The organism is Haloplanus natans DSM 17983 (assembly GCF_000427685.1).
Lineage (GTDB): Archaea > Halobacteriota > Halobacteria > Halobacteriales > Haloferacaceae > Haloplanus > Haloplanus natans.
Window position 1 is genome coordinate 658906 of record NZ_KE386573.1, and the last position, 114491, is coordinate 773396.

The following is a 114491-nucleotide window of genomic DNA, read 5'->3' on the forward strand; positions in this document are numbered from 1 at the left end:
GTTTCTCGAAGTCCTACGCGATGACGGGGTGGCGAATCGGCTACGCGAGCGCGCCGGCCCACGTCGTCGACGCGATGCGCGTCCTGCAGGAACACACGGTGTCGTCCGTGGCCGAACCCGCGCAGGTTGCCGCGGCCGCCGCACTCGACAATCGGGACATCGTGACCGACATCCACCGCGCGTTCGCCGACCGCCGGGAGTTGATACTCGGGCGACTCGCGGAGATGGACGGCATCGACCCTGGGACGCCACAGGGCGCGTTCTACGTGTTCGCCGACGTCTCGGATATCGCCGACGACAGTCGGGCGTTCGTCGAACGACTCATGGCCGACGCGGGTGTCGCCGCCGTCCCTGGATCGGTGTTCGGTGACGCCGGCGAGGGCCACGTTCGGTTCTCGTATGCGACCGACGCCGCGACCATCGAGACCGCGATGAACCGACTCGAAGGATTGCTCGAAGCGGTCTGACCGTCGACGACGCGAGTCGTCGTGCCACATATGGAGGTTATATATGTTCTGGGAGGGAGTGATCACTCCGCATATGGGACTACGTGTCGTCATGCTCGATCCGGACTGGTTCGGCGACGTCGAGGCGGAACGTGACCACTTCGAACGACTCCTCGGCGACGGCGTCGTCGTCGAGGCGATAGACTGCACCGACGCCGAGATACCGGAACGGGTCGGCGAGGCGGATTTCCTGCTCTCGCACTACACGAACGTGTCGGCCGAGAGTATGGACGCGACGGGGTGTTCGGTCGTCTCGCGGTACGCGACGGGCACCGATGGCATCGACATCGACGCCGCGACGGAACGCGGCGTCCGGGTGACCCGAGTGCCGACCTACTGCAACGACGAGGTGGGGATGCACGCACTGTCGCTCGCGCTGACGTTCGTCCGTGGGCTTCCGACGTACGACGCCTCGACGGCGGACGGGCGATGGGCGTGGGGAGACGCCGCCCCCCTCCAACCGGTGTCGGACCTCACGTTCGGCCTGCTGGCGTTCGGGAACAAGGGTCGCTCTACCGGCGAGAAAGCGCGCGCGCTGGGATTCGACGTGTGCGCGTACGACCCGTACGTGGCCGACGACGACATCGAAGCCGAGGGAGTACGACCCGTGGACTTCGAGACGTTGCTCGCGGAGGCCGACGTGCTCTCGATTCACACGCCGCTGACCGACGAGACGGCGGACATGATCGACGCCGACGCACTCGACGCACTCGACGACGACGCCATCGTCGTCAACACCGCTCGCGGCCGCGTGCTGGACGAAGACGCCCTTCTAGACGCACTCGACGAGGGGCGACTCCGCGGAGCGGGCCTCGACGTCCTCCGGACGGAACCGCCGGGCGACGACGACCCGCTTCTCGGCCGGGACGACGTCGTCGTGACGCCGCACGCGGCGTGGTACTCGACGCGAACCGCTCGGGAACTCCGCCGCCTCGGGACGGAGATCGCCGTCGCCGCCTACGAAAAACGGGAGACGGACGGCCTCGTCAATCCGGGCGTGATCCGGGACTAACCGCTCACTCGTCGGGGTAGAGCAAGGCGTCACCGATGTCCCACCCGACGGTGACGGGGTCACCCCGTTGGTGGATGACCTGCGTGTCGGAACTCCGGTCGACGATGCGGAGCGTTGGCTCGAACTCGGGAATGGAGACGTGATACTGCGTCCGGTCGCCCTCGAAGGACACCTGGTCGACCGTCGCGTCGTAGGTGTTGTCACACTCGGCGTCGAGTTCGACCTGTTCTGCGCGAATCGCGACGACGACGTCGGAGTGCCCCTCGACGGCGGCGGCGGAAACCCGCATCGTCCCGTCGCCCACGGCGACGGTGGCGGTGTCGTCGGTTCGGTCCGTCACGGTACCGTAGAGGAGCGTGGTGTTCCCGATGAAGTCGGCGACGAACGCCGTTTCGGGGGACGCATACAGGTCCTGTACGGGGTCGAGTTGTTCGAGGCCGCCGTCGCGGATGACGGCGATTCGGTCGGCCATCGAGAGCGCCTCCGTCTGGTTGTGCGTGACGTGGACGATGGTGAGTTCGGTCTCCTCGTGGATGCGGGCCAGCTCCGCTCGCATCTCCTCGCGGAGTTTCTTGTCGAGCGAACTCAGGGGTTCGTCGAGCAACAACAACGTGGGCTCGTAGACGATGGCGCGGGCGAACGCGACCCGTTGCTGTTGGCCGCCCGAGAGAGCGTCGACCGGTTTGTCGGCGTAGTCGACGGGCAAGCGGACGAGTTCGAGCACGTCTTCGACCTTCCGGTCGATGTTCTCGACGCTCTCGCGCCGCATCTTCAGGGGGAACGCGATGTTCTCCTTGACGGTCATGTGGGGGAACAGCGCGTGGCTCTGGAAGACGAGGCCGATGTCCCGTTCGTACGGCGGTTCGTCGGAGACCGGCTGCTCGTTGATATAAATCTCGCCCGTCGTCGGCTTCTCGAAGCCGGCAATCATGTGCAGGAGCGTCGTCTTGCCGGCACCACTCGGTCCGAGTATCGTGATGAACTCGCCGTCGTTTATCGGAATCGTCACGTCGTCGACGGCACAGAGCGAACCGTACTCCTTCGTCACGCCGTCGATACGAACGACGGAGTCGGATGAATCGGTCACGGTTTCGTCGAATTGGTGGGTCGCCATCGTCTGCTGTCGACACCTGTTTGCCCTGAGGGCACATAACACGACCCTCCGCATGGGGGGGCAGTTAAGTTCACGTGAGGAAGTAACGCAGGAGGTTCTTGATAATCTTGTTTTCCGCCCGTCGGAGATGTTCCTCGAACGTCCGCCGGGAGACGTCCATCTCCGCCGCGATGTCGCCGGTGGTCGCCTCTCGTGGAATCTCGTAATATCCCTCCTCGACGGCCAACGAGAGGGCGCGTTTCTGTCCGTCCGAGAGACTCGGCAGCGCGGAATCGAGCATGAGAATCGGAATGTCGGGCGTGATGGAACTGATTTCGCGTTTGGCCTCGACGGTGACGCGGTGGTCGTCGCTGATGTCGTGATAGACCTGGGAGAGTTGCTCTTCGGTGAGCGCGAGGACGCGTGCGAAGAGCGCTCCGTTTCGATACGTCAGCGGTGGGAGCGAGAGACACTGGTGCGGTTGGAGATAGCCTTCGAGGAGGTCGTCACGGAAATCGAGGAGACACGAACCGGTGATGAGAATCGCCTCTTCGTCCTTGTAGACGATCTCCTGAATGCCGATGGTGTCACGGAACGTCTCGACCGGTGCCTCGATGTCGGTCCCACTCACGTAGACGAGGTCACAGTACTGATTGCACCACATCTCGACGCGTACGTCCTGGTTCATCGTCACGTCCGCGTACGGACTCGTGTGGTCGATACGAAGCGTTGCCTCGTACATTGATATCTATTCACACACCCGTTGCACGTTGTAGTATTTATATCCCCCTCCATATGATGACGTTCCGACGGCGAATCACGGCGTGTCGCGGCGAATTATTATATAAATCCCTCGCCATATGTGGGTGCGCTCTTCATCGTGACGAGACGCAAATGGAGCGGACGAGAGATGTTTCACCATCCACGTGACGACACCCCGAGTGAGCGCTGGCAGGCCCTCGACGGCGCACCGGAAGGGACGGAACTGAACGCGAAGGGATGGCGGCAGGAAGCCGCATACAGACTGCTGAACAACAACCTCGACCCGGAGGTCGGGGAGGACCCGGAGAGTCTCGTCGTCTACGGCGGTACGGGTCGTGCGGCGCGCAGTTGGGACGCCTACGACGCCCTCACGGACGAACTCCTCGAGTTGGAGGACGACGAGACCCTCCTCGTCCAGAGTGGGAAGCCGGTCGGCCGGTTCAAAACGCACGAGCGGTCGCCGCGCGTCCTCATCGCCAACTCGAACCTCGTCGGCAAGTGGGACGACTGGGACCACTTCCACGAACTCGAAGCGGAGGGGTTGATGATGTACGGGCAGATGACCGCCGGGTCGTGGGCCTACATCGGCACGCAGGGCATCATTCAGGGAACCTACGAGACGCTGGCGGAGTGTGCGAACCAGCATTTTGAGGGCACCCTCGAGGGGCGGGTCGTCGTCACGACGGGGCTCGGCGGGATGGGCGGCGCACAACCGCTCGCGGTGACGATGAATCGCGGCGTCTGCATCACCGCCGAAGTCGACGAGGCCCGAATCGACAGACGCCTCGAAACCGGCTACTGTCAGGAGAAGACCGACGACGTCGGCGAGGCGATTCGGAAAGCGAGGGAAGCCGCCGAAGCCGGCGAACCGTACAGCGTCGGCGTCCACATGAACGCCGCGGAGTTCTACGAGGCGCTCCTCGAACGCGAGTTCGTCCCCGACGTGGTGACGGACCAGACGTCCGCACACGACGCCCTCGAAGGCTACATCCCGAGCGGATACACGATGGCGGAAGCCGAGGAACTCCGGGAGTCGGACCCCGATGCCTACCTCGAAGCGAGCCTCGAAACGATGGAGCGAGTCGTTGACGGCATCCTCGAACTGCAAGAGCGCGGCGCGATCGCCTTCGAGTACGGCAACAACATCCGGGGACAGGTCAAAGAGTACCGCGATCCGGACGCCCCGTGGGCGCTCACTGGCACGCCGGGGGACGAACGCGACCCCTTCGATTTTCCGGGGTTCGTCCCCGCGTACATCCGGCCCATGTTCTGTCGTGGGCAGGGGCCGTTCCGCTGGCTCGCACTGTCCGGCGACGAGGCCGACATCCACCGAACGGACGAGGCGATCAAGGAACTGTTCCCGGAGAAAGACCGGCTGGTCCGCTGGATAGAACTCGCTCAAAAGCAGGTCGAATTCCAGGGCCTCCCCGCTCGGGTCTGTTGGCTCGGTTACGAAACCAACGAGGAAGGGATCACGGAACGCGCGCAGTTCGCCCTCCGCATCAACGAACTCGTGCGTGACGGCGAGATTTCGGCACCCATCGTCGTGACCCGCGACCACCTCGACGCCGGGTCCGTCGCCTCGCCCAACCGCGAGACCGAGGCGATGCGCGACGGGTCCGACGCCGTTGCCGACTGGCCCATCCTGAACGCGCTCTTGAACTGTGCGGCCGGAGCCGACATCGTCAGCGTCCACGACGGGGGCGGCGTCGGCATCGGCAACTCCCTGCACACGAACAACCACGTCGTCCTCGACGGGACGGCCCAGGCCGCCGAGACCGCAAAACGCGTCTTCACGACGGACCCTGGAATGGGCGTCGTCCGCCACGCCGACGCCGGATACGAGGCCGCCATCGAGGAAGCGGCGCGTTCGAACGTCCACATCCCCATGCGTGAAGAATGACCCGACCGAACACTCGCGCTTCGGCCGTCGGCCGGCGGAGACGGCGATGACGAAAACGACCGTCGTTCACGGCGCACGGCAACTCGTCCGGGTAGACGAATCCGGCGTCGACACCGTCGAAGACGGGGCCGTCGCCATCGAGGACGGCACCGTCGTCGCCGTCGGATCGACGGCGGAGGTGACGCGGGAGTACCCCGCCGAGACGGCCGAGACGGCCGTCGACGCGACGGGGAAGACCGTGCTTCCGGGCTACGTCGACCCACACACCCACGCCGTCTTCGCGGGCGAACGCGTCGACGAGTTCGCCGCGAAGCTCGCGGGCAAGAGCTATCAGACGATTCAGGCCGAAGGCGGCGGCATCTTCTCGACGGTTCGGGCGGTTCGGGAGGCGTCACTCGCGGAACTCACCGACACCCTTCTGGACCACCTCGACGTGATGCTGGCGCACGGCACGACGACGGCGGAGGTGAAATCGGGGTACGGCCTCTCCGTCGAGTCGGAGCGTCGGCTGCTCGAAGCCGTCGCCCGAGCGGACGAACGCCACCCCCTCGACCTGGTGCCGACGTTTCTGGGGGCCCACGCCGTCCCCGAGGGGACCGACCCCGACGAGTACGTCGACGAGGTCGTCCACGAACAGATACCCGCCGTCGCCGACGCCGACCTCGCCGTCTTCTGTGACGTCTTCTGCGACGAGGGGGCGTTCACGCGCGAACAGTCCCGTCGCGTCCTCGAAGCGGGACTCGAGTACGGCCTCGCGCCGAAGATTCACGCCGAGGAGTTCGAACGCCTGGGCGGCGCGCAACTGGCCGCGGACCTCGGCGCGGTGAGCGCCGACCACCTCCTGCGGGCGACGGCCGAAGACGCGGCGGCGATGGCAGCGGCCGACGTGACGCCCGTGTTGCTCCCGGGAACGGCGTTCACCCTCGGGACGGCCTACGCGGACCCGGCCCCATTCGGGACGGCCGGCAGTCGGGTCGCACTCGCGACTGATTTCAACCCCAACTGCTACTCACAGAGCATGGAGTTCGCAATGGCGCTCGCGTGCAACGGGATGCGGATGACGCCGGCAGCGGCGCTCCGTGGGGCGACCCACCACGCCGCCGCCGCACTGGCGCTCGACGACGGGACGGGGACGCTCCGGAAGGGCGCTCCCGGCGACGTCGTCGTCGCGGACGCCCCGCGATTCGAGTACGTCCCGTACAACGCGGGCGTGCGAACGACCGAAACCGTCCTCAAGGGGGGGGAGGTGGTTCACCGTGCGTGACGTCGCCGTCGACGGCGAGACGCTGTCCGTCGAGGACGTCGAGGCCGTCGCCCGAGGGGGTGCGTCCGTGACCGTCCCGGAAGACGCCCGCGAGGCGGTCCGCGAGTCGCGCCGGCGAATCGAAGACATCCTCGAAACCGACGAACCCGTCTACGGCGTCAACACGGGCTTCGGCGAACTCGTCCAGGAACGCATTCCCAGGGATCAGATCGAGGCGATTCAGCGGAACCTCATCCGCAGTCACGCGGCGGGAGCGGGCGAGTCCCTCCCCGAGGACGTCGTCCGCGCGATGATGACGACGCGCCTCAACGCCCTCGTGAAGGGGTACTCGGGCGTACGGGAACGCGTCGTCGACTTGCTCGTCGGGATGCTCAACGAGGGCGTCCACCCGCTCGTGCGGTCGAAAGGGAGTCTCGGCGCGAGCGGTGATCTGGCACCGCTCGCACACATGACGCTCGTCCTCGTCGGCGAGGGGGAGGCCCTCGTCGACGGCGAGCGACTGGACGGGGCGGTGGCCCTCGAACGGGCGGGACTCGAACCCCTCGACCTCCGCGCCAAGGAGGGACTGGCGCTCATCAACGGCACGCAACTCACCGTCAGTCTCGCCGCACTCGCGGTGCTCGACGCCGAACGCGCCTTCCGCGCCGCGGACGTCGCGGGCGCGATGACGACCGAGGTGGCGAAGAGTACGACCGCGTCGTCGCACCCGCGCATCAACGACGTGCGCCCCCACCGAGGGCACCGTGAAGCGGCCGAGAACGTGTTGGCTCTCACCGAACACTCCGAAATCGTCCAGTCACACCGAAACTGTGACCGAGTGCAGGACGCCTACTCGATTCGCTGTCTCCCGCAGGTCCACGGGGCCGTCCGCGACGCGGTTCGTCACCTGCGGGACGTCGTCTCGGTGGAGTTGAACAGTGCGACCGACAATCCCCTCGTCTTCGACGCGGACCACATCGACCCGCGGGCCAGCGGGACCGACGAATCGGCGGTCGTGTCCGGTGGCAACTTTCACGGCGAACCGCTGGCGCTCCCCCTCGATTACGTGACGAGTGCGATGACCGAACTCGCGGCGATTAGCGAACGCCGTCTCGACCGTCTCCTCAATCCGAACGTGCAGGAAGACCATCTGCCGCCGTTTCTCACCGCCGACGCCGGCCTCCAGTCCGGCTACATGATCGCACAGTACGTCGCGGCGGACCTCGTGAGTACGAACCGTTCGGAGGGCCGGCCGTCGATGGACAGCGCGGTCGTGAGCGGCAACCAGGAGGACCATGTGAGCATGAGCGCACAGAGCGCGCTGCGCGCCAGTGACGCCGTCGAACGGACGACGCGCGTCGTCGCGTCCGAACTCGTGTGTGCGGTCCAGGCGCTCGATTTCGTGGAGTCGTACACCCCCGGTGTCGGCACGAAGGCGGCGTACGAGTGCGTCCGCGAGGAGGTCCCGCATCTCGATGCGGACCGACCGATCCACGTCGACATCGACGCTGCCACCGAACTGATCACGTCCGACCGCCTGTTGGACGCCGTCGAAGACGCCCTCGACGAACCGCTTCAATAGGGACGCCGAGTCAGCTAATCACACGATTTTCGGGAGATTTTTAGCGCAATCCATACTGTTTTCCACACATCATCCGATGAATCTCGATGTTACAGGAGCGAGAGGCCGATTGCTCCCGTACCACGAGTGTATATAAATCCGACCACATATGGAGGGTAGGGACGTAACCACTCGTCTCCGTATGAACTACCTACACATGACAAGAGATACCAAACCAAACGGGTCGAAGAGGCTATCGAAACGCTCACGTAGGCGGTTTCTCGCAACCGTCGGTGCGACGACCGTCGCCGGACTCGCGGGCTGTTCCGGCGGCGGGTCGGGTGGCGGTTCCGGTGGCGGTTCCGGCGGTACGTCGACGGGCGAGGCGAACTCGACGCCGCAAAAGCCGAACAGCATCACGGTACGTGCGTGGGGTGGTGCGTGGCAGGACAACCTTCAACAGTACGTCGCCAAACCGTTCACCGAGGCGACGGGCATCAACGTCGAGTTCGACAACTCGACCGAAGAGGAGATGCAGGGGAAGATTCGGACGGCCATCCAGCAGAACCGCAAACCCCCGGTCAACGTCAACTGGTCGCTGGAGAAGACCAGCTATCGCTCCTATCGGATGGGGCTGATGGAGCCGTTGAACCCCGAAATCGTCCCGAACGTGCAAGGGTTGTTGGGTGCGAGCAAACCGCAGGTCGAAGGCGCCGAGTGGCCGTTCGTCAACCTCTACTCGTACACCTACGCGCTGACGTACAACACCGATCAGGTGACGAGCGAACCCAAATCGTGGAACGTCTGGTGGGAAGACCAGTGGGAGAGTTCCATCGGTCTGTACCCCGGCGGCCACGGCGTGACGCCGGTCGTCGCCAAGATGACTGGAACGGAGATGGGCCCCGTCGAGGAGATGCAGCCCGTCTGGGACAAATATCAGGCGCTCAAACCGAACGTCGGGACGATCGGCGACGACTCCCACCTCACGCAGAACCTCCGGCAGGGCGAAGTTTCGATGGCCGTGATGCTTCCGGCGAACATCATCAACGCCCAAGACGAGGGCGCACCCGTCGAGTACACCATCCCCGAGGAAGGCGCACGGGCGGGCCGCGACACGATGTGGATCCCCACGAACCAGGACGAGAAGTACGTCTACTGGGGACAGAAGTTCATCAACACCGCCGCCGCCGCCAAGAACCTCGGCCCGTGGGCCGAGAACCTCGGTGTCGCACCGCTTCACCCCGAGGCGGAGATCCCCGGCTGGATGAAGGAGTCAGTCGCCTTCCCCACCAGCGAAGAGCAGTTCAACCGGATGATAACCGTGCCGCTCGATCTCGTCGTCGAGTACCAATCCAAGTGGGAAAGCAAGGTCAGCGAGATGATGCAGGCCTAGCCGAACGGCGAGCGGACGACCTTTTCGTGTCGGAGAGGCCTCCGTCGGCGGGATAGCAGCCGACGGGTCCGGGCGTCAACGACGCTCGTCTCGACGCTTTCGCTTCCGTGCGAGTTCGTCCACAGTCACGAGTGCGTCTCTCACCGCGGCGGGCGTCACCTCGAACGGTTCGTTGTGAATCGTCTCGAACGGTTCGCACGTCGCCTCCGCAATCGTTCGCAGTTGGTCGTCCGTCGGCGCATCGAGGCCAACGTCGGCCAACGTCACCGGTAGCCCCACGTCGAGCGAGAAGTCGATCAACTCGTGAATCGTGTGGGTCTCACGGCCTTCGAGGACGAGTTGCGTGAGCGTTCCGACGTTGACCTTCTCGCCGTGGGTCGCGTGGTGTGTGGGTTCGACGCGCGTGAGGCCGTCGTGAACGGAGTGGGCGGCCGCGAGCCCCCCGCTCTCGAAGCCGAGTCCGCTCATGAGCGTGTTGGCCTCGACGACGGCGTCGACGCTCTCCGTGACGGCGTCGCGTTCGACGGCGGCAACGGCTCCGCGGCCGTGTTCCCGAATCGTGTCGTAACACGTCCGTGCGATGGCGTGGGCGGTTCGTGTCGAGCGGCCGTCGAAGACGTTCGTGGCGTCGGCCCGATACGCCGCGTCCGCTTCGAACCACGTCGCGACGGCGTCGGCCATCCCCGACCGGAGAAAGCGCGTCGGAGCGCCGGCGACGACTGCGGTGTCGACCACCACGAGGTCGGGGTTCACGCCGTGGAACCGAAAGTCGTCGAACTCGTCGTCTTCCGTGTAGAGTACCGAGAGACTGCTCGTCGGTGCGTCCGTCGAGGCGATGGTCGGGACCGTGACCAGTCGGGCACCGACGTCGCTCCGGACGGCCTTCGCCGTGTCGAGTGCGCGGCCGCCGCCGGCGCCGACGACGACGTCCACATCGCGAGCGTGCGCCGCGATGCGGTCGATTTCGGCGGGCGTACACGACCCCCGAAACGTGACGTGGTCGACGGAGAATCCCTCGGCGTCGAGGCTCGCGACGAGTGGGTCGGCGACGATGTTCATCACCGTTTCGTCGGCTATCAGGACCGCCCTATCGCCCTCGAACGGGAGGTGCGTCCCGACGTCGTCGAGAACGTCGCGTCCCTGAACGTACGCGCTCGGAGCGTTGAACGTACGGGTCACGCCGGACCCTCCGGAAACGAGTCGTCCATACACGGTGTTCTCGACGACGGGGTCATCAAGCTATTCCGGGGTACGGAGGGCGATATATGCGACTGCCGTCGGAAGCGACGGGGCCGAACGGGAACACGACCGGCGCTCATCTGACGGTGTAGCCGCCGTCGATGACTATCGTCTCGCCTGTCATGTAGGACGACGCCTCCGACGCGAGATAGACGACGGTTCCCCCGAGGTCCTCGGGCGGGGCCATCTCTTCCATGAGCATCTCCGACAGCCACGCCTCCTCCATGTCGGGGTTCTCGGCGAGCAGTTCGTCTATCATCTCGGTCCGGATGTACCCCGGCGCGAGCGCGTTCGCCCGGATGTCGTATCCGGCCCATTCGGAGGCGAGTTGCCGCGTGAAGGAGACGACGCCGCCCTTCGAGGCGTGGTAGACGACCTCCTCCTGCGGGTAGTTGGCGACGAAAGCGGACATCGAGGCCATGTTGATGACGTTGCCGCCGTCGCCCTCTATCATCGCCCGTCCGGCGTGTTTCGTACAGAGGAACACGCCCGTCAGGTTCGTCCGGAGGACCTCGTTCCACGTCTCCAGCGACATCTCGTGGGCCGGTGCCGTGCGGGCGATGCCGGCGTTGTTCACCAGTACGTCGATAGCGCCGAACGTGTCGAGCGTCGCTTCGACCATCGCCTCGACGGCGCTCTCGTCGGTGACGTCCGCCCGGACGGCCAGCGTTTCGACGCCCGTCGCATCCGCGATCTCGTCCGCTGCCCGTTGCCCGTCGGCTTCGCTTCTGCTCACGACGCACACGTTCGCGCCCGCTTCCGCCAGCGCTTCCGCGAGTGCGCGGCCGATGCCGCGGCTCGCGCCCGTGACGATTGCCGTCTCTCCGTCGAGTCGGAACTGATCCAGTCCGATCATACACTGGGGCTTGCTCCAGAGCGTAATAATTCAGTGACACCGAATGGAGGGTGGGGCCGTTCTCCGGCGGACCGGGGCGACACGGAGTCGTCACTCGAAGCGGGTGCGGACGCTTTCGGCGTGAGCCTCGAGGCCCTCCAGTTCGGCCAGCGTGACGATGGTGTCGGAAATCGAATCGAGTACGTCGCCGTCGAGTCGCTGGACCGTTCGTGAACGGACGAAACTGTCCACCGAGAGGCCGCCCGTCGTCCTGGCGGACTGCGATGTCGGCAGGACGTGGTTCGTGCCACTGGCGTAGTCGCCGGCGGCGACGGGACTGTACTCGCCGACGAAGACGCTCCCGGCGCTGTCGATGTGGTCGAGCGTCTCGTCGTCGTCTGCGGTCATCACCACAAGGTGTTCGACGGCGTACTCCTCGGCGAACGCCGTGGCGTCGGCCATCGAATCGGCGACGAAGACGCCGCTACTCTCGTTTGCTAACGCCTCCTCGATGACGTCCGTCCGGTCACGTTCCGGGGCTTGGCGCTCGACTTCCGCGACGACATCCTGAGCGAGCGTTTCGTCCGGCGTCACCGCGACGGCCGACGAGTGGGGGTCGTGTTCGGCCTGCCCGACGAGTTCCGCGGCGACGTAACGGGGGGTCGCCGTCCCGTCGGCGACGACTAACACCTCCGTCGGCCCGGCTATCATGTCGATCGCCACGTCACCTCTGACCTCGGCTTTCGCCGCGGCGACCCATCGATTCCCCGGTCCGACGATCTTTTCGACGGCCGGTATCGTCCCCGTCCCGTGAGCGAGCGCCCCGATGGCCTGAGCCCCGCCGACGCCGTACACTTCGTCGGCACCGGCGAGTCCGATAGCCGCGAGCGTCACCGGGTTCAGTTCGTCCGCCGGCGGCGTCACCACGACGACTTCCTCGACGCCCGCCACTTTCGCGGGGACGACGGTCATGAGTGCCGTCGAGGGGTACGCCGCACTGCCGCCGGGAACGTACGCCCCGACGCGCCGAATCGGTCGAAACTGGCGGCCGAGAATCGATCCGTCGAACGAGTCGGTCCAGTCGGTCCGAACCTGACGCTCGTGGAACGCCCGGATTCGCTCTGCGGCCGCCTCGATGGCCTCGCGTATCTCCGGATCGACGTTCGACGCCGCCCGTTCGGTCGCATTCGTGATGTCGAATTCGTCGACATCGACGCCGTCGAACTTGCGACTGAACTCACGAAGCGCGTCGTCGCCGTCGGTCCGAACCTCCTCGACGATGGCCCGCACGTCGTCGCGGATTTCATCGATTCCGGCGTCTCGGTCCAAAACGACCGCCCGTTCGGACGGGGTGAGGGCGGAGAGCGATTGTGTCTCCATGGCGGTTATCGTACGCTCGGGTTTCTGTATTAAACTTCACCCGCCATGTGGGGTCGCGTTAACTCCGGCATCGGTTCCACCAGACGGCGAGGGCTTGGAGCGACGAGACGCTCGCGCCAGTACTCGGGGCCGTACTCGGACGCGACGCCTCGGCCCTCGACCGGATCAGCGCGTGTTCGGGTGGCGCGTCGAAGTCCATAGTGGCCCCCCGTGGCCCGAGAACCTATATCTGCGGTCGAAGTGGTCGTCGGGAGGTTTTTGCGTCGCCCCGATCCAGACAGCACATGACCGACGTCGACGGGGACGACGCCCAACCGAGCGATCGGTTGCGCGCCCGCGCCGCCGAGAGCCGAACGAAGCTCTGGTTGCTGCTCGAGGCCGACCGTCGTCTCGTCGTCGCGGGGCTGTTCCTCGTGGTGGTTGCGGTGTTGGTCGCGGTGGGGGTGTCCCTCCCGGCCGCCGAGAATACGCTCCGCACCACCGACTCGATCGACACGCTCTTTCAGGGCTTCCTCACCGCCACCATCACCGGCGTCACGCTGGTGTTGACGCTGAACCAGCTCGTGCTCTCGCAGGAACTCGGCGCGGTAGGCGACCAGCGCGAGCGGATGGCGGGCGCCCTCGAATTTCGCGAGGATGCCGCCGAACTCATCGAGGCGCCGGTCAGTCCCGCCCGGCCCTCGCAGTTCCTGCGGGCGCTCGTGCAGATGGCCGGTCGGCGTGCCGCCAACCTTCGGGACGCCGTGGACGAAGGCCACCCCGCCCACGCGGCGGTCACGGACCTCACGGGGAGTCTGATCGGGAACGCCGAGAGCGTCACCGACGACCTCGACGGCGCGCAGTTCGGCGAGTTCGACGTGCTCTCGGCGGCACTGAACTTCAATTACTCGTGGAAGATATTCACCGCCCAGCGCATCCGCGCGGATCACGACGCTCTCGACGACGACGCCGAGGCGGCGCTCGACTCGCTGGTCGATACGCTCGAACTGTTCGGGCCGGCACGCGAACACTTCAAAACACTGTACTTTCAGTGGGAGCTCATCAATCTCTCGCGGGGCATCCTCGCGGCCGCCCTCCCCGCGCTCCTCGTGACGATCTGCATGGTCGCCTTCTTCGACCGCACGGGCGCCACGGCCCAGTCGCTGGGTCTCGTTCCCGTGGTCGCCTTCACGTCGACGGTGGCGATCCTGCCTTTCCTCGTCCTGTTCGCCTACGTCCTTCGGATCGCGACGGTGACGAAACACACCCTCTCCATCGGCCCGTTCATCCTGCGCGAGACGGAGCAGGTGGAGGAAGTGACGTGGGACGACACCCAGTCCCGTTAGCCTTTAGCCACCGGCCGTATAAGCCCGCGTAATGACTGCGCAGGCGCTCCAGCAACGTGATCTCGCGGTCGTCATCGGGCTGGAGGTCCACGTCCAGCTCGAAACCGACACGAAGATCTTCTGTGGCTGTTCGACCGAACCGGCCGAGGACGAGGAACCGAACACCCGGACCTGCCCGGTCTGTCTCGGCTTGCCGGGGGCGCTTCCCGTGCTCAACGAGGCGGCCGTCGAGGCGGCGGTCAAGATCGGGAAGGCACTCGACGCCGAGGTGGCCGAGGACACCCGCTTCCACCGGAAGAACTACTACTACCCCGACCTGCCGAAGAACTTCCAGATCACGCAGTACGACGCGCCGATCTGTGCCGACGGCTCGCTCGAAGTGGGCGTCGAGGGCGAGCGCCGCGACATCGGCATCGGTCGCGCCCACCTCGAAGAGGACCCGGGGAGCCTCCAGCACGAAGGCGGCAACATCGAGACGGCCAGTCACACGCTGGTCGACTACAACCGCGCGGGCACGCCGCTGATGGAGATCGTCACCGACCCGGACTTCCGCGGTCCCGGCGAGGTGCGGGCGTTTCTCGCCAAACTGGAGGAAGTACTCGAGTATCTCGGCGTCTTCGACGCCTCGCGCGACGGCAGCCTCCGCATCGACGCCAACATCTCCCTCGTCCCCGCCGACGAGATGGACGACGACGGCGTCGTCGACGACTCGACCCTCGCCGCGGCCAACCGGACGGAGGTGAAAAACATCTCCAGTCACAAGGGGGCGGAGAAGGCGCTGGCCTACGAGGTGACCCGCCAGAAGAACGCGGTGAAGCGCGGCCGCGAGGTCGAACAGGAGACCCGTCACTGGGACGAGTCGCGGGGCATCACCGTCTCCATGCGGTCGAAAGAAGAGGAGAAGGACTACCGCTACTTCCGGGAGGCCGACCTCCCGCCGCTACAGGTGGCCGACTGGAAAGAGCGCATCCCCATCCCCGAACTCCCCGACGCCCGCCGCGAGCGCTTCCGCGAGGCGTACGGCCTCGATACCGAGGCGGCGTCGAAGCTCACGTCGACGAAGGAAGTGGCGGACTTCTTCGAGGACGTGGCCGACCGCTTCGATCCCGATCTTGCGGCGACGTGGGTGGCCGACGACCTGCTGGGCGAACTCAACTACCGCGACATGCGGATCACCGACGTGACGGATCGCCTCGACGAGTTCGCCCGCCTGATCGAACTCGTCGCCGCGGACGAGATAACCGAAAAAAACGCCCGCGAGGTGGTCCTGCGGGCGATGCTCGACGAAGGACTGCGTCCGGACGAGGTGGTCGAGCGCGAGGGTCTGGGGAAGGCGGGCGACGACGCCGTCGAATCCGCCGTCGAGGCGGCCATCGATGAAAACCCCGACGCCGTCGAGGATTACCACGCTGGCGAGGGCGGCGCCCTCAACTTCCTCGTCGGGCAGGTCATGAGTAAGACGGGCGGAAGCGCCGACCCCGCCGCCGTCAACGGCCTGCTTCGCGAGCGACTCGACGATTAACGGCCCAGCACCGGCTGCTCGAGTGCGACCACCTCGGCCATGATGGCCTCGACGTGGTCGTCCTCCACACCGTTTTCCTCCAGTGCCGACCGCAGGTACTGCCCGACGCGTGGCGGTCGACCGTAACGGAATCGATCGACGCCGCCTCGCCCAGTGCGGCCGCGAGACAGTCGGCCACGCCGCGGAGTTCCAACTGCACGTGAATCCCCGAGGCCATGCATCCTGCCAATTTCCGCCGGCTGATAAACGCGTTCGTTCGGCACGGCACGCCCGACGGTCGCGCCCCCGTCGCCACTGCACGCCGTCGCCGTCGGTCACTCCGATCGGCCGTCGTCCATCAGAGACGAGACGACGAGTCGCTTGATCCCGCGTCGAAGGAGGCCACTGGCCGCGGGCTGAGAGATACCCAACTCGGCGGCGACATCGCCGAGCGTCGCGTTCCGTGGCTCTTCGAAATAGCCCATCTCGCACGCGACGAGCAGCGCTTCCCGCTGGCTATCGGTCAACCCGGCATCCGTCTCACCCAAACTGGCGTACTCGTTTACGCGCAGTAACTCGATGTCGATGTCGTGCTGTTGTGCGTAGTCCCAGAGGTGGACCAGATCGGTTCGCTCGGGTATCCACACCGTCAGCACCCACGCGCGTCCATCGTTTTCCATGTCGAGGATGACGCCATTGGCGGCCGAAATCACCGGCGAGAGGAGCTTCGCTTCGTCGGTATACTCGAAGCTGTAGATCGCCCTCTCGTCTCTGGTTTCGATGACTCGTTCGAACTCGCCGACGGTCCGATCCTCTCGTAACCCGTCTTCGAACCGGGAAAAATCCGAAGACTTTATATGATAGAAGAATTTCCCCGATGTCGGGTCCGTTCCCGCCTCCGACACCGACTTGACGTTCGCAGTTCGGTCGTGAGCGACGGTCTCCGTGAGCACTATGTCGGGATGCCGGGCTCGGACGACCGCTTTGATATCGGCCATTGTTCTGTAGGGCAGTAGTTTTTATCGCGGTGACTCCCGCAATCAAGCACTTCGAGACGCCCGGGGATTATTTACGTTGCGATGCTCGTAACCGGCGCCGTCGCGGTGGCCGTGTGGCGAGTTATAGTAGCGTTTGGAACTGTTTGCACACCTGATCGCCAGACTGCGTTCGATCAGGTGTGCAATGACTTACAAAGGCTACTATACCCGAGGCGCGCCGCTCTCCCGGTGACTTAGATTTGGTGGCTGAACAGCGTCGCCCAGAGGGACTCGAACCGACTGGTCGTGAACGACGGGGTGACTTTGGCGGGGAGGTAGAATTTCGATTCCGTAGCTACATCGTGATCGTCGGCACGGGATCTCTGTACCATACGGCCGAACGAAAGGCCCGTGACCGCATCCGTCTGTAGCTTAATCGTATAAGCTATTTATGCCGGGGCCGGAATCGGTCCCGGATTTCTGCCCACGTCGCCCGGTGAGACCGACGTGCCGCCGGCATGGGATCAGTTCACACGACTCACGTCCAGCGATTACGGCCACGAAAGCTTTAGGCGGGTGGTCGGCCTACGAGTCGGCGATGAAACGCGGCCCCGAACTGATCGTCACGGAGAAGGACAACGCCGCCCGCCGGATCGCCGACATTCTGAGCGGCGGGAGCGCGGATAGCGACCGCGTCAACGGCGTCAACGTCTACAAGTGGGGCGGCAAGCGGTGTATCGGGCTCTCGGGCCACGTCGTCGGCGTCGACTTCCCGCCCGAGTACAGCGACTGGCGGGACGTGGAACCCGTCGAACTCGTCACCGCCGAGGTGGAGAAACGGCCGACCCAGGAGAACATCGTCGCCGCCCTGCGGCGACTGGCGCGCAACGCCTCGCACGTCCACATCGCCACCGACTACGACCGCGAGGGGGAGTTGATCGGCAAGGAGGCGTACGAACTCGTCCGCGAGGTGAACGAGGAGGCACCCATCGACCGCGTGCGCTTCTCCTCGATCACCGACCGCGAGGTGACGGAGGCCTTCGCCGACCCCGACGACCTCGATTTCGATCTCGCTGCCGCGGGCGAAGCCCGACAGATCGTCGACCTGATGTGGGGGGCGTCGCTCACCCGCTTTCTCTCCCTCTCGGCCCGCCAACTCGGCGACGACTTCATCTCCGTCGGCCGGGTCCAGGGGCCGACGCTCAAGCTGATCGTCGACCGAGAGCGCGAAATCGACGCGTTCGACCCCGAGGACTACTGGGAACTGTTCGCCGACCTCACGAAAGACGACGAGACGTTCGAGGCGGGCTACTTCTACCTCGACGAGGACGACACGGAGGCGGACCGCGTCTGGGACGAGGAGACGGCCGAGGCCGTCTACGACGTGCTCTCCGCGGCGTCGTCCGCGACGGTCGAGGAGGTACGCCGACGCACCCGCACCGACGACCCGCCGGCGCCGTTCAACACGACGCAGTTCATCCGCGCCGCGAGCGGGGTCGGCTACTCCGCACAGCGCGCCATGAGCATCGCGGAGGACCTCTACACCGCGGGCTACATCACCTACCCGCGGACGGACAACACGGTCTACCCCGAGGATCTGGAGCCCCGGGACCTGCTCGACGCCCTCGCGGCCGGCCCCCGCTTCGGTGACGACGCCGCCTCCCTCCTCGACGCCGACGACATCACGCCGACGGCCGGCGACGAGGAAACGACCGACCACCCGCCGATCCACCCGACCGACGAACTCCCCTCGCCCTCTGATCTCTCCGAGGACGAGTGGGAAGTGTACGAACTCGTCGTGCGGCGCTTTCTCGCCACCGTCGCCGACGCGGCGACGTGGGAACACCTGCGCGTCGTGGCGACGGTCAGCGGCGAGGAGATGGACCCCTCGCTCAAGGCGAACGGCAAGCGGCTAGTCGATCCGGGCTACCACGCCGTCTACCCCTACCGCTCGACGACCGAGAACTACGTCCCCGACGTGACGGAGGGCGAGGAACTCGCGGTGACCGAGACGCGACTGGAGGCCAAACGGACCCAGCCGCCCCGCCGGTACGGCCAGTCGCGGCTCATCGAGACGATGGAAGACATGGGTATCGGGACGAAGGCGACCCGCCACGACGTGATTCAGAAACTCTACGACCGGGGGTACATCGAGGGCGACCCGCCGCGGCCGACCCGTCTCGCCCGCGGCGTCGTCGAGGCGTCCGAGGAGTTCGCGGACCTCATCGTCACCGAGGCGATGACCGCGCAGTTGGAGGCGGATATGCAGGCTATCGCCCGTGGCGAGGCGACACTGGAGGACGTGACCGACGAGTCACGCGAGATGCTCGAACGCGTATTCGAGCGCCTCACCGAGTCGCGGGAGGCGCTGGGCGACCACCTCCGCGACTCGCTGAAAGCCGACAAGACCGTGGGACCGTGTCCCGAATCGGATCACGACTTGGTGATCCGGCGGAGTCGCCACGGCTCCTACTTCGTCGGCTGTGACGGCTACCCCGACTGCACCTTCACGCTTCCGCTGCCCTCGACCGGCAAGCCGATTCTGCTGGACGAGACGTGTCCGGACCACGGCCTCGCGGACGTGAAGATGCTCGCCGGCCGCAAGACGTTCGTCCACGGCTGTCCGCTGTGTGCGGCCGAGGCCGCGGAGAAGGAACCCGACCTGATCGTCGGTGCCTGCCCCGAGTGCGGCGAGGCGGCGGGCGGCGAACTCGCGATCAAGCGGCTCCGATCGGGTGGTCGGCTCGTCGGTTGTACGCGCTACCCCGACTGTGATTACTCGCTCCCCATGCCCCGTCGGGGCGAGGCCGAACTCACCGACGAGACGTGCGAGGAACACGGCCTGCCGGGCATCCGCATCACCTACGAGGAGGACCGCGAGCCGTGGGAACTGGGATGTCCGATCTGTAACTACCGCGAGTATCAGGCCAGGCAGGCGGGGACGGAACTGGAGGCCATCGACGGCATCGGCGAGAAGACGGCGGCAAAGCTGAAGGATGCGGGTGTCGAGGACGTGGCCGGGTTGAAGTCGGCCGAACCCGACTCGCTCGCGGACGAAATCGACGGCGTCGGGCCGGACACGGTGCGGAACTGGCAGGCCGACGCGGACTGATACGGATTAGTGTAACTGTTCACCGGTGGGTCGCCAGGACGGGTCGGCGACCCACCGGTAATGACTTACACTAAACCGTATGACTGCGGAGGTCGTCCGACCCGGGACTCCGACGCGCGAGTCGGACCCTTTTTATCGACGCCGGGGAGTAGAGTGTCCCAATGACCGCGCCGTGGGACGACTGGGATCACGTCCTCAAGGTTGACCCCGACAAGGAACTCGTGGACGGCGAGACCTTCGAGGACGTCTGTGCCACCGGTACCGACGCGATCGAGATCGGTGGAACGACCGGGATGACCAGAGAGAAAATGGAGACGGTCGTCGAGGCCTGCAGCAAGTACGGCGTCCCGCTGTACCAAGAGCCGTCGAACCCGGCAGTCGTCATCGACGACGACGCTCTCGACGGCTACCTGATTCCGACGGTGTTCAACGCTGGCGACAGTTTCTGGGTCACCGGCGCGCACAAGGAGTGGGTGCGAATCGAGAACGGTCTCGACTGGAGTCGCACGCACACGGAGGCGTACATCGTGCTCAACCCGGACTCGTCGGTGGCGGAGTACACCGACGCGAACTGCGACCAGTCGCCGGACGACGTGGCCGCGTACGCCGCGGTCGCCGAGAAACTGTTCGGACAGGAGATCATCTACATCGAGTACTCGGGGACGCTCGGCGATCCGGAGACGGTGCAGGCCGCAGCCGACGCTCTCGACGAGTCCACGCTCTTTTATGGCGGCGGCGTCGGCGACTACGACACCGCCTACCGGATGGGGCAGTACGCCGACGTGGTGGTCGTCGGCGACTTGCTCCACGACGAGGGCTGTGCGGCCGTCCGCGAGACGGTCGAGGGCGTGAACGACGCGCACGCTGGCGACTGATAGTGTTTATTGTAAGTCATCACCGGTGGGTCGCTACGACGGTACGAAGTGGGTCAAGCCGGATCGGCGCCGGTCGACTCGGCGGCGCACGGAGCGTCGACGGTCGCCCCCTCCGCCGGCCGCGCCGCGTTCCAGACGGCGGCGGCGACGAGGCCGCCGTAGAACTGGACGGCCGCGACGAGGAGGGCGCCGACCCCTGGGACCGCCGTGGCGACGGTGCCGAGGACGGCGGCGCAGACGCCCGCACCGACGGCGACGAGCGACGCTCGGAGCCACGCCCGGAGTGTCGCCATCGAGCGCACCCGCCGACCGATCCGACCGAACGCGAACGCCTCGGCCACGTCGTCGCTCGTCGCGTACGCGGTCACCGCGACGGTCGCGGCGTAGCCACAGACGGGGAGAAGCGCCATTCCCGCGACTGCGGCGACGGCGGCGGCGGTCAGGCTAGTCGGATCGACCGCCCCGAGGACGCTCGTCGGTCGAACGAGCAGGGCCGTCCGCCACCCGGCGTACGCCGAGGTTAGGCCGGCCGCCCCAGCCGCGATCGGCGCCGCCGCGGGGAGGTGGTACGCGGCGACGACGCCTGTGGCCCGCAGCCCCGTCCGGGTGAGCGATTGGAGGTCGGTAAACGCCGGTAGCGATCCCGCCTCCGCCCGAAGCAGACGGACGGCGTACCCCGCGAGGAGGACGCCAGGAACCACGAGTGGCACGGTTGCGACGAGTAATGCGCCGACGAGGACGGTGTGTGCCCAGCCATCCGTTTCGAGCGGCCAGCGAAGCGTCGAGTCGAGGTCCCTCATTCCAGGGTGGAGTGGCCTCGGCATGATATATAAACGCTCGTGGCAAGCGGGGGTGGGTGCGGCGTAGTCATACCCACGCCGCGGTGGGGTGTGATTTCGCTCAGAAGATGTCGTCCCGACTCTCGTCGACGACATCGAGGAAGGGTTCGACCTCCGCAAACCGTGAGCCGCGCGTGAGCGTCTCCGTCGACGGGTCCCAGTCGACGAGGTCGTAGTCGTCTAGTTTGGGGAGGTGGTTGTGGCGGAGTTCGAGTTCGAGGAGGTCCGGCTCCTCACCGTCCTCGGTGCGGAGGATGGCGCCGAGTCCGCCCTCGGTTCGTCGCTCCGGGTCGGCGAGGACCCACAGGATATACCGGCGGTACTCGTGGCTGAGAATCTCGAACAGCTCGTTCAGTGAGTCGTTCGCCCCCTCGTCCGATTCCTCTGTCATTCCCGTGATTTCTTCCCCCGCCGAACGTGGGTTCCCGCGCGACGCCTCGCGACCGGTGGCGCACCGATTGCGCGCTCCGCCGGGAACGAACGTACAGCGTTCGTACGTTCTACTGTCGAACCGGACGGAAGTAGCTGTTGCTGTCTCCGCCGATCCGGAACGCCACTGGCCGCCACGGGGTTTTTTTCCTCACCCGCCGAAGCGCGGACGATGGAGATAACCGACGTACGCGTCGAACGGATCGAAGTCCCGCTTTCCCGACCGCTGGGCGTCTCCCGTGACCGCTCGATGTCCGCCCGAGGGGCGGCGTTCGTCGTCGTCGAGACGGACGCGGGGATCACGGGCATCGGCGAGGGTGTGGGGCCCGAGTCGTACATCGTCGAGCGCATCGTCGAGGAGAAGTACGCGCCGCTGCTGATCGGAGAGGACCCCCTCGACATCGAGCGGCACTGGCAGTCGATGGTGACCGACACGGTGTACAAAGATCGGAAGGGACAGGGCCTCTCGGCCGCCAGCGGCGTCGATATCGCTCTCTGGGACATCGCGGGCAAACACCACGGCGTCCCCGTCTACCGGCTGCTCGGCGGGCCGATAGAGGGGTCGCTGAAACCGTACGCGAGCGACCTGTTCTGGCAGGACCCCGAGACGATGGCCGAGCGCGCGCGGTCGTACGTCGACCGCGGGTTCGCGGGCGTGAAGACCCACCTCGGCCGCGGTATCGGCGCCGACGAGGAACGGGTGGCGGCGATGCGCGACGCCATCGGCGACGCGGCACTGATGGTCGACATGAACTGTGGGTACGACCGCCCCGAGGCCCGTCGTGTCGGGCGAATGTTGGAGGAGTACGACGTCTACTGGTACGAGGAGCCCCTCAGCCCGTACGACGTTGACGGCCTTACCGCCCTGCGCGAGGAGCTCTCCGTCCCCATCGCGTCCGGAGAGAACGAGTATACGAAGTGGGGCTTTCACGACCTGTTCGAGGCGGACGCCGTCGACTACGCGATGCCGGACGTGATGCGCTGTGGCGGCATCACCGAGGCGAAGAAAATCTGCGGGCTCGCGGAGACGTACAACACGGTCTGTACGCCCCACTGTTTCACCACGGGCGTCGGCCTCGCGGCGACGATGCACGTGATGGCGGCGTCGCCCGCCTGTGAGTGGTTGGAGTTCGATCCGACGGATTTCGAGGTGTACGAACCGCTCTTCAAGACGCCGCCCGAAATCGAGGACGGCCGGATCGCGCTGCCGGAGGAACCGGGACTGGGCGTCCACCTCGACGAGGACGTGATCGGGGAGTACCGCGTCTGATCGGAAACGGGCGCGTTTAAGACGCGCGATACACACGAACGGGTATGGAACACCGAACCCACACGGCCGACGTCGTCGCCGGAGAGACGGCGACGGTCGCCGGCTGGGTCCACGAGATCCGGGACCTCGGCGGCATCGCCTTCCTGATCCTTCGGGACAAGACCGGCAAACTCCAGGTCAAATTCGAGAAAGACGAGATGGACGAGGACCTCGTCGAGACGGGGCTGGGCGTCCACCGCGAGAGCGTCGTCGCCGTCACCGGCGCGGTCGAGGAGGAATCGCGCGCGCCCACGGGGCTCGAGATGGTGCCCGACTCGGTCGACGTGTTGGCCGAGGCCGACCCCGAACTCCCGCTCGACCCCTCGGGGAAAGTCGACGCCGAACTCCCGACCCGGCTCGACAACCGGACGCTCGACCTCCGCAAGCCCGAAGTGAAAGCCATCTTCGAGATCCGGAGCGAGATCCTGCGCTCGGTGCGGGAGTACTTCCGCTCGGTCGGCTCGACGGAGATCAACACGCCGAAAATCGTCGCCACCGGGACCGAGGGCGGCACCGAGCTCTTCCCGATCACCTACTTCGGCAAGGAGGCGTTCATGAACCAGTCGCCACAGCTGTTCAAACAGCTGATGGTCGGCAGCGGGCTGGAACGGGTCTTCGAAATCGGCCCCATCTTCCGCGCGGAGGAGCACAACACGCCCCGCCACCTCAACGAGGCGACGATGATCGACTTCGAGTCGGCCTTCGTCGACCACCACGAGGCGATGGACGTGTGCGAGGGGACGCTCAAGGCGGCCTACGAGGGCGTCGCCGAGAACTGCGCCGAGGAACTGGAACGTCTCGGCTACGACGACTTCGCGGTTCCGGACGCCGACTTCCCCCGGCTCACCTACGAGGAGGCCATCGAGCGCATCAACGCGACGGGCGCACTCGACGAGCAGTTGGTGTGGGGCGACGACCTGCCGACCGAGGCCGAGAAGGCCCTCGGCGACGACGTCGGCGGCCACTACTTCATCACCGACTGGCCATCCGAGATCAAGCCGTTCTACATCCAGGATTACGACGACGACCCGCAGCTGTCGAAGGGGTTCGATCTGATGCACCCGCGGATGGAACTCGTTTCGGGCGGGCAGCGCGAACACCGCTACGACGAACTCGTCGCCGGCTTCGAACAGCAGGGACTCGACCCCGCGCAGTTCGACTACTACACGAAGATGTTCAAATACGGGATGCCGCCCCACGCCGGGTGGGCCTACGGCGTCGAACGGCTGGTGATGACGATGCTCGACTTGGGGAACATTCGGGAGGCCGTCATCTTCCCACGCGACCGGCAGCGACTGAGCCCATAGGGCGACGCGGTCCGGGAGCGTGGGTGCAGGGAGTGGAGTGCAACGGAACGACCGTGTTCCCACGCGACCGGCAGCGACTGAGCCCGTAACCGCTAGTTTCCCTGAATCGCGTCGATGACCATCGCCGCGACGACGACGGCGTCCCGCGGAACGTCGCCGGCGTCGTCGATAGTGATGTCGTACGTGTCCCGCAGGGAGAGTTGGCCGTCGATGCGTCCGACGTGTCCACCCTGGGCGTCGGTGATTTCGTACTTATGCGGGATGAGTTCGCCGAACGGAAGGAGGTTCCGCGCGAGCGTCACCACGGCCCCGCGCGAGGTGATCTTCGCTAACGCCGCCTCCGTCTCGCCGTCACGAATCGTCCAGGTGTCCCGGAGGAGGGAATAATCGTTGTCGAGGATCGCCACCCGCTTGCCGGTCTCGGCGTCGACGATAGCGTAGTTCCCGGCGATGTCGAGAACCCCACCGGCCTTGACGGTGAACACTTCGTTCCCGTCGGCGTCGACGAAGGGGAACTCCTCTTTCAGTTTGAACAGTTTCTGTTTCGCCCGGAGGACGAGGGTGCCGTTCTCGTCGTACGCCGCGTACTTGTTGCGGATGAGCGACTGCTCGACGGTGTACCGATTCCCGCGCAGTTCGATGGCCGAGAAGCCGCCGTCGTCGACCGACATACACCAACCTGTCGGCGCTATCGGTTATTAATGGTGGCCTGCAGGGCCGCCCGCGCAGTTTCGACAGGGCTTAACGACTCCCTGCCAGTCTCGAAGACATGAGCGAGGAGTCACGGGGCGACGACGCCACCGCGTTCGTCCCCGGCCACGTCACCGGCTTTTTCAGCCCTTGCCCGGACGACGATCCGGCGCGGGCGGGGTCGCGCGGCGCCGGCCTCACCCTCACCGACGGCGTGGACGTGACCGTCAGCGCGACGGGCGACCCGGGCGCCGTCCTCGACGGCGAGCCAATCACGATGCCGCCGGTCGAGACGGTGCTCGACCGGCTGGGCGTGGCCGACCGGGCGCGGGTCGTCGCGGAGAGCGACCTGCCTCTGGGGACGGGCTTCGGCGTCTCCGGGGCGATGGCGCTCGGGACGGCGCTGGCAGCCAACGCCCGCTTCGACCGTGACCGCTCGGCGAACGACCTCGTGACGCTTGCCCACCGCGCGGAGGTAGAGGCGGGGACTGGCCTCGGCGACGTGGTGGCACAGGCTCGGGGCGGCCTCCCGATCCGGCTCGATCCCGGCGCGCCGGCGTACGGCCGCCTCGACGGCGTGCCCGCGGCCCCTCGCGTCGAGTACGTCACCTTCGGTGACCTCTCGACGGCGTCGGTGTTGGCGGGCGACACCGACCCCCTCGTCGCCGCGGGCGACGCGGCGCTTTCCCGGCTGATCGACCGGCCGACGCTCGCAACGCTCGTCGACGAATCGCGGCGCTTCGCCCGCGACGCCGGCTTGCTCACCGATCGGGTGCGCGAGGTCGTCGACGCCGTCGTCGACGCCGGAGGCGAGGCGTCGATGGTCATGCTCGGGGAGACGGTCTTCGCGCTCGATTCGGGCCTCACGGACGCCGGCTTCGACGCCGAGGCGTGTCGGACGTGTGCCGCCGGCGCGCACCTCCGGGGCTGATCGGGGCGTTTTTTACCCGTCACGGCTACCGACGCGATATGGCCGAGGGCGACGACATTCCGGCGACCCACCCCCGCCACGACTCGCTGGTGACGCGCCACCGCATCGAGGCGGGCGTCGAGGCCGGCATCACGAGCAAGCAGGGCCTCATCGCCGAGGGACGGGGCGAGGCGTTCGACTACCTGCTCGGAGAGCGGACGCTCCCCTCGGCGGACGCGGCGGCGCGGGCGGCCGCCGCCCACCTCCTGCTCGCTCGCCATCCCGTCATCTCGGTCAACGGGAACGCTGCGGCCCTGGTGCCCGACGAACTCGTCGCCCTCGCGGCGTCCGTCGGCGCCGACCTGGAGGTGAACCTGTTCAGCCGGACCGACGAGCGGATGGCCGCCATCGCAGACCACCTCCGTGACCACGGCGCGAGCGAAGTGAAGGGGCTCGACGCCGATGCGCGGATTCCTGATCTCGATCACGAACGGGCGAAAGTCGACGCCGACGGCATCGCCGACGCCGACGTGGTGCTCGTCCCCTTGGAGGACGGCGACCGGGCCGCGGCGCTCGCGGCCCTCGGCAAGGTGGAACTCGTCGTCGACCTGAACCCGCTCTCCCGATCCGCGCAGGTGGCGGACGTGCCCATCGTCGACAACATCCTGCGTGCGATACCGAACGTCACCGCCCACGCCCGGGAGTTGGCGGGTGCGGACCGTGCGGAACTCGAACGGATCGTCCGCGAGTTCGACGCGGCGGCGGCACTCGACGACGCCGAGCGGGCGATCCGAAGCGGCGACCTCATAGACCGCTGACGAAGATGTCGATCCACCGTCGCGGATCGGGTCGGCGCCCGACCTCGACCGCTTCGACCCACTTCACCCACTGGAAGCCGCGTCGATCGGGGGCGACGAGCCGAATCGGGTAGCCGTGGCCGTGATCGAGTCGGTCGCCGGAGAGGTGGGTGGCGAGCAGGGCGTTTCTCGCCTCGTCGAGCGGGAGGCTCCACCGGTAGCCCGTCACGGAGCGGACGGTGACCCACGCGGCGTCGTCCGTGACCCCTGCCTCGTCGAGCAGGCCGCCGAGCCTGACCCCGCGCCAGTCTCGTTCGGCGTACCAGCCGCTCGTACAGTCGAGCAGCGCCCGGCGCTCGGCCGTCGCATCGAGGTCGTCGAGCTCCAGTTCGAGCGGTCGGGCGACCAGTCCATCGACCGAGAGCGTCCAGGTCGCCGGGTCGACGGGGTCGGGGTCGTCCGCGACCCAGCTGGTGACGGGCAGGTCGGCGTCGGCGTCGAGCGCCCGTGACCCGGTGAATCGGCGGGTCGCCGCGGGCGTTCCGAGTCGGGCCGCCAACCACCGCAGGAGCGCCGAGGTGACCCCCGCGGCGGCGACGAGGCCCGCGTACTGGAGCGCCACCCGTCGCTCGCGCACGTCGACGCGGCGGAGCGGGCGGTAGCGGGCGCGCAGGTGGACGAGCAGGACGGGAACGAGCAGCAAGCCGAACAGGATGTGGAGGTTGAGGAGGGTCCAGAACCCGAGCGGGACGGTGACGCCGACGGCCCACGCGACACCCGTGCCCGCGGCGGCGACGGCGACGGCTGCGAGGAGAATCGAGAGCGGTGTCGCGTGGTCCCACGCCCGCCGGTCGCGGACCCGCCCGGCGACGCGACGGAATTTGAGGGCGAGAAGCGGGGGGATCGAGAGGCCGGCGACGGCGTGAATCCAGAACAGCGCCGCGCCGGATGGGTGGCCGACCCAGAAGCTCGTGATCCCGGTGGCGACGGCGAGGCCGACCAGCGCGAACAGCGACCAGTCGACGAGCCGCGGCGGGGGCGAGCGGCCGAGGCGCACCCGGAGGGACATAAGGACTGGTATCACCCATCGGGCAAAGAACCCGTCGCGGCCTACGCGTCCGCGATGGCGCGTTCGATGCGATCGAAGCCTTCTTCCAGGCGGTCGAGACTGTTGGCGAAGCTCAGGCGGAGCCAGCCCTCGCCGACGTCGCCGAATCCGTCGCCGGGGGCGAGGACGACGCCGTACTCCCGGAGGAGGTGTTCGGCCATCTCGAGACTCGAACCCGGCAAATCGGGGTCGAGGAAGGCGTAGAAGGCGCCCTCCGGCCGGGGGCCGGTCAGCCCGTCGATGTCGGCGACGCGGTCGACCACGTAGTCGCGGCGTTCGCGGAAGGCGTCGTACATCTCGGCGGCCGCGTCGTCACCGTCGGTGAGGGCGGCGATAGCGGCGTGTTGGCTCACGCTCGGCGCACACGACGTGGTCGACTCGCTGACTTTCGTCGCCTGATCGATTATATCCGTCGTCCCTGCGAGCCAGCCAACGCGCCACCCCGTCATGGCGTAACGCTTCGAACAGGAGTTGACCGTGAGGACGTTCTCGGGGTTGCCGGTCATGGCGGCGACGCTCGTGGGGTCGCGGTCGTAGGTGAGGCCGAGGTACACTTCGTCGGCGACGACGTAGGCGTCGTTCTCGGCGGCGGCGTCGACGACGGTTCGCACGGCCGCGGGGTCGAACGTCCGCCCCGTTGGGTTGTTGGGCGAACAGAGGATCACCAGAGCGGTGTCGGGACCGATGGCGTCGACGAGGCGGTCGGCGTCGAGGGCGAAGCCATCCGCGGCGGGCATGGGGACCGGACGGGGGACGCCGTCGGCCAGCCGTGCCTGTACCCAGTAGTTCGGGAAGCCCGGCGTCGGGAAGACCACCTCCTCGCCGGGCGAGACGGTGCTCACGGCGGCGAGGTGAAGCGCCTCCATCCCGCCGATCGAGACCATGATCTCGTCGGCGTCGACCCGGACGCCGTAGTCGTCGTCCATGTGGGCGGTGATCGCGTCGCGAAGCGCCGGGAGGCCGGCGTTGGTGGTGTAGCTGGTGTGGCCGGCACGCGCCGCCTCACAGGCCGCCTCGGTGACCGCCTCCGGCGTCTCGAAATCGGGGACACCCACTTCGAGTCGAACGAGGTCCCCGTCCATCCCCTCCGCGATGTCGAACATATAACGGATGCTGGAGCGGTCGACGTTGCGGACGCGGTCGGTGGGACCGAGAGTCATACTGGGCGGTCGCCCGGCGGTGCGAAAAGGGGTTCGATCCCCCCGTCAGCTACATCCCACGGCGCGGCCACACTGTGAGTGATGCGACTCCGACCGACCTACTTTTTCGGCGTCTACCACTGGCGCGAGCGGCTGTCACGGATCGCGCTCTCGGCGCTGCTGATCTGCGCGGCGGCCGCGGTCGTTCGGCGTGGTCGTCGGCTCGTCCGACTCGCCGCAGTCGCCGTCGGCCTCGGTGCGGCCTACCGCGGCGGCGACGCCGCCCGTCGCCTCCTCACGCCGCCCCCGTGGGCGCTCGACCGCGCGAAATACGACGGGCTGGCGTCGGTGCTTCCGCTCGACGATATCGACCGCCACCTCGACGTGGGCTGTGGCTCCGGCCGGTCGCTGGTCGGCCTGGCGCCCCACCTGCCAGACGGCTGTACGGTGGTCGGCCTCGACACCTTCGACGACCGGGTGATCCTCGGCAACGGCCCGGCGTTGGCGCGGCAAAACGGTGCCCGCGCGGGCGTCGATGTATCGCCCGTCGCCGGCGACGCCTCCCGCCTCCCCTTCGCCGACGGCCGCTTCGACGCCGTGACCGCCTGTCGGGTCGTCCACGACATTCCCGAGGATCGGCGGGCGGCGGCCGTCGACGAACTCCGGCGGGTGTGTGCCGACGACGGGGTCGTTGGCCTGCTGGAACTCCCGATCACGCCCGAGGGCGTCGACGATTACGAGGCGTACTGGCGGCGGTGTCTGGAGGATGCGGGGCTTCGCGTCGAGCGTGTGACACGGGTCGAGCGCCCACGGCGGCCGGGAAAGCCGTACGTCGCCATCGCCGCGACGCCGCGGTGAGTGGTCGACCGTTCGAACTGGGAGCGTCTCGCCGTTTCCGATACGGTTTCTTCTACGGTGGGCGCCAGGACGGTCCGGCGACCTATCGGTACACAGTCACGAGAGTCCGTCCGAGACCACGGCCCAGTTGAACCCCTCGATCGACGATCGGTTTCGGCGGCCGTGCTGACTACGGGGCGCGTACTCGACACGGGCAGAGCCGAACGCGGAGTCGGCTCACGTGACCGGCCGGCGATGTATCTATCCGTTCAGTCGAGTGTGACGCTGACTCCGGTCTCGTGTCCGACGTTGTCGGTGACCGGACACCGCTTTTCGACGGCCGAAAGCCACGCGTCGAGGTCGGCGTCGCCCTCCGTCTCGACCGAGAGGGATACGTCCAGTCCTTGTAACCCCGGACGGTCATCGGACTCCTTGCCCAGATACTTCGCGTAGTTCACGTCCCCTTCGACCGTCGCCTCGAGTGAGACGATGTCGATATCCATGTCGCGGGCGACCATCGTCCCGGTCGAGTTGAGACAGCCCAGGACGGATCCGAGGAGATACTCGACGGGATTTACGTCGTGTCCGACGACGAACTCCCCGTCTTCGGTCGTCACTCGGCTCCGGTGCGGACTGACACGCGACGCACTGACCTCGTAGTGGGTTAGTTTGGAATCGCCCATACGACTGTTTCTCCGTTGAATACGGTATAGTTTGGGACCGGGGAAGTGTTGACGACACTGAGCCGCCTCGAAGAGCGAGGACACGGGATCTCCCGCCCCTATATGAATGGGTTATACGAATAAGCTACAGAGACATACAGTCACCGATGTGCCATTCGGAGGGATGGCACGTACACACGATGACGGCGACCGAGCCAGAACTACCGAAGTACCGCTCTCCCTCTCCGAGGCAGTCGTCACTGCATTCGACGCCAGTCGGTGCAGGCGTCTCTGGACGACGGTAGTCGGCCATTGCGCTGGAGCACCGCAATAGATCAACAATGACGAGTAATCAACACCACCCGAACCACCCCAATATCGACCAATCGGATCGCACCGTTCCCAGAAATCTCCGTCAGACGGGCGACGCGGACGTCGACCTCCTGATATCGACCCGCGTTCGGCAGTCTCCGTTCTGGCACCTCTCCGTCGAGGCGGGGTGTCGGCAGGCGACGGTCTACAATCATATGTACCACCCGCGGGCGTATATCGACCCCGACGAGGGCGGGTTGGACGCCGAGTACGGTCTGTTGGTCGACGAGGTGACACTGATGGACGTCGCGGTCGAGCGCCAGATCCGTGTCCAGGGGCCCGACGCCGAGGCGTTCGTCAACTACGTCATCACGCGGGACGCGACCGAAATCGAGTCGATGCGTGGGAAGTACGCCATCTGCTGCAACCGGGACGGCGGTATCCTCAACGACTTCGTTCTGTTACGACTCGCCGCCGACGAGTTCTGGTTCTCGATCGCAGATGCCGACCTGAAACAGTGGCTGCAAGGGGTCACGGTCGACTCCGAGTTCGAGGTCGACATCGACGAGATCGACGTCTCGCCGATGCAAGTTCAGGGGCCGAAATCGCCTGCTGTGATGGAATCGCTCGTCGGAGACGTGATCGAGGACATCCCGTACTACGGACTGATGGAAGCCACGATCAACGACATCCCGGTGCTGGTGAGTCAGACCGGCTTTTCCGGAGAGGCGGGATTCGAGATATACGTCCGTGAGGCGACGAAAAACGCCGAAGCAGTGTGGAACCCGGTCCTCGAAACGGTCGAAGCCCACGGCGGTGGCGTGACGGGGATATCGCATCAACGACGGATCGCTGCCGGGATCATGTCGCTGGGACAGGACATGGACGACGAGACATCGCCGTTTCAGGTCAACCTCGGCTTTCAGATCCCCGACGACAAGGACGCGGACTACGTCGGTAAAACCGAACTGGAACGCCAGCAGGAAGCCATCGAGAACGGTGAGTTCCCGTTCACACACAAACTGGTCGGCCTGAAGATGGCCGGCGAACCGATCCGGGACTACGCCCCCGACTTCTGGCTCGTCTCGGATCCGGAGACCGGCGACGAGTGTGGCTACCTGACCTCGGCGTGGTGGAATCCGGAACTCGAGACCAATATCGGCCTCGGATTCGTGCCCGCCGAGAAACTGCAGGCCGCGACCGACGTTCCGCTCGACGACTCGGTGTACGACGCGGACGTGGATCTGGAGTTCGAAGTCCACCTCCCGGACGAGTTCGCCGAGGAGGCCGGCGAGCCAGTGTATGCGACGGTAGCGAAGGTTCCGTTCAAGCAGTCCGTCAATCCAAGCGCTCGCGAACAGGCCAAGATTCACGCCAGGGACGATATGAACGATTCGGAGTCCCGGTCGTCCGACAATCGAGAATAGATCCCGAACTCACGGACTGGCTACGTACGCATACCCGCGCCAGTCGTCGCGTCGGTCGGCACCTCGCCGATGGGCCACACGGATTTCCGGTGTTGCGATCGGTTCTCGGTCGCTCTCGCGGAGGCGTTCGACGACCTACCCCCCATCGGGCGTCGACGAGTAACGTTCCAACTGTCTGCACGTCCGATCGCGAGACTGCGTTCGATCGGGGCGTACACTGACTTACAGAGGCTACTACAATCGTCGCACGCCGAACCGGCGGGCTTTAGGGTCGCATCCTCCTGTGAACGCGTATGAGCCACGAGGAGTTCCCCACGGATCGGCCGGCGGTGGTGACCTGCGGGTTGCCCTATGCCAACGGCGACCTCCACATCGGGCACCTGCGGACGTACGTCGGCGGCGACACCTACGCTCGCGCCCTGCGCAAACTCGGGCAGAAGACGGCCTTCGTCTCGGGGTCGGATATGCACGGTACCCCCGTCGCGGTCAACGCCGAACAGGAGGGCGTCTCGCCGGAGACGTTCGCCCTGGAGTGGCACGAGACCTACGAGGCGACGTTTCCGAAGTTCGGCGTCGACTTCGACAACTACGGCCACACCCACGACGCGACGAACGTCGAGACGACGACCGACGTCGTCCGGACGCTGGAGGAGAACGGCCACGTCTACGAGAAGGAGATCATGGTGGCCTACGACCCCAAAGAGGAGCAGTCGCTCCCGGACCGCTACGTCGAGGGGACCTGTCCCTACTGCGGCGCCAAGGCACGCGGCGACGAGTGTGACGAGGGCTGTGGGCGCCACCTCGAACCCGGCGAAATCGAGGGCCCGGTGAGCACCATCACGGGCAACCCCGCCGAATACCGGGAACAGACCCACAAGTTCTTCCGCGTCTCGGCGTTCCAGGACTACCTCGCCGAGTTCATCGACCGCCTCGACGGCACGTCGAACGCGCGGAATCAGCCCCGTGAGTGGATCGAGGGGGAGCTCCGTGACTGGTGTATCACCCGCGATATGGACTGGGGGATCGACTATCCCGAAAGCGAGGAGTCAGGCTCCCCGGAAGACACACGGTCCGGTGATGGCGAGGGCGCGGACGACCTCGTCCTCTACGTCTGGGTCGACGCGCCCATCGAGTACATCTCCTCGACCAAGCAGTACACCGACCGGGTCGGCGCCGACGCGTACGACTGGGCGGAGACGTGGCGTGAAGGGGGAGAGATCGTCCACGTCATCGGCCGCGACATCATCCAGCACCACACGGTGTTCTGGCCCGCCATGTTGCGGGGAGCGGGCTACAGCGAACCCCGCGCGGTGATGGCAAGCGGGTTCATCACCCTGAATGGCAAGGGTTTCTCGACCTCCCGGAACCGTGCCGTCTGGGCCGACGAGTATCTCGACGAGGGGTTCGATCCCGACCTCCTGCGCTACTATCTCGTCACCAACGGCGGGTTCCAGCAGGACGTGGACTTCTCGTGGGAGCGCTTCCGCGAACGCGTCAACAACGAACTCGTGGGCACGGTCGGCAACTTCGCGTACCGCGCGCTGCTCTTTGCCCACCGGGAGTTCGGCGGGACGCCCGAGACACCCCTCTCCGACGAGGTGCGTGAACGCATCGAGGTGGCGCAGGCGGACTTCGCCGCGGCCGTCAACGACTACTCGGTTCGGGAGGCGGGCGACGCCGCCCGCGCCCTCGCGGGCTTTGGCAACGAGTATATCCAGCGCAACGAGCCGTGGAACCTCGTCGACGACGACCCGGAGCGGGCGGCGCAGGTGATCCGCGACTGCGTCCAGATAGCGAAGGCAGTCGCCGTCCTCTTCGCGCCGGTCGCCCCCGGCACCTGTGAGCGCCTGTGGTCACAGGTCGGCGGCGAGGGATCGGTCCACGACGTGACCGTCGACGCGGCGCTCGAATCGCCCGCTTCGGATCTCGACGAACCGAGCGAACTCTACGAGAAGATCCCCGAAGAGCGCGTCGAGGAACTGAACGCGAAACTGGAAGCGCGCGTCGCGGAGGCGGAGGCGGACACCGACGACGGGAGTGATTCGGACACGACGGAGACGGATATCGACTTCGACCCCATCGAATCCGACCGTATCGACTTCGAGACGTTCCAGGACCTCGACATCCGCGTCGGGGAGATCCTGGAGGCCGAGGGCATCGAGGGCGCGGACAAACTCGCCCGTCTCGTCGTCGACATCGGCGTCGAGGAGCGCCAGATCGTCGCGGGCATCAAACAGCTTCACGACCTCGACACGCTGCCGGGGACGCGCGTGATCGTGCTCGCCAACTTGGAGCAGGCGGAACTGTTCGGCGTCGAGTCGAACGGGATGGTGCTGGCGGCGGGCGAGGCGGCCGACCTGCTGACGACGGTCGGCGACGCGGTGCCGGGCGAGCGGGTTCGATAGCCGCGTCGCCCGCCTTTTTCACCCACCCCGTCGAAGGGCGGATATGCGACGTGCGAAAATCGTCTGTACGTTGGGCCCCGCGTCCGACGACAGGCACACGATCCGCGAACTCGCGGACGCCGGGATGGCCGTCGCCCGACTCAACGCGAGCCACGGCACCCACGAGGACCGCGCGGCGGTGATCGAGCGCGTCCACGATGTGGACGCCGCCACCGACGATCCGCTCGCGTCGATGCTCGACCTCCAGGGACCGGAGGTCCGAACAGCAGACATCGACGAGCCGATCGACCTGCCGGCCGAGTCGACCGTCCGGTTCGTCGAGGGCGATACGGCGACCCCCGAGGAGGTCGGCCTCTCCTACCCCATCGCCGCCGTCGAACCGGGCGACCGTGTCCTCCTCGACGACGGCCGGATCGAGACGACCGTCGAATCGGTCGACGGCGAAACGGTGACCGCCCGGGTCGTCTCCGGCGGCGAGTTGGGGAGCCGCAAAGGAGTCAACATCCCCGGCGTCGACCTCGACCTCGAGGTGGTGACCGACCGCGACCGGCGGGACATCGAGGTGGCGGTCGAGGGCGACGCCGACTTCGTGGCGGCGAGTTTCGTCCGCGACGCCGACGATGTCTACGCGGTCACCGACGCCATCGAGAACGCGGGCGGCGACATCCCGATCGTCTCGAAGATCGAGCGGGCGGGTGCGGTGGAGAACATCGACGAAATCATCGAAGCGTCCTACGGCGTGATGGTCGCCCGCGGTGACCTCGGGGTGGAGTGTCCGCTCGAACACGTCCCGATGGTACAGAAGCGGATCATCCAGGGCGCACAGGACGCGGGCGTTCCGGTCATCACGGCGACCGAGATGCTGGATTCGATGGTCCACTCGCGGCGGCCGACGCGGGCCGAAGCCTCCGACGTGGCCAACGCCGTCCTCGACGGGACGGACGCGGTGATGCTCTCGGGTGAGACGGCCATCGGCGACCACCCGGTTCGCGTCGTCGAGACGATGGATCGCATCGTCCGCGAGGTGGAGGGAAGCGAGGAGTACGCCGAGACGCGGGAGGGTCGGGTACCGCCGGCGGCAGCAGGATCACAGACGGAGGCGCTGGCGCGGGCGGCCCGGTTTCTCGCCCGCGACCTGGGCGCTGCGGCCATCGTCGCCGTCTCGGAGTCGGGATATACGGCGCGGACGACGGCGAAGTTCCGTCCCGGCGTGCCGGTGGTGGCGACGACACCGCGGGATCGGGTGCGCCGGCAACTCGCGCTCTCGTGGGGCGTCGACGCCCAGTACGCCGCCTATCGCGAGGACATCGAGGGGATGATCGACGCGGCGGTCGACACCGCCATCGCGGCCGGCGCGGCCGAGAGCGGCGACACCGTGGTCGTGCTCTCGGGGATGATGACCGAGCTCGAGGGGACGAACACCACGAATATGCTGAAAGTCCACATCGCCTCGGAGACGGTGGCGACGGGGCGAAGCGTCGCGCGCGGTCGGGTGTCCGGCCCCGTCTTCCGTTGCCCGGACGGCGACCTCTCCGAGGCGCCGTCGGGGGCCGTCGTCGTCCTCCCGGCCACCTTCGACGGGGAGTTCGTCGGCGACACCGGCCGGATCGGCGGCATCGTCGACGCCCGGCCGGGGATGACGAGTTACGCGGCGCTGGTGGCGCGGGAGCGCGGCGTGCCGATGATCAGCGGTGCGCCCCTGCCGGACGACGTGGTCGAGGGCGCGACGGTGACGTTGCACGCCGACCGGGGCGTCGTCTACGAGGGCGACGTGACGCCGCGGGAACACCAGCGGTAGCCAGGCCGGTATCCCTTTCCGTCGTTACCCCCTACCGACGCCTATGAGTGCGCTGTCCGACGACGAACGCGACGACGACGAGTCGCCCTGGCGGTTCGCCCTCGACGAGGTCGGCGAAGACGCCGAGAAACCGGAGTCGGAGGTCATCGAGCCCGAACGGCTGGAACTGGAGCACGTCGCCTTCGTCCTTCTCGGCGTTGCGCTCTCGGCGTTTGCCTTCTACGCCGCGTTCGGCAGCCTGTGAGATATAGTAGCGTCTGGACCTGTTTGCACAGCCGATCGCAAGACTGCGTCCGATCGGCTGTGCAATGACTTACGAACGCTACTATAGCCGTCGGGACCGCGGCCGACAGTATAAACGCCTCCGGCCCAAACGTCGGCGCATGGCCGTATCGACGGGCGCCCTCCAGATGGGGTTGGGACTCGGGCCGGAGACGCTGCCCCTCCTGCTGATCGTGGCCGGATTAGGACTCTCCATCGCCGAGGCGATGGCCCCCGGTGCCCACTTCGCGGTTCTCGGGGTGGCCTTGCTCGCTGCGGGCATCGTCGGCTTCCTCCTCGGGCCGCTGGCCGGGCCGCTCGTCCTCGCGGCGCTCGTCCTCTTCTTCGGGAGCCTCGCGCTCGTTGGCTACCGGCGGTTCGACTTCTACGGCGACGCGGGCGCGGGGCAGACGAGCGATTCGGCGTCGCTCCGCGGCCGCACGGGCCGGGTGACCGAGCGGGTCACCCCACAGTCCGGCGGCGTCAAACTCGACCGCGGTGGGTTCAATCCCAACTACGCTGCCCGCTCCATCGACGGCGAGATTCCCGTCGGGACCGAGGTACTGGTGGTCGACCCCGGCGGCGGCAACGTGTTGACCGTCACGTCCTTAGAGGACGTGCAAGACGACATCGACGCGGAACTGGCGCGGGGGCGGGCGGCGATGGACGCCGAGACGGAGGGCGACGAGTCGACCGGCTCCGACCCCACACGCGAGGACGAACCGGAGCGGGCGTAGCGCCCCCGCACCGTGGCGTTTAAATCGCGGCCGCTCCGAACGGACCACAATGGCTTTTGAGGAGCTGCTGAGCGATCCGGTGATCCAGAAGTACCTCCACGAACTCGTCGGACCGACGGGGATGCCGGTCGCGGCCGCGCCGCCGGACGGGGAGGTGACGGACGAGGAACTCGCCGAGGAACTGGGCCTGGAGCTCAACGACGTGCGCCGCGCCCTCTTTATCCTCTACGAGAACGACCTCGCCAGCTACCGCCGCGTCCGCGACGAGGACTCGGGGTGGCTCACGTACCTCTGGACGTTCGAGTACGAGAACATCCCGGAGAACTTAGAGGAGGAGATGTACCGCCTGCTCGACGCCTTAGAGGAGCGACTGGAGTACGAACGGACCCACGAGTTCTACCTTTCGGAACCGGCGGGCATCCGCTTCGAGTTCAGCGAGGCCATGGAGTTCGACTTCCAGTGTCCGGAGACGGGCGCCCCGCTCGAACCGATGGAGAACGACGACCTCATCGAGGCGACCGAACGCCGCATCGAGGAGCTTCGGAACGAGCTCAACGTGGAAATCACCCGCTGATGGTCGTCCTCGCAACCAAATGTTACGTCGAGGGGTCGGCTCGGGAACGGGCACTCGACGGGATGAACGCCCTCGTCGACAACGCCATCGGCGGCCTCGACGTGGAGTGGGAGGTCGGCGTCCGCCACGACGACTTCGTCTCGGTGACGGTCACCGGCGACGACGCGGTGGTCGCCCGCAACGTCCTGGGCGAGGAGTGGGGCGAGATCGGCACCGGGTTCGAGGACGGCGAACTCTACGTCGGCACGCTCGAGTCGTGGGACGAGAACGGGTTCGTCCTCGACGCGGGCGAGCGGGTTCGGATTCCGGCCGACGAGTTGGGGCTCGGGCCGGGGTCGCCGTCACAGATCCGGGATCGGTTCGGCCTCGTCCAGCATCTGCCCCTCCGGTTCGTCGCGGGCGAGCCGCCACGACTGGCGGACGCGGAGCGCGACCGCCTCTTCGAGTGGACACGAAGCGACAACGGACGCCTGAACGTCAACAGCGCGACCCGGGGCGAAGTGCGGGCGACGCTGAATCGCGCGGGTCACGCCCGCGATATCGTCACCGTCGAACGGCTGGGCTTGCTCGAACAGAGCGTCGTCTGCGCGGAGGGCACCGACCCGCCGGGCTTGCTCGCCAGCGTCGGCGAATACTTGCCCGCGGAGCTCAAATGTGTCATTCCCTGAGTGATGAACCGTCGGTACCTGCTCCCCCTCGCGCTCGTGGCGCTCGTTCTCACCTCCGGCTGTCTGGGCTTTTTCGGCTCGCAGTCGGTTTCCGGCGACCGGCTCGACGAAGACCCGCCCGAACCGTACGTCTGGGACAGCGGCGTGAACGCCCACATCACGATCACGGAGAACGCACGGTTTCAGGCGGTCTATCGACTGAATCGCTCGTCGGTCGAGCTGTTCCGCCGCGACGGCTTCGGCGGCCGTAACTCCATTCCCGTCTCGGCGGTGCGCTATCGCTACCCCAACGGGACGGTCATCTCCGGCACCGAGCTTCGAGCACGCGGCGGCGCCGTCGACCGCTCGCGTTCGCGGGTGTCGGTCACCCTCCCGTCGGGCGCCGAGGGTGGAAAACTCGCGTTCACCTCCTCCAGTACGCCCAAGCGGTTCAGCCTCCCGACGTTCGTCAACGGCTCCTACGCGGTCGTATTGCCGCCGAACCGCCGCGTCGAGGTGTTCCCATTCGGGAAGGTCAACCCCGGCGGCTACACGGTCGAGAGCGACGGTGACCGGCGGATCATCCGGTGGGACAGCGTCGAAACCGACTCCATCTCCGTCCAGTTCTACCTCCAGCGCGACCTGTTCATCTTCGGCGGTGCCGCGGCCGTCCTCGCTGCCGTCGGCGCCGGGGGCCTCTTTTATTACAAGCGCCGGATCGAGGCGCTCCGCGAGCGACGCGAGGAACTCGGCCTCGACGTCGACACCGAGGACGACGAGTTCAGCGACGACCCGCCGCCTGGGATGGGGTAGCCCCCACGGGACGCGACTGTTTTCAACCCGGCCCCCCTACCCGTTCGCATGCGAGTTGCGGTCGTCACCGTCGGCGACGAACTGCTGTCCGGGGACACGGTCGACACGAACGCCGCGTGGCTGTGTGACCGCCTCGACGAGCGTGGCGTGTCGGTCGAGCGAGTCACGACCGTCCCGGATCGGGTCGCCGACATCGCCCGCGTGGTCAACGAGTACCGCGCCGAGTACGACGCGGTGATCGTCACCGGCGGCGTCGGGCCGACACACGACGACGTGACGATGGACGGCGTCGCCGCGGCGTTCGGGCGCGAGGTGGTCCCCAACGCGGACGCGGAGGCGTGGCTCGACGACCACGGCGACTACGCCGTCGCCGACCTCACGGCGGGGACGACCCACCTCCCTGCGGGGGCGCGGATGCTCCCGAACCCCGAGGGGGTAGCGCCCGGCGCGGTCGTCGAGAGCGTCTACGTCATGCCCGGTGTGCCGACGGAGATGAAGGGAATGTTCGAGACGGTGATCGGGGAGTTCGAGGGCGACCCGACCTACGTCGAGGAGGTGCGGACGAGCGAACCGGAGAGCGCGCTGCTGGACCGGATCGAGGCCGTGCGCGAGGCGTTCGACGTGACGATCGGGAGCTATCCGGGCGAGGAGGTGCGGCTGAAAGTGATGGCCGCGGACGCGGAGACGGCGGCGGCGGCGGCCGCGTGGCTCCGCGACCGGGTCGACGCCTAACGGTTCAGATACAGCAGCCAGAGGACGGTGACGAGGAGGCTGACGAGCAACACGACGGCGCCGGTTTCCGCGATGGGGAGGGGTTCCCCGGACTGAAGCGGGAGCATACGCGCCCCTATCGGCGGCAGTCGCTTAAGTGTTGATTCCCGCGAGCCGCGACCCTTTTCACCGCGCCCGCGTAGCCACACGCATGCGACTCGGGTTCGTAGTCAACCCCATCGCCGGCATGGGCGGACGGGTCGGCCTCAAAGGCACCGACGACAAGGTCGAGGAGGCACGCGCCCGCGGTGCGACGCCACGCTCGCCGCCCCGCGCCGAGCGTGCCCTCGCGGCCATCCGGGAACGACTCCCCGACGTGACGCTGTTGACCTGGGGCGAGCCGATGGGGGCGACGCTCGCGCGCGAGGCGGGGTTCGATCCCGAGGTGCTCGGTCATCCCGAGGGCGACGAGACGACGGCGGCCGACACCCGCGCGGCCGTGTCGGCCTTCCTCGATGCCGAGGCCGACCTGATCTCGTTCGTCGGCGGCGACGGCACCGCCGCCGACGTGGCCGACGCCCTCGAAGGAACCGACACGCCGATGCTGGGGATTCCCGGCGGCGTGAAGGTGTACTCCTCGGTCTTTGCCGTCTCGCCGGAGGACGCCGCGGACGTGTTGGCCTCCTTCGAGCGGACCGAGCGCCGGGAGGTCATGGACATCGACGAGGACGAGTACCGCGAGGGGTCGGTGATCCCCGAACTCCGGGCCGTGGCGTGGGTGCCGGTTGGCGAGGACCTGCAGTCGTCGAAACAGACCGGGAGCGGGAACGTCGAGGCGGTGGCCGAAGGGGTCGCCGCGGAGGTGGAGTCGGGCGTCACGTACGTCCTCGGTCCGGGGAGTACGGTCGGTGCGGTCAAGGAAGCGCTGGGCTTTGCGGGGTCGCCCCTCGGCGTCGACGTCTGGCGCGACGGCGCAGTGCTCGCCCGCGACGCGACGGAGGCGGAGATTCTGGACGCCCTCGGCGACCGGAACGTCATCGTCGTCTCGCCCATCGGCGGGCAGGGGTTCATCTTCGGCCGCGGGAACCCACAACTCTCGCCGGCGGTGATCCGTCAGTGCGAGGTTCAAGTGGTCGCCTCGCGGTCGAAACTCGACGACATCGGGGCGCTCCGGGTCGACACCGACGACCCGGAACTCGACGCCGACCTCCGTGGCTGGACGCGGGTCCGGGTCGGCCGTTTCGAGTCCCGGCTGTTGGAAGTTCGGTAAAACCGCCACACCTCAACATCATTCATGAGGTATAATGACGCATAGTCAAGATTAAGGTCGCTGGAACAGATACGTGTGGTATGGAAACACGCAAAGTGCAACGGTTGGGCCCTTCGACGCTGGCGATGACCCTCCCAGCCGAGTGGGCCAAGGAACACGACGTCGAGAAGGGCGACGAGGTGTCCCTTCGGATGGGCGGAAAGGGGACGCTGACGGTCCTCCCCGAGTCGGCGAGTACGGAGGGGGCAACGGCGACGATTCACGCCGACAACCTCGACTCCCGGGCGCTCGAACGCGCCATCGTCGCCCAGTACGTCCTTGGCCGGCGCGTCATCCACATCGAGAAGTCGGAGGGCGCCCTCGACAGCGAACACATCAACGCCGTCTACCGCGCGGAGACGCAGTTGATGGGTCTCGGAGTCATCGAGGAGACGCCCGAACGCATCGCTATCCGGTGTTCGGTCGATCCCGAGGACTTCACGCTCGACAACCTCCTCGAACGCCTCGAAAACACGGGGAGTACGATGCGTGGCGAGTCGATCAAGGCGATCGCCCACGGTAACGCCGATCTGGCCGAACGGGCGCTGAACCGCGAACGGCAGGCGAACAAGATTTTCGTCCTCCTCCTGCGACTGATTTTCATGGCCTATCAGAACCCCAACCTCGCGCGGGCGGTCGGCCTCGAATCCGGGTTTCCCCTCATCGGCTACCGCTCCGTCGCGAAGAACCTCGAACTCACCGCCGACAACGCCGAGGACATCGGAAACATCGCGCTGGACGCCACGAACAACACCCTCGACGTCGACGGGTCGACGATGCGACGCATCCGCGAGTTCACGGATCAGGTCGACGAGATTACCGTCACGGCGGTCGAGGCGGTCGTCGAACGCGACTACGACAAGGCCATCGCCGTCGGACGGATGTACGAGGAGATCACCGACCGCGAGATGGAACTGATCCGGAGCCTCCCGGATATGCCGAAAGTCGAACTCCTGCGGACGCGGGAGGTACTCGTGAGCCTCCAGCAGACCGCGCAGTATGCGATGCGAAACGCCGAAATCGCGGCGAACCTCGCGCTCAACGAGGAATCCGACCACGTCACGATCGAGTAGCCCCGTTTCGACTGCTATCGAACCGGCGCGTCCGGCACCGTTCGGCCCGGCCCCCGGATGGAGAGCAGACCGCCGTCGTCGGTGGGAGTCGGCGTCGGCGTCGGCGTCGCGGTCCCGTCGTCGCTCGGTGTGGCTGTCGGCGTCGTCGTTCCGTCGTCACCGTCGAGGAGGCCGTCGTCGTCGGTGGGTGTCGGCGTGGGCGTTGGCGTCCCTGCCGGCGTCTCGGTCCCATCACTCTCCGCTCCCGATCCGTCGTCGGGCTTGTTGTCGAAGATGTCCGTCTCGATGGTTCGGGTGTAAGCCAGCGGATCGAGCGGCACCTCGATCGTCCCCGTCGGGAGTCCGAACCGCGCCGAGAAGTCGATACGGAGGTCGGTCGTCTGGTCGTTCTGCAGGTGGCTCACCCACCACTCGTCGATGTGCTGGTTGTCCAAGGTCGTCGTCGCCTCGATGCTCCGGGTTTCACCCGGCGGAATCACGCCCTGATCTTCGGTCGTTCCCGACCCCATCTCGATCCCGTTCATCGTCGCCCGGTAGCCGAGTTCGGAGACGGGAATCGGGTAGGCGTTGGGGTTGTAGACGACGAATCGCATGTCGATGTTCGTCTCCGCGGCGCTCACCTCCCCCCACTGCGCGCTGGTCTCGCGGATGACGAGGAGGGGGCCGCCGGTCGGCGACGAGCCGACGGGACGCTCCTCCGTGGAGTTGAACGCGGAGATGATGTCCGTCTCGATCTCCCGGGTCACCTTCGGGGCGCCGAAGGAGGTGCCGAGCGCCGCGGAGTGTACGTCGGCGTTGATGGCCAGGGTCGTCCGCTCGCCGTTGCGGACGTGGCTCACCCACCAGGTCGGGATGCGTTCGTTCGCGAGGCGGGTCGACATCGGGACCGTCGACTGCCCCTGTGGGATCGAGAGGCCGCGTTTCGTCCCCGTCGCCATCCGGATGCCGTTCATGTCGATGGCGTAGTCGACGGTGAGACCGCCCAGCGTGGCGCCGACGGGGTTCGGATTCCGAACCTGCAGGTCGCTCTCGACGATGGTTGCCGTCTCGTTGACGGCGCCGAAGCGGTTGTCGACGCCGGCGACGGACGGTTGGCTGAAAACGAAGACGGCGACCCCCGCGGTGAGGATCAGGGCGACGGCGGCCAGCGTCACCGCTCGTCTCGTCGTCGACACGAGCCAGCGGAGCCGGGAGAACATATCGGCCCGACGGGTGTCGGGGAGATACGGTTTGTGGCTCGGCGACGGCCGCTTCGCCCGAAATCGCCCACGAGACTTTTTAACCCCTCGGTCGTAACCCGCAACCGCTCCGAATGTCTCGACACGCAGCTAGACCGCCCGGTGACCGGGCCGACCTCGACTGGTGTCACGAGGCGGTGCAGGGCGTCTCCCGAACGTTCGCCTTGACCGTCGACGTGCTCGACGAACCGATGGCGTCGTACATCTGTATCGGCTACCTCCTCTGTCGCGTTCCCGACACCATCGAGGATGCGGACCACATTCCCCCGGCCGACCAGGCCCGTCTCCTCCGCGAGTACGACCGGGTGCTCGATCCGGACGCCGACGCCGACGCCGACGACTTCCGGGCGTCGGTCGACGAGTGGCTCCCCGACCCGGACGAGCGATCGGAGGACTGGACCGTCGTCGCCAGCACGCCTCGGGTCGTCCGTACCTTCGAGGCCCTTCCCGCGGACGTGCGCGCGGCGGTGACGCCACCCGCCCGCGAACTCGTCCAGGGGATGGCGATGTTCGTCGAGCGCTACGCCGACGAGGGCGGACTCCGCATCCAGTCCCGCGAGGAACTGGAGGAGTACTGTTACTACGCCGCCGGCACCGTCGGCAACCTGGTCACTAACCTGCTGGCGCGGGGCGACCTGAGCGACGGGCGCCGCGCCCGACTCTACGACACCGCCGAGGAGTTCGGCCTCCTGTTGCAACTGGTCAACGTCGCCAAGGACGTCTACGACGACTACACCGAGGAGGACAACGTCTACCTGCCCGCCGAGTGGTTGGCCGCCGAGGGCGTCCCGCAGGACGAGGTGCTCGCCCCCGAACACGAGTCGGGTGCGGCCGCCGTCGTCCGGCGCACCGCCCGCCACGCACGCTCCTTCCTCGACGACGCCCAGACGTATCTGGAGACGGTGCCGACGACCGACGGCAACACCGTCGCGGCGTGGGCCATTCCCTTCCTGCTCGCGGTCGGGACGCTCCGCGAACTCCTCGCGCGCCCCGAGGACGCCCTCTCCTCGACCGGCGTCAAAATTTCGCGCCAAGAGGTGTTCGCCGTCGTCACCGAGATGACGGGTGCCTCCTCCGGTTCGCTCGCCGACCTCCGGGAGGATATCGCGGGCCAGCCGTACCACCGGACGCGTGGCTCCGCCGACTAGGTCACCACCGCGTACGTCATCAGGAAGCCGAAGTAGATAGCCACCAGCCCAGCGAGCGCGAGGAGTCTGAACCGACGGAGCTCCGCGACTTCCTCTTCCAGTGCCGTCTCGTACGCCGCCCGTTCCGTCTCGGACAGCGTGTCCTCGTGGTCGAGGCCACGGTGAAGCGCCAGATGCGTCTCGTCGGCGAACGGCCGCCCGCAACGGTCACAGACGACGGGCGTTTCGTCGGCCGGCACGTCCGTCTCGGGGGTTGGTTCCGTCATGATCAGGAGGCGATGAAAGGCGGTGCGACGTACGGTTCGGTGACGATCCAGAGGCTGAGCATGGTGTACCCGACCATGACGGCGGTGACGCCGTACTGGCTCCGGACGGCCTGTAAGCGCGACGGAAAGAGGTCGTAGGCGGTGGCGTGGGCGACCCAGACGGCGAGCAGGTGGCCGAGGAGGACGAACGCGAGTTCGAGGCCGCCGAACCAGGCGGGGAGGCCGGCTAGCTGTGGCGGCGACGGCGGCGGGGCGAGTGGCGACGCGGCGACGGCGGCGACCGTCGGCGAGAGTACGAGCACCGTCCCGAGGTTGTGCGCGAGGTGGTAGCCGGCGGCGATGGGAAGTAGCGACGGCGCGAAGCGGCGGGCGAGATACGTCGTGGAGAGGTACGTATCCGCGCGCCGACGCCCGAGGCGGGCCGACGCCCGGTAGGCGAGATAGAAGCCGGCGACGCCGACGAGGTACGCACCGAGGTAGACCAGTAGCGGCGGGACGCCGACGCCGACGGCGGCGCGAACGCCGCCCGCCCACGGGCCGGTGGCAACGAAGCCGTCGTAGGTCGTGACAAAGAGGAGGGTGACGACGAAGGCCACGTCGTCGCGGCCGTCGAGAATCGTCCCGGGGAGCGCGCCGCCGGGGAGGCGCAGGCGGAGCCGACCGTCCTCGACCCCGACGGGGGCGAGGTGGCCGTAGAACCGGAAGACGCGCGCTAGGGGGTCGACGTGTTCGAACCAGCTGTCGGGGCCGACGACGACGGCGCCGGCGACGGTGACGACGGTGTACGCCCCGAGCACCGCCGCGAGCAACCGCGGGTCGTCGGCCAGGGGGGTCACGACTTCGATCCAAACGAGGAGGAGGAGGCCGGCGACGCTCGGCCACGCGCCGAGACGGTCGGGGTAGGGGCGGTCGAGCGACGGGAGCGCCTCGGCGAGCGTCCGGAAGGGGTTGAGCGTCGGCCAGGTGTTCCCGAAGAGGTACGTCGAGGCGACGTAGCCGCCCCACCAGACGACCCAGACGACGAGGATGGCGAGGTTTCGGACGCCGTCGGTGCGGTCGAGGGCCCCGACGAGGAGTGTCAGGGCCAAGACGCCCACGGCGGCGAGGCGGACGAGCACGCTGAGGACGCGCCCGGGGTCGGGGAGCGACCGCCCCCAGTCGTGGACGGCGTCGACGAGGCGGCGGTCGGTGACGAAGCTGGCGAGCAGGAACGAGACGCCGACGACGCCGCCGCCGGTGAGCAAGAAGAGCCACATCGGGACGGCGATCGGATCGCGCGTCGCGCGGAGGCTCCCGCTGTGGGCGGCGGCCACCCCGGCCCACGCCGAGAGGCCCAGGGTGGCGGCGAGGGCGAGTCGCATCGCCCGCCGACTGCGGGGGACCGGGACCATTATCCCTCGCTTGGGGCGTCCCCGAGGAGTAGCTTCCGGAACCGACTCACCGCGTCGGTTGGGAGGATTTTTGGTAGTTGAATCGCAACGGGGGGGTATGAGTACGGATCACGGTGACGATCACGGACACGGACACCACCTTCCGGCCGTCGAAGACTGGCCACGAGGGTTCGGCGAGGCAAGCTGGTGGCCCTTCATTACGGCGCTGGGTGGCGCCGGTATCTACGCCGCTGCTGCCCTCTTTATCGTCGCGGGCGGTAGCGAGTCGACCATCAACCCGATGTTCGCGCCGCTCGCGGCGGCCGCGAGCGTCGGGACCTTCCTTCTCGGGCTGTACGGCTGGCTGTACCACGCCTTCGTCGCCGAGTTCTGGTCGCGCGGGACCAACGAGACGGGCGCGAACGCGCTCCGCTGGGGGATGATCGCCTTCCTCGGCTCCGAACTCGCCACCTTCGGCGCCGTGTTCACCTACTACTTCTTCATCCGAGCGGGGACGTGGCCGCCACAGGAGCTGCCGCACCTGACCGGCTCGCTCGTCATCATCAACACCGCCATCCTGGTGGCCTCCAGTCTGACGCTCCACTGGGCCCACGTCGCCATCCGCAAGAACGACCGTCGGAAGTTCGTCCTCGGACTCCTGGCGACGCTCCTGCTCGGCATCGTCTTCATCGGCGGGCAGGTGTACGAGTACTACGAGTTCATCGTCCACACCGAGTTCACGGTCACGTCCGGCGTCTTCGGCTCGGCCTTCTACGGCCTGACCGGGCTCCACGGGCTCCACGTCTCGCTTGGCGGCGCGCTGCTGGCTATCGTCACCATTCGGGCGCTCGCGGGGCAGTACTCCGCCGAGCGTCACGTCTCGGTCAGTACCGTCTCGATGTACTGGCACTTCGTCGACGTGGTCTGGATCTTCCTCGTCGTCGTCCTGTACGCCGGCGCGTCGCTCGGAGCCTGATACGGGCCGCCGGAACCGGCTTCGAACGGTCCGAACGTGTCGGCGTTCGGCGCCGTGGATTTATGTACTCTCACGCGACAGTCGTGAGCATGGACGACCTCGATACGCTCGTGTCGTCGCTGACGCCCCGTGAGGAAAACGACGAGATCAAACTGTACCAGAACACCGTCTCGGTCGCGTGTCCGGTCTGTGAGGAGCCGTTCGACGATCTCGTGGTGTGTAAGAACCAGGCGACAAGCCTCGAACAGATCGAACCGCTCGACATCTGTGTCTCCGTCTACGAGGGGAGTCCGCTCCTGTTTACGCACAAACACTGATCCCCTGTCCAAGCACGTAAGGGGCCACACGCCCAGTCCGGGATATGGCACGCGAAGTCACCCACACTGCGACCGGCCCGAAAATCATCACGTTCGAGGACATCGACGACGAGAAAGGCGACGTGGCGGTCTGTCTCTGTGGTCTGAGCGAGTCCTACCCCTTCTGTGATGGCTCCCACCGCCGGACCGAGGACGAGGACCCCGACGAGCGCTACAAATACGTCGACGGGGAGCGGCGGCGGGTGTCCGTCGAGTTCGAGGAGTGATACCGCTGGCCGCGAGTCGACCGGATCGTTCACCGCCCCGTGGCACCGTCGGCGTCTCGGCTCCGGCCCGCCGGTCGTAACGGACGACGACGCGCGAGAGGCGCCGGAAACTATTTGACTCGCTTTCGTGCATCCCTACACAAATGGACGGTGAGATTCTCGACGTGGTGACCGAGTGGGGGACCCGCCCCGTGGCGGACGGCGTCAGCGGTCTGTACGAGTTGGCCGACGGGGAGTTCTCCGGCGCCGTCACCGACGGGACGGCGTGGGCGTTCGTCCTCAACGGTCGCTTCGTCGGGGTGTTCGACGGCACCATCGAGGACTTCGAGGACGCCTCGCTGACGGCCTACACCGCCCCAGATATGGCACTGCCGCTCCTCTACGCCATGCAGGCCCGCGGCGGCGAGGTCCGTGGACGGTACTACTCGAACGACACGCCGCTCTCCGAAATCGACGGGACGCTCTCCTCGGGCAACTTCGTCGGCTACGTCGAACTCTCCGAGAACGTGCTCTCGGGCGACTACTACGTCGTCTACTACGGCGGCCGTGCGCTCCCTGTGGCGTACGTGGGGAACAACCGCCGCCTGCTCTCCGGCGACGAGGCGTTCGAACGCGCCGCCGACGAGGTGGGTATCTACGCCGTCGTCGACGCCGATATCGAGGTGGTCGACCTACCGGAGCGGCCGGCAGGGATGGGGGCGGTGGCGTCCGAATCGGAGACGGCTGATGCCGGTGACACCGACGACACCGCATCCCCCGCCGCCGGCGTCGGCGCCGACGCATCGACCGCGACCGACACCGACGACGGGGCGGCGGGCGCCGACACGGCCGCCGCCAACGACGGGGAGGCGCCACCGTCGACCACAACCACGGAAGACGAGTTCCGCTCTCTGGGCGAGCTATCGGGTGTCGACGACGCCCCGACGACCGACGCCGAGGCGTCGACGACGGGCGCCGACGCGGAGTCGTCCGAGACGCCGAGCGAATCCGCCGAGACGGAGGCGGCATCGTCGACGGCCGACACCGAAGCGACGCCTGACGCCGAGGGCGACGAGGTAGACGCCCCGACCGACGACGTGGTGATCGGTGACGCGACGGCGGACGAGTCGTCGACCGACGCCGACGCGACGGCCACGCCCGAGGAACTCGACCGCCTCCGCAGCGAACTCGACGCCCTGCGCGCGGCGAAGGCGGAGATAGCGTCGGAGCGCGACCGGATCGCCAGCGAGCGTGACGACCTCCGCGCGGAGGTCGATCGCCTCCGTGATCGAGTCGCGTCGCTGGAGGCGGAGATCGAACGGCTCGAACGCGAGGCGGACGGTGCCGACGACGCCGGTGCGGCGCCAGCACAGGAGCTCTCCCCCGCCGAGGCGCTCTCGAAGACGAACCTGTTCGTCCGATACGAGGACAAGGCGGCGGGGACGCTCGAACGCGCCGCCGAGGGCCGGATTTCGCCGGCCGAGCTCCGCGACAACCTCCGTCTGAACTACCACACCGAGTTCGAGACGGGCGGCGTCACGGTCGACGGCCAGCCCTTCGAGCCGTTCCTCCGTGGGACCCCCGAACACCGCTTTGCCGAGTGGCTACTGACCACGGTCACCCACGAAATCCGACGGACGGACACGCGGGCCGAGCTGTCGAAACTGTACGAGGCCATCGAGTCCGTCGATCGGATCGACCTCGACGGCGAGGTCGACGTGGCGGTCGAGGACGCGGAGGGCGAGGTCGAGACCACGACGATGGCGTTCGACGTGGTGTTCCGGGACAAGATGGGCGATCCGCTGTTCGCGGCGGCCTTCGACGACTCCCGCGATCCGACCCGTGCGGAGACGATCCGGTCGCTCCTCGACGGAGCGCGGTCGGTGAGTCGGGCGGTCGAGTCCTTCGCCGCCGCGTTCGTCGTCACGACGAGTTTCTTCGACGCCGACGCGATGGAGGTCGCGATCGACGCCACCCGGGGCGGGCTCTTCAGCCGGAGTTCACGGAAGAGCTACGTCAAACTGTCGCGCAAGTCCGGGTTCCATCTCTGTCTGGTCGAGGCGCGAGACGAGGACTTCTTCCTGAGCGTCCCGGAGCTCTAGCTCTGAATCTCGGCTGTCTCCTCGATCTTCATGGTGTCGAGTTTCTCGACGATCGCGTCGATCTTCTCGTCGAGTTCGTCCACGAAGTCAGCGGTGTCCTCGGTGGTGATCGCCCCCTGGCTCGACGGTTCGATGAGGTTCTCCTCTTCGAGGACACGGAGCGAGTACCGGACCTTGTGGTGTGGGTACCCGGTTTCGTTCGACATCTTCACGATGCCTATCGGTTCGTTCCCGATCACCATCTTCAATACCTGCAGATGGCGTTCGAGCATATCGACTTCTTTCTCGAGCCTGTCTATCATGACACTTGTTAACTTGTCGTTGCGGGTTTTAAAAGTTGCTGTGAGACCCGGTCGACGGAAACCAGTCACCTGAGACTCGGGTTGAGAGTAGTTAACGATTCGGGTCGCGGTGGTTCGTGTGGCGGGCGTCTGATAGTGTTTATTATAACTGGTTACCGGTGGGTCGCCAAGACGGTCCGGCGAGAGGCGACGGACGGGTCGCCGAATCGTCGTGGAAGCGACCGCACGCGGGCAGTCGGTCGCTCCAGCGACCGTGAGAATATCGTAATCGGTTTAGCGAGTGGGGTGGAATCCCCGGCCGGATATGACTGTCACTATCGTCGGGTCCCAGCTCGGCGACGAGGGCAAGGGTGCCCTCGTCGACCTGTGGGGTGGGAGCGCCGACATCGTGGTCCGGTACCAGGGCGGCGACAACGCCGGCCACACCGTCGTCGAAGGCGGCGAGGAGTACAAACTCTCCCTGGTGCCGAGCGGTGCGATTCGCGGGAAGGTCGGCATCCTCGGGAACGGCTGCGTGGTCAACCCACGGACGCTGTTCGACGAACTCGACACGCTTCACGAGCGGGGACTCGACCCCGACGTGCGCGTCGCGCGCCGCGCTCACGTCATCATGCCGTACCACCGCGTCCTCGACGGCATCGAGGAGGAGGCGAAAAGCGACGACGACCTGGAGGCCGGCACCACGGGGCGTGGCATCGGCCCCACCTACGAGGACAAGGTCGGTCGACGCGGGATTCGCGTCGGCGACCTGCTCGACCCCGACGTGCTCCGGGACCGACTGGAGTACGTCGTCCCGCAGAAGCGCGCGCTCGTCGAGGACGTCTTCGGGATGGAACCCGGCGAGGAGTTCGACATCGACGCCCTCCACGAGGAGTTCGCCGATGTCGGCCGCCGACTCGACGCGGCGGACATGACGGTCAACGCGGGCGATTTCCTCGGCGACGAACTCGACGACGGTGCGAACCTGCTGTTCGAGGGCGCCCAGGGTACCTCGATCGACATCGACCACGGCATCTACCCCTACGTCACCTCCTCGAACCCGACCGCGGGCGGCGCGTCGACGGGGACGGGCGTCGGGCCGACGGTGATCGGGCAGGGCGAAGTGGTCGGCATCGTGAAAGCCTACCTCTCCCGGGTCGGCACCGGGCCGCTCCCGACCGAACTCGACGGCGAGGATGAGGATCTGGCCGACTACATCCGCGAGAAAGGCGGCGAGTTCGGCACCGTCACCGGCCGGCCACGCCGGATCGGCTGGCTCGACGTGCCGATGCTCCGCCACGCTTCGCGGGCCAGCGGCTTCACCGGCATCGCGGTCAACCACCTCGACGTGCTCGCCGGTCTGGACGAGGTGCAGGTCGGCGACGCCTACGAACTCGACGGCGAGCGCGTGGAGACGATGCCCGCGACGACCGAGCGCTGGGCCGACTGCGAGCCGATCCTGAAGGAGTTCGAGCCGTGGCCCGAGGTGGACTGGGGCGGCGTCGCCGACGACGGCTACGACGCCCTCCCCGACGCGGCACAGGAGTATCTCGACTACCTGAGCGACGAGGTCGGCGCCCCCGTCTACGCCGTGGGCGTCGGGCCCGACCGCGCCGAGACCATCGAACTCGTCGATCCGTTCGATCGGGACTGATAGTGTGTATTGTAACTGGTTACCGGTGGGTCGCCGGACCGTCTTAGCGACCCGCCGGTAATGACTTACAATACACACTATGACTCGTCAGCAGGGCAATCGTTTTAGCCCCCGCTCGTGGACGTACACGCATGGTGACCACGACCGAGCGGGACGGCATGACGTGGTACGAGTGTGAGATCTGCGGGATGTTGTTCGACGCCGAGGAGGACGCCAAACAGCACGAGGAGACGTGTGACGACGACACCGCCGATCCGTCCTACCTGCAGTAACCGTCGTCGACGAGCGATCCGTGTCGCGCTCCCACTCGCGACGGCGCTACTCCGCCGCGACCAGTTCGTACGACTCCTCGCCCCAGTCGTCCTCGACGAACACGAACACTCGCCCACGGGCCACGTCGAGGTCGGCCTGAATCCGACACCGCATCCCGTCCGGCGTGGCGACGGTGACGCCCGGGAAGATCTCCTCCGCCTCGCCGCCGTCGAGGACGATCCGACCGACGCCGGTCGACTCCAGAATGTCGTCGTGGGTCTTGCGGTCGTTGACGTACATCATCACGCCCTCGGTCCCGTCGGGGTCGGTCACGAGGACGTGGACCTCCTTACCCGGCGCGGCCGTGAGCGTCTCCTCGGCCTTCCGCGGGACGCCCCGATACAGCGTCGTTCGGCCGTCGAGATACTCGACCTGTACGCCCTCCTCGAAGAACTCGACGGGGAGCGTACTCGGCGCCACGTCGCTACGGATGCTCATACGCCACCTAGCCACCCGTGTGGCAAAAGCGTCGCGTCATAGGGATACGGTTATATCGCCCCCACCCTTTCGACCGATCGTGTCCGTTTCGAATCCCGCCTGGCGCACCGCCGCCGCCACCGGCATCGCGTATCTCGTCGCGCTCGTCGCGCTGTTCGTCCTGCTTTTCGTCGGCCCGTACGTCGTCTTCGGCGCCGTTTGAAAAGAGCCGCGTCGACTACGCGAACGCGCGGGACGCGCCGTCGTCGTCCGTCTCGGCGCTGATCTTCTCCCACGCCGACACGAAGTCGTCCATGTAGATTTCGGTGCGGTCGTCGCGGATGGCGAACATCCCGGCTTCGGTGCAGATCGCCTTGATGTCGGCGCCGGAGGCGTCGGCAGCCATGTCGGCCAGTTCCGTGAAGTCGACGTCGTCGGCGACGTTCATGTTGCGGGTGTGGATCTGGAAGATGATCTCGCGACCCTCCTCGTCCGGCTTGGGCACCTCGATGAGGCGGTCGAACCGGCCGGGGCGGAGGATGGCGGGATCGAGCATGTCGAAGCGGTTGGTCGCGGCGATAATCCGGACATCGCCCCGCTCTTCGAAGCCGTCCATCTCCGAGAGGAGTTGCATCATCGTCCGCTGGACCTCGGCGTCGCCGGAGGTTTTCGAGTCCGTCCGTTTCGACGCGATGGCGTCGATTTCGTCGATGAAGAGGACGGCGGGTTCGTTCTCGCGGGCCACCTCGAAGAGGTCGCGGACGAGTTTCGCGCCCTCGCCGATGAACTTGTGGACGAGTTCCGAGCCGGCCATCTTGATGAAGGTGGCGTCGGTCTGGTTGGCAACCGCTTTGGCAAGCATCGTCTTCCCCGTCCCTGGCGGGCCGTGGAGGAGGACACCCGACGGCGGCTCGATGCCCACCTGCTCGAACATCTCGGGGCGGTCTAGGGGCATCTCGACTGTCTCCCGGACCTCCTGCATCTGTGCTTCGAGGCCGCCGATGTCGGCGTAGGTCACGTCGGGGCTGTGGTCCACCTGCATCACGCGGGCCCGCACGTCCGTCTCCTTATCGAGCCGTTTGACGATGGAGAGGGAGTTGTTCACCGCGACGCGCGAGTCGGGTTCGAGCTCCGATTTCATCTCCTCGGTGACCTCGGTGAGGGCCTCCTGGTTGTTGCCGTGCTGTTTGATGATGACGCCCTCGTCGTTTACCTCCTGTACCGTCGCGACGAACAGCGGCGACTGCTTGAGCTTCTTGTTCTCGTGGGTCAGCCGCTCCAACTTCTGCTGGTACTTGTTGTTCTCGGCGTTGGCGTCCAGCAGTTTGTCGCGCATCTCCTCGTTTTGCCCCTCTAGCACGTCGAGTCGCTCGCGGAGGGCCTCGATTTTTTCCTGCTGCGACGTCGCCTCGTCGTCGTACGGGAGGTCGACATCGTCCACAGTGTCGGTCATTACCCGTTTTAAGAGGCTGATTCATAAGAGACTTCGGGTGGCTGCGGAGTTCGCCGTGGTCCGTCCACTGGAAATAACTGTGAAGCATCAAAATCGATAGCAAATATTATCATCTTGTATGCGTGAGAACGATACAGGATGAGTACGACCGAAGCAGTCACCCGTGACGAGGGCGCGGATCGGTGGGCCGACGTGCGCGACCTGCCGCCGAGTGCGAAACTCGTCGCGAAGGTCCTCGACTACAACGAGACGCTGAGCCAGAGTCAGTTGGCCGAGGAGACGCTGTTGCCGCCGCGGACGGTCCGCTACGCGCTGACGCGACTGGAGGACGCCGACGCCGTCGAATCGCGGTTCTCCTTCTCCGACGCGCGCAAGCGCCTCTACTCGCTGAAGATTTAAGAGCGGTGACGCGGCCACCGGGAGGCGTGACCGACGCCGATACCGACACGTCCGTCCGCGCGGCGCTTCGCGCTCTCGCGACCGACGACGCCGACGCCCCGGCCGTGGACACCCCCGCCATCGACGAGGCCGCCGCCGCCCTCGACGACGTTCGGGACGCCGCGGCGTTCGTGGCCGAGGGCGGCCTCGCCCGACTCCGCCGGGACATCGAACGCGCCGACCGTGCCGGCGACGCGGCCGCCGCCCGGCGTGGACGGGACACCCTCGCCGCCATCGAGCGGTGTCGACGCGCCGCCGCCGACCACTTTCGCTCCGGTCGCGGAACGGTTTTGAGCGACGGGACACAAGAGCGGTCAGGATGACACGGGTGATTCACACCGGCGACACCCACGTCGGCTACCGACAGTACCACTCGCCGGAGCGCCGGCAGGACTTCCTCGACGCGTTCGAGGCGGTGATCGACGACGTGATCGCGGGCGATATCGAGGCCCTCGTCCACGCCGGCGACCTCTTTCACGACCGCCGGCCGGACCTCCCCGATCTGCTGGGCGTGCTCTCCGCGCTCCGCCGCCTCGACGCCGCCGACGTGCCTTTCCTCGCGGTCGTCGGCAACCACGAGGCGACCCGCGGGAGCCAGTGGCTCGACCTCTTCGAGGATCTCGGCCTGGCGACCCGACTCGGCGACGAGCCGACCCTCGTCGGCGACACCGCGTTCTACGGCCTGGATCACGTCCCCCGCTCGCGTCGCGACGACCTCGACTACGACTTCGCTCCCCCACCGGCCGACGCCGCGGCGACGGCCCTCGTCGGTCACGGCCTCTTTACCCCCTTCGCCCACGCCGACTGGGACACCGAGGAACTGCTCGACGCCGCCACCGTCGACTTCGACGCGGTCTTGCTCGGCGACAACCACGTCCCGGACACGGCCCAGGTGAACGACACGTGGGTCACCTACTGCGGTTCGACCGAGCGAGCGAGCACGGACGAACGCGACGCCCGCGGCTACAACCTCGTCGAGTTCGGCGCCGACGCGGGCGGGGACGCGGCGGTCGATATCCGCCGTCGCTCGCTCGACACCCGCCCGTTCGCCTTCGTCGACGTGGAACTGTCCGAGGGCGAGGGTGTCGAGCGCGTCCGCGATCGCGTCCGCGAGTACGACCTCTCGGAGGCGGTGGCGGTGGTCTCCATCACGGGCGACGGCGACCCCGTCACGCCCGCGGCCGTCGAGGACGCGGCCCTTGACGAGGGCGCCCTTCTCGCTCGCGTGACGGATCACCGGGCGGTCGGCGGCGACACGGCAGCGGCGATACCCGACGTCGACTTCGCCGACCCCGACGCGGCGGTTCGTGAGCGCGTGCGCGAGATGGACCTCTCCGACCTCGGTCGGCGCCTCGACGAGACGATTCGGGACGACGCGGTGGCCGACTCGAACGTCCGCGAGCGGGTGGCCTCGGCCGTCGGTGACGCCGTGGACGACGGGGCGCTCGAGGGGTCTTCGGCGACGGACGCCGAGTCGACGACGGACGACGACGGCGGCAAACGGGATCAGGTCTCCATGGAGGACTTCTCGTGAAGTTCGACCGGATTCGACTGCGGAACTTCCGGCCGTACGCGGACGCCGACCTCGACTTGCGCGACGGCGTGACGGTCATCCACGGGCTCAACGGGAGCGGGAAATCCTCGCTCCTGGAGGCCTGTTTCTTCGCGCTCTACGGCTCGACGGCGCTTTCGGGGACGCTCGACGACGTGGTGACCAACGGCGCCGAGGAGACCGAGATCGACCTCCGGTTCACCCACGCCGACGCGGCGTATCACGTCCACCGCCGCCTCCGGGCGTCGGGCGAGCGGACGACGACCGCCGACTGCACGCTCGAGGGGCCGGACGCGACGGTCGAGGGCGCCCGCGACGTGCGGGCGTTCGTCGTCGACCTGCTCCGGATGGACGCCGAGGCCTTTGTCAACTGCGCGTACGTCCGCCAGGGCGAGGTGAACCAGTTGATCAACGCGTCGCCGGCCCAGCGCCAGGACGTGATCGACGACCTCCTGCAGTTGGGGCGGCTGGAGGAGTACCGCGAGCGGGCCGGCGACGCCCGCCTCGGTGTCGAGGACGTACGCACCGGGAAACGGGCCGAACTCCGGAAGGTGGAGTCACGAATCGAGGAGAAAGAGGGAAAGAACCTCTACGGCGCACTCGACGATCTGGAGTCGACGCTGTCCGAGGTGGATTCGAAGATCGACCGCTACGAGACACAGCGCGAGAAGGCCGAGGAGACGAAAGCGGCGGCCGAGTCGACCCTCGAGGAGTACGCGGAGAACCGCGCCGAACTCGACTCGATCGAGGGGGATATCGAGGAGCTGGAGTCGACGATCCGGGCGGCCGAATCGGAGCGCGAGACGGAGCGCGAGCGGATCGTGGCGGCGCGCGAGCGGATCTCGGAGCTGGAGGCCGAGCTCGACGACTGCCTCGACCCGGCGGGGCTGGACGCGGCGACCGAGGCGGCCGTCGAGACGCGGCGCGCCGAACTCGACGAGCGCGAGGCCGAGTATCGCGAGGCCCGAACCGAGGCGAACGCCTCGGCGACGGGGCTCCGGAACCAGGCGACGAACCTGACGGAGAAGGCCGACGACTTGGCCGAACGGGCCGACCGGGCGGCGGAGCGCGCCGACGAGTTGCGCGACGACGCCGACGACGCCGAGGCGGCGGCCACGGAGCGCGAGGAGCGCGTCGCCGAACTGGAGCGCGAGGCGGCGACGCTGGCCACCCGGTTCGAGGACGCGCCGGCCGACCGCGGCGAGGCTGCGGCCCGCCGGGCCGACTGCCGCGAGCGGCGTGGCGAGATCCGCGAGCGCATCGCGGAACTGGAGGCCAAACTGGAGTCGGCAGAGGAGCGCGTCGCCGAGGCCGAGGCGCTGCTGGCGGCCGGCAACTGCCCCGAATGCGGCCAGCCGGTCGAGGACGCCCCGCACGCCGATCCCGCACAGCACCGAGAGCGCGTCGCGGAGTTGGAGGCCGACCTGGCCGACGCCCGCGACGAGGCGTCGGCCCTCGACGATCGGATCGACGCCCTCGACGACTTGGTCGACGCCGAGGATCGACTCGCCGAAGTCGAGGCGGAGCGCGACCGACTCGGCGAGCGGGCCACGGAGAAACGCGAGGAGGCGGCGACGCTGCGCGAACGGGCCGAGGAACGGGCGGCGGCGGCGACGGACCTGCGCGAGCAGGCGGCCGAGACGCGCGAGGTGGCCGCGGCGAAACGCGAGGAAGCCGAGGCGGCCGCGGAGCGCGTCGAGTCGCTGACCGCCGATCTGGAGTCGATCGCCGACCGCCGGGAGCGGGTCGACGCCGTCGCGGATCGACTGGAGCGGATCGCCGACCTCGAAGACGAGATCGAGCGCCGTCGCGAGCGCGCCGAGAGCATCGCGGAGACCAACGACGAGCGTCGGGAGCGGTTGGCCGAGAAACGGACCCGCCGCGACGAACTCGACGCGGCCGTCGACGAGGACGCTATCGAGGCCGCCCGCGAACGGAAGGCGAACGCCGAGGAGTATCTGGAGAACGTCGACGCGGAACTCGACACGCTCGCGGAACGACGCGACGGGATTCAGACGAAGATCGGCGGCGTCCGGAGCGAGATCGAGACACTGGAGTCGCTGCGGACGGAGCGCGCGGAACTCGCCGAGCGGGTCGCCGCCCTCGACGACCTGCACGCGGAGGTCGAACGGCTCGAAGCGACCTACGGCGACCTGCGCGCGGAACTCCGCCAGCGCAACGTCGAGACGCTCGAACGCCTCCTGAACGAGACGTTCGACCTCGTCTACGGCAACGACGCCTACGCCCACCTGCGCCTGAACGGCGAGTACGAACTCTCGGTCGTCCAGAAAGACGGAAGCGAACTCGACCCGACCCAGCTCTCGGGCGGGGAGCGAGCCCTGTTCAACCTCAGCCTCCGGTGTGCGATCTACCGGTTGCTGGCGGAGGGTATCGACGGCGCGGCGCCGATGCCGCCGCTCATCCTCGACGAACCCACCGTGTTCCTCGATTCGGGGCACGTCTCGCGGCTGGTCGATCTGGTCGCCGAGATGCGCGATCTGGGCGTGGCCCAGATCGTCATCGTCAGCCACGACGAGGAACTCGTGGGCGCGGCCGACGACCTCGTGCGCGTCGAGAAGGACCCGCGGACGAATCGTTCGACGGTGTCCCGGTCGGAGACCGACACGCTCGATGCCGCGGCGGTGGCCGGGGAGTCGGGCGACTGATCGCTCGGCTGACTACTTCCCGCCGGCACGCAGCCGTGCCACGGCGTCGTGTGTCGTCTCGGTCGCCTCGTAGCCGCGCTCGCCCGCGACGCGTGCCTCGTCGATCAGGCCGGCCGCCCGGAACTCCGCCAGCAACCCGTGTAGGTCGCTCTCACAGAGGTCGTATGCGTCGAGGAGGGTTCGTACACCGGTTGGCCCCCGGTCGACGAGTTCGACGAGGAGGCCGAGTGCGCGGTCGTTCGGCGTCGCGGTGAGGACGCGCCGGACTGGGCCGGGAACCGCTTCGGCGGCGGTCGAGAGCGGCGACGCTTCGCCGACCGTGAGGTCGGCGTTCGGCACGTAGCGCTCCTCGCCGGTGTCGGGGTCGCGAACGAGGCTCGACTCCGACGACCGCTTCACGAGCAGGTAGCGCCGGCCCTCGTCGTCCCGGACGGTTCGCATACAGGTTGGGAGCGGCGCCGCGGAGTTAGGCGTTCCGCTCGGGGTCGGCGTCGTCCTCGCCGGCGTTGTGACGCCGGTCGAAGGCGCGGTAATGCTGGGACACCCGGAAGCCGGCGAGGGCGCCGAGGGCGACGGCTGCGCCGCCCCACAGCCACCACCCGCGGAAGTAGACGAGCATCGGGCCGAGGCTGAGACCGAAGAGGGCGACGTTGGCGAGGACGACGCTCCGCCAGAACGTCTCCAGAATCTCGGGGTCGACGTCTTTCTCCTCTACCGACGGCGTCGGAATCCGTGGTAGGTCACGCTCCGGGTCGCCCCAGCGCGACTCCGGGTCCGTCTCCTCGGGTTCGTCGGGCCACGGATCGAACACACTCTCCGAGAGCGAACGGGACGGCAAAAGGGTTCGGTTGGCGCGTTAAGCGAGTTCGCGTATCGGCACAGCGGCCGACGACTCCACCCACGCGAGCGGGTTCTCCGCGTCGTACAGTACGGTTCCGTCCTCCACTTCGTAGGCTTCGACGGTGTCGATACCGTCGTGATCCGGACGCCGCGTGTCCGCACTGTCCCACCGGCCTGCGTCGACGTGGTCGGACATCGTCACGGACCGTGGTACGAAATGACATGGTATATGTCTTGTTGTCGTGGCAGGAGTTCCGCGGGCGAGTGGCGGGGTTTTTACCGGGGAGTGCCGAAGGGGCCGGCATGACTCAGACCGAACTCACCGGGTCTTGGGAGACGGCGGATTCCGAGAGGCCCGACGCTGAGGCGGTCGCCGTCGCGGGCGACGCCGTGCAGTCGGTCAGTGAAGTGATCGACGCATCGGAACTGAAGTTCCCCGATCCCGACGGGACGGTCGACCTCGCGGTCACGCAGGTCGACTACACCGTCGAGGGCCAGGGTAGCGACGAGTACCCCGTCGTCCACCTGTTCGGTCGGACGCCGGACGGCGACGCCGAACACGTCCGCGTACTGGGGTTCGAGCCGTACTTTTACGCGCCGACCGCGAGTCTCGACGACGACGACCTCGACCGCGACGTGATCACGCGGACCGAAGACGGCTACGAGAGCATCCGTGGCGAGCCGCTGACGAAAATCTGCACCCGGACGCCCCGCGACGTGGGGCAGATTCGCGACGAGTTCGACCACTTCGAGGCGGACATCCTCTTTCCCAACCGCCTGCTGATCGACAAGGACATCGGCAGCGGCGTTCGGGTTCCGGTTCGACGCTTGGAGAGCGGGTCGATACAGGTTCCACACGACGAGATTCGGGCCGTCGAGGTGCCGACCGACCTCCGGGTCAACACCTTCGACATCGAGGTCGACGACCGCTCGGGCTTCCCGGAGGACGGCGAGGAGCCGATCATCTGTCTCACCAGCCACGACTCGCGGCGTGACGAGTACGTCGTGTGGCTCTTCGATCCGGATACGGGGGTCACACCACCGGAGGCGCTTGACGGGTACGAACCCTTCGGGGACGAACTCGAAGCCGACGTGCGCGTCTTCGAGACCGAGGAGGCCATGATCGACGCGTACGTCGAATACGTCGAGAGCGAAACCGATCCCGACGTAATAACGGGCTGGAACTGTCTTCCCGGCGACACCCCGGTCCTTTTGACCGATGGCACGGAGCGTAAAATTCGCGACATTCAGATCGGCGACACCGTCGTCGGCAACGAGGACCGACGAACGACCGCCGCGGAAGTGACTGACAAGTGGAAGAGTGAAAAACCGGTTCTCGAGTTCACTCTCTCCGACGGGACTTCACTCCGGTCGTCGAGCGAACATCAAGTCATGGTCGGCGACGACGACTCAGTCGACTGGAAAGAAGGCGGGGATATCGAACCGGGGGAGTACGTTCTCAAACCTAGAAAACTGACCGTTGAAGACGAATCCGTCCCGGTGCTCTCGGAGTTGGTTCCAATCGAAAACCAGCGATTCGCCGATGCGGATTCTGTCAAGGCGTTCAAAGAGGCGCTCCCGCACGGCGCCGTCACCGACCTCGCGGACCAGTTCGACCTCGCGACGGGAACGCTCTACCACCCGCGGACGGATGTGTGGACGCCGAAACGATGTTCGATCGCTGCCGAGAAGTACGATATCCCGCTTCCGGATGGAGGCCGGACGTATCGTCGTACTCGTGCCGACCTCGACAGGCGACTCACCGAACGGGAGGCGTATCTCGCTGGACTCGTCTTGACGGACGGGACGATGTCAGCCGAGGGCGGGATTCGGTTTTACAATACTTGCGAGGAGCTACACAACCAGTTCCCTGGTGAGAACAAGCTACAGCCGGACGGGACGGGGTGTTATAAACAGAACGTCCTCGACTACGCGATGTTGCATGCGTTCAACGGGCTGGGAATCCCGTTCGGTGACAAAAACGACGGCCCTGTCGATCTCTCGACGGTGTACGAACTGCCCGAGGAGTACATTGCCCGGTTCCTCGCGGGCGCCATTGATGGCGACGGCAATGTTTCGAACTCGGTTACGGTCGCAGCTGAAAACCGGTCCATCGGCAAGTGGTACGCCAAACTGTTCCGACGGCTCGGCGTCTACGCCCAACAACGAGAGAACGTCGTTCGAGTTCCCGATGCCGAGCGCGACATTGAGCGACTGAAGCGAACTGTTCTCCCGCATATGTGTCACCCGGAGAAATCACGGGCACTTTCGAACCTCAGTGGCGGAAAAAGCGGACGAACGGAGGACATCCCGTACGCGCTCTTCGAGGCCGAATCGGGCAGTGACGCTCGGCGCATCGCTCGGGACAAGCATCGGCGAGGAATCGCACTCAAGCGTCACGAAACAACCGTCGAGGCGTGGGAAGAGTACGTCTTCGTGGCCGTCGAGAACGTCGAGCAGGTAGGAACCGAAACGACGTACGACATCGAGACGACCACACACAACTTCATCGCTGACGACTGTCTCGTTCACAACTGTGACGACTTCGACGCGCCGTATCTCATCGACCGGATGGAGGAACTGCAGGGTCGCCACCACGATTACGACCTGAACCCCGACCGCCTCTCGCGGGTCGGCGAGGTGTGGCGGAGCGACTGGGGTGGGCCGACGATCAAGGGCCGGGTCGTCTTCGACCTGCTCTACGCCTACAAGCGCACGCAGTTCACCGAACTGGAGTCCTACCGCCTCGACGCGGTGGGTGAACAGGAACTCGGCGCCGGCAAGGAGCGCTACGCGGGCGACATCGGCGACCTGTGGGAGGAGGACCCCGAACGACTGCTGGAGTACAACCTCCGGGACGTGGAACTGTGTGTCGAACTCGACCGCAAGCGCGACATCATCTCCTTTTGGGACGAGGTGCGGACGTTCGTCGGCTGTAAGCTGGAGGATGCCCCGACGCCCGGGGACGCGGTGGACGTCTACGTCCTCCACAAGGTCCACGGGAACTTCGCCCTTCCCTCGAAGGGCCGGGCGGACGCCGAGGACTACGAGGGCGGGGCCGTCTTCGACCCGATCACGGGGGTCAAAGAGAACGTAAGTGTTCTTGATCTGAAAAGTTTGTATCCGATGTGCATGGTGACGATCAACGCCTCCCCGGAGACGAAAGTCGATCCCGAGGGCTACGACGGCGACACCTACCACGCCCCCAACGGCACCCACTTCCGGAAGGAACCGGACGGCGTCATCCGGGAGATGGTCGACGAGTTGCTGGAAGAACGGGAGGAAAAGAAGGCCGAACGGAACGCCAACGACCCCGGCAGCGAGGCGTACGAGCAGTACGATCGGGAACAGCAAGCTGTCAAAGTTATTATGAATTCTTTATATGGGGTGTTGGGATGGGATCGCTTCCGTCTCTACGACAAGGAGATGGGCGCAGCCGTCACGGCGACGGGACGCGATGTAATTGAATACACCGAGCGGGTCGTAAACCGAAATGACAAAAAAGTTATATATGGCGATACTGACAGCGTTATGATAGAATTGGGGGCGGGTGTCTCCACTGAGGACGCAATCGAGCAGTCCTTCCAAATCGAGGAACGCATCAACGACTCCTACGACGAGTTCGCACGCGACGAACTGAACGTCGCCCTAGACGAGGGCGAAGAACACCGCTTCCAGATCGAGTTCGAGAAGCTCTATCGACGGTTCTTCCAGGCAGGGAAGAAGAAACGCTACGCGGGCCACATCGTCTGGAAGGAGGGCAAACACGTCGACGACATCGACATCACGGGCTTCGAGTACAAGCGCTCGGACATCGCGCCGATCACGAAGGAAGTCCAGCGTCGGGTGATCGAGATGATCGTCACCGGCGACGACGTGGACGACATCGAGGAGTACGTCTACGACGTGATCGAGGATTTCGAGGCGGGGAACGTCGACTTGGACGACGTGGGGATTCCGGGCGGCATCGGCAAGCGTCTGGGCGCCTACGACACCGACACGGCACAGGTCCGGGGCGCGAAGTACGCGAACCTCCTTCTCGGCACCAACTTCCAGCGCGGGAGCAAGCCCAAACGCCTGTACCTGAAGAAGGTTCACCCGGACTTCTTCCGCCAACTGGAGGAGGAGGGCCGCTTCGACCCACAGACCGATCCGCTCTACGCCGAGTTCAAGCGTGATCCGGACGTGATCTGTTTCGAATACGCCGATCAGGTTCCGGACGCGTTCGAAATCGACTGGGACAAGATGCTGGAGAAGACGCTCAAAGGGCCGATCGAGCGGATTATCGAGGCGCTCGGCCTCTCGTGGAACGAGGTCAAAAGCGGGCAGCGACAGACCGGACTCGGCCAGTTCTGAAACTCTCTTTTTCGCTGCGAAAATAATAGTTATCGAAGGAAGAACTCGAAGGGGGAGAATGCGTAAGCATTATGCGTCTAACAACCTACCTTCACGGTAGGGTTATGGCAACACTACAGATCAACAATCTTCACGCGAAAGTCGCAGAAGAGGGCGGCGAAACCATCCTTCGCGGCGTCGACCTGGAGGTCGATTCGGGCGAGATTCACGCCCTGATGGGACCGAACGGATCGGGCAAGTCGACGACGGCGAAGGTGATCGCCGGCCACCCGGCCTACGAGGTCACCGACGGGGAGATCACGCTCCTCCTCGACGACGAGGACGTCGCCGACATCGACGAGGAGGTACCCGCCGAGAAGCGCGAGTGGGACCTGCTCGCCCTCGAACCGAACGAGCGCGCGGCGCTCGGCATCTTCCTCGGCTTCCAGTATCCGGCCGAAATCGAGGGTGTCACCATGACGAACTTCCTCCGACAGGCGCTCAACGCCAAATCGGAAGAGCGCGAGGAACTGTTCGAGAACGAGGAGGAAGCCGAGGCCGACGCGGACGAGGAGTCGGGCTACGACACCTCCCCGATGGAAGGTCCCGCGGACGACGGCGACATCGGCGTCGCCGAGTTCCAGCAGCTCCTGAAAGGGAAGATGGAACTGCTGGACATGGACGAGAAGTTCGCGCAGCGTTACCTCAACGCCGGCTTCTCCGGCGGCGAGAAGAAACAGAACGAGGTGCTCCAGGCCGCGATCCTCGAGCCGGCCATCGCCGTGCTCGACGAGATCGACTCCGGGCTGGACATCGACCGCCTGCAGGACGTCTCCGAGGGGATCAACGCCCTCCGCGACGAGCAGGGGACGGGCGTCCTCCAGATCACACACTACCAGCGCATCCTCGACTACGTCGAACCGGATCACGTTCACGTGATGATCGACGGCGAGATCGCACAGAGCGGCGGTGCGGACCTGGCGAAGAAACTCGAGGACGAGGGGTACGACTGGGTCCGCGAGCAGGTCTACGAGACAGCGTAATACGGCTGCAGCCACAACACCAAACCATGAGCTCAGATCAAGATCACCTACAAGAGACCGACACCGAAGCCCGCTTCGAGTTCAAGAAGGAGGAGCGGTCCTCCTTCCAGGCCGAGAAGGGGCTGACCGAGGAGACGATCCGCGTCATCTCGGAAGACAAGGGCGAGCCGGAGTGGATGCTGAAGCGCCGGCTTCGCGCGCTCGAACAGTTCCAGAAGATGCCGATGCCGACGGATTGGCCGGGCCAGCCCGACCTCTCGGAGGTCGACGTCGACCAGATCATCCCGTACATCCGACCGGACGTCGAGACGCGCGAGAGCGTCGACGACTGGACGGACCTGCCCGACGACATCAAAGACACCTTCGACAAACTGGGCATCCCCGAAGCCGAGAAGAACGCACTCTCCGGCGTGGGGGCGCAGTACGAGTCCGAGGTCGTCTACCAGAATATGCAGGAACAGTGGGAGGAGAAAGGCGTCATCTTCTGCAACATGGACGAGGCCGTCCAGGAGCACGAGGACCTCGTCCGCGAGCACTTCATGACGAAGTGTGTCCCCCCGAGTGACAACAAGTTCGCGGCGCTCCACGGCGCGATCTGGTCCGGCGGGTCGTTCGTCTACGTGCCCGAGGACACGGTCGTCGAGATGCCCGTACAGGCGTACTTCCGGATGAACTCCGAGGGGATGGGCCAGTTCGAACACACGCTCATCATCGCCGAGGAAGGGTCGGAAGTCCACTACATCGAGGGCTGTTCGGCCCCGAAGTACTCCGCGTTCAACCTGCACTCCGGCGGCGTGGAAGTGTTCGTCGGCGAGGACGCTCACGTCCAGTACTCGACCGTGCAGAACTGGTCGAAAAACACCTACAACCTGAACACGAAGCGAGCGCTCGTCGAGGCCGACGGGCGCATGGAGTGGATTTCGGGATCGATGGGATCGAAGGCGACGATGCTGTACCCCGCCTCGATCCTCAAGGGCCGTGGCGCCTCCGACAACCACATCACCATCGCCTTCGCGGGCGAAGGGCAGAACATCGACACCGGGGCGAAGGTGTATCACAACGCCCCGAACACGAAGTCGACCATCGAGTCCAAGTCGATCAGCAAGGACGGCGGCCGCACCAACTACCGCGGACTGGTTCACATCGCCGACGGCGCGTCGGACTCCTCGACTGCCGTCGAGTGTGACGCACTGATGTTCGACAACGAGTCCACCTCGGACACCATGCCGTACATGGAGATCAACGAGTCGAAGGTCGACGTGGCCCACGAGGCGACCGTCGGAAAGATCGGCGACGAGGACATCTTTTATCTCCAGAGCCGTGGCCTCGACGACGACGACGCCAAGCAGATGATCGTCTCCGGCTTCATCGAGCCGCTCACCGAGGAACTGCCCATCGAGTACGCGGTCGAGCTCAACCGTCTCGTCGAACTCGAGATGGAGGGGAGTCTCGGATAATCATGAGTACGCAGGTACCAGCAGACCTCTCGGAAGCGACCGTCCACGAGATTGCCAACAGCCGCGACGAGCCGGACTGGCTCCGCGAGACGCGGCTCGCAGCGCTCAAGGCGATGGACGATCTGGCGATGCCCGACGTCATCCAGACGCCCGGCCGCCGGTGGACGAATCTCGACCAGCTCGACTTCGACGAGCTGGCCGATCCGCTGACCCAGTCGGACACCACCGAGCGCGTCACCGACGAGGGCGTCGAGGTGCTGCCGTTCACCGAGGCGGTGGAGGAACACCCCGAACTGATGCAGTCCACGTTCGGCTCCGTCATCGATCCGGAGACGAACTACCTGACTGCGCTGTCGGTCGCGCTGTTCACGACGGGCACGTTCATCTACGTCCCCGAGGGTGTCGACGCCGAGGACGTGACCATCCGGACGGAGATGAACTCCCGGTCGCTGTTTAGCCACACGCTGGTCGTCACCGAGGACTCGTCGTCGGTGACGATCCTCGAACGGATCAGCTCCGGCGACGAGGCCGTCGACGGCGAGCGCTACTACAGCAACCTCGTCGAAGTCGACGCGGGCGAGAACAGCTACGTCCAGTACGGCTCCCTCCAGACGCTCGACGAGGACACGTACAACGTCACGCTGAAACGCGGCGACGCCGACACGTACTCGACGATCAACTGGATCGAGGGGAACATTGGCTCGCGGCTCACCCGCTCCGACGTCGAGACGGTGCTCGACGGCGACGGCTCGGAGAGCAAGATCGTCGGCGCCTTCTTCGGCCACCACGACCAGCACTTCGACGTGAACGCGCGGGTCTGGCACCGGGCCGAGCACACGACGGCCGACCTCGTCACCCGCGGCGTCCTCGACGACACCGCCCGCTCGGTGTACGAGGGCGTTCAGGACGTGGGGCGCGAGGCGTGGGACACCAGTTCCTACCAGCGCGAGAACACGCTGATGCTGAGCGACGACAGCGAGGCCGACGCCTCGCCGAAGCTCATCATCAACAACCACGACACCGAGGCCTCCCACTCGGCGACGGTCGGACAGGTCGATCAAGAGGACCTGTTCTACCTGACTTCCCGGACGATCCCCGAACGGGACGCCCGAAACATGCTCGTCGAGGGCTTCTTCGTGCCCGTTTTCGAGGAGATCGAGGTCGACGAGCTCCGTGAGGACCTCGAAGCGCGGATTGCGGCCCGCCTGCGCGAGTAGGTCCCTCACAGGGAACCGCTTAAGTTCCTTTCTCCCCGAGGTAGCGTATGATCGTCCCGGCCACACGCATCGATCGGAGGTGTCGACCCCCATGAGCGTCAGCCATCGGGTCGGCTCCGACCACCAGCTCGCGCGACTCCTCCAGATCGGTATCGTTCTGGAGGAGGTCGTCGAGGCGCGAGCCCACCACCACTACCAGTCGCTCGCCGACGAGTCGGCGCTCGATCCCGAAATCGAGGCGCTCCTCTCCGATGCAGCCGAGGAATCGGCCGACCACCGCGACCGGCTGGAGGCGTTGATCGCCGACCTCGACGCGGAGTCCATCCCGTTCGAGGACATCGAGGCGCTCGTCGAGGCACAGTACGCCCAGACGAAACCCGAGGATTTCGACGGGGTTCTCTACGACCAGCTCTGTAACGAGGAGACGGCGTACAAGTTCTACGACGACCTCGTCACCGCCATCGAGGAGAGCGAGGCGCGGTTCTCGGTCGATCGGACCCGACTGGTCGAGACACTGCGAGCGATTCGCGAGGAAGAGGCCGAGGGCGTCGAAGACGTGACGAACGTTATGGAGACACGGGAATGAACACGGCAGATCAGTATCTCAAGACGATTTACCTGATTCAGGAGATGGAGGACGGACCGGCGTCGACCGGGTCGCTCGCGGACATGCTCGACGTGAGTCCGGCGAGCGCCAACGAAATGATCGGCAAACTCGAATCGCGTGGTCTCGCGGATCACGAGAAGTACAAGGGCGTTCGCCTCACCAAGGAAGGAATCGTCCGCGCTCGCGACGCACTCCAGACGTACTGCATCATCGAACGCTTCCTCGCGAACGTCCTCGACGTGGAGGATTTCCGGGGCGAGGCACGCGAACTCGAAGCGGTCATCGACGACACGGTGGCCGACCGCCTCGATACGATCATCAACCGCAACCCGAACTGTCCGGACTGCTTCGACGCGGAGACTGACGCCTGCGCGGAGTTGGACATCGAGTGCGAGAAGCCGGCGGACTGAGACGGATAGATTTTCCCGCTCTGCCAGTACGATACTCCAAATAGCAGGCGGCGGCAACAGACGGTATAGACTGTCCGTCGTGCGATAAAACGCTCGCATCCGAGCGAGGGATTCGCCAACATCACGCTACAGCGCACGACATACCGCTTCCGAATCGGACTTGTAAGGATGTGGTTCTGACTTTCAAAAACCCCGACAAAGCTCACCGGCTGTCAAACGTCATAACTCTCTGTCGTTCGTGTCACCAGCACGTGGAGGCTGGCAATATCCCCACTCCTTCTCAGGACTCAGAAGGATAATTTATTATGTGTCGGCTGGTTACCTGACGCCGCGGGTTCCGGTTGCTGAGGACTCACGAGCAGTCCCGTGGTGTAGCGGCCAATCATCTGGGCCTTTGGACGTGTTCGGGGATTGCCCCGCACGGAAGACAGCCCAGGACGGCGGTTCGAATCCGCCCGGGACTACTACATCTGTGGCGAGCCGAACGGCGAGCCACGAATTCGTGACGGAGACCGGATTCGAATCAGAGGGTGGTGCAAAGCGTCACGACCCCACCCGCAAGCGCGAGGGCGTCAGCCCGAGCGTGGGGTCGTTCACATTGGGATAGCTAGACAGACGGTCTCGACTTCGGGGGCCAACGAAATCACCTGTGCCTTCCGTTGCAGTTCTCCTCGACGGTTCTCGATCCGCTCTTCCAACTTCGAGAGTCGATCCCGCTGTCTCCGGATCGCGAGGTCCATATCCGATCCCGCTTTTGCTTTCCGCTCGTCGTCCGCGATGAACGTCTCGATCCGCTCGCGTTCGGCTTCCGCGTAGGCCTCGAGATCGTCGAGTTCTTGCTGTGTCTCCTCTCGACGGCGCTCCCGGAGTTTGTCGCGCCGTGACTCGATGCGTCGACTGACGTATCGATCGGCGGACGAACGCAGCTCGCTCCGGTTCGCAAGTAGCATTCGCACACGGTCTCTCTCGGGGGTGCCCTTGATTCCCGCGACTTTAGGCGTGGGAGGAGGTCAAGGTGACGAAGTTCAGCACGAACTCCTGTGGGAGGACGCCACCGTGGTAGAACCGAGCGTCGGGGAGGCCCTGATTACGGAACCGCTGGATCGGGTCTGCGAGGATGCTGACTCCGGCGTCTTCGTCGAGATAGCCCAGATGGGTGTCCTCGTCGAGCAACGCCCCCGGTGCATCGTCGTCGAGGTTCTTCCCTGCGATCCACCGGCGAGTCACCGTCTCCGCTTCGTCGGGCGGGTGTAGGTCGTCGATGTCGACGTGCCTCGGGAGCGAGACGAACCCATGATCGGAGAGGATGTACGCACGGTCCCACTCTCCTTTCCGCAACTTCTCGCAGATGATGCGAGAGATGGCGTCAATTCGGTCGCTGAACAGCTCCTCGAAGTTCGTCAGCTCCTGCTCTCCGGTCTCGTCGATGTCGTTCCAGTAGTACGCGACGCGGGTGTTGCTCCAGCCCATCTCGTCGTCTTCGTCTTTCACGATGTAGCTCCAGCCGTCGTTTTCCAGGAGCGTCTTCCGACGGTAGTTGCTAATCGCCCGTCCGTTACGCTCGGGGATCAGCTCTCCGTCCTCGAAGTCGATATTGAAGCTAAACTTGCTGCCGGGCGTGAGCGCAGCCTTCCCGAACTCGGTGTCGGACGGAAGTGTTCCAACCCACGTGCTTTCTTCGACCTCGAGTGTGGGTATCTCACGTCGGATGGACTCCGCGAGTTCGTGCGCGAGGTCGAAGCGCAACGCGTCGATGATGAACAGGGCGACGCTCTGGCCGCTCTGGATGTGCTCTTGCTCCTCGGCGAAGAACTGGTGGGCGTGATTCTCGCCGACGAACGGAGATTCGGCGTCGATCCGGTCGACGACGAGATCGCCGAGATCGGTGAGATATTCGAGATACTTCGACTCGACCAGCGAGGATCGAAGATCGTCGAGCGTGGCAGTCGCCGGGTGCTCTTCGGGGAGTTGCTCCTCGGGGTCACCCGAGACGACGAGGTTGAATACCGCGTTGTCGATTTGCCAGGTTCCCTCGTCGATGTCGCCGTAGAGGTCGACGACGTCGCTCGTGTCGCCACGCTCGTCCCAGGTCTGGAGTTCGCCCGCGAGCGTCGCCACGTCGATGGCTTGCTCCCAGACGTTCGTCCACGGGACCTCACCGTACGTCGATTCGAGACGGTCGTGACGCCGCGTCGCGTTGGTGACACACGTCTCGTAGTCGCCACTGTGGAACGACTGGGTCCACTCGTCCCAGAGCCGATGTTCGATCGAGGCATCGACGGGGCAGTCGGCGAGGGCCCACGGGTCATCGTGGGTACGGAGGACCTCGTGCCAGAATCGCTGATTCGGGTCGAGATAGACGCTCGCCAGTTCCGCTTTCCGTTCGGTCTTGCTCAGCACCGACCGGAGCTCGGGTCTGGAGATTCCGAACGCTGTACTCCGTTCAGGCTGGTACTCTCGTGGCAGCAGCGACGTATCGAGGCCTTCGTCGACGAGCCACTCGGCGACCGCCCAGCGGCGCGTTCGTTCGACGATGGCCCCCGCGTCGGATTCGCCCTCGACGGCCGTGACGCCGTCGTCGACGAGCAAGTCCCGGATCTTCAGGAGGTCGTCGCCGTTCGGGAGGTTTCGGGTGCCGTGTTCGAGGACGAACTGGACGGGGTCGTCGTGACCGTCCAGCACGATTTTGGTCTGGAGCCCCTGAATCGACGGCAGGCCGCCCTCGCCGTTGAGCTCCTGAAAGAGCGTCTTCGCGATCTGCTCGCGTTCGCGCCCGCCGGCGTCCTCGTAGGCGACGCGGATCGACGCCGCTTGTATGGAGTCTCTCTCGAAACAGCGGACTGCAAGCTTGCCGATGTGCTGTTCGACGACGCCACCGGTGTTCTCGATATCTCTGAACCAGTCCACGTCGTCGCTGTGGGCCCGTGGGACGTACCAGACGGTTCGGTCGCGGGGCGCGTCGGCGCGTAGCTCCAGCGGCGTCCGTTCGGCTGCGTGGAACGCACAGCCCAGCGAGTGGCTCACGCTCTCGACGATGTCGCGGAGGTAGCCGCCGTCGTCCCACCAGATGACGACCGGATCGTCGTCGGCTGCGTCGTCGATGGCCGTCTCGATGGCGTCTTCGGTACACTCCGGGAGGGTCTTGGTTGCAGGCATGGTTACAGGACGTCGTCGTCGACGGTCTTCGGGACAATCTCGGCGTCGGCGAGCGGCGCGATGTTGATCTCGACGCCGTGTTTGTGGTTCGGTTGGTCGCCGGCCGTGGTGATTTCCGAGAGCGCGCGGTCGGCCCAGTCGGAGGAGATGTTGCTCGCGATCACGTCGCACGTGTCCGCGACCCCCTTCGCGAGCGCCTCGTACTCGTCGAGACCGCTCGCGAGTTCGGCACAGAGACGCTGTCGGTGCCCTCACCGATCCGTGTCCGATCGGCGTCCTCGAACCGGTCGTAATCGTACGTCGTAAAGAGGATACCGTTGCGTGCCATCCTACGATGACCTCCCTTCGACCAGTACGATGCCGCCGTCCTCGACGCCGTCCAGTGTCTCCCTGACCTCGCGGATTCGGGCCAACAGTTTCTCCGACTCGTCGAGGAGTTCCGTCGCCCGTTCATCGGTCGGCCGGTCGTCCGTGTCGACCAACTCCGTCACGTCGTCCGTGACGGCAGCGTTCGGAAGCTCCTGTCGGAGCTCCTCCGCGACACGCTGTAGCGCCGCCCACACGTCGTCGTCGGCCCCGGGCTGTTTGGGGTCTGTCGCTTCCTCGATGAGCTGTCGAACTCGCTGGATCGACGGCGGGCGCGAGGCATCGAGTACCGTAGCGACCGACTCGGTGGTCGGCGACTCCCGGTGCTCTGCGCGGAGTTTTTCGTGGGCAGACCGTAGCTTCGACCACGGGCTCGGATCGCCCTCGAGGAGTTCTCGACCCCTCGCGTACGCTTCGGCCTGTCCTCTCACCGCCGAATCGACGAGCTCACCTTCGTCGATCCGATCGCCGTTCCACGCGAGGTCGAAGACCGACTCGAGATCGCCGAACGACACGCCGTCGAACGTCTCCGTGGCGTCGTCGATCAGCCCGTCGACCGCCGACTCGTTCTCCCGGAGCCACTCGGTCAGCTCCGTGCAGATTTCGTCCGGATCCGACTTGGTCGGGGAGTCGCCCGCCACCCGACGGTACTGCGTCGAGAGTTCGTCGACGCGGTGGCCCGTCGCATCCGCGAGGCGTGCGGTCACGGTCGGCTTCGTCGGCACGGACCCGCTCTCGGCAGTCGTCTGCATTCGGCTGGTGATCGTCGCGTTGGGATACCACTCCTCCAGCCGTTCGAGTTCGGCGGTGAGTTGGTCCCAGAGCGTTTTTTCGCCGTCGACTACAGCGAAGAGTTCGCGTGCATCCGCGAACGTCTCTGCCGCCGATTGAACGTCGTCCTCGACCAACTCCGACGTGGTGATCTCGCCCCCACTGTACGCAGGCGACAGCACACGTTCGAGGGCGTCCAGCGACACGTCGAACGCCCGTGACGTGCGCTTGAACGCCCGCCTGACGAGCACACTGTTGTCGGCGACCCACGAGCCGAGTTCGGCCACCCACGCGTCGGGGTCACTGCCCGCCGGATCGTCCCCGAGGACCGTCGACACCACGGTGCGGATCTCCTTGGGATTGACCGTATCGACGCCGAACCGCACCTGAAGCGAGGTGAGTCCACCCTTCGTCCGGACCTGTCGGCCGATCGCGCTGGGGTCGGTCACGTACTCGGTGTCGTGTTTGAGTGCGACCTGCTCGTTCGAGGTGGCTAGCGTGATGAGCAACGCCGCAATCGACTCCTGTGGCGTTCCTCGGTAGTCCCCGTTCGCCGTCCGTGTCTGCTGGAGCAACGTCTCGACGTCCACCGCTGTCTTCGACTCGTACTCGTCGATGAACTCCCGACACCACCCCGTCTCCGCGAGAGATGCGGTCGCGGTATCCACGCCAAGCAACACGGCGTCAGCGTCTGCGAGCGGCCACGGACCGCTGCCACGGAAGAACTGTGCCAGATCCTTCGCGTCCTCGACCTCGACGAGCGGTCGCGAGAGTACCGTCCGGGTCGCGCCGAAAACCCCTTGAACCTGCTCTTCGACGACCCCATCGAGGGTGGAGCGCTCTCCCTCGTAGTCGTCAACCGTATAGACCGACGCGTTCTCCAGAAGGTCGCTTACGGACGCCTCCAGCCGCCGTTTGTCCGTCCGGTGCTCGCGCTCTAGCTCCTCGTGGTTCTCCGTTTCTTCCTCGAGCACCTGGCCCATCCCGATGACGTTCCGAATCCTGTCCAGCGTCGATCCCGGAACGTCGATCGAGACGAGGATGTGTTCACCCCCGTCTCGGCCATCGTTCACGTCCTGCCAGGTTGCGACCTGCTCCGCAACGGTGTCCGGATCGTCCGCAAGGACACGGATCCGAACCGCGTCGTATTCGGTCTTGGGTGCTCGGTCGACTGGGTCCAGGATCGAGTACTCGTATCGAAGCGGGACGAGCCGTTCGGTCCCAATATCGGCTTCGTGACGCGTCCCGTCGCTCCGGAAGAAGTCGTCGTTCTCTCGAAGGCGGGTTTCGAGCCAGGCAGACAGCTGGTGTGGCGAGATCCGTTCGGCTTTCGTCTGTGCCCGACTCAGGATACTCTCCTGTTCCTCGGAGACCAGCGTGTACACTTCGTCGCCCTGGTCGTTGGTTTCCGTGAGCGCCTTCCGTTTGTCGACGAGCGTGTTCAACGCGGACTGTGTCTCCTCGACTGCCCTCCCCACCGATGCGTCAACGTCATCGAGCATCAGTCGGCCCAGGTTCGCCGGCGTCGCCGGGACGGCGGGTGTCTGGTTCAGCAGGTACAGCGCCTTCGATACGCGCACCTCCCACGCGGCTTCGGTCCCATCGAACGTCGGGATCAGCGTGTTCTCGACCATCTCCTGGACCCACAGTGGCACGTAGGTCGTCTCTTCGACGAGAAGGTCGAACAGCTCGTCCCAGGTGATCAGCTCGCCCACTTCGGTGTCCGCCCACCCGAACTTGGTGAACAGCGACCGCACCAACACGAGCAGCGCACGGCCCTGAATGTACTCCCGATCCGTGGCCCGGCCCTGTGTGATCAGCTCCTGCATCACCGTTCGCAGCAGCGTCAGGTCGTACTCACGGAAGGGGTAGGACTCGACGGCGTCGGGATCGGCACTCCCGACCGGCGCATACGTCTCCAGTGAGAGGTCGGGCATCGACGAGACGAGAGCGGAGACACGCTGTGTCCCGGCCCCGTCTTTCTGTAGCCACCGCTTTCGGACGATGATTTCCGTATCTGCGCCTTCGAGCGGCACCTGCTGATGTGTCCAGTGATCTTCGGGAGGCTCACCGACGAGGCTCTCTCGTGTCGCCGGCAGCGAGTACTGTCCCGTCGTTACGACCACTGGATTCGGCCCGTACTGGAGCGCTTCCATCGTCTCCTCGAACTCACGATAGCGATGGCTACTGTCACCGACGAACAGCGCCACCTCGTCGAGGCCCAACAGGAGTTCGGTGTGTGGGCCGTCCGCGTTCAGGACCTCGGTCACCGTCTCGACTCGGTCGACCAGTTCGTCCGGGTCGAACGATTCCGGCGCCACTTCGGCTTCCGCTCGTTCGATGGACGCTTTCACGCCCTCCCGACTGTCGAGATCCGTCCCCGTCGTCTCCGACATCGACGGGAGCGTCTCGTAGAGCCACTTTCGTAGGGACGCACGCTCTTCGAGAACGTCGTCGAACTCCTGGCCACGCTCGCCCGACGTGATGGCCGCCCAGACCCCGTCGTACTCCATATCCACGGTCCAGGCCCATTCCAACAGCCAGTTCGGATCGGTCGGATAGCCAAGCTCGCGTCCGATCGCCTCGAAGATGAGAAAGGGGAGGGGAGGCTCCTTCGACGCGTCGCGATCGAGGAGGTTCAGAAACACCGGCTTGAGCCGATCGACGTGTGACTTTTCGATCGACTGCGCCAAGTTATCGAATCCGGGGCACTGCGCTGCCAACGTCTCTCCCAGGCGAGCAAACTCGGACTCGCTATCGGCGACGAGACCGATCAGTTTCAACAGGTGGGTCTTCCCGGATCCGAACGTCGCGTGGAGATAGAGGAATCGAGCGGCCTCTCCGGGATGCGTTTCGATGACGTCACCGAGCGCGGTGAGTACACGCTTGGCACTCTCCGTTTCGTGGAACTCCGCAACGTCGGTCTCCGCTCGCTCGCGAGCGTTGACCTTCTGGACCTCTTCGAGTTGGCGGGTTGGATCGCTGCGAAATAGCTCGTTGATACTCATCGTTGGAGATGCTCCTCCTGAACCGGCCCGGGAATTTGATGCGCGGGGTAGTAGTGTCTCGAGTCGCCGCCAAAGAAACTCAACTTCCCCCCAACGTCGTCGCCTGGGAACGGAATTCCGATGGTCGATCCGACGTTCCGACGGTCGAGTTCGTCGAGTAGCTCGGAGGCGCGTGTGAACGGGTAGAGGCTCCCGAGATTGAGGAGCAAGACGACGTGGCTCTGCTGTGCCAGATGCTCTTCGTCGATCCTGTTTTGCATCATCTCTCGGACGAGCTCCTCGGCGAGCCGGTCTTGCATCGTCCCTTCGAGACGCTTCGGACTCGTCTCGCTACCGAGCGCGACACACAAGTTGTACACTTTGGTCCGTGGAAGTAGTTCGTCGAGCCAGATCGGTTGGACGGTGATGTCGCCGTCGATCACCGGCGGCTCGTCATTCCCCGTCGCCCACGCACCGAGGCGGTCCGCAGTTCGGTGTTCGAGCGCGGGGTCGACGGCCACGATAACGAACGGATTTCGGATGCCAGCTTGGCCCTTTGCGAACGTGCAGAGCTTCTCTTTGAACCCTCGATACGGTGATGTCGTCATCGGACGATCACCCCCGAATCCGTGGTCTCGATGTCTAGCTCTCGTTTTTCGACGAGCCGCTCGAACTGGTCGTTCATCGACGGACGATCGTCAGGAAGCACACCGATCCGGTCGACCTCGTCGGGCGTCCGGTCGCCAACGATCTCCGCGAGTCGGTCGAATCGGGATTCGAGTTCTTTCACGTCGTGTTCGATCGCCTCAGCGAGTGGCTCCGCACCGGCGAAGTCGTCGGCCGCTGAAACGAGCGTGTCCTCGTCATCTGCAGAGAGCGACGACATCGCCTCGTCGATCGTTTCGTGCCACCGTCGAAGCTCTCGGAGCGGCGTGATGTACGCCCGCTCGAAAGTTATCTGCACCCCCGCTGGCAAGTCCGTGGCGGGAATAACCCACGGGTGCTCCGCGATCCGACCGACGAGGTCGGGGATGCCCTGTTCCGCGGCGTAGGTCGCCCACGAATCCCGAATTTCCCCGTCGAGGCCTGTCGGTGTCGCTCCTACGAGCGCTTTCCAGCCGGCAGTCGTCCACCAGTCTCCATGGAAGGAATCGAGCGCGTCACGCTGAGCGGCGACGGACGACTGCACATCCCCATCGATCCACTCGAATCGGGTGTCTCCCGCGGTGAGTTGTGCATCGAACCGGTAGAGTGATTCGAGTCGCCGATTCCAGACATCTTTGACTTCGTCGAACCACTCCTGTCCCTCGTTTGTCCGCTCGATTGTCTCTCCGAGCCCATCACCCTGTGACCGAACCACGGTCAATCGGTCGGCTGTCGCGTCGATGCGGTCGGACAACGCGTCGATGAGCGATTCGAGCAACCCGGAGACCGCATTCGAGTGGACATCGGTATCGACGACCAACTGGACGTCTTCTCGCAACCCCGTGAGTGACGAGCGCAACCGTTCGTTCGCTTCCCGGAGGTCGATGAGCCCGTCCGCGACTGTTTCGGTCGTCTCTTTGAATCCGCCTTCCTCGAGCAGTTCCCCGATCGGTTCGCGTGGGAGCAGCCTGAGCCTCGTCGTCGAGAGGGCCTCCCGATCGAGGACGGCCTCGTTTGCCAGCGTATTCCCGCCTTCGTCGACGGGGACTAGACGCCCTTCCCGGCAGAAACCCCAGATGATTGCACGGAGTGCCGGTCGCGCCTCGTCGTAGAACGGCTTCGTCGAGACGATTTCGTCGAGCACCGTGTTAATGTTGAGCCCGTCGTCGCGACCTTTCAGCTGTCTGCCCGTCAGCGCCAGCACGTTGCTCCGAATAGTCCGTCTGCCCTGGCTGGTAGACGGGTCCGACGACGGTACCTGAATGGTGTGTGCCCACGCAGGGAGCGGTTCGTCGGGTGCGAGTTCCGCCAGTTCCTGCAGGCGGTCGTCTGTCACCTGCAGCATCATCGGGTGGAAGTCGTCGGGATAGCCGACACCGACGGCGGTCTGTACCGCGTTCGAGAGGCCGCCGATATCCGCTCGGTCTTTCACGGTGTACGAACCGCTCCCCATCGCGCTCACGAGCTTGCTCCGAACGGCGTCTGCTCGTCGGGTGAGGTCCCGTTCGACGGCGGGTGGCGTCGTGTGGGTCGAGACTGCGTCCCGGAGCGCCCACCACCTGACCAGGTGTTTTCGAAGATCGTCCAGCCCGTCGGTGTCGATCGACCAGTACAGCGTCTCCTCATCACCAGTATCCTCGGTCGCATCCGGGCGAACGCCTTGCATCTCGATGGATACGTCGAGTCCCCCTTCGGCATCGACAGACGTCTCGAAAGGGGTCCCATCGATACCGAATCGATACGTGACGGGATATTCCTCGCCGGAGTCACCGTACGGGACCGAATCCGGGAGCGAGAGATCTCGGGTGATTCGGCTCCACAGATGCTCGTCCAGCGTTTCCAGTACGGCATCCCAGTCGGGGTTGCGCTCGTTGTCCTCTGCTTCGTCGTAGATGAGACGCTCTTCCTGGGTGGCGAACCGGTAGCGTGCACCGCTCTCGTCTTCGTTCGGTCGGATGAATTTCTGGAGTCGGTCGAGCGACTCCTCGACGCGGTTCTGCGTACTGATCCAGGCACGTCCGTTGAGGTCCGACATTACCGAAACCGCAACGTTCCCTTCGTTGAGCGGAACGATGTCGTGGACGTGCTGTAGCAGCAACACGGCTTTCGCCACCTCGAGGTCGAACGGTTCCAACTCACCGTCCCGAACCTCGTCTGCGATGCCACGGCTCGCATCGAGTTCGTCGACATCCGTTACCTCGTCGTCTTCCCTACTGCGAGCCCCTTCGATGACACGCATATCCTGCGTGAGTATCTCTCGGAGTTCCGGCTCGATCTGCTCGTAAAAATCGACGAGGGAGATGACGTGATCCGGTTCGTCTTCCTCCACCCACGATTCCAGGAGGTCGTGCATCAGTGCGAGTATCGCCCGGGCGGTACCGGAGAAGATAGACTTCGCTGGGTCGCTCGCCTCCTGCCGGAGATTGAACAGGATTTCGAGGAAAAGCGGGGCGTGATAGGGTAAGAACGGGTAGAACTCGACGAGTTCCTCGTTGTCGATGCTGTCGAGTGGTGGTTTCGTGTTCTGTTTGATTTCGTTGTAGACCAGCGACTCCGTCGGCTTCACCGATGCTTCTTCGAGGACCTCGCGGACCGCTCGTTCCCCGAATTCGGACTTCCGGAAGAGACGCCGCTTTGCAATATCACCGACGTGCTTACTGGGGAGCTGGTAACGGTGCGGGAAGCGATCTTTGACGATGCTGAAGTCCGCGCCGTGTGCGGCGAATTTCGGCTGCACGTCTTCGATTTTCGCCTGCGCGGTCGCGACTAATTGGATGTCGCCACCGCCGATGTCGTCGACGTTCTCCGCGAGTGTCTGAAGCTCGGTCAGACGCTCGAAGTCGGTCCCGATAAAGAGACTCACCTCGTCCAGTAGCACCACCAGCTTCACCGGTCTCTCCATCTCGTCTGCACGCTCGGATCGGAGTTCTTCGAGCCTGCCCACCACTTCTTCCGGGTCGATATCCGACGGTTGCAGGTCTGTGTACCCGTCCCGAGTGCCGTTGACCTCCTCGAACAGTCGCGGGAGAACGACGTCTGCCAGCGCGCCGTATCTTTGAATATCCGTCCATAGTCCGTCCGTCTCCCAGTCGTACTCACGGGACGAGGCTCTCGTCCCCTCCAGCGCAGCCGCTGCACGGGCTTGGCGTTCGGGCCACGCATCCGTCGTGCGGAACCATTTCTCGAAATAGGCGACATCGAGCTGTGAAGACAACCCTTCGGAGAGACCATCGTTCACGCCGGTCAGGTTGTGATCTTGATGTGCGTGCCTGAGAACGATCTCGCTGAAGCTCCGTTGCTTCTGCCCCTGGTATTTTAACAGGTTGACCGATATCGGGATCACGTAGTATTCGTCGTGGATCTCTTGCCAGTGGTCACGCAACTGGTCCAACGCCTCTTCACGAGCATCCCCCGCGAGATCGGACCAGACCGTGTCCTGCTTGCCCTCCAGCCACGTAGTATCGAGTAGTCCGTCGAGGACGGTCAGTAGGTGGCTCTTCCCACTACCGTAGTAGCCGTAGAGCCAATAGTTGGAGCCAGTCCGCATATCGTCTGCCCGGTCGAGGGTTCGGTCGACAAAATCCCTGATAAACCGCCGAGAGTCGGCCGTCATATGGTACGACTGGATCGCCCGTTTCCGGTGATCGCGCTCCTTTCGGTCGATACGAACGGACTCCTCGAAGTCCTCGGGGAGATCGGTGAACCAGTTCCTGTCGACCATTAGGCACTCCCCCCGTCTTGCACCCACGAGTACGGCTCGTCTGTGGGACGGAAGTCGAGTTCACCATGACGCTCCAGATACTCCCACGCCTCAGTGCTGGCGACGCGGTCGAAAAGTTCCGTCCACCGATCCGCCGGCTGGAAGAGATACAGTAGCCCGCGTGGCGCAGTGAGCCACTCCTCGTCGGCTCCGTACGAGTAGTCCATCGAGACGAGCAGCGGAACATCGCCTATCGAAGGGGGTTCACCCACGGTGGCCCGCTGCCCGTCGAGGACACCGATTTCACGCATCACCGACCGGAACCCTTCGCACCATCGCTCGGTGGTCGACTCCGCATAGTCGAAACCGCTCCCGTCAGAACATTCGAGCCGATCGAGGATCCGGGTGAGCGTCTCGTTCGAGAACTCGAGCGGGTCCGTCTTCCCGTGCGCAACACGAGCGACGTATTCGTGGACGACATAGCGGACGAGTGCATCGTCCGCGATCAGGTACAGGGAGAGAATCTGGGCCGTATCACGCGTCGTCTTGCACTCGTCGAAGATTGCTGGAAGCGCACTCGGATTCGGGAGCGCGGCGGGAGCGTTTTTGAACCGCGATGTCAGGATACGATAGATCTTCTGTGAACTCCCTCTCGTACTCCGGTTGGATAACCGTTCGCCGAACCATCCCTCTTCGACATCGTTCCAGTTGCCGTGCTCGGCGTAGAGTCGAGCGAGTTCCTCAGCTCGCCCGACGAGCAGGCCACACATTGTCAAGTCCGTGGTCACGTCCGCCGCAGAAAGCCCGCGAGACAGCGACGGAAGTGGTGGGCACCTTCCGTCGGAAACGGGGACCATACGTTGTAAATTAATCCGGTGCACTTTATATTTCGTCTACGGGCGGAGGGTCGCGTCTCCCATCGTGGCGCCGGTCGGTTGGCGGCCACACTCGCGAAACATCCTGCAACTGCTGGTTGGAGACGTCTGCGCGTCGAGCCGTCACCGGTCGGGGCGACGTGGAGGGGTTGGTTCCGGAAACCCGACCTGTCACACGACGATCCTCGGGGTTGCCCGACCGCGGGGAATATCTGTCCACGGGTCGATGGCTACCCATGCCCCCATCTCACGTCCTCGTCCCCCTCGATGGCTCGCCGCTCGCGGACGCCGCGCTCGCGGAGGCGCTTTCCCTGTTCGACTGCCGGCTCACGGTCCTGAACGTCGTGACACCGCTCGACGCGGGCATGAGCGAGGGTGGGATCCTCGACGCGGGCGAGGACCGTCGCGAGAGCGCACGCGACCGGGCCGAGCGTCTCGTCGAGCGGGCGCGGTCCCGGGCGGCCGAGGCCGATTGCACCGTCGACACCGTCGTCCGAGCCGGCGATCCGGCCGAGACGATCCTCGACTCCGTCGACGAGCACGGTATCGACCGGATCGTGATGGGCGGGCACGGCGGCGAGCGCAACGCCGTTGCCCGCCGACTGCTTGGCACCGTCGCGACGACCGTCGTCGGCGAGGCGCCGGTGACGGTGACGGTCGTTCGTTGAGGGAGTATCGGAAGTCGTCAGGGATGCTCGCCGTGGCAGTCCGGCGAGCATCCCTGGACAGTTACGATACCCCCTCTTAGCCGAGGCCGGCCGCGAAGGCGCGGTAGAGGCCGAAGCCGACCGCGATGGAGGCGACGAGCGTGATCAGCCAGAACGCGAGGGTGACACCGATTTTCCGCCTCGAGACGCCCGCCGAGCCGCCGGCGAGGCCGCCGCCGATGACCCCCGAGATGATGATGTTGTTGAAGGAGATGGGGATGCCGAGCGCGATGGCCAGTTGGGCGATGATGAATCCGGGCACCAGGGCGGCGATGGATCGGCGGACGCCGAGTTGGGCGTACTCCCGCGAGGTGGCCTGGAGGAGTCGGGGGGCGCCCATCCACGCGCCGGCGAGGATGCCCGTCGCGCCGAGGGTGAGGAGGACGATACCGGGCAGGCCGAGTTCGGTGCCGTAGAGGTTCTCTAGGGGCCCGGTCGCGAGACCGACCTGACTGCCCCCGCTGGAGAACGCGACGACGCTCCCGAGGAGGACGAGGAAGGTGCGGACGCCACCCTCGACGGAGGCCTGCGTCCGTCGGCGGATGAACTGGAAGCTCGCCGCCGCGGCGACGAGCGTGACGAGGACGACGGCGGAATCGACCGAGCCGACGGACGGTGCCGAGACCTGTCGTGCGAGAAAGCCGGCGATGGAGCTCTGGGTCGCGGTAGGGGGCGACGGGATCACGGCGAGTTCCACGTTGGCGACGATACCGCCGACGACGGCCGCGAGCAGCGGGACGCCGACGGTTTCGGGGATGTCGTCGCGTCGGAGGACGGTCGCGGTGAGGTAGGCGAGGCCGCCGGACGCGGGCGGGACGAGCGCCCAGAACGTCGCGATACGGCGGTAGGTGTCGATAGCGGGGTCGCCGCCGAGCGAGAGGCCGACGCCGACCATCGCGCCGGTGGTGGCAAAGGCCGCGGGGATGGGGTAGCCGGTGTAGACGCCGAGGGCCATGAAGCCCGTCGCGGTGAGCAGGCCGGCCGTCGCCGCCAGCGACGTGATCTGGACGCCGCCGACGAGGCCGGAGCCGACCGTCTCGGAGATGGCGCCGCCTTGGGTCAAGGCGCCGAGCGCGGCGAGGATGCCGATGAGGAAGGCGGCACGCATCGTCGAGATGGCGTTGGCGCCGATGGCGGGGGCGAACGGTGGTGAGTTGCTGTTGGCGCCGAGCGCCCAGGCCGTGATGAGGCTGGTGAGTGTCGCGAGGACGACGAGCGCCCAGAAGCCGAGTCCGGGCACGTCAGCCGCCCCGCTCCGATGTCACAGTCGTTCGCGCCCGTTGTGTGGCGATCACGACTCATCACCGACGCCGGTCGCTCGCAGGTACTCCGCTAAGAGCCGTGGGAACTGCCCGCCGCGGACGTACCGGAGGCCGAACTCGTCGGCCCAGGAGACGATGCCACGATCCTCGGTGACGACGCCGGCGTCGAGTTCGCGCGCGAGAACGAGCAGGTCGAAGTCCTCCCGGGAGTCGAGGACGCCCTTCCTGAGCGCCCGGCGGTACTTATCGCGCATGTTGGAGAGGACGCGGTCCGCGGCGGTCATATACTCGTTCGGGTCGTCGGCGGTCAGATCCTCGGGCGAGAGCTGTTCGACTTCGCGGAGCGCCTCCTCGGAGACGCGGAGGCCGCGGTCGACCCGGTCGCTCATCTCGTCGATGAAGTCGTAGACGATGTTGGCGGGGATGGTCACGCCGTAGCGATCCGGGCTCTTGCGCACCACCCAGGTGTCGAGTCGGGAGAACACCTCGTCGTCGATGTCGCGGTCCCGGAGCATCGCCACGAGTTCGTCGTGGATCGAGGGCGGGACGTAACAGGAGATGTTGAGTTCGAGGCGGGCCGTCGCCACGAGGTCGAGCAGTCGGCGGACGGCCGCCTCCAGTGACTCGTCCTCGCGGCGGATCTCCTCGGTGAGAAACAGGGACGTATCGAGGACGAACCGCTGGCGTGGGAGCGACCCGGACATGGTCGGGGCTTCGTCGGTGGGGCACAAAAGCTAGCGCCTTGCCGACCGGCGACGAGCGAGGGGGTCTACGGACGGTCCCGGGTGTCGTCGTCGCGGTCCCGCCGCGCCGGCGGCGTCTTCGAAACGACGAGCCCTAGCGTGTCGCGCCGGTCGGCGGCGAAGCGATACGCCCGCTCGCGGAGGTCGGTGTAGTCGTCGAACTGTCGGAGGAAGTCGACGAGATGTCGTGCCTCGGCACCTTCCTCCGTCCGCACCAGCGCCTCCTCGATGGCCGCGCCACAGGAGTAGACGGCGTCGTCGGTCACCAGATGCGCGCAGTCCGTGTAGTCCGCGGGCAGTCGTGCCTGCAGGTCGTCGTCGAGTTCGGCGAAGCCGACGATCCGCAGGTCGGTCCGTCGCGCGAACTGGTCGGCCCACCACGTGCAGAATCCGCAGTCGTCGTCGTAGACGAACGTCGGTTCCATATGTCCGTCTGGGGGCGCCGATCGTATTTGTTCCTCGGTTCGCGCCGGCCGTTCGACGGCGCGGACCCGCTCCGTGGTTCGGACACACACCACAGACTCATGTTCGACATGCACGAAAGGGGAATCGATGACCGACCGAGATGACGATGCCGAGGCGGACACCTCGGACGCGGACCGCACCGAGGACGAGGACAAAACCAACGTCGACGTCTCGGATGCGGGGACGGTCGAGCCGAAAGACCCGACCTGGGAGAAGCCGTCGGTTGACGACATTCCCGAGTTCGAGACCGGGGGTCGAAATCCAGCCGGCGACGTTCGACCGGACGCGACGGCGGGAAAACCGAACGACGCCCGGACGCCGGAATCGACGCGTCTGGGCGGAACTGACACCGAAGCGTACATCTCTGCACTGGAACTGTGTGCGCGCTTGCCCGACGAGTTGCGCCTTCCCGACCAGGCGGCCGACATCGTGCCGACCGCGTTCGAGGCCGAGCTGGAACAGGAGATTCAGGCTTTCGCCGCAACGGAGTTCGACAATCCGACACCGCACGTCGAAACGCTCTCGTTCGTCGAGGCCGACGGCGACATCTGGTTGAAACTCCGGCTCGGGGCTCCGGTCGAGACGTTCGATCAGCTGGCCGATCGGACCGTGGAACTGCGGGAGTACGCGCTCGAAGAGCTGGATTCGTTTCTCGAATGAGGCTGGTCGCCACCGAGCGGTCCAGTCCGACCGTCCGTCCCCCGACGCTCGTCACCCGCTGCCGATGCTCGCACGCCGGACGCCGAGATGCGCTGGCGGGTCCTCGCCGCGGAGTTCGGGTGGGACGACGTCGGCGGGCGTCTCCATGCGGTCGGGGACGACAGTCCGCCCGTCCGGTCGACTGAGAAAGAACGGTGCGGCCGACATCGACGCGCGCCGGAATAGTTGCCGCCACGTCGACTCGCCGTGGAGGTAACACCCGAACGAGAACCGACCGTAACCTATCGCTTCGGCTTTATCAGTCATCACGTCCGCTTCGTCGGTTTCGAACTCGGCGTCACACATCCACGCGACGAACGGCGGTCCACCGGCGAGTCGGCCAACGAACGCGTCCCAGCCAGCGTCGTCCTCGAAGACGACCCACGCGTGTCGGTCGCCGACGGCGTCGATTTCGATACTGAACCGGTCTCCCTCCCAGACGAACGTCGCCTCGTGGCCGGGGACGCGTGCGCCGCGGTGATGATAGACGACCCCCGCGACGTCGTACTCGACGGCCTCGGAGACGCGAAGCGCCCCGTTGCTCCGGAGTCGGTCACGAAACTGCGGGAGTGCGTAGAGGCTCTCCGAATCGCTCATGCCAGCGGCCACCTCGACTGAGCGGTGCGTGTCGGGACGCCGACGGGGTCACTCCGTCGTCGTCGCCGTTTGGCACACATCGTCCTCGTCCGCCTCGGGGTCGTGACACCAGCAATCCGGGCCACACTCGACGTGCGAGTGCCCCTCCTCGACGTGGCCGAACGTATCGGCGAAACGCCGTTTGGCCTCGTACTCACCGCGGTCGGTCAATCCGTACCCACCCCTCGCCCGTTCGAACAGTCCGTCGTCGTCCAGTCGGTCGAACGCGGTGTGAATCTCGTCGTCCGTCGCTTCGAGAAACGCGCTGAGGTCGGCCGGTTCGACCGTGTCCGAGAGTTCTTCCTCTCGGAGCATCCAGTACGTCGCTTCGAGAATCTCGTCACGGAGTACTACGGCGTCCAACGAATCGCCGTTCGACTCGGAATCCATACGGTCCTGTACCCATGTCAACTGAAAAAAGCTACCGCCGGTGTGGCCGCCTCCGACCGGCCGAGCGCGGGCGGCGTTCCGACGGTACCGGGGTAAGAGCCAATAGCAGGCTGTGCCGATGGATACGACATGGAGATACTGGTCGCGTGTATGGGGAATCTCCTGCGTGGCGACGATGGATTCGGCGTGGCAGTGGCGGATGCGCTCCGTGACCGGGACTTTCCGGCGTCGGTCGACATCGTCGAAGTCGGCATTTCGGGCGTCAGTATGGCACAGGAGTTACTCGACGAATACGACGCATTCGTCCTCGTCGATGCGATGGAAACGGGCGACGACCCCGGAACGGTCAGTGTCAGTCGGGCGTCGGTTCCGGACATCGACCAGTACTCCGACCGCGAGGTTGCGAGCTTTGCGGCGGACATGCACCAGACCGATCCCTCGAAGATACTCGTGTTGGGCGAGGCGCTCGGCGTCCTGCCGGACGTCGTCGTCTTGGTCGGGTGTGAGCCGACCGATACCGACGAACTCACCGACCGATTGAGCCGTCCCGTCCGCGAGGCGGTGCCGGAGGGCGCCGATCAGGTCGAACGGATCGTCGACGAACTCGTTCGCCAGTGAGCCTGCACTCCGTCTATGCGGTGGGCCTGCATATTTAACACCGTAGAAATATGTATAGGCGTGTATGAGTGCAGGTGGCAAAACACCGGAGGCCGACGCCGCCTCCGAAGCGACGGAATTCGACGCTATCGACGTATTCTGGCTCCCCGGCGAGGCCTGTGACGGCTGTTCGATATCGACGCTCGGGGCGACGGACCCACCGATCGAGGACCTCCTCCGTGGCCACGTCCCACATCTGCCACAGATAAACCTTCACCATCACGAACTGGCCGTCGAATCGGGGACCGCGTACGTCGACGGGATGCGAGACGCCGTAGCCGGCGAACGTGACCCGTACATCGTCGTCGTCGAGGGGAGCGTTCCGAACGAACGTCTCATCGACGGCGACGGCTACTGGGTATCGATGGGGAAAGACGAGCAGGGCGACCCGGTTAGGACCGTCGACTGGCTCGACCGACTCGCCCCCGGCGCCGCGGCCGTCGTCGCCATCGGAACGTGTGCGACGTGGGGTGGCGTCCCCGCTGCCCAGGGGAACGTCACGGACGCGATGGGCACGATGGACTATCTGGGTCGGGACTACCGGAGCGAACTGGACCTCCCGGTGATCAACGTGCCCGGCTGTGCGCCCGTCGGGGACAACTTCATCGAGACGGTCGCCCATCTCCTCTTACACGTCGGCGGGTTCGGGCCACCGCCCGAACTGGACGAACTCGGGCGACCGACGTGGCTCTTCGGCGAAACCGTCCACCGGAACTGTGAACGCGGGGCCTACTACGAGGAAGGCGACTTCGCCGAGGAGTACGGCAGCGAAAAGTGCCTCGTCAGCAAGGGATGCTGGGGGCCGACGGTCAAATGTAATATGCCCTCCCGTCGAAACATCGAGGGCGTCGGCGGGTGCATGAACATGGGGGGCAAGTGTATCGGCTGTACGATGCCCGGGTTCCCTGATAAGTTCACGCCGTTTTTCAAGAAGCCGCCGGGGTCGAAAGTATCGACCGTCAGCTCCTCGATACTGGGCGGGATCATGTCCAAACTCCGACGCAAGTCGATGAAGAACCTCGATACGTCGACCCGCTGGGAGAGCCCCGGGATAACCGAGCGGATGTACCAGTGGCAGCTCAAACGCGGCTCGACCTACGACTCCGACCGCGGACTCGAACGCCGACCCGGCGGGAAGACGGGGGACGACTGATCATGTGCTTGGACAAGTTCCCGGTCGAATTCGACGCCGAGGGGAACGCCCGACTGTCCGACTCCACCGAGGCGGACGGGACGGACTTTCTCGAAGACGTGACCGTGCCCGAGGACGAACTGACTCCCGAAGAGCGGTTCGGGGCAATCGTCGAGGCGTTGCCGGATCGCGCCGCGCAGCGCTTGCACACCTCGGGTGCCGGTGAGACGGACGAGAGCACACCGCAGACACCCTGATATGTTCGAGCATCTGCCGATAACGCGAGCCGACGACGGATCGTACAGAACGGTCGACGGCGGAACGTTCCGCGTCGACGAGACACACCGCTCGACCGCCGAGCGGGTCGCCGACATGACCGGCGGGGACGACGCGGTTCATCCCGACGGTGCCGGGCTGCACGAAGCCGACCCGGAGCGCGACGAACAACTCCACGACATCGACATCGACCCCGTGACGCGGGTCGCCGGCTCGCTCGCGTTCCACGCCAACGTCGACCTGGAGGAGCGGACCGTCCGCGAGGCACACGCCCAGGCGACGCTGTTCCGGGGCTACGAAATCATTCTCGAGGGCCGCGACCCCCGGGATGCGATCGACCTTTCGAGTCGGGCGTGTGGCGTCTGTGGCGCCGTCCACTCCATCTGTTCGTCCATGGCACTCGAGATGGCGCTACCGGTCGAACCGCCGCCGATGGGGGTCTGGGCACGGAACATGGGGCAGGCTGCCGCCTTCCTCTACGACAACTCCCTCCACCTGCATCTGCTGGCGGGCCCGGACTACTCGGCGGCGATGATGGCGGATACGAACCCCGACCTGCTCGCGACGGCTCGGGAGACGGCGGCGCCCCACGCCGACATTCACGGCTACGAGACGGTCGGCGAGATCATGGAGGGGTTGAACCCGCTCGAGGGCGACCTGTATCTCTCGGCGCTCGAGAAGACGCGCGACGCCCGCCAGATGGCGTCGCTCATGCTCGGCAAGTACCCACACCCGTCGACCATCGCCCCGGGTGGCGTGACGACGACGCTCTCGCGGTCCTCGTTCACGCAGTTCTACACCCGCCTCGACGACATGTTCGACTGGGCGAAGCAGGTGGCCTACCTGTGGGACGACCTCATGGACTTCATGCTCGAAGAGCAGGCCGGATTCGAACACGTCGGCGAACATCCGAAAAACATGATCGGGACCGGCGTCTACGACGATCCCGACGTCTACAACGCCCGGTACGAAGACGCCGACGAGTGGGGCAACGCCCGACTCGCGACGCCGGGGGTCGTCGTCGACGGCGAACTGGTGACGACCAACCTGACCGAGATCGATATCGGGATGGAGGAGTTCGTCGACCACGCCTACTACGAGGACTGGACCGACGAGGCCGTGCCGTTCGAAACGTCTCCGGCCGGCGATCCGCTCAGTCCGTACCACCCGTGGAACAAGGAAACGCGGCCGAAACCCGACGGCAAGTCCTGGCGGGAACGGTACACGTGGGGTACGGCGCCGCGCTGGGACCGTCACACGATGGAGTGTTGTCCACACGCCCGTCTGTGGATCACCGCCCTCGCCGAGGAGGTGGACAATCCCTTCATTCGACCGACCGGCGACGGCATCGAGTTCGACCTGCCGGAGGCGGACCTCGAAGCGATGACGCTCCGGTGGGACGTTCCGGACCGTCTCAACGCCGCCGAGCGACTCCGTGGGAAAGCCTACGCGCTGGCTCACCACGCGCTCGTGTGTTATACGGGCTTCATCGAGTCCCTCGAGTTGTTGAAAGGGGGCGAGGATGCCGTCCACACCGAGTTCTCGATCCCGAAGCGCGGCACCCACCGGGGGGTGGGATTCTGGGAGGCCGGCCGCGGCTTCCTCACCCACCACCTCACCCTCGAGGACGGCCTCATCGACAACTATCAGATCGTTACGCCGAGTACGTGGAACTCGTCGCCGACCGGCCCGTTCGGACAGTCCGGACCCTTCGAAGTCGGGGCGATGAACACGCCGATCCTCGAGGACTTCGACGGCGAGGACGACTTCTCGGCGATCGACATCCTGCGCGGCGTCCGGAGTTTCGATCCGTGTATGCCCTGTACCGTTCACATGTACACGGCCGGCGGGAACGACGTCATCAGCGAGAACGTGACGATGACGACCTGTGGCTGTTCGACCGGTTCGGACGACAAGCCGGCCGAGGTCACGCTCAGGGAGATGCTCGCCGACGACTGAAGAGATGAGTGACAGCGACGGATCAGGGTCGCTCGACCCACAGTCGGCCGCGGAACGTGGGGATGCAGTCAGCGACCAGCCACGTCCGGGTAGCGGCCACGGTCACAGCAAGGGCCGGTCGTACGGAACGACGGCCGGCCTGATCGCGGGCGATCGGAGCGCATCGCAGTTGGTCGTCGGCGTCGGGTATCCGTACCTGAGCGATCTGGCGGTTGGCAACGTCGTCGCGGACCGGCTCGGGAAGTGCCAACTCCCCGACGTCGCCGTTGCGGACTGCAGTCACACACCGATCGCGGCCTACCAGACGATCACGGTGGGCGAGTACGACACCGTCGTGATCGTCGGCGCCCGCAAGCGGGGCGATGGGCTGAACACCGGCACTCCGTCCGCCGATCCTGGCCGGATACACACGTATCCGACGGCCGACGTGCCGGTTCCGGAGGGCGACATCGTCGACCGACTCGCGGAGTGTGCGATGGGGAGTAACACCGTCGAAAACGTCGTGATCACGACGAAGGCGCTCGGCGAGTTCCCCTCCGAGTCGACCGTTATCGACATCGAACCGGAGTACGATTCGTGGGGGCTCACCGTCGACGAGTTCAGCCCGGCGGTCGCCGACCGCTTCGACGACCTCCTCGACCGGGTGCTCGACCGTCTCGAACGGGACTACTCCCCGGAGTGACGCGTCCACCCGGCCTTTTGGGCCGCCTCGCTGAGCGGAAGGAACTCAAGACCGAGCGACCGTGCGGTGCGTCGATCCTCGTCGGACCGGCCGACGAACACGTGACGGTCCGTCGGAAATCGCTGGCGAACGCTCGCGAGGTCGGCGATCGGGTCCTCGCCGACGAAGTCGACCGCCACGTCTCGACGGTCAAGCGCAGCGAGCAGCGCCTCCGGCGAGCCATCGGCGACGACACCGACGTACCGGGTCCAGCGCTTCGCGTCTTCGACCGCCGCGGGCGGGTCCGATAGCTCCGCCAGTGCGGCATCCCGGAAGACGAGCGTCATATCGGTCGAGCCCTCGGGAGACATGCGTTGGAGTAGCCATACTGTCGTTCGTGGCCTGCGCCGCCTCGTCCCGACCCGCCGACGCCGTCAGTCGTGTGTCGACAGGAGGTCGTCCGCCAGGTCCGCGACCGCGGTGACGGCCGGCGCGTTCGGATCGTAATCGTAGGGCGCGGTCCCCTCCTGGTCGGCCCGTCTCACCGCGTCGTCGTACGGTACGACCGACGTGATTGTGAGGTCGTTGTTGTCGCAGAACTCCTCGATCGCCGCCCGGTCGTCGTCGTCACGGACTTTGTTCGCGACGACGTTCACCTCGGGGATGCCGAGTTCCGCTGCCAGGTCGCGGGTGCGCCGACCCGTCTCCAGCGACTTGTAATACGGCTCGACGACGACGAGCAAGGTGTCTACGTCCTTGGTCGTCCCCCGTCCGAGATGCTCGACGCCGGCGACCATATCCATGACGGTCACTTCGTCGCGGGTCTCGACGACCCCCGAGAGCACCTCCCGGGCAGTGGAGTGGGCCCGGCACATGCATCCGCTTCCGGCGTGATCGACCTCGCCCATCTTGAGGAGTCGAATCCCGTCCGGCGCCGCCGTCCCGTGCTGCTCGATGATCTCCTCGGGGGATTTGCTCAGCTCCAGTTCCGTCTCCCCGCTCGGCAACTCGACGCGTTCGAGTAGGTCGTTGGGAACCGGGGGGACGGACTGTTCGCGTGGCACGCCGACGGTCAGCGAGAGGTTCGGATTCTCGTCGTCGTCGATAGCGAGTACCTCGTACCCCTTCGATGCACAGGCACGCGCGAGCGTCCCGGAAATCGTCGTTTTTCCGGAGCCACCTTTGCCGGAGACAGCTACCTTCATTAGCTGTGTCATCGCGTTACCATGATAAAAAATATTCCCCGACTGCGAGCAACGGGCGGCGAACGGAGCATCCAAACCGGTGTGACTGCGTACGGCGACCCGTCTCATACTGTTTATTGTAACTGGTTACCGGTGGGTCGCCAAGACGGTCCGGCGACCCACCGGTAATGACTTACAATAAACACTATCAGCAGATCCGTGGTGCTGGTTCGGTCGCCGGTTCGCGCAGGTATCGCGTCCCCAGCCCCGTATCGAGGAGGACACGCCCGTGTTCGTCGTCGATGGCCTTTCCGATGGCTGCGGCGTCTTCGCCGTCGGGATGGGAGCGGAGCGCCGCGAGTACGTCCGCCGCCGCCGTCGGCCTGACGCCGAGGAGTGCGATACCCTCGTTTGCGATCTGAAGCGGGTTCAGGCCGAGCATTTCGCTGGCACCTTTCACCTCCGGGGGGACGGGAATCCGGTCCTGTCTGAGTTCGATCCCGACGCCGCTTTTCCTCGCCATCTCGCTCGCGGCGCCGGCCAGTCCCATCCGCGTCGGATCTTTCATCGCCGTCACAGCCGCCCCAGCGACCGACAACGCACGGTCGACAACGCCGTTTACGGGCCGTACGTCCGACTCCACCGTCGTCCCGAACTCGATCCCCTCACGCTCCGCGAGCAGTGCGACGCCGTGGCGCCCGACCTCGCCGGTACTTACGAGCACGTCGTCCGGAGCGAGGCCGTCGTCGCCGACGACGTGGTCGGCCACGCCGACGCCGGTCGTGGTAACCACGATACCGTCGAGGTCGCCGTGACCCATCACTTTGGTATCGCCGGTGACGATTGCGGCGTCGGCCTCGCGGCACGCCTGCGCCATCGAGTCCGCGATCCGTCCGAGATCCGATTCGGGGTATCCGGCCTCGACGACGACGGCACTCGAGAGCGCTCGGACGTCCGTCGCGCCCATGACTGCGAGGTCGTTGACGGTCCCCGAGACGGCGAGCCGGCCGATGTCCCCGCCGGGAAAAAACGGCGGGTGGACCACGTGACTGTCCGTCGTGAAGACCGCGTTTCGGTCGCCGATCGGCACGACGGCGCCGTCGTCCATCGCCTCGCGTCCGACCTCGAGGGAGTCGTCGGGGAACCCGGCGGTGAGAATCCCCGACACGAGGTCGCGCATGGCTTTGCCGCCGGCCCCCTGTTCGAGCGTCACGACCGCGTCGGATTCGAAGCCCCCGTCGGTCATAGATCGGGGCGCCCGCCGTACTCGTGCCAGATCTTACAGGTTCCTTCGCTCGAAACCATACACGCGCCGACGGGGTCTTCGGGGGTGCACTCCTCGCCGAACATATCGCAGTCGGTCGGGTCGGCACGCCCGGCCATGATGTCGCCGCAGATACAGTCGTCCACGAGCGACGAGCCGCCCGCAGCGAGTGACGTGGTGTCTATCTCGAACCGCTCGCGCGCGTTAACGTGTGCGTATTCGTCCCGCAAGACGAGATTGGCGTCGGGGATGTGTGCGATCCCACGCCACTCGCCGCTCTCGGTCGTGAAGACGTTCCACAGCTGTTTCTGTGCGGGTTCGTTGCCCTGCTCGGTGACACACCGCGGGTAGGCGTTCCGAACCGTCACGTCCCCGTCACGGATGTCTCGCAACAGCACGACCAAGCCCGCGAGAACGTCGAGCGGTTCGAATCCACCCACGGTGATCGGCGTGTTCGTCTCGTCGACGAGTTCCTCGAACAGCCCCCAGCCGGTGATCGTGGCCGCGTTCCCGGCCGCGAGGAACCCGTCGACGTCGGTTTCGGGCATCGCAGCCACGACCTCCATGGCGGGCGGGACGTACTTGTGGGCGCTCAGAACCCAGAAGTTCTCCGGCGGATCGTCCCTGACGATCGCCGCGGTCGGCGCCGCAGTCGTCTCGAACCCCGTCGCGAAAAAGACCACGTCGCCGTCCGTCTCCTCGGCGATGTCGACCGCTTCGGCGGCACTGTAGACCACCCGGACGTCCGCACCCGCTGCCCGGGCATCGCTCAACGAGACGGACGTCCCGGGGACGTGGAGCATGTCGCCGTAGGTCGTGATGGTGTGGCCGGCGTTCGCCAGCGCGACTGCCTCGTCGACCTCGGGCATGTCAGTTACACAGACCGGACAGCCCGGCCCCATACGAAGATCGAGTCCCTCGGGGAGCATGCTTCGGAGGCCGAACTTGGCGATAGACTGCTCGTGGCTGCCACAGACGTGCATGACGCTGACCTCGTCCGCATCGATGTCCGCGACGAGTTCCTCGGCTCGCTCGGCCAGCGCGTCCGCCTTCTCGGGATCACGGAATTCGAGCGCGTTCTCGCCGTCGCTCGGGCCCGCCACGCCACCGGTCGGCCCCCCGGGAACGGGCTCACGATCAGACATCGATATCGAGCTCCTCGAGTAGGTCCTCGGCGTCCTCCGCGTCGGCGGGCTCGACCCCGTCGTCCGCCGGGGGTGCACTCGACTCCGCAGGCGTCGAGCCGGCCGCTTCGACCTCGTCGATGAGATCCTCCCGGAGCATATCGTCCGGCCCGCCACCCATCATCGATTCGTAGAGGGTCAGCGTCTCGTCGATCTCCGACTCGGGAATCCGACGGATCGCGAACCCGACGTGGTTGAGGATGTAGTCGCCGGGTTCGACCGGTTCGTCTACCGTGTCGAGCCGGACCTCCTTTTCGACGCCCCAGAAGTCGACGTCGGCGGTGAGACCGTCTACCTGCGTGACCTGTCCGGGAACTCCGAGACACATCGTTACTGACAACTAGTCACACATTCATTTATACCTTCGCGTCCCCAGAATCCGGCGATGAAACGCGCTCACGTTCAAGTAGACGGCGTCGTCCAGAGCGTCGGATTCCGACCGTTCGTCTACCGCACTGCAGTCGATATCGGACTGCGGGGCCGCGTGCGCAATCTCGGTGACGCCGGCGTCAGCGTGACACTCGAAGGTCCCGGTGAGCGGATCGACGCCTTCCTCCGGGAGCTCGAGGCGAACCCCCCACCGCTCGCCACGGTCGATACGGTCGCCGTCGACACCGAACCCGTCACCGAGTACCGCTACGAGTCGTTTTCGATCGCGGACTCCGACGACCGGGGCGCCGGTGGGGGGACCGTCCCCCCGGACACGGCCGTCTGTGAGGCCTGTTTAGCTGACATCCGGGATCCGTCGTCGCGGTTTCACGACTACTGGGCGACGGCCTGCGTGGACTGTGGTCCGCGGTTCACCGTGATCGAGGGGTTGCCCTACGACCGCGAGACGACGTCGATGGCGGCGTTCCCGCTCTGTGCGGACTGTGCCGACGCGTACGCCTCCCCTACGGACCGACGGTACCACGCCCAGGCCATTGCCTGTCCGTCCTGTGGTCCGGCGCTGGCGTTCCAGCCGCACGATCGGAGTACGGACCCCCCGGCTGTCGGCGACCGGACGGGCGTCGACCCGCTCCCACAGCGACCGTCGCTCGTCGAGGGCGACGGCCGGTCTCTCGACGCCGCGACCCGGACACTCGAGGACGGCGGGATCGTCGCCATCAAAGGCATCGGCGGCGCGCACCTCGCCTGTGACGCGACCCGTCCGGACGCCGTCGCGACGCTTCGAGACCGAACTGGGCGGCCGGCGAAACCGTTCGCCGTCATGGTCCCGTCGATGGATCACGTCACGGCGGTGGCGTCCGCCTCGTCGGCCGAACGCGAGTGGCTTCGATCCGGCCGCCGACCCATCGTCGTCCTCGACCGGCGTGGGGACGCCCTCGCCTCGAACCTCGCACCCGGACTCCACACCGTCGGTGTCATGCTGCCGTATAGCGGCGTCCACCACCTCCTGTTCGAGCGCTTCGACGAACCGATCGTCGTGACGTCGGCCAACCGTCCGGGGTTGCCGATGCAGTCCTCGAACCAAGCGATTCTCGAACAGCTGTGGGACGTGGCAGACGGGTCGCTCCTCCACACTCGCCGGATCGTACAGCGGTGTGACGACTCGGTCGTCAGATCCGTCGGCGGGAGTCGGACGCTGCTCAGGCGGTCGCGCGGATACGTCCCGCTACCCGTTGCAGCCCCGACAGCCGACGACGCGGACGTTCTCGCCGTCGGGCCGGAGCGCGACGTCACCGCGGCCGTGCTCTCCGGCGACGAGTGTTATCTCACACAGCATATCGGGGCCGTGACCGACCGCGAAACGTTCCGGTTTCTGGAGGCGGCGATCGATCACTTGCTCGCACTCACGGGCACACAGCGTCCGTCGGTCGTCGCCCACGACGCGCATCCGTCGTTTCGAACCACGGCGTACGCGGCCGACCGCGTCTCGGACCGGACCGTCGCCGTCCAGCATCATCACGCCCACGCCGCAAGCGTGCTCATGGAGCACGACTGCCCACGCGCGGTGTGTATCACGGCCGACGGCGTCGGGTACGGGCCGGACGGAACCGTCTGGGGAGGCGACGTTCTCGACGCGACGCTCACCGACGCGGATCGGGTGGCCGGGCTCGCTCCCGTCCCGATGCCCGGGGGCGACCGGGCGACCGAGTTTCCCGTCCGGTCGCTCGTTGGCCTCCTGTGGGACCGCGAGGGCGTCGACGTCGGGTCACTCGCCGACACCCTCGACTGGCCGACCCCGAACGCGGACGAGTTGCGCGTCGTCAGACAGCAACTCGCCGCCGACGTCAACACGCCCGTGACGACCAGCGCCGGTCGGTTTCTGGACGCCATCGCCGCACTCGCCGAGGTCTGTCACGAACGGACGTACGAGGGCGAACCCGCGATGTGTCTCGAGGCGGCTGCGACCGACGGCACGCCTCGCGACGTCACGGTACCCTACACCACGGCGGACGGACGGCCGGTCGTCGACACGCCGCGGGTGGCCGAACTGCTCGTGGAACTGCGGCGGGACGGCACGGACGCGACGGACGTGGCCGCAACCGCGCAGCGGGTACTCGCCGACGGCTTGGCGGAACTGGCCGTCGACGCCGCCGCCGAGCGCGGCATCGACGCCGTCGGATTCACCGGCGGGGTGGCGTACAACGACGCGATCAGTCGGCGCATCCGGCGACGGGTCCGGGACGCCGGCCTCGCGTATCTGGCAAACGAGGCCGTCCCACCCGGCGATGGAGGGGTCGCGTACGGACAGGCCGGCGTAGCGGCCGCGACGGTTCGAGCCGACGACGCCGACTCGTGACCGTACAGCGCCACCGGCCGACACTGGGTCACCCCGCTCCCGAGCGTACGGTGGGGCCGCCCCGGCTTCGACCGGGAGTCGGAACGGTCCGACGAACGACAGCATATTAGTCGATCCAATCGTTCGATTTACACGATCCGCCGTGAGCGACGACACGCTGACTGGCGCCCGGCGGTGCTGGCCCTGCACCGTTCTGAACGCCGTCGTCGGCCTGCTCGTCGGCTGGGTGCCGATGGCCGCGGCCGTGGTCGGAAACGACTCGATGCTCCTTGCCGGAGCGCTCGTCTGGGGAGTCGCCGTCACGCTGGCCACCGTCTACCGCCTCTTCGAAGTCGGGTATCTGCCATACGCCGAGTTCGTCGCGAAGCGGTCGGGCCTCCACGGCCGCATCGGCCCCGCGTCCACGTCCGACGACGAGGACCCCGAGTGACGCCGCTGTCGAGCGACCCCCGACGGCCGCCGTTTCGCGGTAGAGAGAGCTAAGTGTACTCACTATCTACATTTAGGAATGCACACATCGGTGACCAGCAGCCGAGACGAGGAGCGACAGCACCCATGACCGAGCACCCGGTGTTACCGGCCGAGGAGTCCGTACTGACCACCGTCGACGAGGAGGACCTCTACAAGGACAGCGGCAAGATAAAGAAGAAACACTACAAGCGGGAACTCGAGCGGCTCCAGGAAGAACTCGTCAGGCTCCAGATGTGGGTCAAAGAGCAGGGGCTCCGGGTCGTCGTGCTCTTCGATGGTCGAGACGCAGCCGGCAAAGGCGGAACGATCCACCGAATCACTCGCCGGACGAGTTCCCGGGTGGTGCAAGTCGTCGCGCTCGGTAAACCTACCGAACGCGAGCAGAGCCAGTGGTACTTCCAGCGGTACGTCGAACACCTCCCGGCGGCCGGTGAGATGGTGCTGTTCGACCGGAGCTGGTACAACCGTGCGACCGTCGAGCGCGTGATGGATTTCTGTACCGACGAGGAGTACCAGGAGTTCCTCCGGTCGACCCCCCAGTTCGAGCGGATGCTCATGCGCTCGGGGATCATCCTCATCAAGTACTGGTTCTCGATCAGCGACGAGGAACAGGAACGACGCTTCCAGAAGCGCAGCAACGATCCGAAACGGCGCTGGAAGCTCAGCCCGATCGACCTCGAAGCCCGGGAGCGGTGGGTCGAGTACTCGCGGGCGAAAGACGCGATGTTCACCTACACGGATACCGACGACTCGCCGTGGCACGTGATCAACGCCGATATCAAGAAACACGCCCGGCTGAACTGCATCAGTCACCTCCTCTCACGGATCGAGTACGAGGACACCATGCCCGAACCGACCGAGCTACCCGAACGACAGACAGACCCCAACTACGAGCGCCCGGCGATCGACGGCCAGAACTGGGTGCCTGCACTGTATGGGTCGAACCCATCGGCAGCCGACGTCGAACGGTCCTGAACCCGTGTCGAGGGCTCCCCCGGTGCACCGTTTTTTCTCGACGTTCCCACCGACGTATCCTCTTACTACGTTCACCGTGATACTATCCGCTCACGTATTACAGTACGTTGTATACTCCGCATCGAACTCCCGTGGCGGTGGTTGCTGGAATCGTGACCCCAGATCCGTCGATGAATAGGGGGTTTCCAACACGGTCAACAACTTCTTGAATTTGGATAGATCCCCGGTTTCGAGATACTCATCCAGTGCCTCTTCGACCAGGTAGTTGCGGGGGATATACCGCGGATTGGCTTCCTGCATCAACCCCTCATCTAGGCCGACAGCAGCCAATTTATTCCTCAGCCGTTCGAATTCTGCAGTTGCAAACGCCGGGTCATCGAACGTACCGGGCGTCTCTAATTCGAGGAAGGTATTGGTATAGTCCGCGTTCGATCTGCGAAGCCACTCCACGAATTCGTCGACGAGTTCGTCCTCGCCATCCGAGTTGATCCCCAGTTTTCGCCGCATCATCGTGTAGTATTGCGCATCGAACCGATCCTCAAACTCGTCTAGTTTGCCTTCGAGTGCGTCGTACGTGAGCGCTGACTGGGCACACAGCGGTTGGAGTGCCTCCGCGAATCGTTCGAGATTCCACCGCAAGACGGGTCGCTGCTTTCCGAATGCATATCGCCCGTGCTTATCGATCGAGCTGAAGACTGTCCCCTCATCGTAGTAATTCATGAAGGCACAGGGTCCGTAATCAAACGTCTCCCCATCGATACTCATATTGTCCGTGTTCATGACGCCATGGATGAATCCGACACGTAGCCAGTCGACGACCATCTCGATCGATGACTGCATGACTGCATCGAAAAACTCCAGGTACGTACGATCCTTCGCATTTAAGTGCGGGTAGTGCCGGTCAATAACATAGTCAGTGAATCGCCGTAGTGTGTCGGATGCTTGGCTTGCAACGTACTGGAAGGTCCCGTATCGAATGTGACTGTTCATCACTCGGACGAGGAGGGCTCCGGGTTCTGTCTGCCGTCGTTCGACTGCTTCGTCAGTTTCGACGACTGCCAGACTTCTCGATGTTTTGATATTTAGATTCCGCATCGCGTATGAGTACAGGTACTCTCTGAGCATCGAGCTGACAGTTGCGTTGCCATCACCTCTTCCGGAGTACGGCGTTCGACCGGACCCTTTCAGTTGAATGTCGTATCTATTTCCATCGTGTACGTGTTCGCCGAGTATCATCGCTCTCCCGTCGCCCAAGACGGTGAAACGTCCATACTGGTGGCCTGCATATGCTTGGGCGATCGGTTCTTCTAGGCGGTCCTGGCCCGCTAGAATGTGAGCATCGAGCGTCGCTGTATCCAATCCAAGATCAGCACACAGCCCGTCATTAAGAACCAACGTCTCGGGATTAGCGATACTCCTTGGGGCTACTCTCGAATAGAGATCCGAGTCTAAACGCTTGTAAGTGGTGTCAAATGAAAAGGCCATCGAGTTTCGTATCGTTTTATGTCGCTTAGTTTAATAATCTTGTTCTCGAAAACTGTTAAACGGCCGGTGAAGCGGTACACCCGCTGCTGTCGACGGGGCGCCGTCTACGACGGACCGGCGTGTTCGCCGAGCGCCTCCCCGGGCACTGCACGCCCGGGGAAGTGGTCAGCCACAGATATGACGAAGTTTTATCACGTCTTGGGTCGATACGTCGGTCACGCTAATTTCGGTTATCCGAAATTAGTGCGAGCGTATTCGAGCACACCCATGTCACACGCACACCGGAGCTCCGGAACTGGAGGGGCATCGGGCAGTATCAACGTCGGCTGGCGCGTCTTCCAGGCGCTTGGACTGTTGAGCGCGCTGTCCTGGCTCGCGAGTTACGTCCTGTTTGCGTCGCCGTTCCAGTGGGTCGGGCCACTGGTGTCCGGGACGGTTCCGGCGTGGGGCGACGTCGTGTTCGACCTCTCGCCAATCGTGTCGGTGATCGTCCTCCTGCTGGCGGTTGCGCCCGAATATCTGGAGTTCACGGAGCGAAGCGACGCCGTCGCGTTGGCCGTTCGAGCGGTCGTGCTGGTTCTGCCGGCGCTGTGGATGCTGAACGTCTTCATCGGGACGCCCATGGTCGACAAACTCGTGACACAGCCGCTCGAGCCGTCGCGGATGATCCCGACGTTCGCCGGCGTGTTCCTCCACGTCGTCTTCCAGCACTGGTTCCAGTCCATCGCGGCGTTCGCATTCGCCTTGCTGCCCCGGCAGTTCGGCACGCTGACCGAATCGCAGACGCCCGCGGGCATCCAGTGTGCCCTCGTCCGTTGTGAGTGACCGTATGGACGAGACCGATCTAACGCTGCGTCCGGTCGGCGTGGCACACACGCCGTACGAAACGCCGGACGCGGCGCCACACCAAGGGTTCGCCGACGACGCCGACGCCGAGATCGAAATCTTCGAGGAGTACGCCGACGCGGTAACCGGCGTCGCCGACGCCGTCCGCATAACGGTCGTGTACTGGGCGCACATGGCCGACCGGACGAGTCGCACGGAACCGGACGGCCCCGGGGCCTTCGCGCGCCGTTCACCGAACCGCCCGAATCCGCTGAGTATCTGCGTGTGTACGGTGTACGACCTAGATGGGCGACGGTTCCAGGTCGGCGGCCTCGATGCGGTCGATGGCTCGCCGATCCTCGATATCAAGCCCAGCCTCCAGACCGAGCGGTAGGTCGGCGACCGACTTTTCACCCGGGCACTGTACGCTTGGATATGGCCGACTGCGCATGCGGGTGCTGCACGCCGGAGGTTTCGACGGGGACACCGACTTGCTACTGTCCCGTCGACGAGTTACTGGACCTCGTGAGCCGGGAGTACGGCCTCGCGATCATCGGCTTGCTCGCAAACGACGGCCCTCGACGGCACTCCGAAATCGCCGACGCGCTCGACGTGAACAGTTCCTCGGTCCTCGCGAACCGGCTGCGCGAACTGACGGCGGCCGGCCTCCTCCACCGACGGAGCTACGATCGCGTCCCGCCACACGTCGAGTATTCGCTCACCGCCAGCGGCCGGGCGTTCGAGCAACGGCTTCGACCCCTGTTGGAGTGGGCGTCCAGCGACGGCGTGCCTGGCGACGTGGCGTAACTCCCCGTCCGACGGCGCAGCACTTCGCTGGCAGACGACACATGACACCGGACCCCTATCGCATTCGACTGGACGGGATCGAGAAATCGTACCCGACGGCACGCAAACAGCGTCGCGTCCTCGACGGGATTTCGCTCGACGTCCACGACGGGGAATTTCTCAGTATCGTCGGCCCATCGGGCTGTGGCAAGAGTACGCTCCTCAACATCGTCGCCGATTGGATCGCTCCCGATGCCGGCACGGTCGACGTCGCTCCGTCACGCTCCGCCGTCCAGTTCGGCTTCGTGTTCCAAGCTCCGACCCTGCTCGACTGGCGCACGGTACGCCAGAATTTGGCGTTTGCCCTGCGCGGTCTGGGCGTCCCCGAGGCGGCACGTGGCCGAGAGATCCGTACCGCGCTCGAACTCGTCGGCCTTTCGGAGACGGCCGATCAGTATCCCCCGTCGCTCTCCGGCGGGATGCGACAGCGAGTGAACTTCGCTCGGGCGTTCTGTGTCGGCCCCGACGTGTTGTTGATGGACGAACCGTTCAGCAGCCTCGACGAACTCACGGCGCGCCGGCTCCGTGAACGTGTCGTCGATATCTGGCGTGCCGAACGGTTCACGGCCGTCCTCGTCACACACGACATAAGCGAGGCCGCGTACTTCTCCGACCGGGTCGTCGTCCTCTCGGACACGCCGACCGGTATCGAAGACACGATCACGATCGACGGCGCCCGGCCACGGGAACCCGAGTCCGAGACGGTGCTCGATCACGAGCGCCGCATTCTGGAGACGCTCGGCGTCTCGGATTAACGCTGTAACGGCGACCGGCGACTCGTCTCGTCGGGTTGCCAGCGGGTGAGATGGGCCTCGATCCGTTTGATGAGCAGAAACTCCAGCCCGGCCATCACGACGATAAACGACAGCGTCCACGCCATGACACCCGTCAGCGAGAACAGGTCGAACGAGTCTCGGAGTTTTTGTCCGATCCCGGTTCCGAGCCCGATCCACTCGACGATGACGGCGATCTTCCAGCCGATCCCCAGGCCGAACCGGGTCGCCGCGAGGAGATACGGGGCGAGCTGCGGGAGCACGACGTCACGGAGCATCATCCGCCGCGTCGCGCCGAACACCTGGCCCATCTTGATCACGTCGGCATCGAGGTTCTTCGTTCCCTCCCAGACGTTCTCGGTCATCGGCGGCGTGATGACGATTACGATAGCGACGATGCCGGCGCCCTCGTTGAACCCCATCACGAGCAGTACGATGATCGACACGGCGAGTGCGGGGACCGTCAGCCCGACGAGCACGAACGTCTCGAAGAACCGCTCGGCAGTCTCGTCGACGCCCATGAGAATACCGACGAGCGTGGCCAAAAGCAGCGCGATGCCGAACGCCCCGACCACCCGGAGGAGCGTTCGCGACAGGTGAAAGAGGAACCGCTCGTTGCGGACGATGTGGACCGTCTCCAGCAACACCGGCCACGGTCCCGGAAACACGAGCGGTTCGAAAAAGAGTGCCACGACCCACCAGCAACCGAGGAGGACGAGGACCGAGAGCCCCCGCGTTGCAACCGCTGGGTAGCGGGCGTCCAACTCGCGAAGCCACCGCAGTGGGCCTCCGCCGGCGTCGCGGTTCGGGTCGGGACCTGCCATCGGAGTACGGGCCGCTACAGTTCGACGAACAACTCGTCGACGTTTGGTTCCGATTCTATCAGGCCCTCTTCGGCCGCTAACTGGACGACTTCCTTGCCGGACTCGCGCAGGTCGGTCGCGAACTCCGTCGGATAGATCGGCGAAATACGCTCGACTGCGAGGTCGATCTGCTCGTCGCTCTGTAGCCCCAGCACGTCGGTATACCGTTCGAACACCGCCCGCGTATCGTCCCGAATCGCCCGCCCCGCGTCGAGGAGGCCCTGCAGGAACGTCTCGAACGCGGCCCGTTTCGTATCGATCGTGGACTGGTAGGTGGCCGCTTCGACGAGCGGCATATCGGTCCCCCGGAGGTCGTTCCAGCGGTCGTTGAACACGAAGAACTCCCGATACTCGCCGGTGGCGAGGAGCCTCGTCGAGAAGGGTTCGACGCCGATCATCGCGTCGATCTCTCCCGTTTTCATCTGGCCGAACAACACCGGCGGCGGCCCGAACTGGAACTGGAAGTTCTCGTGATCCATCCCCTCGAGCGCCAACAACAGCGCGAAGTGTGTGAACGGGGCCGTGTTCTTCGGCATCGAACCCAGCGTGGCCTCCCTGAGGTCCTCGACGCTCGAAAGATCGGTCCCCGTTCGGGCGATGATCGAGTTGAACGAGCGGGCGACGGGTTGGAGGAGACGGACGTCCCCGCCCTGGTTCGCCAGCCGGGCCCCCGAGATGACGGGGAACGTCGACGACTCGATAGCTTGCCCTTGGAGTTTCGTGAACAGTTCCGGTGGGGGGCCGAGTTCGAGGGTCAGGTCGACCTCGTCGTCCGATACCAGGCCGCGATCGCGAAGGACTCGGGGGCTAATTCCCGCCGCTGCTGCGTTCGGTGTCCCGAACGTGATCGGTGTCGGTGCTGCTGCGGTCGAGGTATCGGTGGCCGTCGGTGACGCACTCCCGTCGCTCCCGCCGGCACACCCGGTAAGGCCCCCAGCAACCGCGAGTCCAGCCATCGTCTTCAGTGCTTGCCGCCGGTCGATCCGTCCGTTCGTCGCGTCTGGTATCCTGCCGTACATATGTCCTGTGTGTGGGTTTCCGAACTAACTTCGGATCGACGAATCGTGTCGCGCCGTATTACGAATACTAATTTCGAGATATAAATTTGGTGATCGGTTTCCTCCCGACGCCACCGTCGGCGGGTCCCGCGAATTCCGCTCGTCCCTCCGTCTCGGTGGAGCACGCAACCGTCACTCGACCGGATTCGGCTACCACCAATTTGCTATAAAATCGTATATGAAATATTATCATTTCAGTCAGAGTTATATCAATTGACACTCCCTTGATACCATACGCCGGGACCACACGTTGGTGATGGGTCATGCTTGACACACGAACTTCGGACGGCGAGAACGCTCGCGTATCACGACGGAGGGTGATTGGACTTCTCGGGGCAGGGAGTGTCGCCGGGCTCGCCGGATGTATCGGCACGAATCGCGGCGACGGCACAGCCACCGGAACCGCCAGCACGGGTGCTGGCGGACAGGGGTCCTCGGGAACGAGGACCGTTACCGACTTGCTCGGTCGAGACGTCGAAGTCCCCGGGACGGTCGAACGAGTCGTTTGTCTCGAATCGTCGACGCTTCGAGAGATCTGTCACATGAACGCGGCCGATTTGGTCGTCGGCGTCGAGAAACGCGAGCAGGAATGGGCCCGAGAAATCCCGTACAATATCGCACATCCCCGGTTTCAGGAGCTCCCCGTCATCGGCCCACGGGGTGGCGACCCCGAACTGGTCGCCCAGCAGGACCCTGACGTCATCTTCATGGTTGCCTCGACGGAGCCGGTGCGGACGATGCAACAGCAAACCGGCATTCCAGTCGTCGGCATCCCCGGCGGGGACCTCGAGAACCAGCGCACGACGCTCTACGAGTCGTGGCGGGTCATCGGGCGTGTCCTCGACAAGCAGGAGCGGGCCGAATCGCTCATAACGTACACCGACGACATCGTCGCCGATTTCGACGACCGAACGGCAGACGCCCCGAACAACGGCACGCGGGACGTGATAGTCAGCGGAGTGAACTTCCGTGGTCCGGGGACCTTCACCACGATTCTCCTCCCGTATCCGCCCCTCAAGTGGCTCAACACGAAGTCGGTCGCCCACGGGGCGTTCCCCGACACCTTCGAGCGCGGGGAGTACAACGGCGTGACGGTCAGCGACGAGAAGTTCCTCGAGTGGGATCCCGAACGCCTCTTTTTAGACCTCGCGAACCTCGAACTCGCGACACAGACGCTCCAGAAGAACCCGGAGTTCGAAGGCCTGAGCGCGATTCGGAACGGGCAGGTGTACGGGCTCCACCCGTTCAACCAGTACAACAACAACCTGACCTGTACGCTCGCGAACGGCTACTATCTGGGGAGTGTGCTGTATCCCGACCGGTTCTCGGACGTCTCGATCGAGGAGAAGGCAAACGAAATCTACGACACCTACCTGGGTGCGCCCGTATACGATCAGGTGGCGGACATCTTCGGTGGCTACGAAACGTACGATCTGACGGGGTAACGGAAAACCGTGGCCACAGACACCACCGTCTCCGAGTACGAACGGTTCGTCCACCGGAAGGTCATCTTCGGCGCCGTCACGGGCGTCCTCTTGATCGGCGGTGCCCTGTTCTCGATCAGCGTCGGCGCGGTCGAGATACCCGTCTCGGAGGCGCTCGCGACCCTCTTGGGCGCCAATACGGGGCTTTCCAACAGGATCATCTGGCGGATTCGGGTCCCGCGCGTCCTGACTGCGATCTTCGCCGGGCTTGCACTGGCGGTTTCGGGCGCCGTCATGCAGAAGGTGTTGAACAACCCCCTCGGCTCGCCGTTCACGCTCGGCATCTCACAGGCCGCTGCGTTCGGTGCCGCGTTCGCGATCATCGTCGTCGGCGCGGGAACCATCGGCATCGGCGGCACCGTCGGGAGTGGCACCGGCGGCGCCGTCTCCGTCACCAATCCGTATCTCATCGCGACGAGTGCGTTCTCGTTTTCGATGATCTCGGCGGGCGTCATCCTGGCGCTGGCGACATACACCAGAGCCACGCCGGAGACGATGATCCTTACCGGCGTTGCCCTCGGGTCGTTGTTCTCCGCGGCCCTCTCGGGGTTGCAGTATCTCGCGGCTCCCGACGAACTCTCGGCGCTCGTCTACTGGACGTTCGGTGACGTCGGCGGGACGACGTGGCAGGGCGTCGGCATCATCGCGACCGTCGCCGTCCTCTCGATGGCGTATTTCATCTACAACAGCTGGAACTACAACGTGTTATCGTCGGGCGACGAGACCGCGGAGAGTCTCGGCGTCGACGTCGAGGCGCTCAGGATGCGCGGGATGCTTATCGCCTCCTTCGCCACGGCCGTCGTCACGGCGTTCACCGGCATCATCGGCTTCGTCGGCCTCGTCGTTCCCCACATCGTTCGCAAGACCATCGGCGGTGACGACCGGTTCGTCATCCCCTTCTCGTGTGCCGTCGGGAGCGTCCTCTTGCTCCTGTCGGACACCGTCGCCCGGACGCTCTTCTCGCCGATGGTCCTGCCGGTCGGTATCCTCACCTCGTTTCTCGGCGCACCGCTTTTCATCTACCTCGTCCTCACCGCGAGGGAGTACTGGTGAACCTCGATATCGACGGCCTCGCGTTCGACTACTCCGACCACCCGGTCCTTCGTGAGATCGACCTGACCGTCAGCGATGGCGAGATGCTCGGCCTCATCGGTCCGAACGGGACGGGCAAAAGTACGCTGATCAAATGCATCAACCACGTTCTCTCCCCGGACGCCGGGGCAGTGTTGGTTGACGCGACCGACATCGGGTCGCTGACGCGTAACGACGTGGCAAAGACCATGGGGTACGTCTCCCAGCGCGAGAACGAGACGTACTCCGCGACCGTCTTCGATACGGTACTCATGGGGCGAAAGCCCTACATCAACTGGCAGCCCGGCTCCGACGACCTCGAAACCGTCTCGGGGATCCTGGCGAAACTGGGGCTGTCGGATCTCTCGTTGCGGAAGATGAACACCCTGAGCGGCGGCCAGAGACAGAAAGTGATGGTCGGCCGCGCGCTCGCACAGGACCCGAACGTCCTGTTGCTCGACGAACCGACGAGTGACCTCGACATTCGCCACCAACTCGAAGTGATGGACGTGATTCGTGAGGAAATCGACCGCGGCTTGGCCGGTGTACTGGCCATTCACGACCTCAATCTGGCGGCGCGCTACTGTGACACTGTCGCGATGCTGAAAACGGGCGGCGTCTACACCACCGGCACTCCCGAGGAAGTGTTCACGCCGTCCAATCTCGAGGCGGTGTTCGGCGTCCGAGCGAGCACGGAGCGCCACAACGGTGCGTACGTCATCATCCCCGAGGAACCGGCCGGCGATGCGTCGGGGGAGGGCTCCTCCGATTCGACGACTGCGATCACCGATACGGACCAATGACAGCGACGTTCACTCAGATTGGCACGATACGTAGCGACTTCGACGACCCCGGCGATCCCGACGAGATGCGCCGTCACGAGAGCACTATCGTCGTCGAGCACGCGTACGAGGACGGGCTGTACCGTATCGAGCGCAACGACCACATCGTCGTCCTGTTCCACATCGACGAGTCCGACGGCTACACGCTGAAATCGCCGCGTCGATACGGGATGGAACGGGGGACGTTCGCGTGCCGGAGCCCCCACCGCCCGACCCCGATCGGACTGACGGTCGTCGAGCTACTCGACCGCGACGGACGCGAACTCCGCGTCCGGGGACTGGACGCCATCGACGGCACGCCGGTCCTCGACATCAAGCCCCACTCGCCGGGGCTTGACTGTCCGTCGCGAGTCGCGGACGACGACCGTCGCGAGGCGCCCCGAGGCCGCGTGGATCGGTTCGTCCGCGCCGGTGATCGGGAGTCGCTGTTGCTGGGGGCCGCCGAGACACACGGTCACTTCTGTCCATCCCTCGCGCTCGGCGTGATGGCCGGCGTCCGTGCCCGGCGCGAACTCGGTGCCCTCGCCGAGGGCAGCGAGGACCTCGTGGCGGTGGTCGAGACGAACGACTGCTTTGCCGACGCCGTCCAGTACGTCACCGGCTGTACGTTCGGCAACGGCGCACTCGTCTATCGCGACTACGGCAAGACTGCCGTCACGGTGGCGGAACGGGGCGCGCCCGGCGTCCGGATCACCGTCGAGGACCGGGCGGCGGTCCGGGAGCGACGCCCGGACGACGCGTTCGCCCTCATCGGGCGTCCACTCCAGGAGTTCTGCGCGGTCGAGACCGGCGTCGAGGTCGACGTTCCCGCGTCCGCGCCCACGCACGACTACGTGACCTGTGCCGACTGTGGCGAATCGGTCGTGGCTTCGAAGGCCGTCGACCGGGACGGAGACGCGGTGTGTATCCCGTGTGCTGGGGCCGAGTACCCGCAACTCGACGGCCGAGGACTCCACTCCTCGACCCCGCAGATGGAGTAGTGGGCTCGTCGTCGCCACCACGAGTCCCGGCCGCCGTCGTCACCGACCAGCGACGGCAGACGGCGACGACGGGAACGCCGCCGCCATCGAGAATCGCCCGACTGCGACCCCGCCGAGCAGCGCCAGCGTCCAGTCGAGGTTAAGCCGGTCACGGGCAGGTGGACCGCCGGCGTGGCCCCGAATTCATGTCCACGGCGCGGCACCTCCCGGTATGCCGTCTCGCCCCCGCCTCGCCCCGCTCGATCCCGTCACCGCCGCGTCGGTCGTCGTGGCCACCGCGCCGATCGGCTACCTCCTCGGCTGGCTCCTCGTCAGTCACGTCGTGGCGGTGGCGACGGCCGTCTGGCTGTCGACCGTGCTGGTCTCGGTGGTGGCGTTGGTGGTGACGGCTGCGTGGTGATGGCCCGTGCCGACGGCGAAACACCACAATCGGCGTCACTTACAATAAACACTATTAGTCCGTGCCGAGGGCGTCGGCGTCGACCCCGCGCCCACCGTCCGTCGCCGGCCGCCGCAAACGTCGGAGTGGGGACGTCGTCGCCGACGAACAGGTGGCCCGTTTCGTGAATCGAGTATCCGCCGAACGGCCCCGGCGCAGCCCACCATGACGCGCTCAGACCCCGAATCCACCTCCAACGATGCCGAGGCGATGCTGGAGCGTATCGCGGTAAGGGTAGTTGGCCCGCGCCTCAGATGCTCCCGAAGTTCGGATCGAGTTCCCCTGCGTCGGACACGCCTCCGGTATCCGTATCGAGCGTGTTTCCGTCGCTGTCGAGCGCCACGATCTCCACGGTGGTGCCGGCGCCGACGACGGCGATGCCTTCGAACCGCACCTGGGTAGCACCGGCTGGGATCGGGAGCGGACCGCCTGTCAGCGTCGCGAGCGTCGGGCCACCGAACGCCTCGTCGACGCGAATCGACGCGATCGGATCGTCGAGTCGATTGTCGAGGTCCATGGCGATCGCGGTCGGCGTCGACGAGTCGGTCGGCTCGAAGGTCGGACTCTGATCCAGATCCGAGATGGTCGCGGGGGCACTCACCGCGAAGGGATCGACTCGCTCGAACGGGTCGTCGGGTACGTCGTCGGCGTTATCGGGCTGGTCGACCTCGTCGAGTCCGCTCGGGCTCAGCGCCTCCCAGATGGCCGCGCGGACCTCCGTCTCGCCGTTTGGATTCGGCGGGAACGTCTGTCCTTGCTGGATGTCGGTCAGTTCGGGAAACACGACGGCCGGGAAGATCGGCACTTCCACGTCGGTGTACGTCCCCGGTTCGAGTATCTTGAGCCCGATGAGCGAGTCGAGGTTCGTCGCATCGCCGGAGCCGATTGCCGGACCGACCGCGTGGATACCGACGGCGAACACTGGGTCGTCGAAGGCGACGAAATCGTTGCTCAGCTCGACGGCCGCCCGCGGGATCGACCCGAGGAAGTCGGCTTGGCCCACGAAGTTGTTCTCCTGTTCGTACGTCACGCTCTCGACCGTCGAGTAGATCGATAGAGAAGTTGACAGAATAACACACTACACGAGGAGTGGCACCCTGACTCCCCAATGCACTCCAACACGATCCGATAGCCGTATGCAATGATGCGGACGATGACGACGCGGCCCGTCTAGAGCGCCCCCGACACGTCCTCGCCATCGCCACGTTCATCAAGGTCGAGGCGTGTGAACTCGACAGCCCGGCCGCGACGGCCGTCCGAGCCCGGCGCGCCGACGAGGAGAGTGCCGAGAACGTCGCCTCCATCGTCCGACTCACCGTACGATCCACCGTGATAGGCCACGCTGTTACCAAACTGCGCGGCGCCCGACCCCGGCGTGAAGGTACCGAGTTCCTCGAAGACGCCGATTGGATCGCCGGACTCGCCGGAGGTCGACACTGGTGCTCGGAACAGGCTGGCTGTTCCTGTCCCGGCGTTTGGAGCCCCGACAACGACGTTAAGAGCAAAGAACGTCCCCTCCGTCTCGGCCGGCGTTCGGAACGCGGCGACTGACGACCCGAACGCGCCGCCGTCGGCCGTGAGTCTCGCCGTCTCGGTCAGCCTGCCGCTAACCGAGAAGTCCGTCGCCCCGACGTCACCATCCATCGGCTCCAAAATATCGGACACTCGACTGAAAACGTAGGCGGCTCCGCGTCCGCCATCGACTCCCGGCGCGCCAACGACCGGAGTGACGACCTCTCCTCCGTCTATAGGCAGTCTGCCGGCGTAGACGTCGATGGCAGCACCGAACGCGTCGCCGGACTCGCCGCTGAACGGCCGGAGTTTGATGGGTCTCTCCGGGCCCCTCACGTAGTCGTAGACGGCTCCCGCACGCGGTCCCTCGGTGCCGAGCGCTGCTTCCGGTGCACCGACGAGGATAGAAATCCCGCCGAACTCGTCGAGACCGAACTCCAGCGCGACGGCCGTCCCGAACCCCTCGCCGGCCTCGGGCGGCCGCTCAAGGATGAACGCCTCAGGCGATGATTCGGATGCGTCCAGTTCGACGAGTCGGGCTGCGCCGTTGCGACCGCTGGCCCCCGGTGCGCCGACGAGGACGAACCTGCTGGTCGCGTCGATGTCGACGGCGGCGCCGAACCGGGCGTTACTGTCACTGTCGAGAGACGGCTCGCCTCCGTTTTCATCCGCTAGTGACAATTGATCGCCGTCCACCACGTCGAACAGCGTCCAGTCGCCGGACTCGTCGCCAACTCGGGTGAGGATATAGACCCTCCCAGGGCTGTCGCCCGGTGCCCCGATGGCGAGGAACTCCTTATCACCGCTCGGGGTGGCATCGTACGCCACCGCTGTCCCGAACTCGTCGCCGGCCTCGATCAGTGGAGATTCGCCAGAACCGACGAACGATCCGGGCTCGAACTCCTGCCCGTCGACGTAGGCCGACCCGGCGTCGACCGAGTGATCCTCGAATGGTGCACCGACGGCGGAAATCCCGTCGCCGATATCGACCGCACTGCCGTACCGTGGCTCGTCACCCGGCTCGTCGAGACTGGTCGGCTCGCTCTGTGCGTCGACCGCCCAGCCATCGGGCGCCGACGCCGACGTGGCGCCGGCGCCGTCATTGTGCCGACACTGCTCGGTGTAGAAGCCGAGGTCGAACTGTGCCGTGTCGGATTGGACCTGGTTGCCGTGATCGATCGGCAGCCACCAAACGACCGAGGCGTAGTGGCTCGTCTCGCCCGAGAAGCAGTTCCGGCCCATCCCGCCGCCGTCCTCGGCCGGCAGATCACCCGCGAGCCCGATGCCCTTCTCGCTCGCGAGGTCGTTCAGGAACGCCCGGAGCGTCGTCTGGTTCTCCAGTGTGCCGTTCTGCGGGAGCGGAAGCGGATTCGCGCCCGGCCCGGCCGCGATATCGTTCGTCGTCCCGACCGCATACGCCACCTGCACCTCGTCGAGGAGTTCGACCGTGCCGGTCTCCTCGTCGGGGTCGTCCCGTTCGGGTTCGGTCCGGCCGTTCTCGCTCGCCCCGTCGAGGCCGCCGTTCAGCCAGAGGAAGCCCGGATTGTCACAGAGTTCCAGCCGAAAGAGCGCGAACCCGAAGTCGCCGGGTTTCAGGTCCTCGATCTCGATCAGCACCCGACTGTCGGTATCCGACTCGGTTCCACAGAGGGTGTCCGGCCCGCCGTAGATGCCGTCGTTCACCTCGGTTCGGCGCGTGTTCCGGAAGAACTGTCGACCGCCGTCGGCCTCGTCGGGCCGGGAGTCGAACCCGTCCTCGTCGTCGCCGTCGGCGTCGTCGACGAACACGAGTTCGATGGGACGGGCGTCGGTCTGGCCGTCGCCCGGCGGGAGCGAGATGTCGGGCGACTCGCCCTCGTCTGGCATGCGGGCGAACCGGGTCTCCGCCCCGAGTGGCGGATCGGTACCGTAGTCGTTGTCCATCCAGTCCGAGTAGTGTTCCTGCCAGGCAACCTTGAGATCCAGCGTGCCGGCGACGAGCCGGTTGTTCTCGAACGTTTCCTGATCGCTGAAGTACGCGGAGGTCCCGAGTCCCGCGCCGGCCGACGCGGCCCCGATCGTCCCGAGCGCCGCGAGGGCCTTCCGTCGTGAAAGGTTCAGTGGTTCGTCCGTCATTCGTGGGTGCCTCCAGGCGGAGCCATCCTCCGCCTGCCCGCCTACTGCTAGGCACCACACCCGGTTAATTAACGGGCAGTTTGCCGCGCTAATCCGTCGTTAACGCGGGTTTCAGCCGTATTCCCGTCGTCGAGACTCAACACGGAGATGCGTTGCTGTCGCTGGGAGCAACACGAGACCGAGGCGTACGGACGGGCCCTATGTTTAGCTGAAAGAGAGGGCGCTAAGCCCCTTTCCTCAAGGAGCGAACGGAACGAAGTGGAGTGAGCGAGTAGGGAGGGGATACAGCGCCCGCACCAGTTGCAAACACCCAATCAACACCATTAATGCACTTTATTCCGTACAATTTGACACGTCGTATGAACTACAGCCCTCGCTTCCGCCTGTTGCCTACTGAGGAGCAACGCGAAGCGATGGACTGGCAACGAAATACCGTGCGACAACTCTACAACCACGCACTCAACGAATTCAACGACATCCCTGAAGACGCGGGCACACTCCGCCAACGCGTCTGGATGGTGCGTGACACCATCCCCGAACTGAAAGACTGGTGGTCAGACTTGAGACAAGTCTACTCCACCGTCTTGCAGAAATCCGTTGAACGCATCCGCGACAACATTCAGAACCTCGGGAAACTCAAAGCAAACGGGTACGACGTGGGGTCGTTGAACTGGAAAAAACCGCGTGAGTTCAGGAGTTTCACCTATCGACAATCGGGCTTCGAACTCGACAAGAAGAGTGGCCCGAACGGTCGAGGCGTTCTCACCCTCACGAAACTCAAAGGAGACACTCGGGAGATCCCAATCCGTCTCCATCGAGACCTTCCCGACCACGACTCCATCAAAGAAGTCACGCTCAAAAAGGAAGCGAGCGGTGCGTGGTACGTCTCGTTTTGCATCGAGACTGAGACTCCAGAGAAACCTGCTGTCGAGAACATCAAACCAGCAGACACTGTGGGGCTCGACCTCGGCGTTCTCAACTTCATCCACGACTCCGAGGGACGCTCAATCGGGAAACTTGACTTGGCCGACGAGCGCCGGCGTCTCGAACGTGAGCAACGCTCACTCTCTCGAAAGACCTACCAGTCGAACAACTGGGAGAAACAGCGGCGGCACGTCGCGAATATTCACGT

107 protein-coding genes, 1 tRNA gene and 1 pseudogene (2 of these 109 only partly in view) are annotated in these 114491 nt (G+C 65.7%); 66 read left to right on the plus strand and 43 right to left on the minus strand.

Going from position 1 to position 114491, the window contains the following annotated elements; translation table 11 throughout:
• Positions 1-467 carry the 3' portion of a pyridoxal phosphate-dependent aminotransferase gene (locus HALNA_RS05770; RefSeq protein WP_049935459.1) on the plus strand. Its footprint begins 694 nt before the window's first position, so only the last 467 of its 1161 coding nucleotides appear in the window; its start codon lies beyond the left edge, outside the window; its stop codon occupies positions 465-467.
• 73 nt (positions 468-540) lie between these two features.
• Positions 541-1518, plus strand: coding sequence for a C-terminal binding protein (locus tag HALNA_RS05775; protein ID WP_245576002.1), 978 nt, complete (start codon positions 541-543; stop codon positions 1516-1518).
• 4 nt (positions 1519-1522) lie between these two features.
• Here the strand turns inward: HALNA_RS05775 and HALNA_RS05780 are convergent, their stop codons facing one another.
• Both HALNA_RS05780 and HALNA_RS05785 read right to left on the minus strand, forming a co-directional pair.
• On the minus strand, positions 1523-2632 hold the full coding sequence (locus HALNA_RS05780; RefSeq protein WP_245576003.1) for an ABC transporter ATP-binding protein: 1110 nt from the start codon (positions 2630-2632) through the stop codon (positions 1523-1525).
• A 70-nt stretch (positions 2633-2702) separates the two neighbouring features.
• Positions 2703-3353, minus strand: coding sequence for a helix-turn-helix domain-containing protein (locus HALNA_RS05785; protein WP_049935460.1), 651 nt, complete (start codon positions 3351-3353; stop codon positions 2703-2705).
• Between the two features lie 168 nt (positions 3354-3521).
• Between HALNA_RS05785 and hutU the strand changes: the two genes are divergently transcribed.
• The 4 genes from hutU (at position 3522) to HALNA_RS05805 (ending at position 9473) form a co-directional block, all read left to right on the plus strand.
• Complete coding sequence (hutU, locus tag HALNA_RS05790; protein ID WP_049935461.1) at positions 3522-5276, plus strand: urocanate hydratase; 1755 nt, start codon at positions 3522-3524, stop codon at positions 5274-5276.
• Positions 5277-5322: 46 nt separating this feature from the next.
• Positions 5323-6540: an imidazolonepropionase gene (hutI, locus tag HALNA_RS05795; RefSeq protein WP_049937982.1), complete on the plus strand. Its 1218-nt coding sequence runs from the start codon at positions 5323-5325 to the stop codon at positions 6538-6540.
• The gene (gene hutH, locus HALNA_RS05800; RefSeq protein WP_049935462.1) at positions 6533-8101 is read left to right on the plus strand and encodes a histidine ammonia-lyase; all 1569 of its coding nucleotides are present in this window, start codon (positions 6533-6535) and stop codon (positions 8099-8101) included. The genes hutI and hutH overlap by 8 nt, the downstream gene beginning before the upstream one ends.
• 196 nt (positions 8102-8297) lie before the next feature.
• Complete coding sequence (locus HALNA_RS05805; RefSeq protein WP_049935463.1) at positions 8298-9473, plus strand: extracellular solute-binding protein; 1176 nt, start codon at positions 8298-8300, stop codon at positions 9471-9473.
• 75 nt (positions 9474-9548) lie between these two features.
• Here the strand turns inward: HALNA_RS05805 and HALNA_RS05810 are convergent, their stop codons facing one another.
• The 3 genes from HALNA_RS05810 to hisD all read right to left on the minus strand — a co-directional run bounded on the left by HALNA_RS05810 (position 9549) and on the right by hisD (position 12927).
• Positions 9549-10652 carry a glycerol dehydrogenase gene (locus HALNA_RS05810; protein ID WP_049935464.1) on the minus strand — a complete coding sequence of 368 codons (1104 nt, stop codon included), beginning with the start codon at positions 10650-10652 and terminating at the stop codon, positions 9549-9551.
• 136 nt (positions 10653-10788) lie between these two features.
• Entirely contained in the window at positions 10789-11568 is a 780-nt protein-coding gene (locus HALNA_RS05815) for an SDR family NAD(P)-dependent oxidoreductase (protein WP_049935465.1), read from the minus strand.
• A 90-nt stretch (positions 11569-11658) separates the two neighbouring features.
• The gene (gene hisD, locus HALNA_RS05820) at positions 11659-12927 is read right to left on the minus strand and encodes a histidinol dehydrogenase (protein WP_049935466.1); all 1269 of its coding nucleotides are present in this window, start codon (positions 12925-12927) and stop codon (positions 11659-11661) included.
• A gap of 284 nt (positions 12928-13211) precedes the next feature.
• Between hisD and HALNA_RS05825 the strand changes: the two genes are divergently transcribed.
• Positions 13212-14252 carry a hypothetical protein gene (locus HALNA_RS05825; RefSeq protein ID WP_049935467.1) on the plus strand — a complete coding sequence of 347 codons (1041 nt, stop codon included), beginning with the start codon at positions 13212-13214 and terminating at the stop codon, positions 14250-14252.
• Positions 14253-14283: 31 nt separating this feature from the next.
• Positions 14284-15774: an Asp-tRNA(Asn)/Glu-tRNA(Gln) amidotransferase subunit GatB gene (gatB, locus tag HALNA_RS05830; protein ID WP_049935468.1), complete on the plus strand. Its 1491-nt coding sequence runs from the start codon at positions 14284-14286 to the stop codon at positions 15772-15774.
• A gap of 314 nt (positions 15775-16088) precedes the next feature.
• On the opposite strand, the gene HALNA_RS05840 is transcribed toward gatB, so the two are convergent.
• On the minus strand, positions 16089-16751 hold the full coding sequence (locus HALNA_RS05840) for a helix-turn-helix domain-containing protein (RefSeq protein ID WP_049935470.1): 663 nt from the start codon (positions 16749-16751) through the stop codon (positions 16089-16091).
• Between the two features lie 577 nt (positions 16752-17328).
• Between HALNA_RS05840 and HALNA_RS05845 the strand changes: the two genes are divergently transcribed.
• Both HALNA_RS05845 and HALNA_RS05850 read left to right on the plus strand, forming a co-directional pair.
• On the plus strand, positions 17329-19842 hold the full coding sequence (locus HALNA_RS05845; protein ID WP_049935471.1) for a DNA topoisomerase I: 2514 nt from the start codon (positions 17329-17331) through the stop codon (positions 19840-19842).
• A 161-nt stretch (positions 19843-20003) separates the two neighbouring features.
• Complete coding sequence (locus HALNA_RS05850; RefSeq protein WP_049935472.1) at positions 20004-20717, plus strand: phosphoglycerol geranylgeranyltransferase; 714 nt, start codon at positions 20004-20006, stop codon at positions 20715-20717.
• Positions 20718-20770: 53 nt separating this feature from the next.
• Here the strand turns inward: HALNA_RS05850 and HALNA_RS05855 are convergent, their stop codons facing one another.
• Both HALNA_RS05855 and HALNA_RS05860 read right to left on the minus strand, forming a co-directional pair.
• A complete protein-coding gene (locus HALNA_RS05855; protein ID WP_049935473.1) occupies positions 20771-21517 on the minus strand; it encodes a DUF4013 domain-containing protein in 747 nt (248 codons plus the stop codon).
• 100 nt (positions 21518-21617) lie between these two features.
• On the minus strand, positions 21618-21947 hold the full coding sequence (locus HALNA_RS05860) for a DUF7344 domain-containing protein (protein WP_049935474.1): 330 nt from the start codon (positions 21945-21947) through the stop codon (positions 21618-21620).
• Between the two features lie 210 nt (positions 21948-22157).
• Here HALNA_RS05860 and HALNA_RS05865 point away from each other — a divergent pair, with 210 nt between their 5' ends.
• Both HALNA_RS05865 and aspS read left to right on the plus strand, forming a co-directional pair.
• The gene (locus HALNA_RS05865) at positions 22158-23255 is read left to right on the plus strand and encodes a mandelate racemase/muconate lactonizing enzyme family protein (RefSeq protein WP_049935475.1); all 1098 of its coding nucleotides are present in this window, start codon (positions 22158-22160) and stop codon (positions 23253-23255) included.
• Positions 23256-23299: 44 nt separating this feature from the next.
• On the plus strand, positions 23300-24601 hold the full coding sequence (gene aspS / locus HALNA_RS05870; protein WP_049935476.1) for an aspartate--tRNA(Asn) ligase: 1302 nt from the start codon (positions 23300-23302) through the stop codon (positions 24599-24601).
• A 92-nt stretch (positions 24602-24693) separates the two neighbouring features.
• On the opposite strand, the gene HALNA_RS05875 is transcribed toward aspS, so the two are convergent.
• The gene (locus HALNA_RS05875) at positions 24694-25272 is read right to left on the minus strand and encodes an LURP-one-related/scramblase family protein (RefSeq protein ID WP_049935477.1); all 579 of its coding nucleotides are present in this window, start codon (positions 25270-25272) and stop codon (positions 24694-24696) included.
• A 98-nt stretch (positions 25273-25370) separates the two neighbouring features.
• Here HALNA_RS05875 and HALNA_RS05880 point away from each other — a divergent pair, with 98 nt between their 5' ends.
• Positions 25371-26222, plus strand: coding sequence for a pantoate kinase (locus tag HALNA_RS05880; RefSeq protein WP_049935478.1), 852 nt, complete (start codon positions 25371-25373; stop codon positions 26220-26222).
• A 38-nt stretch (positions 26223-26260) separates the two neighbouring features.
• A complete protein-coding gene (locus HALNA_RS05885; protein ID WP_049935479.1) occupies positions 26261-27019 on the plus strand; it encodes a 4-phosphopantoate--beta-alanine ligase in 759 nt (252 codons plus the stop codon).
• Here HALNA_RS05885 and HALNA_RS05890 read toward each other — a convergent pair.
• Both HALNA_RS05890 and HALNA_RS05895 read right to left on the minus strand, forming a co-directional pair.
• A complete protein-coding gene (locus HALNA_RS05890) occupies positions 27006-28067 on the minus strand; it encodes a molybdopterin-dependent oxidoreductase (RefSeq protein WP_049935480.1) in 1062 nt (353 codons plus the stop codon). The two genes, HALNA_RS05885 and HALNA_RS05890, sit on opposite strands and share 14 nt — an antisense overlap.
• A 41-nt stretch (positions 28068-28108) precedes the next feature.
• A complete protein-coding gene (locus tag HALNA_RS05895; protein WP_049935481.1) occupies positions 28109-29266 on the minus strand; it encodes a pyridoxal phosphate-dependent aminotransferase in 1158 nt (385 codons plus the stop codon).
• A gap of 81 nt (positions 29267-29347) precedes the next feature.
• Between HALNA_RS05895 and HALNA_RS05900 the strand changes: the two genes are divergently transcribed.
• Entirely contained in the window at positions 29348-30103 is a 756-nt protein-coding gene (locus tag HALNA_RS05900) for a class I SAM-dependent methyltransferase (protein ID WP_049935482.1), read from the plus strand.
• A gap of 248 nt (positions 30104-30351) precedes the next feature.
• Here the strand turns inward: HALNA_RS05900 and HALNA_RS05905 are convergent, their stop codons facing one another.
• Entirely contained in the window at positions 30352-30765 is a 414-nt protein-coding gene (locus tag HALNA_RS05905) for an OsmC family protein (protein ID WP_049935483.1), read from the minus strand.
• Positions 30766-31085: 320 nt separating this feature from the next.
• On the opposite strand from HALNA_RS05905, the gene HALNA_RS05910 reads away from it, so the two are divergent.
• The 11 genes from HALNA_RS05910 to HALNA_RS05960 all read left to right on the plus strand — a co-directional run bounded on the left by HALNA_RS05910 (position 31086) and on the right by HALNA_RS05960 (position 42811).
• A complete protein-coding gene (locus HALNA_RS05910) occupies positions 31086-32483 on the plus strand; it encodes a glycine cleavage T C-terminal barrel domain-containing protein (RefSeq protein WP_049935484.1) in 1398 nt (465 codons plus the stop codon).
• 293 nt (positions 32484-32776) lie between these two features.
• Positions 32777-34888 carry a methionine--tRNA ligase gene (gene metG, locus HALNA_RS05915; protein WP_049935485.1) on the plus strand — a complete coding sequence of 704 codons (2112 nt, stop codon included), beginning with the start codon at positions 32777-32779 and terminating at the stop codon, positions 34886-34888.
• Between the two features lie 43 nt (positions 34889-34931).
• Entirely contained in the window at positions 34932-36686 is a 1755-nt protein-coding gene (pyk, locus tag HALNA_RS05920) for a pyruvate kinase (RefSeq protein WP_049935486.1), read from the plus strand.
• Positions 36687-36729: 43 nt separating this feature from the next.
• Complete coding sequence (locus HALNA_RS05925; protein WP_049935488.1) at positions 36730-36930, plus strand: DUF7312 domain-containing protein; 201 nt, start codon at positions 36730-36732, stop codon at positions 36928-36930.
• Between the two features lie 139 nt (positions 36931-37069).
• Complete coding sequence (locus HALNA_RS05930) at positions 37070-37684, plus strand: NfeD family protein (RefSeq protein WP_049935489.1); 615 nt, start codon at positions 37070-37072, stop codon at positions 37682-37684.
• Between the two features lie 49 nt (positions 37685-37733).
• Complete coding sequence (locus HALNA_RS05935; RefSeq protein WP_049935490.1) at positions 37734-38258, plus strand: transcription factor; 525 nt, start codon at positions 37734-37736, stop codon at positions 38256-38258.
• Positions 38258-38926, plus strand: coding sequence for a DUF2110 family protein (locus HALNA_RS05940; protein WP_049935491.1), 669 nt, complete (start codon positions 38258-38260; stop codon positions 38924-38926). Before HALNA_RS05935 ends, HALNA_RS05940 begins: the two co-directional genes overlap by 1 nt.
• A gap of 3 nt (positions 38927-38929) precedes the next feature.
• Positions 38930-39718, plus strand: a complete 789-nt coding sequence (locus tag HALNA_RS05945) for a DUF5803 family protein (RefSeq protein WP_049935492.1) — start codon at positions 38930-38932, stop codon at positions 39716-39718.
• A gap of 48 nt (positions 39719-39766) precedes the next feature.
• On the plus strand, positions 39767-40450 hold the full coding sequence (locus HALNA_RS05950; RefSeq protein WP_049935493.1) for a competence/damage-inducible protein A: 684 nt from the start codon (positions 39767-39769) through the stop codon (positions 40448-40450).
• Positions 40451-40640: 190 nt separating this feature from the next.
• On the plus strand, positions 40641-41699 hold the full coding sequence (locus tag HALNA_RS05955) for an ATP-NAD kinase family protein (protein WP_049935494.1): 1059 nt from the start codon (positions 40641-40643) through the stop codon (positions 41697-41699).
• Positions 41700-41779: 80 nt separating this feature from the next.
• Positions 41780-42811: a phosphate signaling complex PhoU family protein gene (locus HALNA_RS05960; protein WP_049935495.1), complete on the plus strand. Its 1032-nt coding sequence runs from the start codon at positions 41780-41782 to the stop codon at positions 42809-42811.
• A gap of 14 nt (positions 42812-42825) precedes the next feature.
• Here the strand turns inward: HALNA_RS05960 and HALNA_RS05965 are convergent, their stop codons facing one another.
• The gene (locus HALNA_RS05965) at positions 42826-44010 is read right to left on the minus strand and encodes an LEA type 2 family protein (RefSeq protein ID WP_049935496.1); all 1185 of its coding nucleotides are present in this window, start codon (positions 44008-44010) and stop codon (positions 42826-42828) included.
• A gap of 113 nt (positions 44011-44123) precedes the next feature.
• Between HALNA_RS05965 and HALNA_RS05970 the strand changes: the two genes are divergently transcribed.
• Positions 44124-45197, plus strand: coding sequence for a phytoene/squalene synthase family protein (locus HALNA_RS05970; RefSeq protein WP_049935497.1), 1074 nt, complete (start codon positions 44124-44126; stop codon positions 45195-45197).
• Here the strand turns inward: HALNA_RS05970 and HALNA_RS05975 are convergent.
• Together HALNA_RS05975 and HALNA_RS05980 are read right to left on the minus strand one after the other, a co-directional pair.
• Positions 45194-45463, minus strand: coding sequence for a hypothetical protein (locus tag HALNA_RS05975; RefSeq protein WP_049935499.1), 270 nt, complete (start codon positions 45461-45463; stop codon positions 45194-45196). The two genes, HALNA_RS05970 and HALNA_RS05975, sit on opposite strands and share 4 nt — an antisense overlap.
• 2 nt (positions 45464-45465) lie before the next feature.
• Complete coding sequence (locus HALNA_RS05980) at positions 45466-46854, minus strand: hypothetical protein (RefSeq protein ID WP_049935500.1); 1389 nt, start codon at positions 46852-46854, stop codon at positions 45466-45468.
• Positions 46855-46951: 97 nt separating this feature from the next.
• Between HALNA_RS05980 and HALNA_RS05985 the strand changes: the two genes are divergently transcribed.
• The 4 genes from HALNA_RS05985 to HALNA_RS06000 all read left to right on the plus strand — a co-directional run bounded on the left by HALNA_RS05985 (position 46952) and on the right by HALNA_RS06000 (position 50473).
• Positions 46952-47809 carry a cytochrome c oxidase subunit 3 gene (locus tag HALNA_RS05985; protein ID WP_049935501.1) on the plus strand — a complete coding sequence of 286 codons (858 nt, stop codon included), beginning with the start codon at positions 46952-46954 and terminating at the stop codon, positions 47807-47809.
• Positions 47810-47898: 89 nt separating this feature from the next.
• Positions 47899-48126 carry a DUF7385 family protein gene (locus HALNA_RS05990; RefSeq protein WP_049935502.1) on the plus strand — a complete coding sequence of 76 codons (228 nt, stop codon included), beginning with the start codon at positions 47899-47901 and terminating at the stop codon, positions 48124-48126.
• Between the two features lie 44 nt (positions 48127-48170).
• Positions 48171-48392, plus strand: a complete 222-nt coding sequence (locus tag HALNA_RS05995) for a CDGSH iron-sulfur domain-containing protein (protein ID WP_049935503.1) — start codon at positions 48171-48173, stop codon at positions 48390-48392.
• 143 nt (positions 48393-48535) lie between these two features.
• On the plus strand, positions 48536-50473 hold the full coding sequence (locus HALNA_RS06000) for a DUF7527 domain-containing protein (RefSeq protein ID WP_049935504.1): 1938 nt from the start codon (positions 48536-48538) through the stop codon (positions 50471-50473).
• Here HALNA_RS06000 and HALNA_RS06005 read toward each other — a convergent pair.
• Positions 50470-50775: a hypothetical protein gene (locus HALNA_RS06005; RefSeq protein ID WP_049935505.1), complete on the minus strand. Its 306-nt coding sequence runs from the start codon at positions 50773-50775 to the stop codon at positions 50470-50472. The two genes, HALNA_RS06000 and HALNA_RS06005, sit on opposite strands and share 4 nt — an antisense overlap.
• 304 nt (positions 50776-51079) lie before the next feature.
• Here HALNA_RS06005 and HALNA_RS06010 point away from each other — a divergent pair, with 304 nt between their 5' ends.
• Together HALNA_RS06010 and HALNA_RS20530 are read left to right on the plus strand one after the other, a co-directional pair.
• Positions 51080-52408, plus strand: a complete 1329-nt coding sequence (locus HALNA_RS06010; RefSeq protein ID WP_049935506.1) for an adenylosuccinate synthase — start codon at positions 51080-51082, stop codon at positions 52406-52408.
• A 131-nt stretch (positions 52409-52539) separates the two neighbouring features.
• The gene (locus HALNA_RS20530; protein WP_049935507.1) at positions 52540-52680 is read left to right on the plus strand and encodes a DUF7128 family protein; all 141 of its coding nucleotides are present in this window, start codon (positions 52540-52542) and stop codon (positions 52678-52680) included.
• 46 nt (positions 52681-52726) lie between these two features.
• On the opposite strand, the gene HALNA_RS06020 is transcribed toward HALNA_RS20530, so the two are convergent.
• Positions 52727-53158 (minus strand): DUF5796 family protein, encoded by a 432-nt coding sequence (locus HALNA_RS06020; RefSeq protein ID WP_049935508.1) that lies wholly within the window; start codon positions 53156-53158, stop codon positions 52727-52729.
• Positions 53159-53237: 79 nt separating this feature from the next.
• Between HALNA_RS06020 and HALNA_RS21330 the strand changes: the two genes are divergently transcribed.
• Positions 53238-53360, plus strand: a complete 123-nt coding sequence (locus HALNA_RS21330) for a hypothetical protein (protein WP_281172100.1) — start codon at positions 53238-53240, stop codon at positions 53358-53360.
• Positions 53361-53375: 15 nt separating this feature from the next.
• Here HALNA_RS21330 and pan1 read toward each other — a convergent pair whose 3' ends face one another.
• The gene (gene pan1, locus HALNA_RS06025; RefSeq protein WP_049935509.1) at positions 53376-54590 is read right to left on the minus strand and encodes a proteasome-activating nucleotidase Pan1; all 1215 of its coding nucleotides are present in this window, start codon (positions 54588-54590) and stop codon (positions 53376-53378) included.
• Positions 54591-54728: 138 nt separating this feature from the next.
• Here pan1 and HALNA_RS06030 point away from each other — a divergent pair, with 138 nt between their 5' ends.
• The 4 genes and pseudogenes from HALNA_RS06030 (at position 54729) to rad50 (ending at position 59246) form a co-directional block, all read left to right on the plus strand.
• Positions 54729-54989, plus strand: coding sequence for a MarR family transcriptional regulator (locus HALNA_RS06030; RefSeq protein WP_049935510.1), 261 nt, complete (start codon positions 54729-54731; stop codon positions 54987-54989).
• 26 nt (positions 54990-55015) lie between these two features.
• Entirely contained in the window at positions 55016-55351 is a 336-nt protein-coding gene (locus HALNA_RS06035) for a hypothetical protein (RefSeq protein WP_049935511.1), read from the plus strand.
• A pseudogene (gene mre11 / locus HALNA_RS06040) lies at positions 55348-56538 on the plus strand (DNA double-strand break repair protein Mre11); the annotation flags it as partial. The gene HALNA_RS06035 and the pseudogene mre11, both read left to right, overlap by 4 nt.
• A gap of 20 nt (positions 56539-56558) precedes the next feature.
• Complete coding sequence (gene rad50, locus HALNA_RS06045; RefSeq protein ID WP_049935512.1) at positions 56559-59246, plus strand: DNA double-strand break repair ATPase Rad50; 2688 nt, start codon at positions 56559-56561, stop codon at positions 59244-59246.
• Positions 59247-59258: 12 nt separating this feature from the next.
• On the opposite strand, the gene HALNA_RS06050 is transcribed toward rad50, so the two are convergent.
• Genes HALNA_RS06050 through HALNA_RS06060 form a run of 3 tightly spaced genes read right to left on the minus strand, consistent with a single transcriptional unit; the run spans position 59259 to position 60282 of the window.
• Positions 59259-59687, minus strand: a complete 429-nt coding sequence (locus HALNA_RS06050; protein WP_049935513.1) for a DUF7346 family protein — start codon at positions 59685-59687, stop codon at positions 59259-59261.
• A 25-nt stretch (positions 59688-59712) separates the two neighbouring features.
• Positions 59713-60057 carry a DUF7322 domain-containing protein gene (locus HALNA_RS06055; RefSeq protein WP_049935514.1) on the minus strand — a complete coding sequence of 115 codons (345 nt, stop codon included), beginning with the start codon at positions 60055-60057 and terminating at the stop codon, positions 59713-59715.
• A 45-nt stretch (positions 60058-60102) separates the two neighbouring features.
• The gene (locus HALNA_RS06060) at positions 60103-60282 is read right to left on the minus strand and encodes a DUF7331 family protein (protein ID WP_084510133.1); all 180 of its coding nucleotides are present in this window, start codon (positions 60280-60282) and stop codon (positions 60103-60105) included.
• Positions 60283-60389: 107 nt separating this feature from the next.
• On the opposite strand from HALNA_RS06060, the gene HALNA_RS06065 reads away from it, so the two are divergent.
• The 8 genes from HALNA_RS06065 to HALNA_RS06095 all read left to right on the plus strand — a co-directional run bounded on the left by HALNA_RS06065 (position 60390) and on the right by HALNA_RS06095 (position 69619).
• Positions 60390-64442 carry a DNA polymerase domain-containing protein gene (locus tag HALNA_RS06065; protein WP_049935516.1) on the plus strand — a complete coding sequence of 1351 codons (4053 nt, stop codon included), beginning with the start codon at positions 60390-60392 and terminating at the stop codon, positions 64440-64442.
• A 104-nt stretch (positions 64443-64546) separates the two neighbouring features.
• On the plus strand, positions 64547-65464 hold the full coding sequence (locus HALNA_RS06070) for an ABC transporter ATP-binding protein (RefSeq protein ID WP_049935517.1): 918 nt from the start codon (positions 64547-64549) through the stop codon (positions 65462-65464).
• Between the two features lie 26 nt (positions 65465-65490).
• Positions 65491-66921 carry a Fe-S cluster assembly protein SufB gene (gene sufB, locus HALNA_RS06075; RefSeq protein ID WP_049935518.1) on the plus strand — a complete coding sequence of 477 codons (1431 nt, stop codon included), beginning with the start codon at positions 65491-65493 and terminating at the stop codon, positions 66919-66921.
• 2 nt (positions 66922-66923) lie between these two features.
• Positions 66924-68138, plus strand: coding sequence for a Fe-S cluster assembly protein SufD (gene sufD / locus HALNA_RS06080; protein WP_049935519.1), 1215 nt, complete (start codon positions 66924-66926; stop codon positions 68136-68138).
• A gap of 91 nt (positions 68139-68229) precedes the next feature.
• Positions 68230-68724, plus strand: coding sequence for a ferritin family protein (locus HALNA_RS06085; RefSeq protein WP_049937983.1), 495 nt, complete (start codon positions 68230-68232; stop codon positions 68722-68724).
• Positions 68721-69155 carry a metal-dependent transcriptional regulator gene (locus tag HALNA_RS06090; protein WP_049935520.1) on the plus strand — a complete coding sequence of 145 codons (435 nt, stop codon included), beginning with the start codon at positions 68721-68723 and terminating at the stop codon, positions 69153-69155. The genes HALNA_RS06085 and HALNA_RS06090 overlap by 4 nt, the downstream gene beginning before the upstream one ends.
• A gap of 170 nt (positions 69156-69325) precedes the next feature.
• Positions 69326-69454: an HNH endonuclease gene (locus HALNA_RS21595; protein ID WP_394324588.1), complete on the plus strand. Its 129-nt coding sequence runs from the start codon at positions 69326-69328 to the stop codon at positions 69452-69454.
• Between the two features lie 61 nt (positions 69455-69515).
• Positions 69516-69619: transfer RNA gene (locus HALNA_RS06095), tRNA-Gln, on the plus strand.
• Between the two features lie 129 nt (positions 69620-69748).
• Here the strand turns inward: HALNA_RS06095 and HALNA_RS06100 are convergent.
• From HALNA_RS06100 to HALNA_RS06125, 7 genes are all read right to left on the minus strand, one after another.
• Positions 69749-70105: a hypothetical protein gene (locus HALNA_RS06100; protein ID WP_049935521.1), complete on the minus strand. Its 357-nt coding sequence runs from the start codon at positions 70103-70105 to the stop codon at positions 69749-69751.
• 43 nt (positions 70106-70148) lie between these two features.
• Entirely contained in the window at positions 70149-72311 is a 2163-nt protein-coding gene (gene pglZ / locus HALNA_RS06105; protein WP_049935522.1) for a BREX-5 system phosphatase PglZ, read from the minus strand.
• A 2-nt stretch (positions 72312-72313) separates the two neighbouring features.
• Positions 72314-72475, minus strand: a complete 162-nt coding sequence (locus HALNA_RS19840) for a hypothetical protein (protein ID WP_157573463.1) — start codon at positions 72473-72475, stop codon at positions 72314-72316.
• Between the two features lie 165 nt (positions 72476-72640).
• Entirely contained in the window at positions 72641-76456 is a 3816-nt protein-coding gene (locus HALNA_RS06110; protein WP_049935523.1) for a hypothetical protein, read from the minus strand.
• Positions 76453-77043, minus strand: a complete 591-nt coding sequence (locus tag HALNA_RS06115; RefSeq protein WP_049935525.1) for a BREX protein BrxB domain-containing protein — start codon at positions 77041-77043, stop codon at positions 76453-76455. The genes HALNA_RS06110 and HALNA_RS06115 overlap by 4 nt, the downstream gene beginning before the upstream one ends.
• Positions 77040-80801: a hypothetical protein gene (locus HALNA_RS06120; RefSeq protein WP_049935526.1), complete on the minus strand. Its 3762-nt coding sequence runs from the start codon at positions 80799-80801 to the stop codon at positions 77040-77042. Before HALNA_RS06120 ends, HALNA_RS06115 begins: the two co-directional genes overlap by 4 nt.
• Positions 80801-81550, minus strand: coding sequence for a BrxA family protein (locus tag HALNA_RS06125; RefSeq protein WP_245576004.1), 750 nt, complete (start codon positions 81548-81550; stop codon positions 80801-80803). The genes HALNA_RS06120 and HALNA_RS06125 overlap by 1 nt, the downstream gene beginning before the upstream one ends.
• Positions 81551-81891: 341 nt before the next feature.
• Between HALNA_RS06125 and HALNA_RS06130 the strand changes: the two genes are divergently transcribed.
• Positions 81892-82323: a universal stress protein gene (locus HALNA_RS06130; RefSeq protein ID WP_049935528.1), complete on the plus strand. Its 432-nt coding sequence runs from the start codon at positions 81892-81894 to the stop codon at positions 82321-82323.
• Positions 82324-82399: 76 nt separating this feature from the next.
• On the opposite strand, the gene HALNA_RS06135 is transcribed toward HALNA_RS06130, so the two are convergent.
• From HALNA_RS06135 to HALNA_RS06145, 3 genes are all read right to left on the minus strand, one after another.
• Entirely contained in the window at positions 82400-83602 is a 1203-nt protein-coding gene (locus tag HALNA_RS06135) for an inorganic phosphate transporter (RefSeq protein WP_049935529.1), read from the minus strand.
• 51 nt (positions 83603-83653) lie between these two features.
• Entirely contained in the window at positions 83654-84328 is a 675-nt protein-coding gene (locus HALNA_RS06140) for an RNA ligase partner protein (RefSeq protein WP_049935530.1), read from the minus strand.
• Between the two features lie 65 nt (positions 84329-84393).
• The gene (locus tag HALNA_RS06145) at positions 84394-84792 is read right to left on the minus strand and encodes a DCC1-like thiol-disulfide oxidoreductase family protein (protein WP_049937984.1); all 399 of its coding nucleotides are present in this window, start codon (positions 84790-84792) and stop codon (positions 84394-84396) included.
• A 127-nt stretch (positions 84793-84919) separates the two neighbouring features.
• Between HALNA_RS06145 and HALNA_RS06150 the strand changes: the two genes are divergently transcribed.
• Positions 84920-85492: a hypothetical protein gene (locus HALNA_RS06150; RefSeq protein ID WP_049935531.1), complete on the plus strand. Its 573-nt coding sequence runs from the start codon at positions 84920-84922 to the stop codon at positions 85490-85492.
• Between the two features lie 51 nt (positions 85493-85543).
• Here the strand turns inward: HALNA_RS06150 and HALNA_RS06155 are convergent, their stop codons facing one another.
• Both HALNA_RS06155 and HALNA_RS06160 read right to left on the minus strand, forming a co-directional pair.
• The gene (locus tag HALNA_RS06155; RefSeq protein ID WP_049935532.1) at positions 85544-86128 is read right to left on the minus strand and encodes a hypothetical protein; all 585 of its coding nucleotides are present in this window, start codon (positions 86126-86128) and stop codon (positions 85544-85546) included.
• A 48-nt stretch (positions 86129-86176) separates the two neighbouring features.
• Positions 86177-86557 carry a hypothetical protein gene (locus HALNA_RS06160; RefSeq protein WP_049935533.1) on the minus strand — a complete coding sequence of 127 codons (381 nt, stop codon included), beginning with the start codon at positions 86555-86557 and terminating at the stop codon, positions 86177-86179.
• 129 nt (positions 86558-86686) lie between these two features.
• Between HALNA_RS06160 and HALNA_RS06165 the strand changes: the two genes are divergently transcribed.
• From HALNA_RS06165 to HALNA_RS06185, 5 genes are all read left to right on the plus strand, one after another.
• Complete coding sequence (locus HALNA_RS06165) at positions 86687-87175, plus strand: hydrogenase maturation protease (RefSeq protein WP_049935534.1); 489 nt, start codon at positions 86687-86689, stop codon at positions 87173-87175.
• Positions 87176-87239: 64 nt separating this feature from the next.
• Positions 87240-88367, plus strand: a complete 1128-nt coding sequence (locus HALNA_RS06170) for a hydrogenase small subunit (protein ID WP_084509918.1) — start codon at positions 87240-87242, stop codon at positions 88365-88367.
• Between the two features lie 2 nt (positions 88368-88369).
• Positions 88370-88603, plus strand: a complete 234-nt coding sequence (locus HALNA_RS06175; RefSeq protein WP_049935535.1) for a hypothetical protein — start codon at positions 88370-88372, stop codon at positions 88601-88603.
• A 1-nt stretch (position 88604) separates the two neighbouring features.
• Positions 88605-90581: a nickel-dependent hydrogenase large subunit gene (locus HALNA_RS06180; protein WP_211225995.1), complete on the plus strand. Its 1977-nt coding sequence runs from the start codon at positions 88605-88607 to the stop codon at positions 90579-90581.
• A gap of 4 nt (positions 90582-90585) precedes the next feature.
• Positions 90586-91263: a hypothetical protein gene (locus HALNA_RS06185; protein ID WP_049935536.1), complete on the plus strand. Its 678-nt coding sequence runs from the start codon at positions 90586-90588 to the stop codon at positions 91261-91263.
• Here the strand turns inward: HALNA_RS06185 and HALNA_RS06190 are convergent.
• The 5 genes from HALNA_RS06190 to HALNA_RS19255 all read right to left on the minus strand — a co-directional run bounded on the left by HALNA_RS06190 (position 91248) and on the right by HALNA_RS19255 (position 95202).
• The gene (locus HALNA_RS06190; protein ID WP_049935537.1) at positions 91248-91613 is read right to left on the minus strand and encodes a DUF7124 domain-containing protein; all 366 of its coding nucleotides are present in this window, start codon (positions 91611-91613) and stop codon (positions 91248-91250) included. The genes HALNA_RS06185 and HALNA_RS06190 overlap by 16 nt on opposite strands.
• Before the next feature lie 63 nt (positions 91614-91676).
• Positions 91677-92447 carry an ATP-binding protein gene (locus HALNA_RS06195; RefSeq protein WP_049935538.1) on the minus strand — a complete coding sequence of 257 codons (771 nt, stop codon included), beginning with the start codon at positions 92445-92447 and terminating at the stop codon, positions 91677-91679.
• Between the two features lie 187 nt (positions 92448-92634).
• Complete coding sequence (hypE, locus tag HALNA_RS06200) at positions 92635-93672, minus strand: hydrogenase expression/formation protein HypE (protein ID WP_049935539.1); 1038 nt, start codon at positions 93670-93672, stop codon at positions 92635-92637.
• Complete coding sequence (hypD, locus tag HALNA_RS06205; RefSeq protein WP_084509920.1) at positions 93669-94835, minus strand: hydrogenase formation protein HypD; 1167 nt, start codon at positions 94833-94835, stop codon at positions 93669-93671. The genes hypE and hypD overlap by 4 nt, the downstream gene beginning before the upstream one ends.
• Positions 94828-95202 (minus strand): HypC/HybG/HupF family hydrogenase formation chaperone, encoded by a 375-nt coding sequence (locus tag HALNA_RS19255; RefSeq protein WP_084509921.1) that lies wholly within the window; start codon positions 95200-95202, stop codon positions 94828-94830. Before HALNA_RS19255 ends, hypD begins: the two co-directional genes overlap by 8 nt.
• Before the next feature lie 57 nt (positions 95203-95259).
• Between HALNA_RS19255 and hypF the strand changes: the two genes are divergently transcribed.
• The 3 genes from hypF to ppk2 all read left to right on the plus strand — a co-directional run bounded on the left by hypF (position 95260) and on the right by ppk2 (position 99066).
• Complete coding sequence (gene hypF, locus HALNA_RS06215; protein ID WP_049935540.1) at positions 95260-97620, plus strand: carbamoyltransferase HypF; 2361 nt, start codon at positions 95260-95262, stop codon at positions 97618-97620.
• 142 nt (positions 97621-97762) lie between these two features.
• The gene (locus HALNA_RS06220) at positions 97763-98050 is read left to right on the plus strand and encodes a hypothetical protein (RefSeq protein ID WP_049935541.1); all 288 of its coding nucleotides are present in this window, start codon (positions 97763-97765) and stop codon (positions 98048-98050) included.
• A gap of 125 nt (positions 98051-98175) precedes the next feature.
• Positions 98176-99066 (plus strand): polyphosphate kinase 2, encoded by an 891-nt coding sequence (ppk2, locus tag HALNA_RS06225; protein WP_049935542.1) that lies wholly within the window; start codon positions 98176-98178, stop codon positions 99064-99066.
• A 90-nt stretch (positions 99067-99156) separates the two neighbouring features.
• On the opposite strand, the gene HALNA_RS06230 is transcribed toward ppk2, so the two are convergent.
• A complete protein-coding gene (locus HALNA_RS06230; RefSeq protein WP_049935543.1) occupies positions 99157-100551 on the minus strand; it encodes a protein adenylyltransferase SelO in 1395 nt (464 codons plus the stop codon).
• Positions 100552-100818: 267 nt separating this feature from the next.
• On the opposite strand from HALNA_RS06230, the gene HALNA_RS06235 reads away from it, so the two are divergent.
• From HALNA_RS06235 to HALNA_RS06250, 4 genes are read left to right on the plus strand one after another with little or no spacing between them, the layout of a single operon-like run.
• Positions 100819-101376 (plus strand): hypothetical protein, encoded by a 558-nt coding sequence (locus HALNA_RS06235; RefSeq protein ID WP_049935544.1) that lies wholly within the window; start codon positions 100819-100821, stop codon positions 101374-101376.
• 4 nt (positions 101377-101380) lie between these two features.
• Positions 101381-101770 carry a tRNA (N6-threonylcarbamoyladenosine(37)-N6)-methyltransferase TrmO gene (gene tsaA / locus HALNA_RS06240; RefSeq protein WP_049935545.1) on the plus strand — a complete coding sequence of 130 codons (390 nt, stop codon included), beginning with the start codon at positions 101381-101383 and terminating at the stop codon, positions 101768-101770.
• Positions 101771-101811: 41 nt separating this feature from the next.
• Positions 101812-102183: a winged helix-turn-helix transcriptional regulator gene (locus tag HALNA_RS06245; protein WP_049935546.1), complete on the plus strand. Its 372-nt coding sequence runs from the start codon at positions 101812-101814 to the stop codon at positions 102181-102183.
• 41 nt (positions 102184-102224) lie between these two features.
• A complete protein-coding gene (locus HALNA_RS06250) occupies positions 102225-102977 on the plus strand; it encodes an ABC transporter ATP-binding protein (RefSeq protein ID WP_049935547.1) in 753 nt (250 codons plus the stop codon).
• On the opposite strand, the gene HALNA_RS06255 is transcribed toward HALNA_RS06250, so the two are convergent.
• Together HALNA_RS06255 and HALNA_RS06260 are read right to left on the minus strand one after the other, a co-directional pair.
• On the minus strand, positions 102974-103819 hold the full coding sequence (locus tag HALNA_RS06255) for an ABC transporter permease (protein WP_049935548.1): 846 nt from the start codon (positions 103817-103819) through the stop codon (positions 102974-102976). The two genes, HALNA_RS06250 and HALNA_RS06255, sit on opposite strands and share 4 nt — an antisense overlap.
• Before the next feature lie 14 nt (positions 103820-103833).
• Entirely contained in the window at positions 103834-104877 is a 1044-nt protein-coding gene (locus tag HALNA_RS06260) for an ABC transporter substrate-binding protein (protein WP_049935549.1), read from the minus strand.
• Positions 104878-105179: 302 nt separating this feature from the next.
• On the opposite strand from HALNA_RS06260, the gene HALNA_RS06265 reads away from it, so the two are divergent.
• The 5 genes from HALNA_RS06265 to HALNA_RS06285 all read left to right on the plus strand — a co-directional run bounded on the left by HALNA_RS06265 (position 105180) and on the right by HALNA_RS06285 (position 109693).
• Positions 105180-106361 (plus strand): ABC transporter substrate-binding protein, encoded by a 1182-nt coding sequence (locus tag HALNA_RS06265; RefSeq protein ID WP_084509922.1) that lies wholly within the window; start codon positions 105180-105182, stop codon positions 106359-106361.
• 9 nt (positions 106362-106370) lie between these two features.
• A complete protein-coding gene (locus tag HALNA_RS06270) occupies positions 106371-107453 on the plus strand; it encodes a FecCD family ABC transporter permease (RefSeq protein WP_049935551.1) in 1083 nt (360 codons plus the stop codon).
• A complete protein-coding gene (locus HALNA_RS06275; protein ID WP_084509923.1) occupies positions 107450-108274 on the plus strand; it encodes an ABC transporter ATP-binding protein in 825 nt (274 codons plus the stop codon). Before HALNA_RS06270 ends, HALNA_RS06275 begins: the two co-directional genes overlap by 4 nt.
• Positions 108271-109293, plus strand: a complete 1023-nt coding sequence (tsaA, locus tag HALNA_RS19260; RefSeq protein ID WP_084509924.1) for a tRNA (N6-threonylcarbamoyladenosine(37)-N6)-methyltransferase TrmO — start codon at positions 108271-108273, stop codon at positions 109291-109293. The genes HALNA_RS06275 and tsaA (HALNA_RS19260) overlap by 4 nt, the downstream gene beginning before the upstream one ends.
• Before the next feature lie 211 nt (positions 109294-109504).
• Positions 109505-109693: a hypothetical protein gene (locus HALNA_RS06285; RefSeq protein ID WP_049935552.1), complete on the plus strand. Its 189-nt coding sequence runs from the start codon at positions 109505-109507 to the stop codon at positions 109691-109693.
• 289 nt (positions 109694-109982) lie between these two features.
• Here HALNA_RS06285 and HALNA_RS06290 read toward each other — a convergent pair whose 3' ends face one another.
• Complete coding sequence (locus HALNA_RS06290) at positions 109983-110762, minus strand: hypothetical protein (RefSeq protein ID WP_049935553.1); 780 nt, start codon at positions 110760-110762, stop codon at positions 109983-109985.
• 140 nt (positions 110763-110902) lie between these two features.
• Positions 110903-113359, minus strand: coding sequence for a SipW-dependent-type signal peptide-containing protein (locus HALNA_RS21450; protein ID WP_049935554.1), 2457 nt, complete (start codon positions 113357-113359; stop codon positions 110903-110905).
• Between the two features lie 359 nt (positions 113360-113718).
• Here HALNA_RS21450 and HALNA_RS06300 point away from each other — a divergent pair, with 359 nt between their 5' ends.
• Positions 113719-114491: the 5' portion of an RNA-guided endonuclease InsQ/TnpB family protein gene (locus HALNA_RS06300; RefSeq protein WP_049935555.1), read on the plus strand. It continues 517 nt past the right edge of the window; 773 of the gene's 1290 nt are visible here — the first part of the coding sequence; it begins with the start codon at positions 113719-113721; its stop codon lies off the right edge, out of view.

Bases quoted from the DNA above. Each gene is read 5' to 3' on its own strand.
- HALNA_RS06115 (WP_049935525.1), bottom strand. From the start codon at position 77,043: ATGACGACATCACCGTATCGAGGGTTCAAAGAGAAGCTCTGCACGTTC.
- HALNA_RS05815 (WP_049935465.1), bottom strand. From the start codon at position 11,568: ATGATCGGACTGGATCAGTTCCGACTCGACGGAGAGACGGCAATCGTC.
- HALNA_RS06255 (WP_049935548.1), bottom strand. From the start codon at position 103,819: ATGGCAGGTCCCGACCCGAACCGCGACGCCGGCGGAGGCCCACTGCGG.
- hutU (WP_049935461.1), top strand. From the start codon at position 3,522: ATGTTTCACCATCCACGTGACGACACCCCGAGTGAGCGCTGGCAGGCC.
- tsaA (WP_084509924.1), top strand. From the start codon at position 108,271: ATGACAGCGACGTTCACTCAGATTGGCACGATACGTAGCGACTTCGAC.
- HALNA_RS05865 (WP_049935475.1), top strand. From the start codon at position 22,158: ATGGAGATAACCGACGTACGCGTCGAACGGATCGAAGTCCCGCTTTCC.
- HALNA_RS05880 (WP_049935478.1), top strand. From the start codon at position 25,371: ATGAGCGAGGAGTCACGGGGCGACGACGCCACCGCGTTCGTCCCCGGC.
- HALNA_RS05900 (WP_049935482.1), top strand. From the start codon at position 29,348: ATGCGACTCCGACCGACCTACTTTTTCGGCGTCTACCACTGGCGCGAG.
- aspS (WP_049935476.1), top strand. From the start codon at position 23,300: ATGGAACACCGAACCCACACGGCCGACGTCGTCGCCGGAGAGACGGCG.
- HALNA_RS06235 (WP_049935544.1), top strand. From the start codon at position 100,819: ATGTCACACGCACACCGGAGCTCCGGAACTGGAGGGGCATCGGGCAGT.
- sufD (WP_049935519.1), top strand. From the start codon at position 66,924: ATGAGTACGCAGGTACCAGCAGACCTCTCGGAAGCGACCGTCCACGAG.
- HALNA_RS05930 (WP_049935489.1), top strand. From the start codon at position 37,070: ATGGCCGTATCGACGGGCGCCCTCCAGATGGGGTTGGGACTCGGGCCG.
- HALNA_RS05825 (WP_049935467.1), top strand. From the start codon at position 13,212: ATGACCGACGTCGACGGGGACGACGCCCAACCGAGCGATCGGTTGCGC.
- HALNA_RS06160 (WP_049935533.1), bottom strand. From the start codon at position 86,557: ATGGATTCCGAGTCGAACGGCGATTCGTTGGACGCCGTAGTACTCCGT.
- HALNA_RS05945 (WP_049935492.1), top strand. From the start codon at position 38,930: ATGAACCGTCGGTACCTGCTCCCCCTCGCGCTCGTGGCGCTCGTTCTC.
- HALNA_RS06245 (WP_049935546.1), top strand. From the start codon at position 101,812: ATGGCCGACTGCGCATGCGGGTGCTGCACGCCGGAGGTTTCGACGGGG.
- HALNA_RS06000 (WP_049935504.1), top strand. From the start codon at position 48,536: ATGGACGGTGAGATTCTCGACGTGGTGACCGAGTGGGGGACCCGCCCC.
- HALNA_RS05975 (WP_049935499.1), bottom strand. From the start codon at position 45,463: ATGACGGAACCAACCCCCGAGACGGACGTGCCGGCCGACGAAACGCCC.
- pan1 (WP_049935509.1), bottom strand. From the start codon at position 54,590: ATGACCGACACTGTGGACGATGTCGACCTCCCGTACGACGACGAGGCG.
- HALNA_RS06005 (WP_049935505.1), bottom strand. From the start codon at position 50,775: ATGATAGACAGGCTCGAGAAAGAAGTCGATATGCTCGAACGCCATCTG.
- HALNA_RS06260 (WP_049935549.1), bottom strand. From the start codon at position 104,877: ATGTACGGCAGGATACCAGACGCGACGAACGGACGGATCGACCGGCGG.
- HALNA_RS20530 (WP_049935507.1), top strand. From the start codon at position 52,540: ATGGTGACCACGACCGAGCGGGACGGCATGACGTGGTACGAGTGTGAG.
- hypE (WP_049935539.1), bottom strand. From the start codon at position 93,672: ATGACCGACGGGGGCTTCGAATCCGACGCGGTCGTGACGCTCGAACAG.
- HALNA_RS05885 (WP_049935479.1), top strand. From the start codon at position 26,261: ATGGCCGAGGGCGACGACATTCCGGCGACCCACCCCCGCCACGACTCG.
- hutI (WP_049937982.1), top strand. From the start codon at position 5,323: ATGACGAAAACGACCGTCGTTCACGGCGCACGGCAACTCGTCCGGGTA.
- gatB (WP_049935468.1), top strand. From the start codon at position 14,284: ATGACTGCGCAGGCGCTCCAGCAACGTGATCTCGCGGTCGTCATCGGG.
- HALNA_RS06120 (WP_049935526.1), bottom strand. From the start codon at position 80,801: ATGGTCGACAGGAACTGGTTCACCGATCTCCCCGAGGACTTCGAGGAG.
- HALNA_RS21450 (WP_049935554.1), bottom strand. From the start codon at position 113,359: ATGACGGACGAACCACTGAACCTTTCACGACGGAAGGCCCTCGCGGCG.
- HALNA_RS05970 (WP_049935497.1), top strand. From the start codon at position 44,124: ATGTCTCGACACGCAGCTAGACCGCCCGGTGACCGGGCCGACCTCGAC.
- HALNA_RS06175 (WP_049935535.1), top strand. From the start codon at position 88,370: ATGTGCTTGGACAAGTTCCCGGTCGAATTCGACGCCGAGGGGAACGCC.
- ppk2 (WP_049935542.1), top strand. From the start codon at position 98,176: ATGACCGAGCACCCGGTGTTACCGGCCGAGGAGTCCGTACTGACCACC.
- pyk (WP_049935486.1), top strand. From the start codon at position 34,932: ATGCGACGTGCGAAAATCGTCTGTACGTTGGGCCCCGCGTCCGACGAC.
- HALNA_RS05785 (WP_049935460.1), bottom strand. From the start codon at position 3,353: ATGTACGAGGCAACGCTTCGTATCGACCACACGAGTCCGTACGCGGAC.
- HALNA_RS06030 (WP_049935510.1), top strand. From the start codon at position 54,729: ATGAGTACGACCGAAGCAGTCACCCGTGACGAGGGCGCGGATCGGTGG.
- HALNA_RS05965 (WP_049935496.1), bottom strand. From the start codon at position 44,010: ATGTTCTCCCGGCTCCGCTGGCTCGTGTCGACGACGAGACGAGCGGTG.
- HALNA_RS06165 (WP_049935534.1), top strand. From the start codon at position 86,687: ATGGAGATACTGGTCGCGTGTATGGGGAATCTCCTGCGTGGCGACGAT.
- HALNA_RS06150 (WP_049935531.1), top strand. From the start codon at position 84,920: ATGACCGACCGAGATGACGATGCCGAGGCGGACACCTCGGACGCGGAC.
- pglZ (WP_049935522.1), bottom strand. From the start codon at position 72,311: ATGCCTGCAACCAAGACCCTCCCGGAGTGTACCGAAGACGCCATCGAG.
- HALNA_RS19255 (WP_084509921.1), bottom strand. From the start codon at position 95,202: ATGTGTCTCGGAGTTCCCGGACAGGTCACGCAGGTAGACGGTCTCACC.
- HALNA_RS05905 (WP_049935483.1), bottom strand. From the start codon at position 30,765: ATGGGCGATTCCAAACTAACCCACTACGAGGTCAGTGCGTCGCGTGTC.
- HALNA_RS06050 (WP_049935513.1), bottom strand. From the start codon at position 59,687: ATGCGAACCGTCCGGGACGACGAGGGCCGGCGCTACCTGCTCGTGAAG.
- HALNA_RS05855 (WP_049935473.1), bottom strand. From the start codon at position 21,517: ATGAGGGACCTCGACTCGACGCTTCGCTGGCCGCTCGAAACGGATGGC.
- HALNA_RS06250 (WP_049935547.1), top strand. From the start codon at position 102,225: ATGACACCGGACCCCTATCGCATTCGACTGGACGGGATCGAGAAATCG.
- HALNA_RS05980 (WP_049935500.1), bottom strand. From the start codon at position 46,854: ATGGTCCCGGTCCCCCGCAGTCGGCGGGCGATGCGACTCGCCCTCGCC.
- HALNA_RS05910 (WP_049935484.1), top strand. From the start codon at position 31,086: ATGACGAGTAATCAACACCACCCGAACCACCCCAATATCGACCAATCG.
- HALNA_RS06085 (WP_049937983.1), top strand. From the start codon at position 68,230: ATGAGCGTCAGCCATCGGGTCGGCTCCGACCACCAGCTCGCGCGACTC.
- HALNA_RS05780 (WP_245576003.1), bottom strand. From the start codon at position 2,632: ATGGCGACCCACCAATTCGACGAAACCGTGACCGATTCATCCGACTCC.
- HALNA_RS05995 (WP_049935503.1), top strand. From the start codon at position 48,171: ATGGCACGCGAAGTCACCCACACTGCGACCGGCCCGAAAATCATCACG.
- HALNA_RS06125 (WP_245576004.1), bottom strand. From the start codon at position 81,550: ATGTGTGGCCTGCTCGTCGGGCGAGCTGAGGAACTCGCTCGACTCTAC.
- HALNA_RS06180 (WP_211225995.1), top strand. From the start codon at position 88,605: ATGTTCGAGCATCTGCCGATAACGCGAGCCGACGACGGATCGTACAGA.
- HALNA_RS06010 (WP_049935506.1), top strand. From the start codon at position 51,080: ATGACTGTCACTATCGTCGGGTCCCAGCTCGGCGACGAGGGCAAGGGT.
- HALNA_RS05925 (WP_049935488.1), top strand. From the start codon at position 36,730: ATGAGTGCGCTGTCCGACGACGAACGCGACGACGACGAGTCGCCCTGG.
- HALNA_RS06020 (WP_049935508.1), bottom strand. From the start codon at position 53,158: ATGAGCATCCGTAGCGACGTGGCGCCGAGTACGCTCCCCGTCGAGTTC.
- HALNA_RS05985 (WP_049935501.1), top strand. From the start codon at position 46,952: ATGAGTACGGATCACGGTGACGATCACGGACACGGACACCACCTTCCG.
- HALNA_RS06130 (WP_049935528.1), top strand. From the start codon at position 81,892: ATGCCCCCATCTCACGTCCTCGTCCCCCTCGATGGCTCGCCGCTCGCG.
- HALNA_RS06110 (WP_049935523.1), bottom strand. From the start codon at position 76,456: ATGAGTATCAACGAGCTATTTCGCAGCGATCCAACCCGCCAACTCGAA.
- tsaA (WP_049935545.1), top strand. From the start codon at position 101,381: ATGGACGAGACCGATCTAACGCTGCGTCCGGTCGGCGTGGCACACACG.
- HALNA_RS06265 (WP_084509922.1), top strand. From the start codon at position 105,180: ATGCTTGACACACGAACTTCGGACGGCGAGAACGCTCGCGTATCACGA.
- hisD (WP_049935466.1), bottom strand. From the start codon at position 12,927: ATGGAGACACAATCGCTCTCCGCCCTCACCCCGTCCGAACGGGCGGTC.
- HALNA_RS05950 (WP_049935493.1), top strand. From the start codon at position 39,767: ATGCGAGTTGCGGTCGTCACCGTCGGCGACGAACTGCTGTCCGGGGAC.
- HALNA_RS06190 (WP_049935537.1), bottom strand. From the start codon at position 91,613: ATGTCTCCCGAGGGCTCGACCGATATGACGCTCGTCTTCCGGGATGCC.
- HALNA_RS05875 (WP_049935477.1), bottom strand. From the start codon at position 25,272: ATGTCGGTCGACGACGGCGGCTTCTCGGCCATCGAACTGCGCGGGAAT.
- HALNA_RS06155 (WP_049935532.1), bottom strand. From the start codon at position 86,128: ATGAGCGATTCGGAGAGCCTCTACGCACTCCCGCAGTTTCGTGACCGA.
- sufB (WP_049935518.1), top strand. From the start codon at position 65,491: ATGAGCTCAGATCAAGATCACCTACAAGAGACCGACACCGAAGCCCGC.
- HALNA_RS05935 (WP_049935490.1), top strand. From the start codon at position 37,734: ATGGCTTTTGAGGAGCTGCTGAGCGATCCGGTGATCCAGAAGTACCTC.
- HALNA_RS05805 (WP_049935463.1), top strand. From the start codon at position 8,298: ATGACAAGAGATACCAAACCAAACGGGTCGAAGAGGCTATCGAAACGC.
- HALNA_RS06230 (WP_049935543.1), bottom strand. From the start codon at position 100,551: ATGGCCTTTTCATTTGACACCACTTACAAGCGTTTAGACTCGGATCTC.
- HALNA_RS05860 (WP_049935474.1), bottom strand. From the start codon at position 21,947: ATGACAGAGGAATCGGACGAGGGGGCGAACGACTCACTGAACGAGCTG.
- HALNA_RS06285 (WP_049935552.1), top strand. From the start codon at position 109,505: ATGCCGTCTCGCCCCCGCCTCGCCCCGCTCGATCCCGTCACCGCCGCG.
- HALNA_RS05775 (WP_245576002.1), top strand. From the start codon at position 541: ATGGGACTACGTGTCGTCATGCTCGATCCGGACTGGTTCGGCGACGTC.
- HALNA_RS06065 (WP_049935516.1), top strand. From the start codon at position 60,390: ATGACTCAGACCGAACTCACCGGGTCTTGGGAGACGGCGGATTCCGAG.
- HALNA_RS05940 (WP_049935491.1), top strand. From the start codon at position 38,258: ATGGTCGTCCTCGCAACCAAATGTTACGTCGAGGGGTCGGCTCGGGAA.
- hypF (WP_049935540.1), top strand. From the start codon at position 95,260: ATGAAACGCGCTCACGTTCAAGTAGACGGCGTCGTCCAGAGCGTCGGA.
- HALNA_RS05890 (WP_049935480.1), bottom strand. From the start codon at position 28,067: ATGTCCCTCCGGGTGCGCCTCGGCCGCTCGCCCCCGCCGCGGCTCGTC.
- HALNA_RS06060 (WP_084510133.1), bottom strand. From the start codon at position 60,282: ATGTCCGACCACGTCGACGCAGGCCGGTGGGACAGTGCGGACACGCGG.
- HALNA_RS05990 (WP_049935502.1), top strand. From the start codon at position 47,899: ATGGACGACCTCGATACGCTCGTGTCGTCGCTGACGCCCCGTGAGGAA.
- metG (WP_049935485.1), top strand. From the start codon at position 32,777: ATGAGCCACGAGGAGTTCCCCACGGATCGGCCGGCGGTGGTGACCTGC.
- HALNA_RS05850 (WP_049935472.1), top strand. From the start codon at position 20,004: ATGACCGCGCCGTGGGACGACTGGGATCACGTCCTCAAGGTTGACCCC.
- HALNA_RS06185 (WP_049935536.1), top strand. From the start codon at position 90,586: ATGAGTGACAGCGACGGATCAGGGTCGCTCGACCCACAGTCGGCCGCG.
- HALNA_RS05960 (WP_049935495.1), top strand. From the start codon at position 41,780: ATGGAAACACGCAAAGTGCAACGGTTGGGCCCTTCGACGCTGGCGATG.
- HALNA_RS06090 (WP_049935520.1), top strand. From the start codon at position 68,721: ATGAACACGGCAGATCAGTATCTCAAGACGATTTACCTGATTCAGGAG.
- HALNA_RS06195 (WP_049935538.1), bottom strand. From the start codon at position 92,447: ATGAAGGTAGCTGTCTCCGGCAAAGGTGGCTCCGGAAAAACGACGATT.
- HALNA_RS05895 (WP_049935481.1), bottom strand. From the start codon at position 29,266: ATGACTCTCGGTCCCACCGACCGCGTCCGCAACGTCGACCGCTCCAGC.
- HALNA_RS06145 (WP_049937984.1), bottom strand. From the start codon at position 84,792: ATGGAACCGACGTTCGTCTACGACGACGACTGCGGATTCTGCACGTGG.
- HALNA_RS06070 (WP_049935517.1), top strand. From the start codon at position 64,547: ATGGCAACACTACAGATCAACAATCTTCACGCGAAAGTCGCAGAAGAG.
- hypD (WP_084509920.1), bottom strand. From the start codon at position 94,835: ATGTCTGATCGTGAGCCCGTTCCCGGGGGGCCGACCGGTGGCGTGGCG.
- HALNA_RS05845 (WP_049935471.1), top strand. From the start codon at position 17,329: ATGAAACGCGGCCCCGAACTGATCGTCACGGAGAAGGACAACGCCGCC.
- HALNA_RS05840 (WP_049935470.1), bottom strand. From the start codon at position 16,751: ATGGCCGATATCAAAGCGGTCGTCCGAGCCCGGCATCCCGACATAGTG.
- HALNA_RS05955 (WP_049935494.1), top strand. From the start codon at position 40,641: ATGCGACTCGGGTTCGTAGTCAACCCCATCGCCGGCATGGGCGGACGG.
- HALNA_RS06100 (WP_049935521.1), bottom strand. From the start codon at position 70,105: ATGCTACTTGCGAACCGGAGCGAGCTGCGTTCGTCCGCCGATCGATAC.
- HALNA_RS06170 (WP_084509918.1), top strand. From the start codon at position 87,240: ATGAGTGCAGGTGGCAAAACACCGGAGGCCGACGCCGCCTCCGAAGCG.
- HALNA_RS06140 (WP_049935530.1), bottom strand. From the start codon at position 84,328: ATGTCCGGGTCGCTCCCACGCCAGCGGTTCGTCCTCGATACGTCCCTG.